Here is a 115,343-nt window from a genome sequence, read left to right as displayed (position 1 = left end):
ATTTGCAGTTTACTAAATTCTAAAGGTATCGAATAAACAATGAGAGTATTTAATAATCTACGCACACCAGAATTGCTACAAACTCTGCAATTAATTGCTCAACCCACAAAATTTTTAGAAAATAATACTGCTAAGTATGGTGATACTTTCACGGTCAAGGTAATGGGTTTAAAGTCGCCACCAATAGTATTTTTTAGCCATCCCCAAGCAATTAGTGATTGTTTTGCTATACCTGCACGAAAGTTAGATTTTAACAAAGCTACCCATGTATTTAAACCTTTGTTTGGAGAAAATTCTATTGTCTTTCAAGAAGAGCGATCGCACCTACAGCATCGGCAATTATTACTACCAGCATTTCATGGGAATAATTTAAAATCTTATGGTCAAATAATTTGCCACATAACTGAAGAAGTTACACAAAATTGGACATCAGGTACAGATATTTGTATACACAGTGTAATGTCAAATATAACTTTAGAAATTATTTTACAAGTGGTATTTGGTATTACTCATGGTGCGCGTTACCAAGAATTAAAAGAAAAATTGAGTTCTTTATTAGAAGATGTAACTAAACCTTGGTATTCTAGCTTGTTTTTCTTTCCTTTGCTGCAAAAAGATTTAGGTGCATGGAGTCCTTGGGGAATTTTCTTAAAAAGGCGAGAGCAAATTGACAAACTCATCTATGCAGAAATTTCTGAAAGACGTTTGCAAAATGATGCTGCGCGTACAGATATTCTCAGTATGCTGATGTCAGCGCGTGACATAAATGGACAACAGATGACAGATGAGGAATTACGTGATCAACTAGTTTCATTATTACTGTTGGGTTACGAAACTACATCTGGCGTATTAGCCTGGATATTTTATTTAATTCAGTCTCACCCAGAGGTGAAACATCGGCTAATGCAAGAACTAAACACCTTAGCTGATCTTACAAACCCTGAAGCAATTACAGAATTACCTTATCTCACCGCCGTCTGTCAAGAAACACTGCGAATTCATCCTATTGCTTTAATTTGCACACCGCGAATGGTAAAGGATAGCGTGGAAATTATAGGACAACAATTTACCTCAGAAACCGTTTTAGTTCCCTGTATTTATTTAGCACATCGCCGAAGCGAGACTTACCCAGAACCAGAACAGTTTCAGCCAGAAAGATTTCTCAACCACAAATTTTCACCTTACGAATATTTACCCTTTGGTGGGGGTTATCGTGGTTGCATTGGTGCGGCATTTTCCATGTATGAACTAAAATTAGTAACAGCCATAATATTATCCCATTTTGAACTAAGCCTTACTGATAAACGTCCAGTGCATCCAGTCCGTCGTGGTATTACGATTGTCCCTAGCGGCGGTGTAAAAATGGTTGTTACCAAAAAAGCAAAACTTAAAAAACAAACAATACTTTCTACTTGATTACTCAATCCTCTGATTATATACCGCAATGTAGATTCGCTCGTTACTATCTAGCCTTTACAGTAAGTATTAAGAGAATATTTAGGAGATACTAACTCATGCAAGACGAACATAACTTAGAAGAAAAAATTCTATCTCAGGGCGCTGAAATGATGGTATCCCAAGGGTTAGATGAAGTAGAAAAAATAGACATCAATGTACAAAGTGATTTATTTAAAATAGTTCAGGGACAAGCGGATGGAGTTTCGGTTACAGGCCAAGGATTAGTGATTAAAGAAGGCATTCGGGTACAGGAAATAAAATTGCAAACAGAAAGTATTGCCATTAATCCCTTTAGCGCTATTTTTGGTCAAATAGAATTTAATGAGCCAGTAAATGCCATAGCTCGCATTATAGTTACAGAAGTAGACATTAACCACGCCTTGACCTCAGACTTAATTCGCAGCCAGATGCAAAACTTGGAGTTGGATGTAGATGGTGAAATTGTAAGTTTTGAGCCGCAAAAAATTCAGGTATTTTTACCTGGTGATGGCAAAATAGAATGTAGGGGAAAGGTGCTATTAAAAGAAATGGGAAATACTCGCCCTTTAGCTTACACTGCGATCGTTCGCCCACGGACTAATTCACAACCCGCGATGCTGGAAAGTTTTAACTGTACTGAGGGAGAGGGTATTTCAGTAGAACTAGTTACAGCATTAATGCACAAAGTTAAAGAATTAATGAGTCTACCATACTTAAAATGGGAAGATATAGCGTTTTCTATTAAAGATATAAAAGTAGAAATTGGTAGTTTAATACTTCTGGTAGAAACTCAAGTAAAGCAAATACCATCATCCTTAACTGTACTATCTCCTTAGTAGTATTAGCATTAGTTAAAGATAATTTTTGTAACTAGGGAGTGATGCAAATTTATTAAAAGTTTTCTAAGCTTTTAAAACCTACTTATTTCTAAATTTCAACTATGCAAGAGTATGATGTTGTGCTAATCGGTGCTGGACACAATGGGTTAGTTTGTGCAGCTTACTTGTTAAAAGCTGGTTATAGCGTCCTGTTACTGGAAAAGCGTTCTGTTCCAGGTGGTGCAGCAACAACTGAAGAATGTTTACCACAAGAGGCTCCTGGATTTAAATTTAACTTGTGTGCTATTGACCATGAATTTATTCACTTGGGGCCAGTTGTTGAAGAATTAGAACTAGAAAAATACGGCTTGCATTATCTGGAGTGTGATCCAGTTGCTTTCTGTCCTCATCCTGATGGTAAGTATTTCTTAGCACATAAATCGCTGGAAAAAACTTGTGCAGAAATCGCTCGTTATAGTGAACGTGATGCTAAAAAATACGCAGAATTTGTAGATTATTGGCAACGTGCGATCGGTGCAATGGTTCCTATGTTTAATGCGCCACCCAAATCCATTATAGATATCGTTGGCAACTACGATATCAAAAAATTAAAAGATTTATTTTCGATGATTGGTTCTCCAAACAAAACGCTGGACTTTATTCGCACCATGTTAACCAGCGCTGAGGATTTGCTTAACGAGTGGTTTGATGAGGAATTTCTAAAAGCACCATTAGCAAGACTTGCAGCAGAACTTGGTGCGCCGCCATCGCAAAAAACTCTTGCCATTGGTGCAATTATGATGGCGATGCGCCACAACCCTGGAATGGCCAGACCACGCGGCGGAACTGGCGCACTTGTGAAAGCTTTAGTGAATTTAGTCACAAGTAAAGGTGGCGTTATTCTCACAGATCAGCATGTTGAAAAAGTTTTAATTGATGATGGAAAAGCTGTTGGTGTGCGAGTAGCTGGTAACACCGAATATCGAGCTAAATACGGCGTCATTTCTAATATTGATGCCAAGCGGTTATTTTTACAAATGACTGATAAAAGCGATATCGATGGAGCCGATCCTAACTTATGGGAAAGATTAGAACGCCGCATCGTTAACAATAACGAAACTATCCTCAAGATAGACTTAGCTTTAGACGAACCACTACGCTTTCCATACCACGACCACAAAGACGAATATCTCATTGGTTCTATCTTGATTGCCGATTCTGTGGCTCATGTAGAACAGGCTCACAGTAAATGCACCTTGGGAGAGATCCCTGATTCTGACCCATCAATGTATGTGGTGATGCCTAGCTATTTAGATCCCACATTAGCGCCACCAGGTAAGCACACTGTATGGATTGAGTTTTTTGCCCCTTATCAAATTGCTGGTGCAGAAGGCACTGGTTTAAAAGGTACTGGTTGGACAGATGAATTGAAAAACAAAGTTGCAGATAAAGTGGTTGATAAGTTGGCAGATTATGCACCAAATGTCAAGAATGCAACTATCGCCCGTCGTGTAGAAAGTCCAGCAGAACTAGGAGAAAGATTAGGTGCATACAAAGGGAATTATTATCATGTTGACATGACCTTAGATCAAATGATATTTTTCCGCCCATTACCAGAAATAGCCAATTACAAAACGCCAATTGAAAATCTATTTTTGACTGGTGCAGGGACTCATCCAGGTGGTTCGATTTCGGGAATGCCGGGACGCAATTGTGCGCGTGTATTTTTGCAGGCAAAGCACCCCATTAGTCAAACTTTGAAGGATGCAAGAGATTCGATTAAGTCAACTGTCGAGTCGGTGTTTGGAATTAATTAAGCGTTGCACAGACAAAGTATATTATCACCAAAGCATACATCTGTTTTTGCAAAATTTAAAAACAAATGTATGCTTTGAGGGGATATTTACCACAATTACTAGCTGAGGATGCTGCTATTCCCTACATCTATAGCTACTCTAGCTAGGGAATGAACGGTGCTACTAGTATAAAAGTGGCATCGTTTAAAAACAAACTATTAGTGCTGTACGGGTCAATATATAGTTCGCCGTTTCTGTGACGCATATAGTAAGTAGGAAAATTATATGACCTAAAAGAAACGTTTGTTGAACTTGCTAGACCTGGTTTTATACAAAAGGTTGCATCATCTTTGAATAGATTAGTATTGTCATTAAGATTTAATCTAATTCTAGAAGACTGATGTCTTAAGTAGTATCCTGGAAAATTTGAAGATTCAAATGAAACACAGTTAGAAGACGCTAACCCCGACCTGACTGTAAATCTTGCGTCTGCTCTGTCGAGAGAACTTGAAAGGGAACTAATTTCGCCAAGGAAATTGCGATGACGAACATAGAAATTAGGAAAATTAAATGCTCGTATTGAAACAGTCGGTTCAACAGGAGTTGATTATGTGATCGCAGGATTAATTGACCCGGAAATAGATATAGGAAGCGCTGATAGGGTTAGTGCTAATGCAAAAAAGCTTTTCATAGTTACAATCCTTTAAATGCTATTTGCAACAATGCTCTTATTTGAAATTTAGTCTTAGTGCAGCTTTGCGTGCGTAATATCGTTACGTTTTTAAATACAGAGGAGCGCAAAGTAACGCCCAGTTTTACCTAACTTCATTCATTAGGACGAATTAATTACATATTATACTTAGTTCAAGAAATTCTGAAAATCAGTTATAAATTTTTATATAACTCATCTTAAGATTAAAGGCTTCGTGGAATGGAACTACTCTTATTAGCCACTGCATCAAAACTGAATTTAAATTAAACTTCAATAAAGTAAATGTTATGTAAAAATCTGTTTATATTAAAGTTAAAGTCTTAAGAAAGTCTCCGGATTCAATGGGACTAAGATAATTTGAAACGCTTATCTTAGTGGCAATTTAAGCTTAAGCCCCAAGTCTTCTTAATTGAGATGGTAGCTTGATTTACGCTGTGGTGTACTAATACGATCGCACCCTTATTAATAATACCACACAAGTGCGATGTCTACAACGGTCTACGCCTATGCAACGTAAATATAGCAATCCTATTTGATTCGCTTTACACCGAAAGGCTTAGATCCCCGACTTCTTGAAGAAGTCGGGGATCTTTTCGTTCCTAACTCCTGCATGGATTGCTATAGCAACACAAATTATCGTTTTTGACTGAAATATTTCCTAAATAATTGCTTTATGTGTATTTAGTATGGTAATGTAATATACGCTTGATTTTAATGATAATCTATGCATTATCAGCAAAAATATTTGTCAAAATATAAGTAAATGAATGGTTAAAAAGTAGTGTATTTTGATAATACTCAAAAAACGAACAAAGTTTCACATTATTCTCCAAATTCTGTAGGTACAGCATGGTTTTTCGGCGCTGCTTCGTTGCATCTAGCTTGATAGTTTTCTTTGCATTTGGCTGTAGTGGTGGGGCAAACTCATCAACAGAAAATACTACACAAGTTGTGCAAGAAAGTAATGTAACCCAGCTTTTCATAGAAGCGAAGGCTACCCAGAAAGTAGAAGATTTCTTTCATCAAGGTAATAATTTATTAGATGGACAACGTTACGAAGATGCAATAAAAGCTTATGACAAAGCGATCGCCATCAAAGTTAAAAGTCCTGAAGCTTGGATTAACCGTGGCATAGCCTTAACATCGTTGCAACGTTACGAAGATGCGATCGCATCCTACAACAAAGCGATCGCCATCCAACCCGACAAATATGAAGCCTGGTATAATCGTGGCATCGCCTTAACATCGTTGCAACGCTACCAAGACGCTATTGCATCTTACGACAAAGCGATCGCCATTCAACCCGACAAATATGAAGCCTTAATTAACCGAGGCATTGCTCTGACAAAACTACACCGCTACCAAGATGCGATCGCGTCTTATAATAGAGCGATCGCTATTAAGCAAGATTTGCACCAAGCATATTACAACAAAGCTTGCTCTTATGCTTTACAAAGCAATCTCGAATTAGCAATTGAGAACCTAGATAAAGCAATCCAGTTTGTTCCTGATAAATACAAGAAATTAGCAAAAACTGACCCAGACTTTAGCAAAGTGCGTAGTGAAAAACAGTTTCAGGAATTACTACAATAGTATTTTATCACTACCACTCAGTGTAGAATATAAGCCTGCTGTAGCAAGGATTTTTTCTTGAGCGGTTTACGATTAAACATGAAAAAATTGTTAATCACCGGAGCAAGTGGTTTTTTAGGATGGCATCTTTGCCAGCTTGCAAAACAAGAATGGGAGATTTATGGCACTTATTTATCCCATCCTTTAGACATTCCTGGCATAAAAATGTTAAAAGCGAACTTAACAAATTTTCAGGAAGTGAAACGTATATTTAATGATGTCGAACCAGAAGCAGTTATTCATACTGCTGCACATTCGCAACCAAATTTTTGTCAAACTAACCCCAAAGAATCGCAGGCAATTAACGTCATCGCATCCTGCAATATTGCTGGACTTTGCGCGGATAATTCTATTCCTTGTGCTTTTACCTCAACCGACTTAGTTTTTGATGGCTTAAATGCCCCCTATCAAGAAACAGATGCCGTGTGCCCTGTCAATCTTTACGGTGAGCAAAAAGTCATGGCAGAAGCAGGTATGCTAGAAAGATATCCCATGACAGCAGTGTGTCGGATGCCGTTAATGTTTGGTGCAGAAACACCCACAGCAAAAAGCTTTATTCAGCCATTTATTCAAACTTTACAAGCAGAAAAAGAACTGAATTTATTTATTGATGAATTTCGCACCCCAGTAAGTGCAACAACTGCCGCCAAAGGACTTTTATTAGCATTAGAAAAAGTTAACGGCATCATTCACTTAGGTGGAAAAGAGCGGATTTCACGTTATGATTTTGGAAAAATATTAGTTGAGGTATTTCAACTTCCCGCTACCAAGCTTAAATCGTGCCGTCAACAAGATGTGAAATTGGTAGCGCCTAGACCAGCAGATGTTTCGTTGGATAGTTCCAAAGCATTCGCATTAGGGTATCAGCCTTTATCTTTACGAGAAGAGTTAGAAGAGTTAGGAATTAAAACTCCTAACTCCTAACTGTACAGACGCGATTAATCGCGTCTCTACTCCTAACTCCTCACTTGATTTTAGTAAGCATCCATTGGCAGACAAGAACAAACAAAATTCCTGTCACCAAAGGCTGCATCAATGCGACCAACAGCCGGCCAGAATTTATACTCACGAGTCCAAGGTGCAGGGTAGGCAGCTTGTTCACGAGAATAAGGATGATGCCATTCGCTGGTGATAAGACTTTCGGCAGTGTGGGGTGCGTTCTTCAAAACATTATCTTGAACATCCACCTTGCCAACTTCTATTTCGGCGATTTCTTGACGAATAGAAATCAACGCATCACAGAAACGATCCAACTCTTGCTTAGATTCACTTTCTGTAGGTTCTACCATGATTGTACCCCCTACAGGCCAAGAGACAGTCGGCGCATGGAAACCGTAATCTATGAGACGCTTGGCAACATCATCAATTTCGATCGCAGCTGATTTTTTGAGCGATCGCAAATCTAAAATACATTCATGGGCAACTAGACCATTTTTCCCCTGATACAAAACCGGATAGTACGATTCCAGTCTCTTAGCGATGTAGTTAGCATTGAGAATCGCCACCTTAGTTGCTTCGGTTAAACCATCTGCACCCATCATGGCGATGTACATCCAAGAAATCACCAAGATACTAGCACTACCCCAAGGTGCAGCCGCCACAGCACCAATATGCTGGGTACTGGGGATTGGGGATTGGGGATTGGGAATTTCTTCTTTCCTAGTCCCTAGTCCCCAGCCCCCGGTTCTTACCACAGGGTGTCCGGGGAGAAAAGGCACGAGATGAGAGGCTACCCCAATAGGCCCCATACCAGGACCACCCCCACCATGAGGAATACAGAAGGTTTTGTGCAAATTTAAATGGCAGACATCCGCGCCAATATCTCCAGGACGGCAAATTCCCACTTGGGCATTCATATTTGCCCCATCCATGTAAACTTGTCCACCGTGACTATGGACAACAGCGCAGATTTCCTGAATTGGCTCCTCAAAAACCCCGTGAGTTGAGGGATATGTCACCATTAAGGCGGCTAGTTCATTGCTGTGTTTTTCTGCCTTAGCCTTCAGGTCATCAACGTCAATATTACCTTGTAAGTCACAGGCAACTGCCACCACCTTCATTCCGCACATCACCGCACTTGCTGGGTTTGTCCCATGTGCCGAAGTGGGAATCAAACAAACATTACGGTGTGCTTCACCCCGACTTTCGTGATATTGGCGAATTACTAAAAGTCCTGCATACTCACCCTGAGAACCAGCATTTGGTTGTAGAGAAATACCAGCAAACCCGGTAATTTCAGCTAACCATGCCTCAAGTTGCTCAAACAGAATTTGATAACCTTGCGTTTGCGACAAGGGGGCAAATGGATGAATCTTGCCAAATTCCTCCCAAGTTACCGGAATCATCTCAGCAGTCGCATTCAACTTCATTGTGCATGACCCCAAAGGAATCATCGATGTTGTTAACGACAAGTCCTTGCTTTCAAGCTTGTGCAGATAGCGCAACAACTCAGTTTCTGAATGATAGCGGTTAAAAACCGGGTGAGTGAGATATCTACTTGTACGGCAAAGGGAGAGATAAGGAAGAGAGAGAGAAGTTAATTCTTCTAGGGTAAAAGGTAAATCATCTGTACCAGCGAAAATATGCCAAAGGTCAATTAAGTCTTCTGGTGTAGTAGTTTCATCCAGCGAGATACCAACAGCAGTTGCATCAAAAACCCGCAGGTTAATTTGAAGCTGTTCAGCAGTTGTCAGAATATTTTTTAAATTGTGTGTTCCCAGTTCTACTCGCAGCGTATCAAAGAAAGATTCGGAAACAACGCTGTAACCCAAACGCTTAAGTCCTTGTGCCAGCAACACTGTTAAGGAGTGGATATTTTCCGCAATTTGCTTCAGTCCATCTGGGCCATGATAAACAGCGTACATACTCGCCATTACCGCTAATAGCACCTGTGCAGTACAAATATTACTAGTAGCTTTTTCGCGGCGGATGTGCTGTTCGCGGGTTTGCAAAGCGAGACGCAATGCAGGCTTACCTTGAGCATCTTTTGATACTCCCACAATTCGCCCCGGAACCAGCCGCTTATACTCTTCCTTCGTAGCAAAGTATGCCGCGTGAGGTCCCCCAAACCCCAAGGGAATACCAAAGCGCTGGGTACTGCCTACAGCAATATCAGCGCCAAATTCCCCAGGAGGGGTCAACAAAGTTAAACTTAAAGGATCTGCTGCTACCGTCACCAATGCACCTTTAGCATGGGCTTTTTCTATAAAAGCGCGGTAGTCGTAAATGGTGCCATCACTAGCGGGGTATTGTAGAACAGCCCCAAAAATTGGTTGATCAAAATCAAATGTTTGATGATCGCCAACAATAATCTTAATCCCTAATGGTTTAGCGCGTGTTTGCAACACGTCGATAGTTTGGGGATGACAATCACCAGAAACGAAATAGGCATTTGCCTGATTTTTACAAACACCATAGCTTAGGCTCATTGCTTCAGCTGCGGCTGTGGCTTCATCAAGTAAGGAAGCATTGGCGATTTCCAAACCTGTTAAGTCGATAATCAGGGTTTGGAAATTTAGCAGCGCTTCTAGTCGCCCTTGGGCAATTTCTGGCTGATAAGGAGTGTAGGCAGTGTACCAACCGGGGTTTTCTAGGATATTACGCCCAATCACAGGTGGGGTAATACTGTCGTAATATCCCATACCGATATATGAACGGAAAACCTGATTTTTGGCAGCAACTTTTTTTAATGATGTCAGTGCTGTATACTCACTTTTGGCTTCTGGTAACTTTAACGGTTGCTTCAGCCGAATTGCCTGTGGGACTGTTTGGTTGATTAAGGCATCCAGGCTGGGAAACCCCAAAACCTTAAGCATTTGCTGGATATCGTCGGAGTTAGGGCCAATGTGTCTTGGCACAAAACTACTTAACTTTTGACTTTTTTCGTTCAGCACTTGTTGCTCATTAGACTTGAGAATAGGGGCGTTCAATACCACAAATTACTCTCCAGATGGTACTATTTAATATTTTGCAATAAATACTCATGAGAAGTAGGTGTAACTTTTCAATTCATTTAAATTTCATGACTTATCTTCGGGTGGAGTGGAAAGAGGCAGGGCGCAGGGAGCAGGGAGCAAGGGGGATAGAAAAGAATGAGGATTCAACCCCACTTGCACAAAAACTACGCTTGCGAAGTGGAGACTCAAACCCATGTTCCCCCATTCATTCCACGGCAGAGAAAAGAGGCAAGGGAGCAGGGAGCGGGGAGAATTGGGGAGAAGAATTTGCAGTTTTTCCCCCTGCCCCCTTACTCCCTACTCCCCTTCTACTTGTGCGCGATACTCATCTGCGGTCAAGGCATCCTCAACTTCATCAGGGTCATTGACGCGCACTTTCAAAAACCACCCTTCCCCGTAAGGGTCTTCTGACACGTCTTCAGGAGAATTAATTAAAGCTTCATTGCGTTCTATAACTGTGCCTGTCACTGGTGAATTCAGTTCTTCCACAGCTTTCACTGATTCGATTGTGCCAAAGTTTTCTCCCCTAGTAAGAGCGTCGCCAATTTCTGGCAGTTCTAAAAAGACGATATCGCCCAATTCATGTACAGCAAATTCAGTAATACCAATGGTGGCAATTTCACCATCTATTCGCACGTATTCATGAGAATCTAGGTATCTGAAATCTTGAGGATATTCAAAAGACATATCACTTCCTCTCCCTTATCAAAAAAATTATTGTCCCAACAGTCATCCAAGTCATATCTGGTAATGAACCTTACTGTAGATTGACTAACTCACAACACATTATTCCTCAAAAACCTCGACGCTTATCAGTTGGCGACACGATTTTTTGACCGATAAAAGGGACGTTTAACTACAACTCCTGGGTAAGCTTTGCCGCGAATTTCGACTTCTAGCTGTTGACCGATTGTTGCTAGTTGGGTAGGAACGTAAGCTAAGGCAATGGGATAACCAAGTGTAGGCGACAGAGTGCCACTGGAAATTTCTCCCACAACTTTACCTGCTGATAACACTTGATAGCCGTGACGGGCAATGTTGCGTCCTTGGGTTTGCAAACCCACTAATCGGCGCTGCACTCCAGTGGCTTTTTGCTGTGCTAAAATTTCCCGACCAATAAATTCGCCTTTGGTATCTAAATGAACTAGCCACCCCAAACCTGCTTCTAAAGGTGTGGTGGTGTCATCGATATCTTGTCCGTAAAGTGCCATCGCCGCTTCTAGCCGTAGAGTGTCTCTAGCACCGAGTCCACAGGGGATAACACCAGCATTATGGAGACTTAACCATAATTCTACCGCCACATCCGGGTCTACCATCACCTCAAAGCCATCTTCTCCGGTGTAACCTGTGCGGGCCAGGAAAGCAGGTTTACCTAGTAGGGTTGCTTCTAAATGTCCGAAGGCTTTGATTGCTTGTAAGTCTTCTTGCACTAAGGGCTGAAGGTATTTAATTGCTTTTGGCCCTTGCACGGCAATTAAGGCTTTATCTGGTGAAAGGTCTTGGAATTGCACTTTATCCAAGTCAAGGTGTTGCAATAGCCATACTTTATCTTTGGCAGAGGTTGCTGCATTAACGATGATGAATGCCTTCTGTATACCAATGGTGTCTTCACCTTGGTAATAAATAATGATATCGTCAATAATTCCGGCTTGGGGATTTAACAATACGGTGTATTGTGCTTGACCGCGTTGCAATCGACTCAAGTCTGAAGGCACTAGAGGCTGGAGTTGGGAAATTAGGTTTTTACCTTGGAGGGTAAATTTCCCCATGTGGGAAATATCGAACATTCCGGCTGTATTTCTTACAGCCTCGTGTTCGCGGCTAATGCCACTAAATTGCACAGGCATTTCCCAACCGCCAAAGCTGGTAAAGCGTGCTTTAAGTTCTAAACCCAGTTTATATAAAGGGGTTCGCGCCAGAGATTGGGCGTTGTCTTCTTGATTAGCCACAGGTAATTTTGCGATCGCACCTCAACATCTATAATCCTACGAGATGCTTTCTGGTTTGACAGTCTTATGTATTGAATCCTTCCATAAGCTTTAATAGTTAATGGTGCAAGTGTTGAGATTTATTAAGAAGACGTTATGAAATATTGGCGACTGTTAGCTAGCTTTGTCTTAGCGATGGTTCTTTTTTGGTTTCCCCTATCGGCACAAGCTGCAAGTTCTTCCAGTATTACCCGTTCTGTGGGTAACGATGAACTCAAGGGCAAGGATTACTCTGGTCAAAGTTTAGTTGGTACTGAGTTTACCAATCTCAAATTAGAGAATGCTAATTTTAGCAGTGCTGACTTACGTGGTGTCGTGTTTAACGGTACTCTGCTGGAGGGAGTAAATCTGCATGGTGCTGATTTTAGTGAAGGCATAGCCTATCTAACAAAGTTTAAGGATGCTGATTTAAGTGATGCTGTATTGACTGATGCAATGATGCTGCGTTCTATTTTTGATGATGTAAATGTCACAGGTGCTGATTTTACGAATGCAATTTTAGATGGAACGCAAGTGAAAAAACTTTGTATTAAGGCAAGTGGTGTTAATTCTAAAACTGGTGTAGATACTCGCCAGTCTTTAGGATGTAAGTAAAATTTATCCCCTTCTTCGCTGGGGGAGAGGGGGATAGATTTTAACTAATTACGAATTACGAATTAGGCCAAGCGATCGCTAGTACGACACGGCGTAAATAGAGCAACCATTTAGAATCCCTAAAGAGATTATTCCATAATACTTTTGACTTTTGACTTTTGACTTCCGCCTTGCGATCGCTAGTGATATGCTTCTCTTAAAAAGCTGGCATAATTTGCCCGAATCGTCATAGTAGTAGGATGACTTACACCTAAAGTTTGTTCACAAATTTTTAAAGCTTGCTCAAATAAGGGTTTGGCTTTTCTGTAGCGTCTTATATTACGGTAGAGTGCTGCGAGATTGTTCAGACTAATGGCGACATCAGGATGATTATCTCCCAGCAAGCCTTTACTCACTTCTAAAGCTTCTTGATACAAGGGTTCGGCTTTGCTGTAACGTTCTGTAGATTCGTAGAGTTGTGCTAAATTATTCAGGCTAGTAGCGACATCAAGATGGTTCTCTCCCAGCAAGCGTTTTCTCAGTTCTAAAGCTTTTTTAAGCAAGGGTTCAGCTTTGCTGTAGCGTCCTGTGTAACAGTACAATGCTCCTAAATTGTTCAAGGTAGTAGCGACATGGGGATGTTCTTCTCCCACTAGGCGTTTCCACAGTTTCAAAGCTTGCTGATACAAAGGTTCGGCTTGGTTATAGCGTCCTATGGATTCATAGAGTAATGCTAAATAGCTTAGGGTAGTGGCGACATCGGTATGTTCTTCTCCCAGCAGGCGTTTTCTCAGTTTTAAAGCTTGTTGATATAGAGGTTCGGCTTCGCTGTAACGTCCTATAGAATCATAAAGTTGTGCTAAATTATTTAGGCTAGCGGCGACATCAACATGGTTGTCTCCCAGCAGGCGTTTGCTCAGTTCTAAAGCTTGCTGATACAAAGTTTCAGCTTCCCTATAGCGTCCTGTAGATTTGTAAAATCCTGCTAAATTGTTCAAACTAGCAGCGACATCGGTATGTTCTAAACCAAGACGATTTTGAGTCAGTTCTACACACTGTTGCAACCAATATTCTGCTTGCTGATAAAGTCCTTGTCCTTGATAAAACCATGACAATTTGGTAAACAGAGTGATTAGATTTTCATCGCCTACATACTGGGATATGTGGGTTGCAACTTCTATAATGTGCGGGATATGTGGAGTGAGGTTGAGAATATCTTCAGGGTTGGGCTGTTGCGGAATTAGCTTTGCTACCTCTAACATCATCCCTGCAAACTTAGTTTTTGCTTCATCCGCCTCATTTGACTTATCCAACTTCATTTTAAAAAGTTGCCGAATGAGGGGATTTAGACAATAAATTCCTTTACTTTTCTGTTGTAGTAAATGCAATTCTAGTAAATCGGCTATGGCTTTCTGCCAAAGCTGTTGTTTTTTGTTATCTTCTATCGTCTCAAGAGATAAGGGAATGTCAGCTAAGGCACACAAACTTAGCAAACAGCCAAAGCTTTGTGCATTTTCATCCAACTGTTCCCAACTTAATTCAAAAGCTTCAGCTACACCGTATTCATAAGACATCAATGAGCTAGCATTGACTACTGATTCATGTTCCACTCGTTTTTTCTCTAGCCGCTTCAGCAGTGTTTCCAGAGACAAATCTGGCATTTTATCCAGATATCGCCCTACTAACTCTAGCGCTAAAGGCAAATATCCTAAAAATTTACAAATTCTTCTCGCAACCCAAGGTTCTTGTTGCAGTCTTTCCCGAATCACCAGCGTTTTTAATAATTTCATCGCCGCCGATGGTTTGAGGACATCCAATTTGCTATTATATTTCGCCCTCAGGTAAGCTTGTAAGGTTTCTAGTTTGTCCCAATTGTTAGAAATAGCTAACTCAGGATAACTCTGAGCGAACTTTTCATATATCTCACCCATCCACTTTCTGAAAGCAGCAACATCAACGTTTAATTCGCTGATAAGTTTAGCTTCACTTTTACCTAAATTATCATTATTAAAATACTTTAAAAAAGCTGCTGTTTGCTCTAGAGATAAGCTATGAGTAGCAGCTTCTTTGGCTAGAAAATTAGCCCATTGCATAAACAGCTTGTGATATTTATTTTTAATTCTACTTTGTCTTCATTTGGAAATCTCCTCTCTTTGGGGTAAAAATACCATTTGCATAGAAACATTTAAAAGCAGTGCTTGCGGTTAGACATCGCCATTTGAGCCTTTGAATCTCAAATTTCGAGTTTTGTACTTAAAATGGCTATGCAATGTTTATGACGGGCTACGCTTGGGCACGTTGTTAATTAGCATGAGAATCGAACCGCAGAGGCGCAGAGGACACGGAGAAAGAGATTAAGAATGAGCAGCGTTCGCGCAGAGTTCCGTAGGAAAGCTTACCGGAAACATCGCCATTTGAGGTTATAATTTGTAAGCGATCGCTATTCCCCTGCTTGTTGTTTAAGCAAATTGACCAAAGTATCGGATAACCACAAACCAGCGTCACGCAAAGCTTGAATTCCAGGAGATATGCTTGGGATTAGTCCACGTCTTTTTGCTAATATCAGCAAGCCTCCTGTTCTGATAGTAGTAATACCTAAAGCTTGAGCACAACGCCGTGCTGCCCTATCGTCAACAATAACGGCACAGTCTGAATTTTTTAGTGCCAAACTCAATACTTGGGATTCTCCTTTTCCTAAATCCCAAGCTGCTACAACAGGATCAATAGTATTAACTTCTACTGTTTGTATCCAAGAAATATTGGGTAATTGTGTTGATGCCACATCATCTTTTGTTGTGACTTCTTCAAAAACACCTAATGGAACTAAAATTTCTGTAAATAATTGTGGAAGTAATTTTGCTTGCTGACTTTTGAGAAGAACAATCAAAGGTGAAGAGTTAATAATTACACAATTAATCGACATTTGCCAGTTCCTGGGCTAACTCTTGGGCTGTAGATTGCATAAAATCTACTTGATAGCGTGATAAGGCATTAATAAATTCAGCACGAGTTAGCCCAGCAATTTCTCTTGCTTTGGCTTGTGATATGTCACCTAATTCATACCATTTAACTGCGGCGGCAATTCGCATTTCTTGGATGAATTCTTCAGGATTTTTACGAAGTGCTGAAAATACTGTTTCTGGTAATTGGATTGGTACTGTTCGCATAAATTTATCCTCAGTTTATTAGAGAGTATTCTTCTGCTTAGAGTCAAGAGCGCTAATATTAAGCCTTTGAACCTCGAAACAGCTAGCGATGTCTACGACGGGCTACGCCTACGCTCTATTCTTTACTGTACTTTGGATATGTGGGGGCATGAGAATCGAACCGCAGAGGCGCAGAGGACACCGAGGAAGAAATTAAGAGGGAGCGATCGCTGTTTGAAGTTAGAAGTGATGGGCGATTGCTGCTAAAATTTTAACTACAACTGTTGTGTGGCATCCATTTGATGTGATTTTTTGAAAGGGTGCGTTCGCCTAGCGTGCCGGAGGCAATCGTTAGGAATATGCTTCTCTTAAAAATATTGCATAATTTCCCCGAACCCTTATTGTATCGGGATGACCTACACCTAAAGTATGTTCACAAATTACCAAAGCTTGTTGAAATAATGGTTCGGCTTCACTGTAGCGTCTTATCAATTTGTAGAGTGCTGCAAGATTATTCAGGCTATCGGCGACATCAGGATGTTTCTCTCCCAGTAAGCGTTTTCTCAGTGCCAAAGCCTGCTCAAGCAAGGGTTCGGCTTCGCTGTAGCGTCCTGTAGAATAATAGAGTATTGCGAGATTGTTCAAGCTATTGGCAACATCGGGATGCTTGTCTCCCAGTAAGCGTTTTCTCAGTGCCAAAGCTTGCTGATAAAGGGGTTCGGCTTCGCTGTGGCGTCCTGTAGAATAATAGAGTACTGCGAGATTGTTCAGGCTTGTGGCGACATCGGAATGGTTGTCTCCCAGTAAGCATTTTCTTAGTGATAAAGCTTGCTGATACAGAACTTCAGCTTCACTGTAGCGTTGTGTAGATTGGTAGAGTCCTGCGAGATTGTTCAGGCTTGTGGCGACATCGGAGTGGTTGTCTCCCAGTAAGCGTTTTCTCAGTGCCAAAGCTTGCTGAAACAGGGGTTCAGCTTCACTGTAGCGTCCCGTAGATTTGTAGAGTCCTGCGAGATTGTTTAGGCTAGTGGCGATATGAGGATGGTTGTCTCTCAGTAAGTATTTTCTCAGTTCCAAAGCTCGCTGATACAAGGGTTCGGCTTCGCTATAACGTCCTGTATAACCGTAGAGTGCTGCCAGATTGTTCAGGCTAGTGGCGACATCGGGATGTTCTAAACCAAGGCGATTTTCAGCTACCTTTAGACATAGTTTGTACCAAGGTTCTGCTTGCTGATAAAGTCCTTGACCTTGATAAAACCAGCCTAAGCCTGTGAAAGGCCAAATTAAATCCTCGTCGCTGAGATATTGGGATAAGTAGGTTGCAACTTCTGCAAGATGGGGGATATGTGGAGTGAGGTTTAAAATATCTTCACGGTTAGGCTGTGGAGGAATTTGCTTTGCCACCTCTACCATCTGCGCCGCAAAAGCAGTTTTCACCTCATCTGCATTACTTGACTCATCCAACTTCATTTGGAAAAATTGCCGAATCAGTGGATGTAGACGATAAATTCCTTTACTTTGCCATTGTATTAAATGCAGTTTTCGCAACTCAGCTATAGCTTTCTCCCTGAATTCTTGTTCATCGTCATCTTCTATCGCCTCAACAGAAAAAGGAATATCAGCTAAAGCATACAAACTCAGCCAACAGCCAACACCTTGTGCTTTCTCATCCAACTGTTCCCAACTCAATGCAAAGGCTTCAGCAACGCCGTATTCATAACGCATCAATGAGTTAGCCTCGGCTATTGCTTCATGTTCGAGTCGCTTTTTCTCTAACCGCTTCAGCAGTGTCTCCAGAGACAAATCTGGCATTGTATCCAGATATCGCCCCACTAACTCTAACGCCAAAGGCAAATATCCCAAGAATTTACAAATTTTTCTCGCAACCCAAGGTTCGCTTTTCAGTCGTTCTTTGTCAACCAGCGATTTTAATAATTTCATCGCCGCCAATGGTTTGAGAACACCCAAAGATAATTGCGGCAAAGTTCTATCAAACCCTAAGCGCGTTGTCAGCAATACTTTAAACCGGGGTGATTGTGGGGGTAGATAAGGCTGAACCTGTGTTTTGTAGTCGGTGACATTATCAAACACCAGCAGTACTTCACCTTGTTGCCAATTTTGCCAGCAGTATCTCAGCCTATCTGCTAATTCCCAATCGTCCGGTGCAATGAGTTTAAATTTCAGTTCAGCAAATCTGAGAATCTGAATTCCGACATCTATTCCTTGTGCAGATAACCAGCAAACCCCACCTTGATAATTCTGCAAGTGCTGTTTGGCATATTGGGTAGCGAGTTCAGTTTTGCCTACTCCACCCATACCCGCCACAGCGACAATTGCAACTTGCCGAGATGTTTGTAATTGCTGGTGCAGGTTTTGTAGTTCCGCCTCACGTCCCACAAATTTTTCAAATGGGACAGCAGGAGGAATATTTTGATGAATTTCTTTAATTGTGGGTTGGGCATCTTGCCCGCCATTATATTTCCTTGTCAGGCAAGCCCGTAACTTTTCTAGCTTACCCCGGCTTTCAGAATTGGCTAACTCAGGATAACTCTGGGCGAATTTGTCATAAACCTCAGTCATCCGCTTTTTGAAAGCAGCCGCACCGATGTTTAACTCGCTGGCAAGTTTTGCCTCACTCTTACCTGAGTTTTCAGTCTTCAAACGCTCTACAAAAGCTGCCGTTTGCTCTGGGGATAAGCTATTAGTAGCAGCTTCATTGGCTAGAAAATCAACCCATTGCATAGACAGCTTGTGAGATTTCTTCTCGATTCTACTTAATTTCTACCTTCTGTCTACTTTGTCTCTATTTCTATGGAATCTCTTCTTCTCCTGGCACAAATATCATTTGCATAGAAACATTTAAAAGAGATTCAAGCCATGAAAACTGCCTTAACAACTCCAGCCAACTCCAATCAAACCACCCAAACTTCGCAATTAATCCCCGCCTCGCCAACATCGGTAGAGAATCCATCTACTTGGATGCGAGATGGATACAGCCCTACTGAAATTATTCTGGCGGCGGCAATTTTAACTTCATTGTCGATTGGGGGAATTGCTTCTGTGATTGTGGCGATTACGGGTTTAGTTAAAACTTTAGTGTCTGTGATGGTAAGCCCAACTAGGGAAAAAAGGAAGTAGAAAGAATTGTAGGTTGGGTTAAGCAAAGCGCAACCCAACAAAGCCCCGGAAATGTTGGGTTTCGTTCCTCAATCCAACCTACGCAGCTTAAGGTTTTTGGCGTTAACTAAACTGTATTGGTTTTTAACCGCCGATTTAACTCACCATATCAGAATACAAGAGTTATGCGTAGGCGTAGCCCGTCGTAGACATGGCCACTTGACCCTCTGAGCATCAGCGTTGAACCTCTGAATATCATCGTTGAACCTTTGAACTTCATCGTTGAACCTTTGAACTTCATCGTTGAACCTTTGAACTTCATCGTTGAACCTCTGAGCATCAGCGTTGAACCTCTGAACTTCATCGTTGAACCTCTGAACTTCATCGTTGAACCTTTGAACTTCATCGTTGAACCTTTGAACTTCATCGTTGAACCTTTGAACTTCATCGTTGAACCTCTGAGCATCATCGTTGAACCTCTGAGCATCAGCGTTGAACCTTTGAGCATCAGCGTTGAACCTCTGAGCATCAGCGTTGAACCTCTGAGCATCAGCGTTGAACCTTTGAACTTCAAGCTTGGTGTTTGGTACTCAAAACAGCTAGATAAATACTGTATTCCTCCTGCCCCCTGCTTTCTTAAACTAAGGTGACTGATTTAACACCCACTTCAACCACTGCCTAAAGGAACTTATAGTATTCAAACGATGCACTCCAGGCGCACGGGCGGCGGCGAGTCCATCAACGGCGACTAATGCAGCGTACTGCAAACCCAAAAAACTATCAACTGCTGCATAAGAGCCACCTAAAGTTATAGCCCCAGCAGCATACATTTGACCTCTATTACTACGCATTTCTACTAGTTCAAAATTGTTCGCTACAGTCAATCGCCCCAAGTGATTCACTGGGAGATTGTAATGTTTCACCAAATCTGCTATTAGGGGATTAGCATCTACCTTGGCATCCAGTCCAGTAGCATCAACAATAAAGTCAGCTAGCAATTTCATTTCCCCAAAGCTTTGTTCTCGGATACGAGTAATAGTCCGGTTTTGGGCATCTCGTTCTACATCCAAAACCTCACCGAAGGTAATTTGATACCAGCCTTCGCTTAACCCTTGGGCAGTAATTTGCTGCCAGTCTTGGCGGTCGGCGGTGGTAGTTCCACCCCAGTCTGCTAGTAAACGTTTGCGTTCATCGGGAGTTGCTTTTTCTAACATTACCCGGAGTTCGCCGCCCCAACAGGCTTTTGGCCAGTTAAAGGGTTGAAATTCGTAATGATTTTTGACTAGGCGCTGGGTATTTTGAAATTTGTTGCCTTGAGGTTTTGGCGATCGCATCAAGTGCAAAACTGAAATATTCTGATTTCGTTTTCTGGCTTCATAAATGCGCTGAAAAATCCGCGAAGCCACAATTCCCCGCCCCCGAATCAATACCGTACCACCTTGTTGCTCTAGTTGCTCATAAACATGATCGTGAGCTTCATAAGCATTGACGACAGATTTAAAATCTTGATATTTTTCTCTATAAGCTTGCAAATCTGGGAGAAACTGAATTGCTGGATACCCAGTTGCTAAATGTAAATAACGACTAACTAAAAAAGCATAATTTCCTGGGGCGCGAGAATAGGCTACGCAATATCTGCCATCATCAGTTTTGCGAATTCCCCTAACTCGCCCATAACGATAAATTTGATTCCAGCCAATGCGCTTCGCCTCCCTATCTATGGAATCAAAGACATTTCCTGCACGAGGAGTATAAGTTTCTGCAAATGTTGGTTCAGCAAACACTTGCCACAAATATTTGAATGCTGATTTCATCTGTCCCTTGGTGCAATCGTGCCAAGCCTCACGCAAGGCATAACTAGGCCAGCCCCAAATATTATCAGGACAAGAGTCAGAATTAGAACGCAGTCTTTCATATAAAGGAATTTGCGAATTCAAACACAGGCGCTTGTAACGAGCGTAAGGTTCTCCCTCTAATCCCAAAGCCACAATTTTGTCAGGACGTACACCACTAATTCGCAGCAAATCAGCCCACACAAAGCTACCCAGTCCTGCCCCGATCGCTAGATAATCAGATTCATCTACTGGCAGTCCTGTAGCATGAAGTGCTTGCACAGCGACTTTTTGTGCCTGAAACGCTAGCGGCGGGAAATTACTCGTCAAGGGCGTTAGCGGCTGGGCTACAGGCAAGCTGGGGTCTGGAAGATTGGTATTTGCGTTGAAATGAATTGTTGAAGGAGGGCTAGTATCTGGTGCGGGTACGTTAGCAGCAAATGTCACCGTGATCGCATAGGGGCCAATTTGCAACGTATCGCCATTAGCCAGAACACTGCGCGTTTGTGGTTGACCGTTGACATACACACCGTTAACGCTGCCTTGGTCAATCACTACTAGATGGTTTTGTTCCCAGTCAATTAGGGCATGGTAGCGAGAAACTTCGTTACTGTTAAGCAGCATTCGAGAAACCCGTACTCCCCTAAGTTCAGCAGGTAAACGAGCGAATTCTCGACCAAAAGCGATCGGCATACTCAACCTTGGTTCTCGCCGTTCACCCGTTGCTGGATCGTCCCAACTCAATTGGATTTGTTCATTAGTCATTAGTCATCGGTCATTTGTCATTTAATTCTTCCCCTGCTCCCCCTGCCTCCCCTGCCCTCCTTCTCAACTACCCGGTGCTACCAACACACTCACCGCCGCAGCTAAAGACGTTCCACACCAATGACAGCCAATTTGTAGATTTTCTCCTGAGGAAACTTTGTGACATTTGGGGCATTCTAAGCCATAAACTCCTGGCGGTGGTGCAAGGGGTGTTAGTGAATACTGGTGATGTCCAATATTTACTGGTGGATGTGGTGGCAGCAAAATTGTTGCTGGAATGCTACCTGTGGAAACGCTAGTAACGTTGAGTTTTATTTGTCCCAAAGTGATACTAGTGCCCTGAGTTATAGGCATTTCACCTTGGACTAATTGCCGTCCATCGATAAGGGGGGGATTTTGCGATCGCAAATTCCTAATATAAAAGCGTTGTTGCTGGTGATGAAAAAATATTTCAACGTGTAAGCCAGAGACAGTAGGGTGACTCAGAACAATATCGCACCGGAGTGGATCACGACCGATGCGGACAGTGCCAAGATTTTTACTTGGCTGTTGTTCGTAAATGTTCTGAGTTTTATCTTGGTCTGCATCGTGCCACTGTAAAGTTAGTGCGTTCATTGTTCTAACTTCGTAAACCGTATTTAGCTACTTCAACTTCTTTCTGTGCGATTCCTAACACGCTTGAGTCGGTGCAAGCAAGTATTTTAAAAAAATTTCAACAAGCTTTATTTAGCCGAAGCTAATTTATCAGCGATGCGCGTCGTTTCTGGTAGCCGATATTTGGGCGTGCAGCGTAATACATAGTCAATTGCCGTAGGTAAACTAACTCTATGGCCACTGGAAATGTAAAGAGGTTTTACTCCTGTGCGTGTGCGTAGAACTGCGCCAACCGTTTCACCTTTATATATAAGTGCTTGTCTGCTGCCTTTTGTTTCTGACAATTCCTCATACTTGCCTACCAACCTGGACTTGGCTACACCGATTGTCGGCATATCTATGAGTAATCCTAAATGGCTAGCTATACCTAATCCACGGGGATGGGCAATTCCTTGACCATCACACAAGATAATATCTGGTGTTGTTTTAATCTTCTCCAGGGCATCGAGGACAGCTGGAATTTCCCGAAATGAGAGGAACCCAGGAACATAAGGAAAGGTTGTAGGACGGTGTGCTAGGCTTGTTTCGATTACTTGCAAATCAGGAAAACTCAGTACTGCGACAGCTGCACGGCTAATGGTTCCATCAGCTTCAAAACCCATATCCACTCCAGCAACGTACTGGATAGGTTCTTGAAGTTGATCCTCAGTAATTACTTGATCTCGCAGCTTTTCTTGGATAACTATGGCTTCCTCCAGCGTCGAGGGCCAAGCATGATCTCGATAAAACTTCATATTGAAAATTGGAATTAAAGTGATTAATATTAATCCCGTTATGGCAAGCACAAAAACAAGAGTTTTTGATGTTGATACAGGGAAAATCTATTTTTTGCAAAAGTCTGTGAATGACTATCTTTATCCTAGACATTTTAGCCAAGGTTAGCTGATATCTTGCATCATAATGTTACTTAAGGCTGTCAAAAGGGAATCCTGAGAAGATAAGTTTATTTTTTTAGATTTTCTCTTTTACTGGTTATGACACAGCCAAATATTCTAGAACTTGCAAAACAGGGAGATGTACAGGCGATCGCATCTCTGATGAACCGCCACCTACATCCCAAAGGGATCAACGCACAGGTTGCTTTCCAAGATACTTGCTTGGAGGTAATACTAGAATCTCCCCAAGTACTAAATCAGCAAATTTTAGTTCCATTTATCCGCAAAGGGTTAACCGCTTTAGGGTCTGCATCTATTGAAATAGTGAAAGTTTACGGACAACAAACTGGTCAGGAGTTTCCAGCTTGGAGTAAAGAGTTTAATTTAGGCATAGCAGAAGCTGAACTAGAAGCAGTAGAGAATGAACACTCTTCTAGTAATCCTCAACCCCTAACTATTTGTATTAACTTAAGTGGCAATACTGCACAGGAATTAACAAACCAAGATTTTGAATTGATTGCTAATCAAATCAGCACTGATATTTTATCATCTTGTTCTAACGTTTTTATTCAAAAAGTAAGTATTACTAATGGTAGTTGTGTAATTACAAAGGAACGCTAGTGTTTTTGCTCATGCAGAGGCGCAAAAAAAGTCTAAAATTGTCTTTTTCGCAAGAAGTATAATAAATCCAAGATTCCCAAGGGTTCTAAGCAAGTATATCCCGATAAAGCTACACCGAATGGGCAGACAAATTTATTTAATAGGTAAAATGTGATTGCCATCATCTAATCATGCGATCGCACCTCACACAGCACTAAACTAGAAAGTAAGATGCTCACAATAGCCTATGAACGCCACGACAACTACTTTACCTTCTACACTCAAATTGAAAATTGACTTAACTGATGATCAATTTTTCCAGATGTGTCAGAAAAACCGTGATTATCGATTTGAGCGTACAGCATCAGGGGAAATATTAATTATGTCACCGACAGGTAGTGATACTGGCAGACGTAATGTTAAAATTACCACTCAATTAGATATTTGGAACTCTGAGAGTAATTTAGGCGAAGTTTTTGACTCTTCAACCGATTTCACCCTAACTAATGGTGCAGAACGTTCTCCTGATGCTTCTTGGGTAAAAATTGAGCGGTGGAATGCTTTAACCTCAGAACAACAAGAAAAATTTGCCCCAATTTGCCCTGATTTTGTAGTAGAGTTGCGTTCTCGTACTGATTCCTTGAAAGAATTGCAAGAAAAAATGCAGGAGTATATCGAAAATGGCGCTCAATTAGGCTGGTTAATCGACCGAAAAAACAAACGAGTAGAAATTTATCATCCAGGTAAAGATGTAGAGATATTAGATAATCCTGCTAGTTTATCAGGAGAAAATGTACTACCTGGATTTGTGTTGCATTTACAGCAGATTATGTAGCTTTATCGATTAGGATACACATAGCGCATTTCAAAACGACTTTGTTGCCAAAGTGGTAGCAAAGCCTGTTTAGCAGCATTTAATTGAGCTTGCGAAAAAGAAATTTTTCCATTTTCTATAATCCAAATAAATGTCCGAGTTATTAAGTCTGCCTTTAAACTATTCTCGTATTCACAATTATTTATTCTTGCTACTTGCTGATCTAAACAATCTATAGCATGTTTAAAAGTCAAGTTTTTCCAGTCTGTGAAATTGTTAGAAATTTCTTCTTGCCTATTCGCCCACTCAATTTTACGCAAATTTCCTATAATATAGTCGATGCCTCTTATGGACGAATCAGTATTACGCACCAAATTTGTATAGGCTTGGTAATATGGTTTCAAGAGTGCAGCACCAATATTTTCTACATATATATGTAGCCAAGATTGTATGTCACGAAGATAAGGTGCTAAATCTTTGAGATTATCAATTTCTGCAATAAGCACACGCTCACTTGTGTAGTTTGTGATTTTGGCTAGCAATTCAGCTTCAGATAGTTGAGACTTTGCTGAGTAATAATTAATAACTTTTGGAATATATTTTTCTAATAACCACTGTTTAGTATATCTAGCTGTCCAGGTTCCCTGTATCCCAATATCTTGCTGCCATAAGGTTAATTTACCTGTCTCAATAGATTTTAAATTAACATCATTTAGCTCATAGATGATATTAATTTGATTATTAGGCAATAAATCTAATCTTCTATCAAGTTTAGGTAATATAAATGTATGATCGCGAATTCCTCGGCCCACTCTAATTGATATATTTTTTCTATGGAATAGATGCCATTCTGACTTGCCTTTAGTATAATCAAATTCATTAGCAAACTGCTGCATTAACTCCCACAATTCTTGTTTTACAGAAAAAAGGATAAAACCTCTACTGTCTGTAAATTTTACAAATTCATAATTCCATGTTTCTAAAGCATTTTCAAATTCAATTATTAAATTTTTATATTCTTGACAAACTCCATCGATACAAAAACACAAGTCTGCTGCTTCTAATTCTGATAAGATTAGAGTTGTTTTACCTAAATATACCTCAAAAGTATTTGTATTTAACTGTTTAAAAAAACGACGACATCCCCAATCTGGCTGAGTGTGCAATCCAGTTATTAATTGACCTAAAATATCTTGATGATTTAAGTAAATTTTTAGACCTCTTAAAATGAGACTGCTGAACTCTATTTCACAATTACCCTCTCCAAAAGCTTTGGGTAAATTACATGCGATCGCTACTTTTTTTCTCACAACAACTAAGCGGTAGTCTTCTCTCTTAGTGCAAGGTTCAAAATCATATTTTTCTAAAATATCCTGTAAATCTGGATGCTGTCTAATTATTTTTTCTATTAAGTTATATTTATTTTCTTTTAAAATATGTGCTTTATTATCGATGTTTTTCACAAAATCAAAGTTCAGTTTATTATAAAATTTTGAAGCAATATCATTATTTTTAAGTTTATCTATATTTGTATCAAATATTAATTCATTTTTATAGTAATATAGACATTCAAAGACCTTAATATCATATCCGTTAGTGACTATAAAAAATAGTGGGTTAAAATGAGTAATGTAAAAATTAGCTTTCTCAATGACATCATTTAACTTACTTTTTTGGGGTTCTATTACTTCAATAAAAACAAGTAAGTTATCTGTATTTTTTTGCTGAATATTATCTTGAATATAATAAATATGACTATTTTCTGGGTTTTTGTAGTATCCCCCTGATTTAGATGTTTTTAAAGAGTATTCACGATGACATTTTTCTGGATAACAGAGATAGTGAAACATTGGAAAAATAAGCTTTTCTTTTACATCATTTTCATTTCGTAAAATCTGATGGTCAAAACCTTGTATCCATGTGATGAATTTTTTAATTGGCTCTGGAATAGTCATCAGATAATTTACCTGCTAGTATAAATTTGCTATGCCTTATTTTGTTTGTGTAATTAGCAATTTATCAAGTCAGGTTGAATAGTATAGTTATTTTGAATACTATAATGAAACCAATGTCTTGAATTTAATCTCAGAGCATCTCAATTTTGTAAAAATATGCCCAATCCTGGCGAATAAAATTTGGACTCCATCACCTGCAATCTAAAACCTGTCTTCTCTTGAGGAAGACGCTAGGTGAATAGCCCTGGCTTTACAATGCACTGGCTTGGCTATATAGCGGTTTCCGCATGGATAAGGTACAAAAATAAATAATTCATACAGTCAAGTCAACGCGAAACGGGCGGCTAGAAACCGCGTCTACACAAACAAAACCCACCTCCGTGGGTTTCAAACCCTTACTTTTACCTTAGTCCGTTTTTGCGGACGAAAGCCTGTGTAGCCGCGAATTCTATGATACTGTTGGCGAATTAATAGGGGGTCTAACCCCTCACCTCTAATCCATCTTAATTCAGTGCGTTGAAACGCACTTCAGCTATGAGCAATCAATTTATTGCAGGGCGGGAAAGCAAGGTAAAAATCAGGTTTTAGGGATGAGGGGTCTAATCCTTCACGAATTCGCCAACAGTCTTATTCTATTCGCCCTGGCTCTAAGTTGACTACCAATGTACTACTGAACAAAGCACTAATTAAGCAAAGGCAAAAATTGGCGAATTAACCCAATTGTCACTGCTGGTAACTCCAACTGCGGCGTTAACCCGACATCTTCCAACTGTTGAAAAAATCGGATCGCTTGGGGATTAATTTCGGCAAGGCGGCGACCAATTGAGGGGCCTGTAAATTCTGACCTTTGGCCCCAAATAATGGCGGTGGGAGTGGTCAGTTGTTGAATATAAAGGGATAAATCAAAACATAAATCGCCACGGACAAAGGAGAGTGCTGCATACTCAGCATTAGGCTGTTGGGCAGATTGTAAATAAGCATCTACAATTTCTTGGTACACTCGATTAGACTGAGCAAATTGCCGTTGCTCTAAGAAACTGCGAATACCCCCACTAGTGGCTACTCCAGTGCTGTAAAGTAAACGGTCAACAACGGGAACGCTGATTAACTGGGCAAAAAAACTGCGAGAGTAGTCTTCGCCAAAGTCGGAAAGTCCGGCTGGTGTAGTGAGAATTAAAGACTTGAATAAATCAGGATGATCTGATGCTACTCGAATTGTAAAGGCTGCGGTCAAAGAAGAAGCGATCGCTGTTACTGGCCCGGTACAAGTCTGCTCGAAAAACTCCCGAATCGTGGTTAAATAATCTTCAATCTTATAACTCCGTGCTGGATGCTCAGACCTACCCCAACCGATTAAATCTGGCGCAATGACCCGATATTCGGCGGCAAAAGCCGGATATACTTTTGACCACTCATAAGCAGAAGATCCACCACCAAAGCCGTGCAGAAACACTAAAGTTTCCCGATCATCTTTTGTTGTAAAATTGTCCTGCCAAGGTGCTCCAGTGGCTGTATAGTATACCATCCTACCTAGTGAGGTATTTATAGAGCGTTGTTCAAATCCTGGTGGTTGAAACATAAGTACTTTTTGTTGACTGTAGTAATTAAGTAGCCTGAGTAACAAAAAATCTGTAGATACCTGTACACGGAGAAAGCGTTTGATAATTTATCCGCGTTACAAAAGTAAGTGAGTAAGCTTATTCCTTCAATGTATCGGATGAATTGCTACTTGCTGTCTTGGTCATTAGTCAGTAATCATTAGTGCCCCCTCAGCGAAAATCGTGAAAAAAGTACTAATGAATAATAACTAATGACTTCTTGACTAGATTTATCCACGGCTTGAAGCTGTAGGATGAGTTAACGCATCTCCTTTAGTCACCTCAGAATACTTACCTATTTAGTTCAAACTCCTCACTCATTTTTATTATCGGCAACCAATCACTTTAGGACTTCTTCCTACCATTAGATTAAGTAGATATAAAATTACTAGATTACTTATAAAGATTTGGTGATTTTTTTCCATAATAAAAAGTGACTGAGCGTTGAAATTACTGTTTTGCAGGGGTTTTCATGGTAGCAAGTATCACTAAAGCATGAATAAAACATAAGTTTTTATGCTAGTCTATCAAGAAAGTCATAAATAATTTTAAGCGTCAAGAAGATTTAAAATGCTTATTTTAACAATCTATTAATTCTAGTCCGACATGTAGAAACATAGGTTTTGATGTATTACTAAATTTAATTATTATCTAAGTAATGGTAAGGCGGGATGTCATGCTACAGGCTACTCTTCAATTAAATAAACTACCAACGATTGAAGACGCTAAATTTGCGCTTGACTTTAATATACAAAGTGAAATTAAAGCTTCAGCTTGGGGGGATCAGGTGGAGTCAGCTATTGACGCTGGCAGGGTGACTGTACCTAGTTGTATTTGTTTAGACTTAGAAGACTTAAAGTGTTTTGAACCAGTAGAGCGCCAGTATGAACGCTGGGGAGTAATTTTTCACAATTCTATAGCAATACAGCCATCAAATCCAGCATTTCCAGCCTATTCAGGGCTAACAGTTTTAATGGGAGCGCCCAAAAGCGGATTCTTAGAGGCTACTTTCTTACATCCGGTTAATTCGGTTAGCGCCTTTGTCACTAGTTCGCAACGGCTAGTGCTTTCCGCCTACGATCGCGATCGCCAACTCATCGCTCAAACTGTACTACCAAGCGCCAATCTGGCCAATTCAGACTCGGCAATTTCCCCTAATAGCTTATTATCTATAACTGGGAATAACATCTACAGCGTTACCTTCTGTGCCTTTGATGGCCAATTCACCCTTGATAACTTTCGTTTTTGTCTTTAAAAACCTTTTATGCCCTTGCTCTGAGCCGTTTAAAATGGTATCTTGATTTCCGCCGTGCTGTACTAGTCTACTATGCTGCCCTTAAAAACCGGGCATCTTGTGGTTTGGGCTTTCACCCTTTCTTCAACCGTAGTAAAACTTATACAATAGTTAATTTCGTAATCAAGTAGGTAAACACTGTGGCACAGGCTTCGTCTTCTTGGCAGCAACTGATCAACCAGATCCCCAACTGGAACTGGTCGCATCCATTGTTCAAGACAAAGGGAGCAACAAAGCAGCAAACATTTAAGCGCTTCTCTGGGCCTGGAGGCTTTCTTGGGTTCTTGACAATTGTTGTTGCCATGTTGTTGTGGAACTGGATGCTGCTATTGGCTCTCTCAATCGGCGTTGGGATAATGGTATTGGTTTACTCAATGCAGGAGTGGGACTGGCAATTACACTGGTCTAAGATACGTAACTTCTTAAAAAGTTCAAATCGTCGGTTAGCTTTAGCAGTCATAAGTGGTGGTCTTGCTACTGTTACTACTTATATGGCCGCTGCAATTTGGGTTGACTCTCACAGTTCCTGGATTGCTGCTGGTGCTATTGTGCAAGGCGTGGGAACACTGTTGACTTTAATTTTATTGGTCTGGCAAATTGTCAACTTCTATGAAAATCGAGAAGAAGACCACCTCGATCAGTTGTTGGTCAATCTAACAGAAAAAGATCCATTAAAACGGATGATTGCCCTACGTCAACTAACTAAAATCCTCAGCCGTAAGCGAGTTGATTCTTCAGTGCAGCAAGATGTTGTGGAATGTTTGCAACTCCTACTCAGTCGAGAAGAAGAAGTTGCGATCAGAGAGGCAGCTTTTAAAAGTTTACAAGCTTGCGATGACCTCCGGTCGGTGGGAGACCATCGCTTACAAGTTCTACCCCCCAAAACAGCAACAACTTTTACACCTGTATCAGCAAAAGCCAAGCACCACGTTTTTTAGTTATTTGTCCTTTGTCCTTTGTTTTTTGCAAATGACTAATGACAAATAACTATTTTCGAGACAACTGTCCATTGCGAACTTGCACTACCGGATGATTGCATCGCCGTAACAATTGTTCATCGTGGGTAGTAACAATTACTGTAGCCCCAAAGGAATTTAACTTCTGGAGAATCTGAATCACTTGCCAGGAATTATCTGGATCGAGATTTCCAGTCGGCTCATCCGCCAACAGTAAGGGTGGTGTACCAACGATCGCACGAGCAATACTCACCCGTTGTTGCTCTCCCCCAGATAGTTGATCTGGAAAGCAGTCAGCTTTACTCAGCAAACCTACCAGCTTCAAGGTTGGTTCTAAGCGTCGTTGAATTTCTTTACGGGTATACCCTTGAGCTTGCAGCACAAAAGTCACATTTTCCGCTACTGTTCGCTGGGTAATCAGTTTGTAGTCTTGAAAGACAATGCCAATGCGTCGCCGCAATAATGACAAGCGATCGCCCCGTAAACCCGCTACATTACATCCATCAACAATTACTTCTCCCTGCGTCGCTAACTCTTGGCCATACAGCAGTTTCAAAAGCGTTGATTTCCCAGAACCACTTGGCCCTGTGATAAACAGAAATTCTCCCTTTTTTACCTCAAGGTTCGCATCCAACAAGGCGTGAGTGCCATTAGTATAAGTCTTGCTTACAGATTGCAATTGCACCTTGACAGTAGTATTGCTAACCTGCTGTTGAGTTTTATTGTCCTCTCTATGAACTGATTTGTTTGTTTTAACTTGAGTTGTTAATACTGGCATTGTTAAATTTTCCTTATCCCCACAACCAAATAGCTTACGGGTTTAGATTAGCTTATTCCTCTCAAAAATAAGGATTCCCAGGTTTTGCCTGGGAATTGAAAATTTAACAAAGAAAATTTAAATTTTTTGAAGACTTTAATACTAACTAAGTAATAGCACCCAGTACAGACGCGATTAATCGCGTCTCCCCACTCTCAACTAATTGCACCCCTTGCTGTCAAACGATAAACAAAAGCTTTCACAGCAAACGCTGGCAAAGCCAACATCCGCCGCCAACGCCAAGGTTCTTGATAAAGCCGATACAACCATTCCAAATTATTATTTCCTAACCAGGCTGGAGCGCGAGTTTTAGTTCCCGACCAAATATCAAAACTACCACCAACACCAATCCAAATTGCTTGAGGACACAAATGGCGGTTTTCGGCAATCCATAACTCTTGACGTGGCACTCCCAAACCGACAAAAATCACTTGTGGCTGCAATTGAACCAGAGTTTCTCGCAATTGTGCTTCTTCTTCTGGGGAATGGTAGCCTGAGTGAGTGCCTACTATACGCAAATCTGAAATTTGCTGCTGCCAAAAATCTGCCGCAGTTGAGGCCACGCCAGCCGCTCCCCCATAGAAAAAAACCTTTGCGCCTGTCTTCTGTTGCCCGATTTCTTGCAAAAGTTTTTCTGCTAGTTCAATCCCCGGAAAACGCTGCACTTTTTGCCATAACAGCCATCGCAAATACAGAACAACCCCGGCTCCATCTGGAATCACTAGTTCAGCATTTTTAATGACCTGAGCTAGGATTTGATTCTGCTCTGCCTGCATAGTCATTTCTGCATTGAGCGTTACTACATGAATTCCTCTGCCTGCACGCAGGCATTCTAACAACCAGCCTGGATAGTTAGCCATCACATGAACTGGTATTCCCAACACTGAAAATGCTTCATTGCCTTTAGACATAGCCTATTCTGGATTAACCTCACACCAGATTTACTTAAATGTTAAGTTTATCAAATTTTTTATATTAGAACTTAAGCACGAGAGATTCCCATTGCCCTGCAAGAATAGAAAGCATAACTAATTAGTTTTGGACGCTTGTAATTGGGCTGAACCAGTCCAAATTTGATTGTTGAAGTGTAATATCCTACTAAGTATAAAACGCTCAACTTGCAACTCTGGTTCCGGGAACAGAAACCCCCACTATACTACTTGCAGTTAGTGTGGGAGTATGTCACGAAACTCGACTTTCTGGTTAAGGTAGTGTAACGGGCTGAAGTTGGCTATGAGTAAAATTCGTATCGCTCTGATTGAAGATCATGACCTAACTCGTGTAGGTATTCGGACAGCACTCCTACAAAAGGATGACATTGAAGTTGTAGGTGAAGCTGCCAATGCTGCTGAGGGGTTAAAGATGTTAAAAAGGGTACAACCAGATATTGCCATTGTAGATATTGGTTTACCAGATAAGGATGGCATTGAGCTAACACGGGAGTTAAAATCTATTGCTAATGGGCAGCAGCTATTAACAAGGGTGTTAATTTTGACGCTGCGGGATAACAAAGAAGCTGTGTTGGCAGCTTTTGCGGCTGGTGCAGATTCTTACTGTATGAAAGATATCAAATTCGATAATTTGCTGGAAGCAATAAGAGTAACTTACAATGGCAACGCTTGGATCGATCCCGCGATCGCTCGGATTGTATTACAACAAGCGCAACAAAATCCGCAAAAGTTAGAATCAGCTTTTGTAGATACTAAGACCATTGCCTCTAACCCTGATTATGTCGAGAATCTAGAAGGAATTCAACCTTACACCCTGACAGAAAGGGAATTGGAAGTGCTACAGTTGATTGTCGAAGGTTGTAGTAATGCAGTAATTGCTGAAAGGCTTTATATCACTGTTGGGACTGTTAAAACTCACGTTCGCAATATTTTGAATAAGCTATGTGCCGATGACCGTACCCAAGCAGCAGTCCGCGCCTTGCGTTCTGGGTTAGTAGGATAAGGTTAAATTGAGTGAACAGTTATCAAGTTTTAAAACACTGATAATTGATAGCTGTTGAAAATGATTAGTTATTAATTTTTTGTTGATTATCAGGTGGGATAAAAATTATATTATCTCGCCATTCAAATATGTGAAAACTAAAGTCAAATATGGCTGAAATCGGGGTGGACAAACTTAAGCTCATGGTGGTAGATGATGAGCCAGATAACTTAGATTTACTCTACCGTACTTTTAGGCGAGATTTTCAAGTATATAAAGCCAATCATGCCTTTGCTGCTCTGAAAATCTTGGATCAATTTGGTGAAATGGCGGTGATTATTTCTGACCAAAGAATGCCAGAAATGAATGGCACCGAATTTTTTAGTCACACCGTAGAGCGCTTTCCAGACACGATTCGGATTTTGTTAACTGGTTTTACCGATGTCGAAGATTTGGTGGATGCGATTAACTCCGGTCAGGTATTCAAGTACATTACCAAGCCCTGGAATCCTGAACGGCTGAGAGCCTTAGTTGAGCAAGCCACTGATACATATCGTCTAGTTAAGAAGCGCACGCAAGAGTTGCGTCGGGCCCTACAGCGAGAATCTTTGTTTAATGCTGTAACAACGGCAATTCGAGAGTCTCTAGACTACGACAGTATGTTGCAAAAAATTGTCGCAACTATTGGACAAACATTTGAAGCTAGCAATTGCTTACTCAGACCAGTAGAGGGCGATCGCCTCACACAAGACGAGTTCTTATACCGCGATCCGAAATCCGATATATCAGATTGCTTCTTCGACCCCAGTGTTTTAATTGAGAAAGTGCTGGAAACCCGTCATTATCAACTTGCTCAAGATGTATATGAGGGTAATCCTTCTCACCATCTGGTAGTGCCACTTAGCTATCAGCAGCATTTATTAGCTGTGCTGGTTCTTCACCAATGGGGACGCGATCGCCCTTGGCAAGATGAAGACATCCAACTGATTGCAGGTGTTGCCGAACAAGCAGCCTTAGCCCTCTCTCAAGCAAAACTCTACCAGCGCCTCCAAGAAAAGCAACAGCAAATTCACAATGAGTTGGAGGTAGCCCGCCAAATTCAATACAACTTGCTACGCCAAACTTTACCTGACATTAAAGGTGTGAAGGTGCAAGCCTGCTGTTACCCAGCGCGGGAAGTAGGAGGCGATTTTTTTGAAGTTTTTGTCCATCCCAAAGGCGATTTGTGGTTGGCAGTGGGTGATGTCTCTGGCAAGGGTGTCCCAGCTGCTTTATTTATGGCTAGTATTATTTCAGTATTGCGCCGAGAATTATCTCAAGAAGCACCAGCCGAGCCAAATGTGGTCATGCAGAACCTCAACCACGCTCTCAGTGAAGACTTAATTAGCAACAATTATTTCATTACTCTTGTGTTAGCTTGTTATACCCCTAGCACGAAGGAACTCGTCTACACTAATGCTGGTCATATTTATCCACTGTTATGGTCACGTCAAGGTGCTTTAAATGACAATCCCAATTACCTGAAAGTTCGCAGTGTTCCTTTGGGGATCTTGCCTAAGTGGCAGGCAGAGTCTGGTCGCTTGGTTCTCGCTGCTGGAGACACATTGTTACTGGCCAGCGATGGAATTACAGAAGCTACGGTATCAAATAACTTTGCTCTTTCAGGAAAAACCGAGTCTGGTGTTGACCCAGTTAACCGTTCTATGCTGAATCAAGATGGTCTTTGGCAACTCCTGCAACAAGAGCAACAACCGCTTTCTCTTAACCATTTACTAGCTCGCATCCAGGCAGACAACCACGTTCAAGAAGATGATCAAACTATACTTTCACTGGAGATTTTGTAAGTAATGAAAAGTGAGCTTCACGTACCAAGTGACTTGAGTTTTCTTAATATTGTCGAAACCTGGCTGTTGGGATGTTTGAAAATCCAGCTAGGAGAATCTGTAGACTGGTCACGGCAATCAAGCCGTTTGAGGCTGGCTTTAGTAGAAGCCTACTCAAATGCAGTCCGTCATGCCCACAAGGATAAACCAAATTTACCGATTTTACTACGCTTGGAAGTCAAAAATCGCGATCTTGCCCTCGAAGTTTGGGACTACGGCGAAGGCTTTGATATGTCTGACTACTATGCTCCAAACCCGATGGAAAAACAAGAGGGTGGTTATGGTTGGCTAATTATGAATCGTCTTATGGATAAAGTAGACTACCAGTTGCAGATTGATGGTGCCAACTGTCTAAAGTTAGAAGCTACTTTACCGGAATTAGTGAAATAGATAAAATTTACTACTTTTCAAGTAATGTGTTAAGTGAATTTACTGTGATTGGATTTTGTTTTGGGTAGGATCAAACATTGCCTAAGCTATTATACTTATTTGCTAGTTTTCACGACGTAAAGAAAGTAACTCTTGGGGAGAAGCTAAAAGTTTGATTTTAGTATAATAAATTTGCCGTTGTTGGTTGAGGATAAATAACCACAAGACATTCACACTACACCAAGAAGTTTGTGCTTTGCCTGTTACTTGGACTTGAATTGTAGCATTTTCTAAAGCCTCAGCTATTCCCGTATTGGGATAAGCTTTAATGTTTTGGCCTTCTTGTTTTAAGTAGGCTGCGATCGCATGTGTTCCCACAATATCAGATTCAAATGGTGGACGCATCACACCATCTTCCGCAAATAAGGCAGCAGTTGCCTCAAATTCTCCTGCATTTAAGGTTTCAAAATAACGCAGTACACTTGTTTCTGTAATTCCCTCAATTTGGAATTCTTGTTTCAACTGTTCAGCAGAGGTCACGTCGCTTCGCTCCAGATTCAAAATTTAAAATTAACAATCTCCATAAATTTATCTATGGAGTTCGTATCTTTTTTTACGACAAACGTAAAAATATCTGTATTATGCTACCTAAATATTAATTTCAATACAAAAATAGCTAAAAAGAAACCTGCTGTTGAGATAGATTGCCACATTTGTATAAATCTTCCTAACGATGGTAGAGATGTTGCAATATAGCGGTTTTCAATTGCATAGAATACAGACCACTCCTGGGGGCACAGCATTACTGTGCCTTTACCATGTTTTGAATCCAAAGGAAAATTTCTATATAGGGTAAGTAACAAATCTTAATCAAATATATTTACTACATAATGTAAAATTAAATCGCCTTTATTTAGGCAAAATCCAGATAAAAAAATGAATCAGTATTCCGTAACAAGCAGCAATGTAGTGAAAGAGAAAGCCGGCGAGTTGGGCTTTCACAAAGTTGGAATTACTGCTGTAGATAGGGTAGATGCTACAGAAGCGCAGAGGTTACAAGCATGGATTGAACTGGGTTATCACGCTGATATGGAATGGATGGCTAACCCAAAACGCCAGGATATTCGCAAAGTTATGCCAGAGGCGCGATCGCTAGTGTGTGTGGCGCTAAATTATTACACGTCACATCAACGTCCAGAAGGCGAGGAATACGCCAAAATTTCTCGTTATGGCTGGGGAAGGGATTATCACAAGGTGATGCATAAAAAACTCAAGCAGCTAACCCTTTGGTTAAAATCACTTGGTGAAGATGTATTAGCTCGTTATTATGCAGACACTGGCCCCGTGCAAGATAAAGTGTTGGCTCAACTTGCCGGAATTGGTTGGATTGCCAAAAATGGTAATGTGATTACACGGGAATATGGCTCTTGGGTATTTTTGGGAGAAGTGTTGACTAATTTAGAATTAGAGAGCGATCGCCCCCATACAGAACACTGCGGTAGCTGTACTCGTTGTCTTCAGGCTTGTCCTACGGGTGCAATTACTCAGCCTTTTGTCGTGGATGCTAATCGCTGCATTGCTTATCATACGATTGAAAATCGAGCAGAGGAGTTGCCAGAGACAGTGACACCTCATTTACAAGGCTGGGTTGCTGGTTGTGATATTTGCCAAGATGTTTGTCCTTGGAATCAACGTTTTTCCCAAACAACTGATATTGCAGAGTTTCAGCCAAATCCTGGGAATATTGCTCCCAAACTGCTAGAATTAGCCCAAATCTCAGATCAGGAGTGGGATAAACGATTTCCAGCATCTGCCTTGCGGCGGATTAAGCCAGAAATGTTACGACGCAACGCCCTAGCTAATCTTGACGCATCCAGGCGAAATAATGACCCCGAAAGTAATTATTTTTGATTTTGATGGCACTATTGCTGATACAGTAGATGCCCTTGTAAGTATTGCCAATCGTCTAGCTGTAGACTTTGGTTATAGACACATAAGCCCAGAGCAATTATCCCTACTTAAAAATTTAACATCTAGGGAAATTATTAAGTATTCAGGAGTTTCTCTATTTAAGATACCTTTTTTAGTTAAAAAAGTTAAAGGAGAATTAAAAAATAAAATCCCAGGATTAAAGCCAATTCCAGGAATTAAAGAAGCATTAACGGAACTCCAGAATGAAGGATATAAATTAGGAATTATCACTTCTAATTCTAAAGACAATGTTACGCAATTCCTTACAATCAATGATTTAAATCACCTATTTGATTTTATCTACTCAGGAATTACGATTTTTGGGAAAACAACCATAATCAATAATGTATTAAGGCAAAATCAACTCCAACCTCAAGAAGTTATTTATGTTGGAGATGAAACCAGAGATATCGAAGCATCAAAGAAAGCAAATATCCAAGTGATTGCAGTAACTTGGGGCTTTAATTCACCGGAAGTACTAGCCAAGCAAAATCCAGATTATTTAATTCAGCACCCTAGTGAACTATTAGAAGTGATGAATGGTCGTAATTAGTCATTGGTCCATTAGTCACTAGAGGATGTTTTAAAAGTCGTGGGCTGTAATTTTAGGCACTTGTTGATGGGAGCATCTCACCTTTGCAAATATACCAGGCGATTTCCATTCGCCAGGGCAAGCGTGTTTTTACAAAAGTGAAAATATTAACTATTGACGATTCACTAAAACAGTAGGGTGGGCCATGTATATCAATGCCCACCCTACAAAATAGCAAAATATCTGGAAAACTTAATTTTTCCGTTCACCCTTTTCCAAAGCTTGTTTTACTAAATCATCACTGACATTAGTTACACCCTCAGTCTTAGAATTCCCAACTTCCTTTGCTAACTCGAGAAAATCATCAGGATTACCAGTTGACTGTGCTTGAGTTATTGTCTCTTCTGGCTTAGAGATTTGATATTTAGGTGCAGTGGCTGCTTCGGCTGCTGCTGCGCCTTCACCTGTGCGATCAACTTCACTAACGCTGAATTGTTGTGCAGTTGCATAATCAGCATCAAAATCGACGTTTGGCGCTTTTTCTTCACCACTAGCTATGCTTTCGGCAGCTAATTGAGCATCATGGGTGGGAGCTTCATTAACATTGGGCTTTACTTCATCAGGCATAATTAAAATCCTTAGCTTAAATTTTTTATTGCTTGCATAAAAGAGCATAACAAAGTAATTAACTCTTTACTTGCTCCCTTGGGAGAGGCTTTACCTCTATTAAAAGATAGATTAAAGCTGCAATTTGCAATTAATATAACTCTTTCTCTTGATAGTTGAAGCTGATGCTCAAACTTTGGTAAGCCTTAGTTTAACGTGTAAAATTTCTTTGGAAATAAAATTATGACTGCAAGTTACGATAAAACTATTTCTCAAGCCCAGAGCAATGAATCTCAAAATTTGGTAGATGCCTTTAACAATTTAGATACCGATGCAAAATTAGCCTGGTTCTATTTAGTTTATAAAAAAATGGGTGATTCTATCACACCAGCCGTTCCATCTGCTGCCGAACCTGAGTTAGCACCACTTTTGCTAGGACATTATTTTGAGTTATCAGATGAGCAGCAACTAGATATTATGCGGGATATAGTTAACCGCAAAGATACAGAATATTCCCGTGCTTATGGGGCGATAAAAGAAAACAATCAGCTGTTAGTTTGGTATGCTTGGGCAGTAGCTATGGGGGATAAGGTGGTTGACTTACCAGCTAGCTATGAACCAACTAAGGCAATTACTGATCTGGTTTCCCAGATTGAAGGATTAGATTTTGACGAGCAAATTTCGGTGTTTCGGACAATAGCTGGTGAAGTGGGTTACACCGATGTTAAGCCAATTGAGACGCAAGCAGAAACTGGAAAAACGTCTAGTTTGTAATTGTAACTGGCGACTAGTACCGCAAGGCGGAAGTCAAAAGTCAAAAGTCAAAAATCACGTATGCTTTAATTATGGGGTTTTTGGCTGTGAAGTCGCTATTGCATAAACAAAGTCCGCCTACCTTGTGAGAAAGCCAAGGGTAGGCGGACTCTAATAAGTTATGACATAGCAACGCTACTCAAGTCAGATGGTGTCAGATTGGAGTGTACTACTTGACCATCACGGAACCAAACGATGCGCTGGGTTTGACGAGCAACTTCTGGTTCATGAGTTACCATGACAACGGTAATTCCACTGGCATTGAGTTCGCTAAAAATATCTAAGACTTCTTGGGTTGTGCGCGAATCAAGTGCGCCTGTTGGTTCATCGGCTAAGAGTACCACAGGACGATTAACGATCGCCCGCGCGATCGCTACTCGTTGTTGTTGTCCACCAGATAGTTGAGTTGGTTTGTTGTTGAGGCGATTTGCTAAACCTACTCGCGTCAAAGCTTCGATGGCGCGATCGCTTCTTTCTTTTGGGCTTACACTAGCATACACCATTGGCAACATCACGTTTTCTAGGGCTGTTAATTGGGGCAATAGATGGAATTGTTGAAACACAAACCCCAGCTTTTTATTACGGATATGTGCTAATGAGCGATCGTCCATTTGAGCTACATCGAGGTTATCTAAATAGTAATGTCCGTCTGTAGGACGGTCGAGACAACCGATAATATTCATAGCTGTGGATTTACCAGAACCAGAAGGCCCCATGATTGCACAATATTCGCCCTGTTCCACGATTAAGTTGACATCATTCAGCGCTCGTACTTCTGTTTCACCACTACCATAAATTTTGAAAATCTTTTCTAGTCTAATGATTGCTGGTTTCGGTACAGCATTAGGAACCAGGGAATCAGTAATTGTTATAGTGTTTGCCATAAGGAGATAAGTAATCTTGGACTGGGAAGAGAATAGCTTACCAGTTGTAACTATAGTAACTATCCTTATAAAAAAATTTTAGAGTTGTCGTTGCGACTTTTGGCGTAGCCCGCCGCAGGCATCGCTTATCTGCGAAACGCACTGGCGTTTACCAAGTGCAAATAGAATTTTCCAAGACAGAAATTTGAAATTTGAAATTTCTGTTATGAGTCAGCAATCAGGTGAATTAAGAAAGTAACATGCTTTTTTGCTTGCCCAAAACACTAAAAGGAATGCGCGATTTACCGAAATGAGAAAGCAAACTGGGGTTTGAGAAAGCATATAGTCTAAATGCTTTCTCATTTCGGTATTTGGTTTATTAAATTCGACTTTATTTGTTTTTTCAATGAAGTAACTAGGTATAATTATCGATTTGATGACAAGCCCGGAGTCTTTGGCTTTGCGCTTTGCGTCTACGTCAAGCATCATGCCTCAATACTGCAAGCCGAGTATCCTAAGTATTGTGGGTTCTTTGGTGCAAGAATAGCAATCGCTAAAAATGTACAAATTAGAAGCAAGCCGGGGTGTGAAATAATAATGTGGCTAAAGTCACCCTTTCAGGTGAAGCCATACAGGCATGTAACACCTATTATGAAGTAAGATTAAGCAACTGTGAAGCTAACTATGCGTCTAGTTGTTAGTTTATTAACTAAAAATTTAATCCAAAAATTTTAACAACTCCGTATTCCTGCACCGCCCTTTAATTATTTATGTCCCCTCAATTAACCATAGTTAAGAGGAACCCCCAACCACTCCCCATAAGCGCGGAGGGGAGCAAAAGCGCATCTGTTTGCTCTAAAGGGGTGGTTTTACTATGGGCAATGCGATGGACATCATCAATATAAGTACAGACTACTTTCATAAAGCAAGATTTATAGGCTTCTAGATATGGCTACGCATATAGAAATTCCTGTTGTTGGCAAAGTTAAATATCCGTTACGCTGGCTGATGGGGTTGATAGCAGGGGGTGTATTGGTTGTTGGTACTACAACCTATACTCTGGTAAATCAAGGGGCAAATAAAGAAGATATTGCTCAATTAACTGTGCCAGTAGCAGCAAAAAACGTCACCTTACGGATTACAGCTAGTGGCAAAGTCGTGCCAGTTCAGAGCGTAAATATTAGTCCGAAGAACCCCGGAGTACTGTCGCAATTATATGTGGAACAAGGCGATCGCATTCAACAAGGGCAAATTCTCGCCCGCATGGATAGCGCAGGTATTGAGGCTCAAAGGAGCCAGTACCGTGCTAACTTAGCCCAAAGTCAAGCACAACTTGCCCAAGCCCTTGCTGGTAGTCGTCCTCAAGAAATTGCTCAAGCTAGAGCGCGGTTAGGACAAGCTCAAGCCCAGCTAGCCCAAGCTAAAGCTGGTAATCGTCCCCAAGAGATTGCTCAATCTCAATCCCAAGTGGATGCGGCTCAAGCTAAGGTGAATTACACCAGTGGACAGGTAAAGCGTTATCAATACCTATACGAACAGGGAGCAGAGAAAAGACAATTACTCGATCAAGCCATTAGCGAAGACAAAAGCGCTAGAGCCAGTTTAGAAGAAGCTAAAAAACGATTGTCGTTACTCCAAATTGGGACTCGGACTGAAGAAATTGCCCAACGTCAAGCAGCAGTTAATGAAGCACGGGCAGCATTGGTACTGTTGGAAGATGGAACTCGTTCTGAAGAAATTGTCCAGCGTCAAGCAGCTGTTGCAGCTGCTGAGGCTCAATTGAAGGGTGTGCAAGTGCAGTTAGATGAGACTATTATTCGCGCTCCTCTTTCGGGAATTGTTACCCAAAAGTATGCTAACGTGGGTGCTTTTGTGACACCCACAACCTCTGCTTCTACTAGTGCGTCGGCAACTTCTAGTTCAATTGTCGCTGTAGCACGCGGGTTAGAAATATTAGCTCAAGTTCCTGAAGCTGATCTTGGCAGAATTAAACCGGGACAGCAGGTGGAAATTGTCGCTGATGCTTATCCCGATCAAGTTTTTAAAGGTAATGTGCGCCTGATTGCTCCAGAAGCAGTGGTGGAACAAGGTGTGACATCCTTCCAGGTGCGGGTTGCTCTGAATACTGGTACAGATAAACTGCGTTCTGGCTTAAATGTGGATCTGACTTTTTTAGGCGATCGCGTCAATGATGCTTTAGTTTTGCCAACGGTGTCAATTGTCACTGAAAAGGGTCAAACTGGCGTACTTCTACTAGATGCAAAGAATAAACCCCAGTTCCGCGAAGTTACAGTTGGGGCACAAATCCAAAACGAAACTCAGATTTTAGGTGGAGTTAAAGAAGGCGATCGCGTGTTTGTTAATCCACCCAAAGACTACAAAATTGAGAAGGCGAAAGAACAGAATAATTCGTAATGACGCTCCTACGTCGCTACCGCTACGCTAACGTAATTCGTAATTTTTAAGAGATGAATTTTTTAGAAAGCATTCAAATGGCAGGTAAAACCCTGCTGTCAAATAAATTGCGTAGCGCCCTCACTATGTTGGGTATAGTTATTGGCAACGCCTCAGTGATTGCCATGATTGGTATTGGCGAAGGTGGGCAAAGATACGTTAACAAACAGCTGGAGTCACTAGGGCCAAATGTGCTATTTGTACTGCCAGGGAATCGAGAAACTCAGCGTATCTCCTTTGAAGTTCCAAAAACTTTGGTGTTACAAGATGCTGAAGCGATCGCCTCTCAAGTACCAACAGTAGTAGGAGTTGCGCCAGAGTTAAACAGGAGACAAGTAGTTGTATACCGCAACAGAAATACCGATGTTAACATCATTGGCACAACTCCCAGTTTCCTGTCGGTGCGGGATTTTGAAACTGATAAAGGCAGGTTTTTCTCTGAGGTAGACATTAAACGAAGTAACCAAGTTGTTGTGCTAGGTGGAGACTTGGCAGAAAAACTATTCGGTAATAGTAACGCCATCGGTCAACAATTGCGAGTTGGAAATACTAGTTTTCAAGTGATTGGGACGTTAATCGCTAAAGGTTCCAGTGTGGGAGCAGATTATGATGATGCTGCTTTAATACCGATCACGACTTCAGCAAACCGACTTGTGGGAAAGAATTCTCCCTATGGTATTGCTTTAGATTATCTCGTTACTGCTGCTCGTGATTCAGAGAGTGTGGATGCAGCAGAGTTTCAAATTACTAATTTGTTGCGTCTACGGCACAAAATTAATGGTGAAGATGACTTTACTATCCGTTCTCAAAAGGATGCTTTGCAAACTGTCGGTCAAATCACAGGTGCATTGACAATTATGCTAGCTGCGATCGCTGGCATATCTTTGTTTGTTGGCGGCATTGGTATCATGAATATTATGCTTGTCTCCGTCACCGAACGCACTCAAGAAATCGGATTGAGAAAAGCGATTGGGGCAACTGAGCAAGATATTTTGCTACAGTTCATCATTGAGGCAGTAATAGTTTCCGCAGCTGGCGGTTTAGTTGGGACTGCGGTTGGCGTCAGTGGCATTCTATTAGTGGGAGCCTTGACTCCCTTAGAAGCGGCACTTTCTCCAACAGCGATTGCTATGGCAGTTGGTGTCTCTGGTGGTATTGGTTTATTCTTTGGTGTTGTTCCTGCACGTCGCGCTGCTAAACTCGACCCGATTGTGGCTTTAAGAAGTGCTTAGTCTACTAGTGTAAAACTAATACATCGGGGCAAAATTTTTCCCCCACATCTTGCTGTACTTGATTCATAATCATGGAAACAAATTTGTCAAGGTCAAATGGTTTGAGTAAATATTCTTCAAACTCTACATCTGGAATTTGGTCATAAGTACCTGTGGTAGATGTTGAAGTCACAATGATTGGAATATGATTTCCATCGTCTGCTTGCATAGCACTCAATGTATTTAGCAATGTATAAATACTTTCACCCAAGAACCTAATTTCACAGACAAGAATGTTGGGTGTGAACCAACTCAGGATTTCTAAAGCTTCTTTTACCGAACCTGTGGTAATGACATTTGCGCTCAAGTCTTCCAGTAAAAGGGCGTACAAATCTCTACTATCGCGATCGTTGTCTACAACGAGTACTTCTACACCTTTAAGTATCCCATCTGCCAAGCAAAAGCCATTGATTAAATTCATAACAAGACCTGCCATTAAAGCTCTAAGTGCAAAGTGGGTTGAAAAATGAATAAGTAGAGATGTGAAATTGCACTGAGGCAACAATAAAGTGGCTTCAATTTCCTGCCTACTAGCAGCCGTCACTTCACAATTGCTATGCAGGCAATCGAGTAGTAACTGATTAGCATTTCCTGATAGCAGCTGCTACAACGCCAGTAAACTCCTCGCGAATTGATGTGACGGAGTAAAGCATTTGAACAGTAAATACAAGCATATTTGCCCTTCATAAACTGATTTATTTTTGTAGATATATGATTTTGCCTGCAACCAGTAATCAAATGAGTTGGACTTGTTAAAAAATATTTCATTTTCAAAGTAAATTGTTAAATCAATTTAGCTATATTGTTGATTATTGACTATAGATAGTTTCTAGCTTACACACGTTATTCACTATCTATACATTTATTCATTGAGGAATCAACAATGATGTGGATGACACGGTTATCATCAACAGCATCGGATTTTGAGGCTGTTGCTTATAATCTGCATTGAAACTATGAAAAGGGTCAATTTTCAAACTTGAACCTTCAATCGGCTTTATGGGCATCACCTTGCCGGAAACAATATGATAAGTCAGGAGTTCCTGGAGCTTATTAATATTCTTAAGCAATGTATCTACAGTATCTGCTGGAAGCTTTGCAAAAGCTTGATTTGTGGATGCAGAGGCAATAAATGAGTCAACACCTTTGAGAGTATCTATCAAATTGGCAGCCTTGATTGCATCAACTAGGGTGCTAAAAGAACCAGAAGTAACGGTAGTATCAGTAGTGTTAGCCATTTATTTCACTTGGTTTTATTTAATTTGGTCATGAATGATTATTAGCATAACATCCTAGTGTTAGAAATCATGTTTTAATAAGCGGTTGAGTAGCGTATAAGTTGTATAATCTAAAATTAAATAATTAAAAATACAGCAGAATTTAGCAGTTAGAAGTTTGGAGTTAATGGAAAAATATTGTTAGTGACAATCCAAAATTTTTATCCGGTTTGTCAGAGTGAAACTGTCACACTCCCCGACATCCTGCCCAGAACTGAAGTTCAGGACTTCAGCTATGAGACTCGGAATTCATTTCAAGGCGGGATAGAAACGCAGTGCGAGATTTATTAATGATATGGCTGCGGCAAGACTTGTGTGTAACCGTAGCTTTCCAAGGGGGAAAAAGGGGGATAAATTCTACTTTTTACACCACCATAGCCTTTTAGGAAAGAGGTATTGAAGAATGGAAGTGAGGTCAAAGTATATCGCATACAAATAAAAAGCGCTATATTAGCCACATAATTGATTGCAAGGCTAATATAGTATAGGTTTTAGTTATTTGGCTTTTTCAAAACTACATGGAAAGAATTTAAATATCCCGTAATGGTTTTAGCTAATGTCTTTTGCTGTTTTTTTGTAGTTATTGCCATTACTTGATATAACCTTCCTTCAGCAACATACATTCTACTTCTAGTAATTTTCCCTCCGGAATTAATATACTCAATTTCTTTGCCAGGATGATTATTAGAACTACGAATATTCCTTTGACTAATTAAATTGCTTTTCGTAGTCTTTAAAGCCATATCCCGTGCATTATTAAGTAAAGCTTGGGGGTCAGTTATTTGACCATAACTATAAGGAAAATCATTGTAAGCAACTATGTATGCTACTTGCTGTTTTGGTGGTTGAGCGGCAAATATTTGTAAGGTAATTTCCCCCATGTAAGTTTTTTGGTATTGAGTATTTCTGTTGGGGTTTCCCGGCATCAAAATACTAAAGCGTCCATCTAGAGCAGTGTATAACTTCCATTGTGGCTGCACGGGTTGAGAAACCTTTGGTTTGACAACAGCCGCCGGAGGCTTAGGTTGACGCGCTTCCACAAAAACAGAGCCACCACAGACGAGTGTGGCGGCGATTAGTGGCAACAGACTTTTAATTGTCATATTTTTTGCCTTTCGAGATGCTGATCTCACTGATGATGCTAGCTGTTATAACCTAGCAGCACATAAAGCAGCACCTATTAGCCCCACTTGCGGGTTGAGGATAACATACACGGGGATCTCTTCAAGGAGGCGGCGCATCCTGCCTTTTTGGGTGAAATTTAATAAGAAACCGTTGTTTTCAATTAAGGGCAGGATTTTGGGCGCAATTCCACCAGCAATATATAAGCCACCGTAAGGTAAGAGTTTAAGGGCAAGATTGCCAGCTTCTGTACCGTAAGCCTCTATAAATAATTGCAAAGTTTGTTCACACAGGCGATCGCGTTTTTCTAGTGCAGCTGTACCAATAACAGCACCAGGATCGACACTTTTCTCTTCCTGTCCCGCTTCTTGTTCCCAAGTTCTGACGACTTGGGCAATATCTGGTGATTCGGCGGCAAATTTGCGATCGCGCAAAAACTGGTAAATTGCCACAATTCCCATTCCAGAAACCACGCGTTCCACAGAAACGCGCTGGATATCATGTTTACCTAACAGGTATCTCAAGAGTTGAAACTCGATCTCGTTTCGAGGGGCAAAGTCAGCGTGTCCACCTTCTGAGGGAAAAACTTGATAGTCTTTTCCTTGTTTAATTAAAAATCCTTGCCCTAAACCAGTACCTGCACCAATAATTGCAATGGGGGTTTCGGGTTGAGGTTTGCCAACTTGCAAGGTGTGCAAGTCTTCTTGTTGTAAACCTGAAATGCCATAGCCAACGGCGGCGAAGTCGTTAATCAAAGAAATATGTGGGATACCCAATTCTTCTTCTAAACGTTCGGTATCTAGGAACCAGGCTAAATTGGTCAGTTTGGCAGTATTTTTGACAATGGGGCCTGCGATCGCAAAACAAGCCTTTTCTGGTACTGGCGTGTTAGCTTTGGCCAAAAACTTTTGCACTATTGGTACTAAATCAGGAAAATCGGCACTGTGGTAACTTTCCTGATAAATAGTATGTATTGCTGGTGAGTCTGATTTTTCAACCAATTGCAGAATAGTTTTCGTACCGCCGATGTCTCCTGCTAGTAACAAAGTCATAGAATTTATTAGTGAATTAAATTACTTTTTTGTAAGATATACCCAACCTAGCAGAAGTCATGAACGCAAATCTCTATCAGAGGTTTAAGCAAATCGAATAACTTCTTCTATGTGGGTTAAATGGGAAGTATCTCCTTTTAGTTCTAATAACCATTCTGGATCTTCGCGTACCACTTTCACTAGGGAACATAAAGAAGCCTTGACTTCTGTTTTGGCAATTTCCCCCACTAACCCCATTGCTCCCCCTAAAACCGATGCGCCGTGTGCTATTAGCAGGATATCTTCTGGGAAGAACTCAGTAGCTAAACATCTCGCAGTTTGCCCAGAACGTTCTCGCACTTTTTCGTGAGTTTCAGGATATTTGGCGGCGATGCGCGAAGTGTAGCTGGTGTCAATTCTGGGGAATAACTCTGCTAATCCTGGAGTTGAGAGTCTTTCGGGTTCTTCTGTCATCCAAACTGGATTTAGCCATTCACTCAAGCCTGTTTCCAATTTGATCGGCAAGTTGAGCATTTCTGCAACTGCGTTTGCCGTCTGTACAGTTCGCAGGAAAGGAGATGCGAAAATATGGGTAATCTTTTCTCCCTTTAATCGTTTAGCTAGTTGTTGTGCCTGCACCATACCATCATCAGACAAGGGTGGATCGTAGCGTCGTTCGGCGGTGAGAAACCAATCGGGGTTTACGAAGTCGAGGCGGTTAGCGTGTCTTGCTATCCAGACTATTTGACTCATGGGTTTAATTATTCCGGTGAATAGAATTCGCCGCTAAACAAATATATAGATATCTGCAAGGAGGGCTATAAATATTCATATATTATGACAAAATTGTAATAATTTTTAATAATACTAACTATTAGGAAAAGTTATAAGTAGAAATTAGTTGAGATTGTGTAAAGAACTCAAATGTAAGTACCAGACTGGGACGGTTCAAACCAAACTCCACGCTCAATAACTGATAGTAGATGGCTGACGGTAATTGTTTTGAGTGTGCCGTGACGTTTGCGATAGTAACATTCAAAAAGTAGAGAAAATAAATGTGGTTCTTCGTGGAAGTAATGGTAAAAAACAAACCCCTGCCAATCTATGCCAAACTGTTCAGCAATTTTACAAAATAGTGCATCAACATCATCACCATATATTTTGAGGTCTTCCCGAAGCCGTGTATTAAGAGTAATATCTTTTGCTTGCACACCCAGTTCATTAGAAAGAATTGCTGCAAGTTGGTTAAATCTATCTGTAAATGACATAAGCTTTTCAGGTGACAAACTCCACTAGTAACAATCTTATCAACAAAGGAATTGTTACCAGGTAATACTGGTCAAGCGTCTATAGTCTGGTAGCAAGATAGCGTTATTGTAGCTATCCCTTTGGTATCCCAAAGCTATATAGGAACTTATACAATTGCTTATAACTTCAACCATCCAAATAGTTGCCCTACAGTTAACTTAAAACCGCTAACCAAATCGGGAACTGGTAATATTTCTTGTTCTCCTTGTAAAAGTTCTGGTTGCTGCTTTGGTGGATAGACTAAAACAGAGCGATCGCCTGGATCAATTAACCAACCTAAACGACTGCCATGTTTTAAACAATGTAGAATATTTCCGGTTACTTTAGTCTGGCTTTGTTCTGGCGAAAGAATCTCAATCGTCCAGTCTGGATACGTGTGAAAAACATTTGCCACCTCTCCACTTTCATCTAAGGGAATCCGTTCCCAAGCAAACACAGCTACATCAGGGACAATTGAACGTCCGCCAAAAGTACACCGCAGTTCTGGGAAAGCTAAGGCAATCTTTCTACTTTCAACTATCTCGTTTATACCTGTGACTAACTTCCCCTGTAATTTACTATGTTTTCCTTGAGGCATTGGCTTTTGAATAATTTGACCGTTGATGTATTCTGAGCTAGGCTTTGTTTCTGGTAGTTTCAAAAACTCTTCTAAAGTTAGAGGTTTAGTTGGTGATTTTACCATCTGCTTGTACCTGGTAAATTTTCATTTAATTAATTACCCTAAATAAGCTTTTTTAACTCGCTCATCACTAATCAATTCTGATGCAGCACCCGTTAAAGTTATAGAACCAGCTTCTAAAACATAACCGCGATCAGCAATTTGTAATGCCAGATTAGCATTTTGTTCAACTAACAGAATAGTCACGCCTGTAGCCCGGAGATTTTCAATAATAGAGAAGATTTCTCGGACGATCGCAGGTGCTAAACCTAAGCTAGGCTCATCTAAAAGTAATAGTTGTGGTTTACTCATGACAGCACGAGCGATCGCTAACATTTGTTGTTCACCACCACTGAGGGTTCCTGCTAGTTGATTGCGTCTTTGTGACAAGCGCGGAAATAGCTCAAATTGGCGCTGAATATCTGCTTTTATCTCAGCTTGATTGGAGCGAATATAAGCACCCAAAAGCAAATTATCAAATACTGTCTGCCGCGCTAATACTCTGCGTCCTTCAGGACAATGGGCGATGCCAAGTTGTACAACTTCGTGAGTTTGGCGGCGGTTAATATTATGTCCATTATAGATAATTACGCCACTCTTAGGATTAACTACTTTAGATATGGCGCGGAGTGTGGTAGTTTTACCAGCACCATTAGCACCAATTAGAGTAACCACCTCGCCTTTTTGAATAATTAAATTAATTTTTTTCAGAGCTTGGATACCGCCATAATTAACATCAAGTTCTTGAACTTCTAAAATTGTATAGTTTGGCTTACTATCGGCTTTCATCGGCGGTTTACATCCAGAAATATTGATTCAAAACCTAAGATACATTAAACCGCTTCGCGGAGTCATTAGTCATTAGTCATTAGTCCAAGAGATACCACGCCCACAAGGGACATGGTTTGAATTAGTCCGATATGATTAGTTTTTTCGCCCACTAAGAGCGAGGTATGTACCAAAAACTCTTCATCAATCATACATTTCTTAAAACAGTGCGTAGACATTGCTTCAACTTAAAAATTAACGCCATAATACTGCAATCTTTATGATGTACCATTAATTACTGATAAAGATATCAAGCGTCCTGTGGCAAAAGTAGCAGATATTGGTAGCAAACGACTAATTAATTTAGCTCCCGATGCATGGGTACAGTGGGTGACACAGCGTCCTGAAGTCGTGGCGAAAGAAATTCTTGGCTCTGAGTTTCACTGGATTAGCCGCGAAACAGATGTGTTGGTGAAAGCATACAGTGCTACTCACGGAGATTTTCTGGTACTTAATGAACTACAGTTGCGTTACACGGCACAGATGCCTCTACGGATGAGAGCTTATGCTGCCTTGGCACAAGAACGCTACCGATTGCCAACTTACCCAGTACTGATCAACATTTTACCGCCCCCATCCACCTTAACTATTGTCAATAGTTACGAGCAGGAATTTTTGGGATTACGTGCTATCCAAGATTATCGCGTGATTAATTTGTGGGAAATCGATGCTGAAATAGTATTTGAGCAATCACTACCATCGTTGTTACCCTTTGTGCCAATCCTGCGAGGAGGGGGAGAAGTATCAGTTGTGCAACGCGCATTACAGGCGCTACGAGCAGATGCACAGTTGAATGAGTTAGAATCATTACTGGCATTTTTTGCTAGCTTTGTGTTAGACACGCCTTTAGTGCAACAAATCATGAGGTGGGATATGGCAGTATTGCGAGAATCGCCTTGGTATCAAGAAATTGAGCAAAGAGGTATTCAGCTAGGTCTTCAGCAGGGTGTACAACGGCAGTTAGTAAGAGTATTGCGACGACGCTTTGGTGAAATTCCCCATGAAGTAGAAGCAAGGCTTGAGAGCGAAAGTGTGGAAAAATTAGAAAATTTAATGGATAGCGCGATCGCTGTGAATTCTTTAGAAGAATTTATCCGAAGTTTGTCTGCTTAAATTTTACAGGCGCGATCGCCTTTAGTGCAACAAATCATGAGGTGGGATATGGCAGTATTGCCAGAATCGCCTTGGTATCAGGAAATTGAGCAAAGAGGTATTCAGCAGCGTGCGCTACGGCAGCTAATCCGGGTATTGCAACAACGCTTTGGCGAAATTCCTCATGAAGTGGAAGTAAGGCTTGAGGGCGAGAATGTGGAAGAATTAGAAACTTTAATGGATAGTGCTGTTAGCGGAGCTTACCGGAGGTATCGCTGTGAGTTCTTTAGACGAATTTGTAGTAACTTTGTCTACATTAATTCATTCATTTCCCAGATAAGCTTCAATTACAGCCGGATCATTTCTAACAACTGCTGGTTCACCCAATGCAATCAATTGCCCAAAATCTAACACTGCAATGCGATCGCACAAACCCATAACCAAGGGTACATGGTGTTCTATAAGGATGATCGTTAAATTGAAGCGATCGCGCAGGCTACGGATAAATTCACTGAGTTGCTGTTTTTCGTTGGGGTTCATCCCCGCAGCAGGTTCATCGAGAAGTAAGACTTGCGGTTTTAATGCTAAAGCGCGGGCAATTTCTAAGCGACGTTGATCACCGTAGGCGAAGTTTTTGGCTTTTTCGTCAGCGCGATCGCTTAATCCCACTAAATCCAATAAATCTAAAGCTTTCTGCTTAGTTTTAAGTTCTTCACTAGGCGCTGGTGGTAATCCCAAAACTCCTGCAATCATATTACTTTTAGTGTGTAAATGCCGAGCAATAATTACATTTTCTAACGCCGATAATTCTCCAAACAAGCGGATATTTTGAAAGGTACGGGCGATACCTAAAGCAGCAATTTGATGAGGACGCAGTTGAGAAAGTTCCGCACCTTGATAAATTAATTTCCCGCCAGAAGGTGGAATGAAAGCAGTAATCAAATTAAACAGTGTTGTTTTACCAGCACCATTAGGGCCAATCAGTCCAAAAATCTCATATTTATTTACACTAAAAGATACATTATTTACCGCCACTAAACCACCAAAGCGGCGAGTCAATGCTCTTGCTTCTAAGATAATACTGCTGTTAATTTCTAGAATACTATGTGACATTTTTGCATATTATTATGAATATAAAACTTACGCAATAACTCTCTAAAACTTTTCTTACTTCGCGCCCTTTGCAGTTCGTTTTTCCATGATTTTCCGTCTTTTAAAAATATCTGGAGTAATTAGCCCTTGGGGAAAAAATATTGTACCTATTACTATTAATAAGCCAAAAATAATTAATCTCCCATCGCGCAAAAATTGTGCAAGCCAATTAGGTAAACCACCAGTATCAGCTAGGCTTCGTAGAATCTCTGGTAAGGCTGTAAATACCATACCTCCGACTACCGGCCCTAAAAAAGTTCTCGAACCACCAATCAAAACAAAAGTTAAATATATAATGCTGCTATCAAAAGTACCTTGACGAGCATTCCAAGTATTAAGAAAGTGGGCGCTAATTGCACCTACAACGCCTGCAAGGATAGCCCCTAATGTAAATGCCAAAACTTTGTAATAAGTAGGATCAATTCCCATTGCACCCGCAGCTAATTCATCTTCGCGGATAGCAATAAAAGCCCTTCCTACACGGATGCGTTCTAAACGATAAAACAGCACCATACTAATTAATAGTAAGGGCAAAGCAATCCATAAATATTCAATTGGTGTTTGGAAAGGTTGAGGAATGCCAAAAATGCCAACAGCACCGCCAGTAATATCTAAATTCAGGGAGATGACGCGCAGAACTTCCACAAAAGCGATAGTAGCGATCGCTAAATAAATTCCTCGCAATCTTAACGCTGGAATTCCTACTATTACACCCAATACACCACAAATTACACCAGCAATTAACATCTCCAATAACAACAAGGGAATAGGAAATAAACTACTGCTAGATGTAAAAAATTTGGTGGATAAAATTGCTGCAATATACCCACCTAAAGCATAAAATCCTGGACTAGCTAAAGATAATTGCCCTGTCATTAGCGGTAAGTAAAGTGATAACCCTACTAGCGCCCCCAATACCATAGAGACAATTAGAGAACCATAAGTAGCGAAAAAATCAGCCATTTTAAAAAATTATGATTAAGCTTAATCAAACTATCGCTTTTATAACCTATTAAGATGTTAATATTTGGTCTGCTGTCAGCGCCAGTTCAGGAAAACTTCGTGACACAATCCGTTCTGAACCACTAAACAGTGTCCGTTGATATTTTCTCTCAGCATCTAATAGAAAAACAAATACAGCCGGAACTTTTGGATTTCCTAAATACTCTCTTAGCCCAATTGCCAAATAATCTACAATCCAATATTCTGTAATACCTAAGCGTTGATATTCATCCAATTTATCAATGTAGTCATCTTCCCAATTAGTTGATGTCACTTCTACAGCTAACTGGATAGGTTCTTCAAGTGCAGAGTAAGTAGAACGATTTGAGCGCCATGTATCTTTATCTATGACACTTACATCAGGCTTGCGCCCTTGCTCTATTCCATTAGCAGTTATAGTTTTAAAGACTGCTGTGTTATTAACTACATAATTTAAGTTTAGTCGCCTAATTTCATCATTGAAACCAAACAATATAAAATTGGCGACATCATCATGATTTCTGGTTGCACGCACTTCTACAATTTCTCCATCTATAAGTTCATATAAACCTTCCTCTGGACACTGTTGTAAAAATTGATCGAAAGTTAGTTTTTGTCTGGTGTATGTTTTCATAGTGCTACATCAAACTTTTTGAATAAACCGCCGCCCTAGTAAACCTTGGGGTCTAACTAATAGCATGATAAACAAAATTCCAAAGGCTACTGCGTCTTTATATCCAGAGAATTCTGAAGGAACAAACGCCTCGACTAATCCAATTACTAAGCCTCCCACCACTGCACCGGGAATACTACCTAAACCACCTAAGACTATTACCGCTAAACCCCGCAAACCAAAAGCAATGCCGAAATATGGCCCAGCAATACTAACACTAGAAGCAACTAAAGTTCCTGCTAATCCTGCTAAAAAACTGCTGATGAAGAATGTTAGGATGATAAAGCGATCGCTATTAATTCCTAACAAACTAGCTGTAGTTGGATCTTCTGCGATCGCTTGCATTGCCTTACCATATTTAGTCCGATTAATAAAATAGGTAAGAATTGCCACAATCACCACTGATACAGCAAAAATTACCACCTGAACGCTGCGAATAGGAATTGGATTATCTGCACTACCAAAATTAATCGCAGGTGGTAAATTACCGTAAGTATTTGCGGGGTATGTGTAACTTTCTGCGCCTACTAAATACTGAATTAAATTTACAATTACGACTCCTACCCCCAAGCTAGAAACAACAGTTAGCAAGGGATCAGATCCCTGACGGCGCAAAGGTTGAAAAGCAACCCGTTCCATCACTACCCCTACCAATCCTGCCAAGGTACTTGCTAAAATCAAGGCTATAGCAAATGGTAATTTTATCGGTAAGCCTGCATTAGCCAGCAAGCCGTTAAATCCAAAGCTACCACCCATAAGTGCATAAGTAAAATATGCACCCAAGGTAAAAATCGCGCCATGAGCTAAATTAATGATGCCCAAAATGGAATAAACTAAAGTATATCCCAACGCAAAAATTGCATAGATACTACCGATAGATAATCCGTTCAAAAATTGTTGCAGAAATACAGTTATATCCATGTTGCAACTATTTTATAAATACGAACTTTCCAGTATTTCCATCTTTATCCATCTTAATTTGGGCAACGTAAAATTCCTTTTGAATCACATCACCGACTGGTGTAAAAGCAATCTCACCTAAAGGAGTATCATACTTTCCAGCTAATATTTGCTTGTTCAATTCTGTCCGCAGTTTATCAAGAGGTAATGTGCTGATTTTGGTTTTTTTATCCAACTCTTTAAGCGCTTCAACATACACCTGTACCGCAGCAAAAGATTGACCAGTAAATTGGGCTGGTTCTTTCTTATATTGCTCAATATAGGTTTGCCGAAATACCTTATTAATCTCACCAGGATATTCAGGACTGTAAGCTTGAGCAATCAGCACACCATCGCACAGTGCTTTGCACACTGATAAAACATTTGGTGTATTCAGACCATTACCACCAATAATTATGCCTTTATAACCCAGTTCTCGCAGTTGTCGCACTAAGTTACCGCCATCAGCCGCTAGCCCCGAAATAATTACTAAATCTGGTTTTAAGTTAAGTGCATTGGTAGCTTGGGCTTGAAAGTCTGTATCAGTAGTTTGGAACTTTTGAACTGTTACTAATTCTAGCCCTTGTTCTTTTACTGCTTTTTGAAAAATCTCCGTTTCCGATTTATTAAATGCATCATTTTGGGCGTAAAAAACTGCTACTTTTTTAATTTGAGGATTCTGCTTGAGTGCAGCTTTCAGCGAATTAGGGGCAACTATAGAGACGGGGGCAGATACACGAGCTACATAATCACCGATTTCTGGAATTCCGTTTGCGGTATTTGATGCGCCAATAACTGGGACTTTAGCACGTTCGGCGATGGGGTCAGCACTAAAAGCTTGCTGTGACAAAGTAGGTCCAACAATACCGACAACTTTATCTTTGTTAATTAAAGTTTGAAAAGCGTTAATTGCTCCAGCTTCATCACCGCTAGTATCTTGGCTTACCAATTTAATCGGAGTGCCATTAATACCGCCTTTACTATTGAAATACTTCTCGGCAATTCTGGCTCCCACGAATCCCTCTTGACCAAGTAATGCTACGTTGCTCGTTTGTGCTAAGGCAATACCGATGGGAATAGCACCTGATGTAGTCGTAGTCTGGGTGGTGTTAGTTGTAGTGTTATTTGTAGTACTATCTGGGGAATTTGTTACAGAACCACCGCCACCACCACAGCCTGTTAGTAGTAAAGCGCAAGTTGATAATAATGCTGTTGTCTGAGCGATCGCGTTGTTCATCGTTAGATAATCATGTAGTTATTAGATATTCGGCAAAAGCTAATAGCAATTTTCATCATCTGCAAAGAAAATGACGCAGATTTCCACTTTTGCACGAATTATATTAAATCATTCTTATTTGACCATGCAAACACAAATATTCAAAGTGTTTGTAAATACAAATTATAATTAGCCATCATTTTACCATTCCCAGGTAAAACTTGGGAATCGTTAACCGTGAGTGCTATCAGGTGTCAGATGTTCGAGTCAAACAAAGCACTTTTTGTTAATATTGGTCCATAGTTACAACGGTTTTTCTTTAGGGTGAAGGGTAGGATTAGTTTAGGACATCGAATAAATTTCTCTCTCTCCAGTAATGCCCTTCCCCTCCTTCAGTAATTTGAGATTGTTTGAGTATTAGGCAGGTAAAACTTATTAAGCCCTTTTTTCACTACCAGCTAATTCCTTAGGTTCGTAGTGACGGCAACTATTACAAGGCCCTTCAGGATTGACAGCACAACGCATGTAGCCAGATCGGGCATTAAATTTGCAGCTGATATCGCCAATTAGATAACCCACGCCTTCTAAATAATAGCGATCGCCTTCTACAGGTCTAAGGTTTTGTCGCCTCTGCATCGCTGGAAAATTCATGGCTGCTTGTCTGAGTCGTAAGCGCGATCGGGCATGGGTTTTGCGGATCGCCCACAGAGAAATCAGGGACGGTAAAAAACCAACGGCAATCACTAAAAGTGTCTTTAACACCTTCTTTTTACCTCTTCTATGCGCTGATTGATTGTCCCTGATGTTGCACTCTGGTTTTACGGAAGTGCAAATACTAGGGCAGGCTTGCCTACTTCATACCACAGTTCGTACCAATTAGCAATAGCAATGTGGTGAGTAATTTTGAGGAAGAATTTCCTTCTGCCACTTCAATCAGCATAACTGTTAAAACCTCAGGGGTGATCTGCCGTTGAATGTTGATAATTTTAAGATTTGTTGACTAATACCTTTTTGAAGAAGTGTTTTGTGCCAGGTTTAGCCCCATTCTTGTTTTTTCTGTGTCGCTGCGATGCTAATCTTTTTTTGGTTTGCTGACGAAGTTGCTGTGCTAGCAGTGCGGCTTCCCTTTCAGCTCGGAATAAATCAACTTTTCGCGTTGTCAAAATAAATGATTCGTTAGACTTTCGTTTTACCCAAGGCACCCTAACTGCGAAATACTGACAAATATTTTTGCATAGCTCCTTTATCAAGAATGGGTAAGGTTTTTGAGTATTCAGCGTGTTAGCGATCGCTTTCAACTCTAATATCGCTGCTTCTAACTCTTGTGCCATCTGATTGATGCGTTCGACTTGGGTTATAAAACGCTCCCGTTCACTGATGATTTTTTTTTCTTGGGGTTGCAGTGGCACTATACCAGTAATTACAGATGTAGGCTGGAACAGCAAAATGGGCTTTTTGTCCGTGTCTTGGATTTTTTTCATATTACCTCAAGCAAGACTAGCTGACTTTTAAGGCATTTTAGCAGCTATTAGTATACTTGTACTACAAAAATTGTATATATGAAGTTTAATCTGAGAAATTCTGCTGTATATAGCTTTTCCTAATCAAATGAGGCTGATAAAATTTCTATTAAAGTTTTTTATGAATTAATTATCTTCTTTATGAGACTAAGAATATACGAAATAGCTGATACCAAAGAAATTATGAAATTGTTCTACGACACTGTTCATGAAGTGAATATTCACGATTACACACAAGAACAAGTAGATGCTTGGGCACCAGCACAAATGGATATTGACGTTTGGATTAAAGGTTTAGGAAGTAAGTTTACTTATGTAGCAGAGGAGCAGGATAAAATTATTGGTTTTGGGGAATTAGAAGCTAATGGGCATATTGACCGTTTTTACTGTCATAAAGATTTTCAAAGAAAAGGGATTGGTAAGAAAATCTTAGAACAGGTTGAATCAAAAGCAAACTCTTTGGGGATTGAAAAGTTATTTGTAGAAGCTAGTATTACAGCCAAGATTTTTTTTGAAAGCCAGAATTTTATTGTTGTGAAACAGCAAGAGGTAGAACGTAGAGGGCAAAAACTGATAAATTTTATTATGGAAAAATCAATTTAATAATTACTAATTTTTTTATGCAAACAAGTAAATTATTTATTTTGTAAAAAATTGACTCAAATCCACTGGATAAGTTTAAATTTATTTCAATAACTGATTAATTTTAATTTGCAGTTTTTCTCGTAATTGTTGCGCCTGCCGATAAGCTACTGTACGCTCTTTGTTTGAATAGTTGTGCAATTCTGCGGGTTCCAAAGGCTGAATAAAGTAATGCAGGCGAGTTCTCATTGCCCAAACTCCCATTGAAGGAAATAGAATTAAGGCAAGCATTAAAGGCGAGATAGGCAAAAATGGTAATTTGACTAGTCGTTGCAATTTTTTGACATTAACAGCCCAAGGATGTAAAGATTCACTACCGATGCAAATTACTGGCAGAATAGGAATTTGATAGCGATCGCTCAACTTAATAAAACTTCCATCAAACTTTTCTAGTTGATAGCGTCTCTTCCAACCTTTCCGAGGGCCGCGGATACCTTCGGGTGCATATAAGACAGTTTTACCTTGGGCGGTAGCTGCTTCATAATCATCTAATTCGGCTCGCACACCACCCAAAACTTGCGACCATTTAGGTGGTAGCCACCAAATTATCCAAGGATGCTCAAATAATACTGGACTTGCTACGGGTTGTACCACCCATCCTCTAGCTTCACTTAATAGATAACCCAAGGCCAAGAAATCCCAAGGAAAACTCATCCCTGCGTGGTTCATTGCCACAATCAATGGCCCTGTTTGCGGCAAGTTTTCGACTTGTTGTAATTCTCCACGAAAATAATATTTGACGATGGGAGCGAGAACTTCTTTGCCAAAAGCTTGTTGATATTTGGGATCAAATTCACTAATTTCTGTTCGAGGTGAACGAAAACCAAGACGCAACCAACGACTCAGCAGCGCCAGATAAAATCCGCCAGGAATTAAAAATAATCCATATTCAAACCAATTCCAACCGTCTGGATTGGTATGATAATGCTGCCAATGACGGTTAAATATAATTAGCCAGCCTGGAGGATACCAAAGACAAAACCAATCAAACCAGTTAAATATATAGTCTTCAACTGGTGCATTTTCTAATTGAGTCTTTAGGAGGTTTTCAGAGTGTTGATTAATCAAAACTAATGATATTAATTAAACACAAATTTTATTTAAATCTTATTATAGCTTTATAAATTTACTATTGGTATCTTACCTTAGAAGTTGTTTTAAAAGTGTTTGGCTGTAATTTTAGGCACTTATTGCTCCCCCCTAACCCCCTTAAAGCGGGGGTAACTGGAATCAAAGTCCCCCTTTTTAAGGGGGATTTAAAACGTTCTGCTACTAACCAGAGGACTTTTAAAACATCCTCTTAGAAGTAAAATTAACTACATGTTTTGGAAAGATAATATTAAGTATGTTATGAAGCATGACTGTGTAATACACCACCCATAGATTTTTGGCGATGCATGAACCTTGAAAATTCTCAGAGCGTTTATAACAATACTATTTTGGCATCACGAACCTGAGAAAATTTAATTTTTATTTTATAGTTAGCTGATACAGTTATTTTGTCTCAACACTTTTTTGTCACACCACCTTAAAACAGTTAACAGTTATCAGAAGTATGGCGGGGACTTAAATCGGTGAACAGTAATTGATCAAGGTTGATAAGTAATATTGGTATTTAGCCAAAAGATGAAGTTGATAATAACTAATGACAGTTTAAATTCTTCCTCAAGCTGGAGACAGATGGCGAGACACCTGTCTTACTCTTCCTATTATGGAACTAGGAAAGTCACTAAAAATTTCAGATTTAATCCGTGAACTTCGGCAGCAGCTAGATCTCTCCCAGGAGAAGTTTGCAGCCAAGTTAGGAGTTTCCCTACGTACAGTTAATCGCTGGGAGAACGGATCTACAGTGCCTTCACAAATGGCACTAAAGCTAATTGAAGAAATGTTACAGAAAATGGGCCAACCAGGCAAAAGACTACTGAACGAGTATCTCCTAAAGGCGGAGCAACGGGAGGACTCTTAAGATGATGGTCAAAGTACTCGAAAAAATTTTGATGATGCGCTCTTGGTTACTAACATACAGCGTGATGATTCTGGCAGTCATAGCGGCGCTACTGTTGACGCGACTGTTGTTGCCAGTCTTCGATCCGAGCGTATTTACATTATTTTATGCTGCCGTGGCAATCAGTGCTTGGTATGGCGGCATGGGACTTGGAGTACTAGCGATCGCTCTTTCTGTTACAACTGCTCTCTATTTTTTGATCGAGCCAGTCTACTCGTTCAATTTCCTCAGCCCGAACGTCTTGGTACGATTAACCTCGTTTTCACTAGTATCTTTCTTAATTACCGCCCTCTCTTCAGAGTTGCGAACTGCCAGACACAAAGCAGAAACAAGCCTAAAGTTGTTGCAAAATAGCGAAATGCGGTTTAGCCGACTGGCAGAATCCAACATCATTGGAGTTATCGTAACTGATATGAGCAACGGCTCGATCATGGAAGCCAATGATGCTTTTCTGAAGATGGTCGGCTATACGCGAAAAGACTTTGACGCTAACCAAATAAACTGGCGCGAGATTACCCCAGACGAATATCTTTTATTGAGTGAGCGTTCAGTAAAAGAACTCAGAACAACCGGAGTATGTAAACCCTTTGAGAAGGAATATATCTGCAAAAATGGCGATCGCATTGCCGTTCTGCTCGGTTCTGTTGTCCTGGGAGATACTCAAGAAACGGTCATTGGCTTCGTTGTTGATTTGAGCGAACGCAAACAAGCCCAAGCGGCATTACAGCAAGCCAATGAGCGGAACACACGCACTCTAGAAAACATGAGTGATGCATTTATTACTTTAGACCGGGATTGGCGAATCATCTACCAAAATGCCGAAGCAGAGCGAATTAACCGCAAATCCCGGACAGAGGTTATCGGTAAGTCGCACTGGGAGGAGTGGTCTGCATCAGTAGGCACTAATGTAGAGCGGCAGTACCGACGGGCAATGGCAGAACAGATTCCCGTCCACTTCGAGCATCATTACTACTTGCCGTCCAAGTATGACCTGTGGCTGGAGATTCACGCCTACCCTTGTGAGGATGGTCTTGACATTTTCTTCCGTGACATCAGCCAACGCAAGCAAGTAGAGAAAGCAATCCAAGCAAGTGAAGAACGCCTCAAAAGTTTTTTCCAAGCGAATATAGTTGGTATTCTCTTTGCTGATGTGAATGGTAGAATTACTGAAGCCAACGACGAGTTCTTGCGAATTGTGGGCTATACCCAAGCAGATATCCAGGCAGGCAGACTACGCTGGACTGATATCACGCCTCCTGAGTACCAATATTTAGATGAACTGGCTATTGCCGAGGCAACAGCGAAGGGAACCTGTACTCCTTATGAGAAGAAATGCATTCGCAAGGATGGTTCTATTGTCCCAGTTGTAGTTGGCTACTCTGTATTAGGCCAATCTCAACAGAACTCGGTTGCATTGATTCTTGATATCAGCGATCTCCAGCAAGCTAAAAAAGCGCTGAGTCAGAGTCAAGAGCAATTTCAAGCTTTTATGGACAATATTCCCGCCGCAGCGTGGATTACGAATGCAGACGGGCGTGTACTTTACCTCAGTCCAACTTATCTAAGTACATTCGATGTAGCAACAAATAAGGCGATTAATAAAAATATTTTTGACCTATACCCAGCCCAAATCGCTCAACCCTTCCTCGATAACATTAGAATGGTTTCTCAGACGAATCAGGTTTTTGAAGCGATCGAGTCTGCCCCACGCACAGATGGCACCCTCGGCGAATTTTTGGTATATAAGTTTCCCATTGCAAATGCATCTGGGCAAAGCCTGGTAGGAGGGGTTGCAGTTGACATCACCGAACGCGAACGCGCCCTTCGTGAACGTCAGCTTGCTGAACTTGCCTTGCAAGAGCGCAGTGAAAGACTCAAGCTGCTTTCTGAAACAACCAGTGATTTGCTTTCAACCGAGCGCCCCTTGGATCTAATGAACAGCTTGTTTAGCAAACTCTCGGCGCAGATGGATTTGCATTTTTACTTTCACTATTTAATTGAGACGCACGGAAATAAACAGAAACTTCGGTTAGTAGGCTGGAACGGCATTACTGATGAAGTATTTCAAGCAATTCAATATTTAGAATTTAATCAAGGTATTTGCGGACAAGTGGCACAAGAACGCCGTCAAATCGTCCTCAATGATGTGTTGCACTCTAACCATCCAAATACCGACATCCTTACTGCTTTGGGAATCACAGCTTATGCAGGTCAACCATTAATTGCTCAGGGAAAGCTGCTTGGTGTCCTCTCCTTTGCTAGTCGCACCCGTACCCGCTTCACTTCTGAGGAAATTGCCCTGCTACAAGCAACCTCCGATCAGGTGGCGGTTGCTCTGGAACGCTCTCAGTTGATGGCTTCGTTACAGCAGCAAAAAGAGCAATTAGTCCAAGCTAACCGAATCAAAGATGAATTTTTGGCGGTTCTTTCCCACGAACTTCGCACGCCGCTAAACCCGATCCTGGGATGGTCGAAGTTACTGCAAACTAAAAAGTATGATGAAGCAACCACCACTCGCGCTCTCGAAACCATTGAGCGCAATGCCAAGCTTCAGACTCAACTAATTGAAGATTTGTTGGATGTCTCTCGCATTTTGCAAGGTAAACTCAGTCTGAATATTGCTCCTGTGAATCTAGAAACTGCGATCGCATCCGCAATAGAAACAGTCCGTCTAGCTGCCCAAGCCAAATCTATCAATTTGCGATTTACAATTTTAGATTTTGGATTACAAAATCCTCATAGAAATTTAGATATCGATTTTAACAAGCAACCTGACAAGCTAAAATCCCAAATCCAAGTTGCGCTTCTAGCGTCCCAAACGGGCGATCCAAAATTCCTAGTAACTGGTGATTCAGGCCGCTTGCAGCAAGTTATCTGGAATCTACTTTCCAATGCTATTAAGTTTACGCCCCAAGGTGGACAGGTAGAAATCAGTTTACAGTCTATTGGTTCTCAGGCTCAACTTCGAGTCAGTGACACAGGTAAGGGAATTAGCCCAGATTTTTTACCATTCGTATTTGACTACTTCCGACAAGCTGATGGTGCAACTACCAGGAAATTTGGCGGACTGGGATTAGGATTAGCTATTGTCCGTCACATCGTAGAGCTACATGGCGGCACAGTTAAGGCAGAAAGTTTGGGCGAAGAACAGGGAGCAACCTTTACAGTCATGTTACCTCTAATGAAGACTCATTTTAATAGCCATCAAATTGATAGACAACTTGATGATTCGCCCGATCTAAATGGAGTAAAAGTTCTCCTTGTGGATGATGAACGTGATACGCGAGAGTTAATTGCTTTCATTTTAGAGCAGTCTGGTGCAATCGTAACTCAGACCGCATCTGCTATGGAAGCACTACGAATCATACCTGAGTTCCAGCCAAATCTGCTGTTAAGCGACATTGGAATGCCGGAAGTAGACGGCTATATGCTGATGCGTAGAATCAGAGCTATGTCACCAGAGATGGGAGGGACAATTCCAGCGATCGCCCTTACAGCTTATGCAGCTGAGGCTGATCATCAACAGGCAATCGCCGCCGGATTTGGGCAGCATATCACCAAGCCTGTGGAGCCAGCGAAATTAGTTCGAGCGATCGCTAACCTGATTTGTAGTTGTGGCGATCTGAAAACTAACTTACAATCCTTGGAAGCTCGAAAAAGACATAATTCATTCACAAACGAACAGCACACTTGAAAAAAACTCCTGCTTCACTTCTTTCTATCAAAGCGATCGGGAACTGATTTATGAGGAGTAGAGAGGGTTGAAGTTTCACTAATGACTAATTTTGAGAATTTACTTCACTTTTGCTTAACCAAATCACTAAATCATCTGCATAAACTTCTATCTCACTTACTAAAGTTTTGACATACAGAATTCCATTACTAATGCTTAAATCTTTGATTGGATACCATGAATCTCTTGTCTGGATTAAAATATCCAATGGAATTCCTCGTTGTAAATTATTTTTGCGATATTTCCACCAGGCTTGCCATAAAAATACAGATTTAGTACATTGCAACCTATAGTTTTTAGGAACTTGGCAGTGTTGATAGTGATAGAAACCACTACTATCTATGTTTCCTTTCAGGAGAAAATTGGATTCCGGTAAAGCCTGATTCAGTAATTCCCAATGGAATGAGTTAGACAGAATCAAAAATTCCGTTTGTGTGGTATTTAATTGGGCAGTGGCAATTACGCCTTCAGCTTTTGTTGCTAGACGGTTAGTATTATAAACTGTTTGTGCTGCTAAAGAACGATTTGCCAATAAAATATCTTTTTTCTGAATAGAGTTGGATACGAACTCTCGAACTAAATCTAAATCAGACAACATAAAATTGTTTATACTAAATCAAATAGTGTTGTGAGTTATATAACACTTTGTATTTAGTAAATACACTGATTTTGTCGTCAATCCGGATAATTATCAACTTAATTTATACTGCACCTGTAATTGACCCCATAAATGCTGCTTCCATCGCCACCGTCAACCCAATCGCTAACCCAGCAAAGCCAAGATAGGCGCGGCGATTTAGTGCAGAACCCAAAATTACAAACATCAAAATAAAGGTGAGAACGAACTCTAACACCAAAGATTACAACCAATTGCCATTCAGTGGTAGAGTCGCCCCTAAATTCGCAACTCGCCCCAAACTAATTAGTAGTAAGGCTCAAGCTGCGATCGCAGTTAACATCAAGGCAGAATTATGTTGAAACGATAATTCTATCGGCTGGATCTTTATGAAAATTTCCTGGAAGGGAGTATAAATCAATGGCAATTTGGGGAGTAATTGATAGAAGAATTAGTCCCTCTTGTGCCAAAGCAATATCGAACCATTCTTGAATCGAACATGGAAGAATTAACTTATTTTGGGTAACAAGTCTGCTAATTTCTAACAAACTTATCGAGCAAACACCTAAACCATGAGGTTTTTCCCTATTTATTGCTTCGCGGTGGAGAGGAGTCAACTTTGAATCATTGTGATTCCACCAAACCCAAATATGAGTATCAAGAATGAACACAAATCGTTCACTTCATAATTTTGATTCATTTCCCAATCATCATCAGAAATAACGGGTTCATTAGGATCTGCCAAATAAGCATAGGGTTGCATTTCTCCAAGAGGATTAAGGGCAAATTTGCTTTTCTTTTCCGAAGAATATCTGATTTGCCCCAACTTTTCTTGAATACTTTCACTCAAAATAGAAGAAGCTAGTTCTTCAACAGACATTTTTTTTAAAGCCGCAGCTTTAATTAGAGATTCTTGAGTTTCTTGACTGATGTATATATTAGTACCAATCATTGTTAACTCTTTCTATTTCTTTACATTATACCAAACACGATCAGCAATCATTTTAGTCATGTAATGTTGGGTTTCCTTCGTCTAATCAACTAACAAGATCGGCGATCGCTCCTGAAGTAGAAACTACGCTTTCAGGTTGATAGCGGATGCCAGCTTGCTTAAAGCGATGTAAAGCTTCACCCAAGCGATCGCAGTCGGCAATCAAACTGATTCTGACATAACCCTCACCTGCAACCCCAAAGGCATTACCTGGGGTAAGAACAACGCCAGTTTGCTGCAACACATTCAAGGCAAAATCCGTGGAACCCATACCCACAGGACACTTCACCCAAAGATACATAGTCGCCTTGCTTTTAGGGATATCCCAACCCAACTCTCCTAACCCTTGAATCAAAAAATCGCGGCGGGTACGGTAGCGTTGTTGTACTTCATGTAAATACACATCTGGCAATTGCAAAGCTGTTTCGGCTGCTGTTTGTAATGCTGCAAAAATGCCGTAATCCAAGTTAGTTTTCAGTGTCCGTAAACCTTGAATTACATGACGATTACCCACCACAAACCCAACGCGCCAACCAGCCATATTATAGGTTTTAGATAAGGTGTGAAATTCTACACCAATTTCTTTCGCGCCGGGAATTTCTAGCAAGCTAGTAGGTTGATAACCATCAAAAGCTAACTCGGCATAACACAAATCATGTACCAGCAAAATTTCATATTTGCGGGCGAAGGCGACGATTTCTTCAAAAAATTCGCGGGGGGCGGTGGCAGCAGTGGGATTGCTGGGATAGTTGAAATAGAGAATTTTAGCTTGTCTTGCAACCTCGTCAGGAATTGCAGCTAAATCAATTAACCAGTCATTTTCTGGTTTGAGGATCAAGCTGTGAATTTTCCCGCCTGCGATCGCTGGCCCCCGAAAATGGGCGGGATAAGCGGGGGAAGGAACTAGAACTAAATCGCCAGGGTTAACGTAGGCAAGTGCTAAATGAGTTAAACCTTCTTTAGAACCGAGTAGCGGTAAAGCTTCACTATCAGGATCGAGAACCACACCATAACGGCGATGATACCAGTTGGTAATCGCCCTGCGGAAACTAGCAGTACCCTCAAAAGGAGGATAACCGTGATTGGCGGGATCTTTCAAGGCTGTGATCGCAGCTTCTACAACTGGTGCTGGTGTTGCACCATCAGGGTTTCCCATACCCAAATCAATTAAATCTAACCCTTGTTCCCGTGCTTTAGCTTTTAGTTCATCTAAACGGGCAAATACATAGGGCGGCAGTTTTTGTATCCGTTCTGCTGGGACAATCCAATTTAAACTCATGCTTCAACCTCGTCACTGATTCCCTTGGGCGAAACTCGATTTATAGTATCTCTACTATCTATAGGTGCAGTGGTAGAAACCATTGCTGCCATCAACTGTTCTGGCGCGACTTTAAACGGTAGTCGATGGATGTCAGAATTAGGAACTAGGGCAATTTCAGCAGATGTTTGCAACTCGCCTAATGTAATATTGCCCAATCCCAGATCGCTTAATTTTTGGGGCAGTCCAATTTCTGTGTAGAACTTTAACAACTGTTGCCGTGCTGATGCTGCTAGTTGATTGCCTTGTAGCATTTCTTCTAACCGCAGTTGTACCAAAATTCCAAAAGCAACCTTTTCGCCATGAATACTGCCATGCCCTGAAATGTGCGTTAAACCATTATGCACGGCATGAGCAGCAACTGTGCGACACTGCGCCCCTCCAAGTCCTCCAACTACCCCAGCTAATAAAACAGTCGCGTCTACGACTTCTCGCCAAACTTCAGTACCTGGTTCTTTTAGAGCGGGGGCTGACTTTTGCAACAAGATATCTCGCAAAACTCGCGCTTGTTGCACTGCGGCAATAATTAAAGTGTTTTGCAAATGCCCACTGCTAACTGAGGCTTCATACCACTTAGCGATCGCATCACCAATTCCAGCTACTAAAGTCCGTTGTGGTGCAGTTTTAATCAAGTCATAATCAAGTATCAATAAATCGGGACAACGAGACAGCCCCACATCGTAAAGAAACGCCCCATTTTCCGAATAAACATTCGACAGGGCACTCCAAGCTGCACAAGTTGATCCTGATGTCGGAATTGTCACCACTGGTAACTGTAACTGATGCGCGACTAATTTTGCTGTATCTAAGGCTTTACCGCCACCAACACCAATAATCACATCAGCTTTATGTTCTTTTGCTTTCTTCTGTAAAGATTTCAGGCTAGCTTCGCAGCAATCTGTACCATAAGAAGCTTGGACAGTATGTAACTGTTGCGTTTCTAAAACTGGGAGCAAATTTTTTCGGCTGATGGCGAGAGTAGACTCACCTGCCACAATTAAGGGACGACTTCCCAAACAGGCGATCTCTGCTGCGGCTGCTTGCAACACCCCAGAACCACGGATTACTTTTGCTGGGGCAACTGTGAGCGTAAATAATGAACTAGAGGTTTGAGTAGACAAAGAAGGTTGAGTAGAAAGTTGATTAGACATATAATCTAGTTTGGCAAACAAAACCTTGATATTTCTTAATCTAATAGATTTGCAGCCAGGGATGCTTGTCACCAGATGGCTACAAACTTACATCTGACTCAACTAGGTTTTAACTGAGCTAATTGCCAACTGGTTAAGCCATTTAACGATGTTGCTTGAATGTGTGATGTCCATTAGCCTGAAATTCGGAACTATCAAAGTTTTGAATAACCGTATAATTAATTAACATTACCATTCTCAGATTCTCAAGAAAAGTGATTGAGAACTGAATAATCTGTCGATGGTCATTCCAGCTATGGATAGGTGCGTAGGGGCGAACATTTATCTGTACGCCGCACAGCTAATTCATTTGCTGCAAAGACTTGTGAAAATATCAACAGTGGTAATTAGGATAACAACTGACAAATCACAACTGTCAGTACCCATTATCTGCACGCTAATTGACCTTTTTCCACAGTGTAACCACTAAAAGTGTGAATATCTTAATCTAAAAATAACTATTAATGTATCAGTAAATACAAAATAAATTTTGTCATCCTGATAACAGGTAAATTATTTTTGTCGTCTTGTATGAGACAGGGAGAAGGAGAAACTTGTACAAAAATTCCCCCTGCCCCCTGCTTCTTAAGCGGTAGGTTTTGGCAATTGGGCGAATTTTTCTGTGTAAATTTCGACTGCGATCACAGAATTTTCACGAGAAACGAGCGATCGCTTGGCTTCACCCAAGTAAACTGGTACAGAAGTCCCTGGCTCCGGGTGGATAATGGTACGAGCGCGAACTGTCAACTTGTCCTCTTCCCGTGTACCTGAGCGACCAGAAGAAAACAGATTACTAACTGCTTGACGTAAAGTTGCATCTAATTGTGTGGGTGTAATTTGGGGTGATGTGGCAATCACCGCTTGTGTTGACCCATTGTCATAAACTAGAGTATACCGGGCTGCTCCTGGAATCACAGTCCGACTCAAGGGGACTATCGAGAGTGCAAATAAACCAGCCGTCACCACGAGCATAAAGCCAGTCGTACCCACCAAGCGAAAGCGGAGGCCCCATTTGAGAATAAAAGCCAAAAATGTTAAGGCAGCAAATAGCAAGGTAGCGATGCCTGACCATTGGGTGTACTGAAGAAAGTTAGCTGTTGTGAACATAAGGTTGGTTATGGATGCGTCTTTTTTTTCGTTACCGACACACCCATTTTACCGAGAGCTTACACCATACTGATTATCGTAGTGTTTAATGTCAATCAGAATATTGGGTGCGTAGCGAATAATGCTGGGAAATAAATTGCTTAACTAACTTCCCCAGCCTCCACAATTTTTCTAGAATAATATTGCCTCACCACAGACAATAGGGGAATTTTTAGATGTCTGCAACCTAGTTTGAACACTATCAATGATTGCCGTCCAATCAGCATCTTTGTTCCATTCAGAGCGAATCCTGGTTTTAGCCACCGCGTCGTAGAGGTTACAAAAAACCACATTCTCTTTTCCAGCAATTGCGGCGATAATCAGGGGCTTGGAAAAATCCTGGACACATGATACAGCTAAAAGGAAAGTTTTAGCAAAGTTCGTTTCTATGCCAGTCCTAACAACATAAATTTCATCCGCCCTAACAATAATATCTAACTTAATGTTGTCCCTTTCTCTAAATCCTCTCGTCGTTAATTTTAGGTCAGATATATACCCAGTTAGCCCTGTTTGTTGTACAGGAATAGTTTTATCATTATCGTAGTTATACCACAAGTAGGATTCCCCGTTTAATTCTCCGCTTTTCACATACAAATAAATAGGTTCTGGCGGGTTACAAAGACCTAATTTTATTTCAGTAACCATGTTTTACATTCCTTTATGAAAGCTCAAATTATTTCAGATATTCCGTCAAATTCAATAGGCTTTTAAATAGTGCTTTAACTGAAGAAAAATAATAAATATACGAAAGGGCATCTACAAGAGATGCCCGTCATGCAGGAAAACCCTAATACCAATTCACCAAAGTCCTGATACATATAGATTTCTTCTCAGGGCATAGCATTGCCATGCCCCTACCAACGTATTTGTATAATTATTAAGGTGAAATGATATAAAGGGTTGTCCCTACACCTTCCCAACAATCAGCAACAGTAACTAATTAAGTATTAGTTACTTTAAATAGTAATCTTATTAACATAAAACTCTAATTGCCCTCAGTGTATACGCTGAAAAGCCACTAATAGCTATTCTCAACGCCTAACTAACTAACTTGACATGAATTCGACGGCTCATCTAATGTTTTAATTAGCCCAATCAAAAGACCTCTAAGAGGTTTTACTACACAAAACTGCCCCTCTTTGAGTTGGAAAGGGACAGACTTGAACTAAAGTTCAAAGCAGGCAGAGGATCGTCGAATTCACGTTAATTTGAATGAGATGCAAGCCTGTGATGTTGGTTATAACGATGTACTACTCCACAAATAGCAGCTAAAATTAACCATGAAAACGCATTCAAACGAAAATCAAATATGGTTACATCAACTGTATTGAATAGAACCCACCCAACAAAAGCCAGAAGATAACTGAAAAATATCAATCTGTCTTCTTTATTTATATATTTTGACCTTCGGAGGAATTGGACACCTGTAATCAAAATCCAAACGAGTAAGGCAAAAAATAACAGAGTACTGGGAAAACCAGTTTCAGCAAATAACATCAAAAACAAGTTATGGGGATGACCCAAGGGAATCTGCATCTGCGCTTGGTAGAGTCCACTAAAGCTGCGTAACCCCCAGCCAGTCCAAGGATGTTCCTGAGCTAAAGACCAGGCAAACTGCCACTGAGCTTTTCGCATTAAAGCGACTGGTCTATCTGGATACATGTCATCATTTAACCTTGCCCAAAAGAAGGCAGGAACGTACTGACGAAAAAATTGAGCGACTGGCGAGGGAGCAAAAGCTGCCAAAAGCACACTAGAGATTATCGCAGCGACGCCACCCACAAGAATGCGCCAACCTTGGTAGAGTGCATAAGCTAAACAGGCAAAAATAGCGATCGCCCACCCATTGCGCGAGTTGGTGAAAATCAAGGCGATGAAATTTGTAATCATCGCCACGCTTAGGAAGAGAAAGGGGAGTGGGGAGTGGGGAGTGGGGAGATGGGGGGGAAATGACTGTTTACTTTTGGCTCTTAGTTGCTGATAGTTTTCTAGCCACAACCCTAGACCAAGAATGAAAATTATCGCTAGATAAGCTGCGAAGGTGTTAGCGTGCAAGAAGAGTGAGGCTATGCGACCTGGCGGATTTCCTCCTGGTACTATTGTCCAATTCAACACAACCCATAAAATCTCTAATTTCAAACTCCAGCCCAAAAATAACTGCCCTAAGCCAATAATTACCATCGGCATAGAACCGATTACCAAAACCCAAGCCATTTGCCGCAATTGGGCAAATGTTTGAATTAGGGCGCTATGGGCAACGAAAAGTAAAAAGAAGGGTAATAAATTAAATAAGCCAAGGAAAGCTCCTGTCTTGTCATCGGCAAACCCAGCACTCACGATCAGCAAGACACTCAAAAGGGCAAATCCCCAGTTGAGGGGGCGGCGACTAATTTTGCGGGATTGTTTCAACCAAGTTATTAATGATACAAAACCGATAGTCACAGCCCCCACTAAAGGACTCAATGGGAAAATTAACAATGCCCATAGAGAGTAGTTCCAAGCAGATTGCCAACGAGACTTAAAATAGTCAAAAACCTTGTTCAAGCTGGCTCCCAACATTCCTCACGAGTAAGGCGAATTTGAGCTAAGGTGAAAATAGTCGGGATGATCCGACCGTAGTTAGTGGCGATCGCTCTCCACCCTAAATCTGCAAAAAACCAAGTCCACATTATTGGACCAATCACAGCAAACATAGTGCGGGCTGCCCCATAACGAGCTGCACTTGCAGTCATACCCCGTCGAGCCATTTGCATACCTACATAGCTTTTAAATTGCGTTGCAGCTGCTTCTGAACCTGTAATCGCCGCTTGCTTGGCTACTTCATAAGTAGCAAAGTGGATTGCAAATTGACGGGCAATTTGCTTAAGTACAAATGGCTGGAGCATGGAAGTAACAGCGATCGCACTACCCCCTTTGAAAAGTAAGCCCAAGGGGTCACGTTGCAATAAAAGTGGTAGCGGTTCTTTTAGTTCTGATTTGACAAGCTGACGCTGCACTTGTACAGTCAATTTTTGCTTTTCCTGTTCAGGCAATTTTTTCCACACCTGTCCTAGCAGATGCAAAAATACTTCTGCTTCTAAATCAATGGTTGCCAGCTGATTAGAATAGGTAATTTTTAGATACTTACATACGTGAACTAACGCTTCTCGGTAAGTTACCTGGCCTGTGCGTCCCCGCAATACTGTCATTCCGTCTGCCGCCAAAAAGCGAAAGCGACCCTCTAATGCATCTAGCCAAGCTTTACGGTCTTGGCTTTGTACTTCGATGGGTTCGGGTGTGTGTACATAGTCTAGAGGATTGAACTTACGACTAAATAGAATTGCCGTTAAATCTTGCAATTCTTCTTCGGTTGCTAACTCTAGCGCCGCCCTCATTTCATCCAATTTCCCTTCCTCCCTTCTATGCAGCTTTGTGTACCTTATTCTACTATTAGCTTTCAGCAGTCATTAGTAGTAATTTTGTCCTTTGATAATAACGAATAACTAATGACTAATAATTAATAACTAATGACAGGGACTATTGACTCATGACTGATATTGCAGTGATTGGTGCCGGAATAGCCGGTTTAGTCTGCGCCCAGCAGTTAAGTCAAGCTGGATATTCTGTGCTAGTGGTGGAAAAGTCGCGTGGTTTGGGAGGAAGGCTGGCTACACGCCGCTTGCATGAAACTTGCGCGGATCATGGGGCTTGTTACCTGAAGCCAAAGGGTGAATTATTTAGACGTTTTGTGGAGATATTGCGATCGCGCCATATCCTCGAAGTTTGGACAGAGGAGGTTTACGAACTCACCGCAGGCACTCCTTTATCTGAACCCAAAAACCGCAGTCCGCGATATGTTGCACCTGGAGGAATGAGTGCGATCGCTAAATCCCTCGCCCCAGGTTTAGAAATATTACTGAATCAGCGTGTCATCGCTATTGCTCCTACTCCTGAAAATAGTTGGCGTTTGACTCTCGAATCTAGCAACGAAGAATTAGCTGCAAAAGCTTTAGTCGTCGCCATTCCAGCACCCCAAGCTGTGATGCTGTTGGAACCTTTGGGTGAAAGTGTATTAGATGCAGTCTTTCTTGATAACTTGCGTTCTGTAGAATTTTATCCCTCGATTAGTGCGATCGCTGGATATTCTCCCACATCCCAACCACTCCGTGAGTGGAAAGCTCTAACTTTTGTGGATGATCCTGATTTAGCATGGATTGGTTTGGATAGTAGCAAGCGTCCAAACCCTCAGCAACCACATTTTGTGGTGCAAAGTAGCGCTGATTTCGCTCAACGCCATCTAGAATCCCAGGATTTACAGCCTGTCGGACAGCTTATGTTGCAACGAGCCGCTGAATCTCTGTCCCTTCCTTGGCTGAATACTCCTGAATGGATACAAGTACATCGTTGGCGTTATGCCTTTCCTAGCCGTCCTTGGCATGAAGATTTTTTGTCTGCCGGAACTCCCTTACCTTTAGTTTGCTGTGGTGATTGGTGTGGCGGCAATCTTGCAGAAGGTGCGATGCTTTCTGGATTAGCTGCTGCTGATGAAATTAATAATCAGTTGCGTCATTTACCTTTAGATAATGTGAACTTTCTAAATGTTTTTGTCTGATACCTTCATCTGTCACTAGACTGATTTTGCCGCCTAGCGAGTCGCTATTTTTCTGAGTTACTAAATCAACATGCAACAAATAAGTTTTTTAGATGAAACAGCAAATTTCCCGCAACTCTAAAAAGTGATGTAAATTAACAATAGAGCTTAACTTCATTAAAAACTTGTTCCTAATTCAAGTTGTTTTATTGCCGTTAATCTTGCTCTCCTACCCTTTATGCTGCGTTTGAGCGATCGCGGGAGCGTGTCGGAAATACTTGCGATGTTTTCATAGGCGTAGGAATAGTTAATATTTTTTAAGTATATTCCTCTTGAGGTGTAAACTTTGACAATGACTAGGTTCAAAGGATATTCCCAGGACATGAGAAAAATAACTACTCTAATGGTGGTAAGTATTACTGCGGCTGTCGGGGTGGGAGCATTAACGCCCAAAGTCACTAATGCCCAATTATTTTACCCTCCAGCAAGCGATCGCCATTCATTAATGGTAATCGGTCAAGGGGTGGTGAGAGTGCCAGCAGATACAGCCGATATTGAATTGGTATTCAGTAGCAAAGCTAGCAATGATGAGTTACAAACACAACCATCATCTCTACCTCAAACCCGCCGCATATCCTCACCCTCCGGGTTCGGCAGTCCCTCTTTGTTGGAACAACAAGACCGGGCTGCCTCACCGACTCTACTTTTAAATTACAAAACAGCAGCAGAATCTTTACCAAGCAAAAAATTACTAACTAAAGCAACTCTCCAGCCTGTAGTTAATAGCCTAGTTGCCAAAGGAATTAGTGCTGATAAAATTCAAGTGCAAATTAACGCTAATTCCAGTGAAAATAACGCCAAGATATTGGTGAGACTAGAAAAGCCAACACGCGAACGTGTCCAGGAAATTGTAGGTACAGCGAATAAAGCAACAAGCGAAATTGAAAACCTTTCCGTCAAGAGTGTGGGCGTTGAGTACGCAGTCAATGACTGTCAGGCTTTGCAGAGTTCAGTTTACCAATCTGCAATGAAAGATGCTCAAAGCCGCGCTCAGGCTTTAGCAGCTGCTATGGGTGCTAAACTTGGTACTCCTTCTGTAGCCGAACCTTTTTATACATTACTATATCCCTCATGTAGTTCTAAAACTGGAGTTCCTTTACCGTCATTTGCTAGTTTTTTATTATCACCGGCTTATAATCCAGATGCTCCAGCAGAAGTAGAGATGAAAAAGGATATTTTTGTGACATATACAACTAAATAAGTATTTATATTAGATGCGATCGCACTTTGATTGAGTCAAGATTTAAGAGTGCGATCGCTTAAGTATTTTGCCTTGCCAGTAAACACTCACTGTTATGAGTCAGTTGATAGAATATCAATAAGTTAGCTGGTTAAATCTAAAAAATGTCAACAGTGAAAGTTGAAGTACAACTATCTTCTGAAGAACTACTAAAGGCAGTTGAGCAGTTAAATCAACCAGATTTAGAGCGATTTGTATCTCAATTTATCGCCCTACAAGCGCAACGAAAAGCTTCTAAATTGCCCCAGAGCGAGGCTGAATTATTACTTAAAATTAATCAAGATATCCCTTTAGATACTCAGAAGCATTACAACGAATTACTTGCTAAAAGAGAGGCTGAAAATATCACAAGCAATGAATATAGAGCTGAGTTGAATGAATAAGGATAGGTGCGTTGGCGTAGCACGCCAAAGGTATCGCACTTCATATTTTGCGAATCAGTCTCTATAAATTTTCATATTTCTCTCTTGATATAACGCAAAATTTACTTAGATGAAACTCTAGTTTTTATAACTGTATATTTGAATATTTGGCTCTAACTTTATCGAAAATCTTTACGGATTTTACTACTGACGAATAAATAATACTCTTAATAAAATGTGTCTAATAGATTAAAAAGATATAGTTATATCTGGAGATAAATCATGGCACAAGGCGATCATATATACTGTAGAATTTATCATAATGATAAATCTCCCTATCATCATGGAATCGATTGTGGTAACGACACTGTTATTCATTACCAAAATAATTATAAAGACGGTAAGGATAGAATAATCCGATGGGTTTCCATGACTGAGTTTACTAAAAATAGGAAAATTTATATTAAGAAGCATGATAAATGTGACCCTCCGATAGTTGTCTTCATGAGAGCAAAACGGAGGTTAGGAGAGGAAAGCTATAACATTTTTTATAATAACTGTGAGCATTTTGCACATTATTGTAAAACAGGTGAACCAATTAGTCCTCAAGTGGAAAAGGTTAAAGAAATTATAGGAGATAATGGTGTTGCTGTTGCTGATGGGTTTTCTAAGAATGTAATAAATGTTATTAAGTCGGTGCAATCAAGTAAAAAATCTATCGAGGATACATTAAATAAGTGGAAAGATAAAGATGATGATGACAGAGATGGTAGTTTTTTAAAGTTATTTTAAAAACGGAGCAGACTTTATTTTTAATTTCTGCTTACTGCACAGCTATAGTATGCGTGTTCATAATAAAAGTAAAATATCTGCTGGAGTTTAAATTAGATAAGGTAATTTTAAACTCCAATAATGAAAAAACTCCAGAAATATTTGTGGCAAATCTGGAGCCAAGAAAGATACACATTTACCTATACCAAATTTTCACCGTAAGAGAATCCTACGTCATCAGGGTATACACTCAAATGTAGATAAAAGTCTATGAGGACAAACCACTGTGCTTCGCGTTTACCAACTTCTCTATCGGAAGTAACGCAAAACAGCCCCAGTTAATCTGAGGCTGTTTTGCGAGAGTTGTTTGGCAGGAGGGGTACATCAATAACTAATGCCCCATATTTAGATATAGATAATTCAGTATACATTCCTATTCAGGCGTGTTTTGGCATATCCGGATGATTTGGAAAATTGCGTAGGCGCAGCCCGTCGTAGACATCGCTTATTTCCAAAAAGAAACTCCAGATGCCTTAAGCGCATCTGGAGTAGTAACAGGTTTCTAACATCAATCAATTTTGACCGATGCGATCGCCCGATGTCGTTAGGGTATATACTCAAATGTATTTATGTCTGTTCATCCGCAAATCGACGAGCAAATTACCTTCTTTTATACGCATAATCTCAATGCATCTAGGGAATTCTACGAATAAAAACTCCGTTTGGAGTTATGGCTCGATCAAGGAGCCTGTCGAATTTATACTGTCAGCAGTTTTGAATACTTAAGTTTGTGTCAAACAAGCGAAATATCAACTCCTCCATCTGACAAGCAATCAAGTGTCATTTTTTCTTTGGTAACACAGCAGGTAGATGATTGTAACATAAGGTAGGATACAGTCATTACTGCTAGCATATATTGTAAGCTTCATAACAGTATTTCTTACAGTCTCCTCTTTGTCAATTGTGCTATTACTATAGTTATTATTTTTAAAGTATCGATATTTTATCTATCGGTTCACTAAATATTCTCTTAGGGTGACGACTACATGACAGCCGAAAAAATCACATGGCTACGCCTAAAATTACAATTTAAAGGTTCAGTTATTAAAGCAATTTACAAACATGTTTTATGGTGTGGAGCTTTTGGCTTTTTGATTTCTCTACTTTACCATTTTAAGATGCCTGTATCCCAACCTATTTTAGGGAGTGTTATTCCTAGTATCGTTTTAGGTTTGTTACTTGTGTTTCGTACCAATACTGCTTATGAGCGATTTTGGGAAGGGAGAAAATGCTGGGGTTCTTTAGTAAATAACATCCGAAATTTGGCTCGGCAAATTTGGGTATCAATTGACGAATTTTCTGCAAAAGATAAAGAAAATAAAATTACAGCATTAAATTTATTGGTAGCTTTTGCTGTGACAACTAAATTACATTTGCGGGGAGAAGTAGTCAATAGCGAGTTAGAAGATTTAATGCCATCTAGTAAGTATATAAAACTGAAGATTATGAATAATCCCCCCATAGAGGTTGCATTTTGGATAGGAGATTATTTACAGGAGCAATATCATCGCAATTGCCTTAATAGCTATCAGTTAACGTCTATGCAAGAATTATTGAATAATCTTGTGGATAATTTAGGTGCTTGCGAACGGATTTTAAAAACACCTATGCCATTAGCTTATTCCATTCATCTAAAGCAATTATTGTTACTATATTGTTTTCTGTTCCCATTTCAAATAGTGGAGAGTCTGGGTTGGTGGACAGGTTTAATTGCTGCTTTCGTTGGTTTTACAGTATTTGGCATTGAAGCCATCGGCTTGGAGATAGAAAACCCCTTTGGTTACGACCCTAACGACTTACCTCTAGATACAATTTGCGAGACAATGAAACGCAATATTGACGATTTAATTACTCTGACTCCAAATGCGCGATCGCATCCAGGTAATTTGACCTATGATAAAAGTTGAGATTGGGAATAACTTACAAGGCTTTGTTATAGCTGTCAAGTCCCATCTTTTTGCGTCCATCTCGTCCATCTTCTTTCGCAGTAATATATAAACGCGAAACTATCTCTTCATTGGTGGATGTGCAATGATGCCTGTACGTCAAATATTAGCAAAGCCTGATATTCAACTTTCTTACTTAGAGTGGAACCAAGGGCAAGAACCCTTACTGCTGTTACACGGCTTAGGCGACCATGCTGTAGTGTGGTCTAGTTTAGGAGATTACTTAGCGGCAGAATACCACATAGTTGCACCAGATATGCGTGGACATGGCCAAAGTAGTAAGCCTAAGAAAGATTATAGCTTTGAAAGTGCGATCGCAGACCTCGAAGCACTAATGGATCATCTCGGATGGACATCTGCCCATATTGTCAGCCACTCGTGGACAGGCAAATTAGCCGCCATCTGGGCAAGGCGAAACCCAAAGCGTTTGCGGAGTATAATTCTAGTCGATCCAATTTTCATCTGGAAAATGCCCAGCCTTTTCAGGGTAACTTTTCCCATGCTGTATCGCTTCTTGCCTTTTCTCAAAAGCATGGGCCCCTTTGCCAGTTATGAAGAAGCCGAACAACAAGCACAGCAGTTAAAGCAATATCAAGGATGGAGTTGCTTACAGCAGCAAGTCTTCCAAGCAGGAATAGAACAAAAACTCGATGGTAGTTGGGGCAGTAAATTTACTATAGCCGCCCGCGACGGGATTTTTGAAGCAGTAATGCAAGTGCCTGGTTTTACAATCCACCTTGACACCCCTACCATGTTCGTCCAGCCAGAACAAGGCTTGAACCGCCAAGATTGGCAAATTCAACCATACAAAACCTATCTTAAAAACTTACGCATCTGTCAAGTTCCTGGCAACCATTGGCCGTTTTTGACACAACCAGAGTCATTTAACCAAACTGTAGCAGCTTTCTTGGGAGAACACAGATAGAAAATCAATTATTGGACGGGATTATCATACGGCAACAGAAGAATTAATAGGAGCAATGTCTAGCGAGATTGGGCATGGGGCATGGCGCATTGAGCATTGGTTATTTCCCCATCTCCCCCATCTTACTCATTTCCCCACTCCCCACTCCCCACTCCCCACTTATGAGCCTTTGTATCAATCCCGTTTGCCCTAAACCAAACCACCCGGATAATCATCAAAACCGCTTTTGTCAAAGTTGTGGTTCCCATTTGGAATTGCTAGGGCGTTATCGGGTGATGAGCCTGTTGAGTGACAAAACAGGGTTTAGTAAAGTTTATGAAGCTTATGAAAAAGATACCCCTAAAATCCTCAAGATACTCAAAGAGGATTTATCAGGCGACGCCAAAGCAGTAGAACTATTTCAGCAAGAAGTAACCGTATTAGGACACTTCTTGCATCCCGGCATTCCCAAAGAGGATAGTTACTTCCAATATCAAACCCGAAATGGTTTAGTGTTGCATTGTATTGCAATGGAAAAAATCGATGGGTACAACTTAGAACAATGGTTAAAGCAGCAGCAGAATTATCCTATTTCCCAGGAACAAGCTGTAGCTTGGTTAAAACAATTGGTAGAAATTTTGGATTTAGTGCATGGTAAACAGTACCTGCACCGAGATATTAAGCCATCTAATATCATGATTCGCTCCCCCCTTGGTAAGGGCTGGGGGGATTTGGTACTGATTGATTTTGGCACCGCCACTGAAATTTATAAAACCTACCCAGACAAACTCAACAACGGCGATGGGATGACAGCACTTATGTCATCTGGCTACAGCGCTCCAGAACAAATGAATGCTCAAGCAGTACCGCAATCAGATTTCTTTGCCTTGGGACGCACATTTGTATTTTTACTCACGGGATACCATCCTTTAGATATGTATGATATGCAGCAAAATTTATTGCACTGGCAAAATCATGCTATCCATATCTCACCCTTACTGTTGAATTTAATTGATTGGCTCACAGCACCGGATATAGAAAAGCGTCCCGCTAATGCCCAAGAGATTTTACAACGCCTAAAACCAATTGAAACCCAACTAACAGAAACTACTCCTGAAAATATTAATTTAGTAGAGGATAGTAATATCGAACAATTGCCACCACTAATTACTAAAACTTCATTTTCTCCACAAAAACAGCCAGAAGAAGTACCACTACTGAAATTTTTTGCAGCGCTGCTAGTGATATTAGGATTAATTAGTATAGTGGCTTTAGCAACGCGGACATCAAAATTTTCTGTAAGGCAAAATTACGGGCAATCCCCCAAAAAAAAAGGTAATATTGATTATTTTCCTTATCAAGAAGGTAGGGATAGTCAGGGCAGGGTAGCCGAATTTAATATAGCTGTTTTATCAATAGAATATAAATGGCTTTTAGGTAGCAATTTTCAAATTAAATATAATGATGAAATTATTAGTCTTGACCTTTTAAAGTTGAGCTTAGAACAAGAAGGTATACAGAATATAATGGAAGACCCCAGTGAGATTATTTCTGTAGGCACAGCTTCTTGCAAAGGTAATATAGAAGTTCAACAGCGAATGGCTCTAGAACGTTCCAAACAAATAAAATTTTTAGTAAAAAAAATATTTATTAATACACCAAGCATCAAAGGTTATCGTATATTAAATTTGGGACAATTTCAACGGAGTGATTGTCAGGCAAATCAGGATTTAACTAAATATCAGAGAAGTATTATAATCATTGGTGTTAAAAAACAATCAGCAGGTGTAATTCTCGAAGAAGCATTACGGAATAGGTTAGAAAAGAAACCTTTTGCTGATTTTAAGTTAGAAGATTATTCTTTGGGGACGGCAGAAAACTTTAAGACTATACCGAGTAATTTGTAACAAAATTTATTTTATTTAATTGGATTCCAGATTTGATATTGGGTGTATTTTATTAAAGGTAAAGATTCCTCAATAAACTCCCCAAACTGCTGTAACCGTCCGATATCAATTGCAGTATACTTTCTGTGATTATCACGTCATGGCTTTTTTGCTACCTTCGCATTAGACAGCGCTTTAGTTCAGCAAATCATGAGGTGGGATATGGCAGTGTTACGCGAATCTCCCTGGTATCAGCAAATTTTGAGAGAGGGCGAACAACGTGGGGAAGAACGAGGACGGCAAGAAGAGATACTGTCAGGTATTGAACTCGCTTTGGAGATAAAATTTGGCAGTGAGGGATTAGAATTAATGCCAGAAATCTCTCAAATTTCAGATTTAGAGCAACTAGAGGTAATTAAGCGAAGATTTAAAACGCTAAATACTTTAGACGAATTGCGTGGACTTATCAGTAGCATTCAAACTTTCTCAACTTAGTACATAATTTTATAAATTAGTAGCGAAGAAATTACCACATATCAAACCTTTGCGTACCCTCTGCATTTCATTACCCTCGGTTCTGCACGGTTTGACGCAAAGCTGTACTTAGCCAAATCATTGGATGAGATTTTTTTAATTGAATGTTAAATTATTTAAGCTCCCATCCCAGAGTAACGCTTTAAACCTGCACGCCAAAGAAAGCGATTCGCACCCAAAAACACTAATATCCATCCCACCATTGACCCAAATCCTTGCCCTATATCCACGGGTAGCCCTACCAAAAGACTCGCAGGAAAATCAATCAAATAGGGAAAAGGCGTAAACATCACTATTTTCTGCACAGGTTCTGGAAAGACCTCTAAAGGTGCTATCAAACCAGATAAAAAGAGATAAAACAACAACCAAAAATTTTCTAAAGCGCTAGCCCGTTCTGTCCAAAAGGCGAACATGGCAAAGGTGTATTGAATCGTAAACCGCAAAGCAAAAGCTAACATCGCCGCCAATGTAAACAGCAAAAACCTACTCAAACTTGGTACCCAAAAAGCTTGAGGATAAAGAATAAAAAATAATCCCACTAATAAAAAAGCAAACGTTAGCCGAGCAAATCTTTCAGAAATATGGGATGCAACGTGATGCCATACTGGGTCGAGCGGTTGTAGTAACTTGGGCGAAAGCTTGCCTTCCACTACTTCCCTTTCAAACTCCCAAATTACCCAAACAACTGTGAGTTGCCTAACGATGAAAACTGTGATGAAGTAACGAGCAAAATCCACAGGTGATAGCCCAAACTGCCCGCCTTGTGCTGCCTGTATCCAGACGCCCATAAGGATAATCGGCAAAGAGCCAGCCAAAACCCATAAGATTAGTTCTGCTCGATACTCAATCATATAGGCGTAGTATACTGACAGCAAAGTTAAGGCTTTTCTGATTATCCGCTTCATTTATTCACTTCCCGCTACAAAAATTACCCGGAATTCTGCACTCTTGTACAGACGCGATTAATGTAAAGAAGCGATTAATCGCTTCTCTACTACACGACACCCGCCTGAAAAACTCGTCCAATAACTTCTTCCACAGGCGGTTCGGTAACTGTTAAATCAATTACCTCCAAATCCGTCAAAATCTTAGAAACGGTGCGGGTGAGCGCCTCTCTAGATATCATAAAATGCACCGATCGCCCTTCTAAGTGTTGTACATCACCATAGGTCATAAGTTTTTCTATCGGTAGAGGTTGGGCTAACTCTATATGAACTTCCCGATATGGGGCAAAACGTTCTAGTAGTCCATCTAAACTACCGTCATACATCAGCCTTCCCTCGTGAATCAACAGCACTCGTTGACACAAAGCTGTGATATCAGCCATGTAATGACTTGTCAACAGCACTGTAGCTTGATAACGCTGATTGTAGTCGCGCAAAAAATCGCGCACCGCTACCTGAGCATTTACATCTAGTCCCAGCGTTGGTTCATCTAGGAATAATACGTGGGGACGGTGCAAAAGCGCTGCTAGCAATTCTGCTTTCATCCGTTCACCCAAAGAAAGCTTCCGTACTGGCTGGGTAAGCTTGCCTTCTAGAGAAAGCATCTCTGTTAGTTCTCCCACCCGCCGTTGGAACTCTTTATCAGAGATGTTGTATACAGCAGCATTAATTCTCAAAGAATCCAGTGCTGGCAAGTCCCAAATTAACTGCTGCTTTTGCCCCATTACCAAGGTAATTTTTTGCAAAAATGCTTCTTTCCGATGAAATGGAATTTGTCCAGCTACTTGAACTGTACCGCTAGATGGATGAATCAGCCCCGTAAGCATTTTGAGCGTGGTGGTTTTACCAGCCCCATTTGGGCCCAAAAACCCTACTACTTCACCAGGGGCAATTTCAAAGGAAACATCCTGAACTGCTTGAATTGAACGGTAGGTGCGGCGAAAAAAGTGGCTAATTGTACCTTTAATACCCGGACTTTTAACTGCCACTGGATAAGATTTACTTAGCTTTTCAGCAATGATGATTGACATATTTTTATATTTAGAACCACAGATGTACACAGGTAAACACACGTAAACGGTTAGTGTTTATCGCTATTTATCTCTGGTTCCAAATACTAAAGCAGGGATTTTCGCTAGTGACATGACATATCATGATTTACTGTGGTGGTCATTCCTCAAGTACGATACATACACTTTACCGTAAACGTCCCGATCGCAATGTACTAATAATTAACCACAAACCCAATAAACTAGCGACTGCAAACAGAGTGGTACTTAAAAAAGATAACTGTGTTGTCTGCGCTTTGGTGGAAATAATTGCTGCACCCATAATCAGCGAACCCACTAATATACTAAAAGATAGTCGGTTAGCCGCATCGTCCATAGTGCGCCGCACACCATCTAACCCCCGCAGCGATAAATTCCACTGTAGAGTTTCCGAGGTAACTCGGTCTAATAACAGTTCAATTTGGCGAGGAGATTGGAGAGACAGACTTTTAATATCTAGGATTGTCCTGAGGAGCGATGGCACTGGATTATCGCCCACTAATTGCCGACGAAACAAGTCTGTAATTAATGGTTTAACTTCATCAAAAAAGTTAAGTTCTGGGTTGAATGTCCGCGCTACACCCTCTAAATTCGCTAGGGTTTTGGCATACAAACCCATATTACTAGGTAATCTAATTTTGTTGTTGCGGGCAACTTGTAAAACTTCATAAATTATCTGACTGAAGTTTATTTGTGTGAGGCTGACATTGTGATACTTTCGCAACATGCGATCGTAATCATTTTCTAACCGCGACAAAATTACTGGTTGAGCAGAATCTGATAGCTGCAAAGTTAATTGAGCGCACCTTTGAGCATCTAAATCAACGATCGCTAACAACATCTCTGTTAATATCTGCTGTGTGCGGGGATCAAGTCTTCCTACCATCCCACAGTCTAAGAGGGCAACACGACTATCTTTGAGATAAAACAAGTTTCCTGGATGGGGATCGGCGTGAAAAAAGCCATCAATATATAGTTGTTGGAAAAATACCCGAAATAACAAAGTAGTTATTTCTTTACGCTTGAGAGCAGGGTCTTTAACGTTGGGGTCATTATCCAAATCCGCCGCTAGGAACGGCACTCCATCCAGCCATTCCATCACCAGTAATTTTGCAGTGGTCAATTCCCAGTTAATTTCCGCAACCACTATTTGCGTGGGATCAAACCAGCGACTTTTAGATAAATTGCGCCGCAGTTGGTCTGTAAAACCCGCTTCCCGTGTAAAATCTAACTCGGCTTCTAGAGCTTTGGTAAATTCTTCGGCAATGGATTTGATTTCATAGGTTTGCCCAAATTCAGTTCGCGCCACTAAATCGGCAATACCTTGAATTAAAGCAATATCTTGGGCAATAGTCAAATCAATTCCTGGACGTTGCACTTTCAGAGCGACTTCTCGACCGTCTGCTAATGTAGCGCGATGTGTCTGAGCAATTGATCCGGCTGCTACTGGAATCGGGTTAACTGTGCTGAAGGTTTCTGTTAGTGGACGTTTTAATTCTTTACGGAGGATTATTTCTATCTCTGACCAAGGAACTGGCGGTACTTCGTCTTGTAAAGTTGATAGTTCCTCAATATAAGAGGCGCTGAGTAAATCTGGACGGGTAGAAAGTAGCTGACCAAGTTTAACGTAAACTGGCCCCAAGTCTACCAGGATATTTTTTAAAACCGCAGGTGTAGGTAGCTGAGGTTCATCAGCTTTGCCACCAGTAAGTAACCTTCGCATATAGTCCCAGCCATTGCGAAGGAATACTTCAAGAATTTCTCGTTGACGGGGAACAGTTTGGGTGAGGAACATTTTTGAAGTGGGGAGTGGGGAGTGGGGAGTGGGGAATGGGGCAGGGGGAATGGGGCAGGGGGCAGGGGGCAGGGGGCAAGGGGGAGAATAAAAAATTAGCTCTTTCCCCTCTGCTCCCTGCTCCCTGCTCCTCTGCCTCTTTCAAATGCTCTGCTTTTCGACAGTCAAGTTATAATGGGAAAATAGGCTTTTTCGCCTCTACCAAGGGTTTTAATTTTTATAGCAGGTCGGTAAATCGGGAATCGCTTTGGAGAATTTTGAGGATCTGCTTGATTTCCTGGGTACGTTCTTTTTTAACAACGAGGGTGACATTGCGATCGCGCACAATCACCACGTCCTCTAAACCAATTGTAACAACTACATCCTCTGGATTTGAGGCGTAAATAATCGCCCCCTGCGTATCTAGCCCTACGTGCGTAGCAAGTTCCACATTGGGATTCTCTTCTGTTTTGAGTAAGCGTTCGATCGCATTCCAATCTCCTAAATCATCCCAACCAAAATCAACTGGCAAAACGTATGCTAGAGTTGTCTTTTCCATTAACGCATAGTCTATACTCTTCTTAGGCAACTGGGGATAGATATCAGGGCCATGTTGTTCTAAAGGTTCGATAATTTCTGGTGCATGGGTATGTAGTTCCTTGAGAACAACCCCTGCCCGAAAAACGAACATTCCACTATTCCAGCTAAAGCGTCCCGTAGATAAAAAAGTCTCTGCCGTTTCCCGGTCGGGCTTTTCAGTAAAGCGGTTGACGTGATAAGCTGGCAACTCATTAAAGCTACCTATTTTTTCACCTTGTTCAATGTAACCGTAACCGGTTGATGGAAAAGTAGGCTTGATCCCTAGTGTAACGATCGCTGCTGTGCTTGCTGCTAGTTGCGTAGCCGCACTTAATGTGTGTGCAAACGCCTCTTGATCAGCAATCCAGTGGTCAGCAGGGAAAAAGCCAATAACAGCGTCTTCTCCATAGCGCTGTTTGATTTCTAAACTTGTCCAAGCAACGGCTGCGGCGGTGTCTCTGCCTTCCGACTCAATCAATAAATTCTGAGATGGTAGATCAGGTAATTGTTGTCTTACCCCTTCAGCTATCTGATTAGAAGTAATTACCCACAAGGAATCCCACCCGCCACCGAGTTCAATTAATCGATCGGCGGTTGCTTGTAATAAACTTCTAGAGCTACCATCAAGACTTAAAAATTGCTTGGGTCGGTCTTTGCGACTCAGGGGCCAAAAACGTTCGCCTTTACCACCAGCGAGGATTACGGGGAACAATAAAGTATTCATGTTGTCATACACGCCTACCGAAGAATATTACAAGTTTACAGTGAGCTTTTCCACTGGCAATATTTGTAGCTTGGATTAACATACTTTTAGGGAGTGGTTGAGTGGGGAGATAATTGTGATAAAACAAGTCGAATGGTCAGAAAATCCGCTTACATCTCAGCAAGTTGCAGAATTTGAAACTGAGGTGCGACAGCAGCAAATTCAACGAACAGAAAATCAAGTAACACCTGCACCAGTAGAGGATTTAGAGGAGGAGCATGTCGAACTAAACCCGCCAGCGAATCCCAACCGTAGCCTTGTCGAATCAGTGGGTGCAATTCCCAATCAGCTTTATGAGAGACTGGGTTTAACCATGCCTCGATGGCTGTTGTGGATCATGACGGTTGTCATCGGCATTATCTTATCTGGTTTACTGGTATCAAGTTTAGCGCTGTGGACTCCGTTGTGGAGCAATCTAGATCGAACAGATGAAGATTTAGGAACTACTGCTAAAGACGAGATAAAAATTCCATTACCAGGGGAGTTATGGAGCAAACTTTCCCAGTACAACCTTTCACGACCCATGAATATTTTAATTATGGGGATTGAACCAGTTAGCAGTACTGTTGATGGTTCACCAGAAAGCTTTGCTGGGAAAAGCGACACCATGCTGCTAGTAAGGCTCAACCCTAGTGAAAAATCTGTACGGGTACTTTCCATTCCCAGAGATACGATGATCGCCATCCCAGAAAAGGGAGAAAAGGGTTTAACTAAGGTATCTGATGCTAATGCCAAAGGCGGCCCAGTCTTGGCAGCACGGGTAGTTAGCCGTACCTTAAACAATGCCCCAATCGATCGTTACATCCGCATTTCTACTAGTGGATTACGGCAGTTAGTCGATCAGTTAGGCGGAGTAGAGGTCTTTGTTCCGCAATCAATGGAATATAAAGACTCTAGCAGTCGGCTGTCGATTAATTTAGTCAGTGGCTGGCAAACCCTCAACGGCGAACAAGCAGAACAGTTTGTCCGATTCCGCGAACCAGGTTTGGGAGATTTGCCGAGAGTGCAGCGTCAGCAAGCACTAACAGCAGCATTGCTGCAACGCTTAAATAGTCCTACCGTCTTACCCAGGTTGCCTCAGTTAACTCGCTTGATGCGAAAATACTTTGATACCAACCTGAAGATGGAAGAAATGATGGCGTTGGTGAATTTCGGCCTCAACTTAGATCGGGATAATTTCCAAATGACCGTGTTGCCTGGTACGTTTAGCCGTTTTAGCAAAGACCCTGATAGCTATTGGCTAAATATGACTGGACAGCAGAGCCTGTTGAATGATTATGTTGGGGTAAATGTACCTGGTCTGAAACCAGATATGCGTCAGGTTCCTAACCTCAAAATTGCTATTCAAAATGCTTCCAATCAACCTCAGTTAACTGAAAAAGTTATTGCTTATCTGAAACAGAAAGGCTTTACTAATATTTACAAAGTGCCTGATTGGCCAGATACCCAACGTCAAACTCAGATTGTTGTCCAAAAAGGCAACCGACGAGTTGGAGTTGATTTGCAAAAAGTCTTAGGCTTGGGTCAAATTGAGGTAGCGGCGATTGGTGATTTAGAATCTGATCTCACAATTCGGATTGGTAAAGATTGGAAATAGTCAAGAGTCATTAGTCATTAGTCATTAGTCATTGGTTAAATGACAAGCGGCTAATGACAAAGGACTGCTGATAAATAATAAAGTTATGAAAAAGATTTTACTGCGTTTTTTTGGTTTGATTGTGATTTTGATACTGGCATTTGGGTGGGTAATACTTAATCCAAAACCTGCTTTTGCTCAGATAAATACAATTAATTACAACAATATAAATTTAGAAAATCGTGATTTTTCTCATGCTGATTTGGCAGGTGTGACTTTTGTAGCAGCAGAAATGCGGGGGACGAATTTTCAAGGAGCGAATTTAACCAACGCAATTCTCACTAAAGGAGTTTTGTTAAAGGCAAATCTGGAAGGTGCGAACTTAAGCGGCGCTTTGGTTGATCGCGTCACTATGGATGGTGCTAATCTGAAAAATGCCATTTTTACAGAAGCCACTTTGACCCGTAGCCGTTTTTTTGATGCCGAAATTACAGGCGCTGATTTTACCGACGCTTTGATTGACCGTTATCAAGTGTCGCTAATGTGTGAAAGGGCCGATGGGGTAAATCCGGTTACGGGTATGTCAACGCGAGATAGTTTAGGTTGTAAGTAAAGAATCTCAGCGTTGAGCCTAAAAACAGAGATATCAATTATCCGTGGAAATTTCAATTAAAAACTCTGTTCCTTCTCCTGGTTTAGAGGAACATTTAATCTGACCATGATGTTTTTCAACTATTATTTGATGGCTGATAGATAAGCCTAACCCCGTACCTTTACCTGGTGCTTTGGTAGTGAAGAAGGGATCAAACATGTGCGATCGCACCTCTTCTGGAATCCCCAGACCATTATCAGCTATTCTAATTACAATCTGGTTATTAACGGCTTGCGTACTAATCCAGATAGTTAAAGGTATTTTTGGACACCTTTGGGATAAATTCAAATACCTTTGCTGTATAGTTTTAAACTTTTCCTCTAATGCATCAATACTGTTACTTAGAAGATTCATAAACACTTGATTTAATTGCGCTGGATAGCATTCGAGCAAACCTAAAGTAGCATATTCTTTCACAATTTCAATAGCTGGGCGTTCATTATTGTTTTTGAGCCGATGCCCTAAGATTAGCAAAGTACTATCCAATCCTTCATGAATGTCTACTGGCTTCAATTCAGCCCCATCTGTACGAGAAAAGTTTCGCAGTGATAGGACAATCTCACAAATACGGTCTGTGCCTACTTTCATTGACTCAAGGGTTTTGGGTAAATCTTCGATGAGAAAATCCAAATCAGTCTTGTCAATTTGCTGTTGGACAGTTGGCAATACTGAGGAGTTTTGACGGTAAAGTTTTACTACATTCAGCAATTCTTGAGTATATTCGTTTAAATGGATGAGATTGCCAAAAATAAAACTTACAGGATTATTGATTTCATGAGCAACTCCAGCAAGTAGTTGTCCTAATCCTGCCATTTTTTCACCCTGAATTAACCGGGTCTGAGTTTGTTTTAATTCTTGCAGAGCTTGAGTAAGTTCTAATGTTTGACGTTTAGTTTGTTCGAGTAATTCTGCTTGCTGAATCGCAATTCCCAATTGCACTCCTACTTGAGCCAGTAAATTAATTTCTTCTTCTTTCCAATAACGCGGCTGGGAATTTTGATAAGCAACTAATAATCCCCATAATTTTTCACCTTCCCGAATCGGAACAAAGGTTTCGTTACGCGGAAGTTCGTTATCGTCGTCTGTGTCCTCAAAAGTTTCTATTATAATCATTGGTTGAGCTTGTAAAACAGGCTTCCAACCATCTTTAAAAGAATCTGCTACAAATTTACCGCTCCAATCTGAGTTGAAACGGTAGATTGCAACTCGCTCGACTTCGAGCAACTCTCGCACAGCGTGAGTAGTGGTTCTAAAAATAGTTTTAATATCAAGTGACTGGCGGATTTTATCAATGGTTGCAGCCAGCAATTCTTGGCGTTCCATTGCTTTCTCCCGTTCAGTAGCTTCTGCTAACTGGACAACCTGCATTTGAACTTGCTTTAAATAAGAATCCTGTTTTAATGCTACTCCCAATTGCTCGGCTATTTGACTAGCAAATTCAATTTCAGAGGGTTGCCAGTGACGAGGGGCATTGCATTGGTGAATACACAGCAATCCCCAAAGTTCACCTTTTTTCAATAGAGGTGCGATCAGATTTGCCCGCACTTGAAATTTTTCTAAGATTTGAATGTAGCAACCTGGAAACTTTTCTTGATAAATATCAGCGATCGCATTGACTCGACCTTGCGCGTAAAGGGTCGCAAAGTTTTCACCGAAGCAATAATCATAAACTTTTTCTGTTATTACCGAGCTACATTCAGCTACAACATCCTCAGAAATAAATTCTCCTTCCCAACCTTTTTGAGGATCAAAACGAAAGACTGCAACTCGATCCGCTTGCAGCATTTTCCGTGCCTCGGTGACAGTAGTTTGGAAGATTGTATCTAAATCTAGGGATTCCCGAATTCGAGTAATCACGCTAGTTAATGTCTTTTGTTGCTCTGCTTGGTACTGAGCGTATGTGAGCAACTTATGGTGTCGCACTGCCACACCAATTTGTGTGCCGATTTTGCTTAGTGATTCGACTTCATAAGATTGCCACTGTCTGGGTGAAGAATTTTGGTAAGCAGCGATGACTCCCCAAAGTTTGTCTCCTTGGAGAATGGGGGCAGTTGCAAAGGCTTTTGCCTGAAATTGCTCCAATAGGGTTACATGGCAGTTTGTTAATCCGGCTTGGTAAATGTCATTGACTGTAAATGTCTGGTTATTAGCGTAACGTCCGCCTTGCGTCTGTTGTAAATAAGTATCAGCGTAGGCGTAGCCCGTCGTAGACATCGCAGGCTCAATGCCAATTAAAGGAGTCCAGCCTTCCGCAAATGATTCAGCAACAAAGTTCCCACTCCAATCGGCATTGAAGCTAAAGATGGTAACTCGATCAGCTTGCAGCAGTTGGCGTATTTCTTGAGTTGTTGTTTTAAAGATGGTTTCAATATCAATGGGTGAGCGAATTTCATCGACAATCTGAGCAATTACTTGGTCGCGTTGAGCCGCTTGAGCCAATTTTGCGGCTTGCAATTGGACTTCATGGAGATGTTGTGCTTGTTGAATCGCAACAACAAGATGGTCAGAAATTTGACGAATAAACTCAATTTCCGATTCTTTCCAGTTACGAGCCTCGCTGCACTGATGAATGCAAAGCAATCCCCACAGTTCCTTCTGCCGTGATAGAGGGACAACGAGGTTGGCCTGTACCTGAAATTTCCTCAAAAATGCCAGATGACAATCACTCAGTCCCGCTTTGTAAATATCTGCTACTGCTTGCACTCTACCTTGTTGAGAACTGGAAGCAAATTGCTCTCCAAAACAGTGGTCATAAACTTTTATTGCCAGTGCTGAGTCCCAGCCAAGTGCAACATCCTCAGAAACAAATTCTCCTTCCCAGTCTTTTTCATGGTCAAACTGGAAGACTGCTACACGATCAGCATTTAGCAACTGACGCACTTGTGTAACGGTAGTTTGAAAAATTGTTTCTAAGTCAAGAGACTCCCGAATTCGGACAATTACACTCGCCAGAGCCTTTTGTTGGTCTAATTGCTCTTGAAGTTGAGCGCTTGACAAAAGAAGTTGATTTTCCGTGAAATTTGAATTAGGTTCCATTACTCTGAATTATGTCCTTTAATGATGATTCCTCATACCAACTTCATGGAATTAAAGGTTGCCAAAAATATGACAAACTGCAATATTTTTGCAGTGTTCAACAATTTCTCAGAAGATGGTTATTGTTATAGTTCCCCTTTATTTATCTATCCTCGTAATGGGTTAAAAAATAATTTAGTCCAAAATTAAATTTCTCAATTCCTTCATCTAAGACGACCATCAGATATCTGCTTCCCCTACTCAAGAAAGCTTACTTTGCGATTATTAATTATTTTTTGATTTGGAAGTCCTTTGAGCGTAGGCGTAGCCCGCCGTAGGCATCGCTAGGCTAATACCCGTCGTAGGATGCCCAAAGGGCTGTACGACGAAAGCATGTAAAATAAGTAATTTGTCAAAATTTACCTGACAGACTACGGAATTTCAGGTTAAATGTTTTAAAGTATGCACTCTGCAAGAGTTGTCGGGTAATATTCGTGACACAACAAGACCAAAAACCCTCTCGTTCTTTCGCTGGAATTGCTGCCATTGTTGCCGCAGCCACATTAATTAGTAAAGTCTTCGGTTTAGTGCGGCAGCAAGCGATCGCTGCCGCTTTTGGTGTTGGTGCTGCTGCCACCGCCTATAGTTATGCCTATATTATCCCTGGCTTTCTATTGATATTACTCGGTGGTGTCAATGGGCCACTACACAGTGCAGTTGTCAGTGTTTTAGCCAAGCGGCGGCGAGAAGAAGCGGCTCCCCTAGTGGAAACCGTGACAACGCTGGTAGCTGGATCGCTGTTGCTGGTGACAATTGCTCAAGTTTTATTTGCGGATGCGATCGTTGATTTAGTCGGTCATGGTTTGGAAGCGACAACCAGAGCGATCGCAATTCAACAACTCCGCATTATGGCACCAATGGCTTTATTTGCCGGATTAATTGGCATTGGCTTTGGTACTCTTAATGCAGCCAATCAATATTGGTTACTCTCCATTAGTCCCTTATTATCCAGTATTACCGTTGTTGCCGGTCTTGGTATCTTGGCTATGCAACTGGGCAAAGACATTATTAAACCGGAATACGCTTTAATCGGTGGAATGGTTCTAGCTTGGGGAACCTTAGCAGGAGCAATTCTCCAGTGGTTAGTGCAGCTAATCGTGCAGTGGCGGTTAGGATTAGGCACATTACGCCTGCGATTTGATTTTAAATCCCCAGGCGTTCAAGAAGTAATTAAAATCATGACTCCGGCAACAGTTTCCTCTGGAATGATGCCAATTAATGTTGCCACTGACCTTTATTTTGCCAGTCCTATTCCTGGTGCGGCAGCAGGATTTAACTATGCCAATCTATTAGTCCAAACTCCGTTAGGGATTATTTCTAATATCATTTTACTGCCCCTATTACCGATATTTGCCAAACTTGCCGGCCCCGAAAATTGGCCAGATTTAAAATTACGCATTCGCCAAGGGCTGCTACTTACTGCCTTCACCATGCTACCGCTAGGGGCGCTGATGGTGTCGTTATCAGTGCCTATTGTGCAGGTGGTATATGAGCGCGGTGCTTTCAAGCCAGAAGCTACAGAGCTAGTTTCATCCTTACTAGTCGCTTACGGAATTGGGATGTTTGTCTATTTGGGACGTGATGTTTTGGTGCGGGTGTTCTATGCTTTAGGCGATGGACAGACACCTTTTCGTATCAGCATTTTTAACATTTTGCTCAACATCATATTAGATTGGTTTTTCGTTAAACCTTTTGGCGCTCCCGGTTTGGTGTTGGCAACAGTGGGTGTAAATTGCAGCTCAATGTTGATGCTGTTATGGTTGCTCGATCGCAAGCTTAATGGTTTACCTTGGCGTGAATGGAGTTTGCCGATTTTGGGTTTGACTGCGGGTAGCTTGGTAGCTGGGGTAGCAAGCTATGGGACTTTGGTTGCTTCTCAACAATTGCTAGGTAAAACAGGTTTGCTGATTTTAGTGTTGCAATTGTGTATATCAGGCTTCGTAGGGATTGCAGTGTTTGCTGCGATCGCTTCATCAATGAAAATACCAGAGGTGAATAGTTTTATATCTCGTTTACGTCAGCGCTTTTTGAAAAAATAACTGTTATCTGAAGAAACTTTTGCCGTTAGTTAACGTCACAAGAGTAACCAGTCTCTGAGTTATTTTTTAAGGGCATCTAAAAGTCAGACAACTGACATCTTGCACCATATATCAATAAACTTAGGGTAAGCACTGCTAGTCCCTAATCTCCAAGTCGCCAGTCCCAAGTCCCCAGAGTCCTCTCAAAAGGGACGAGATTTGGGTAATATAAAGTAGCTATCTTTTCTGCATGGCAGATCCTGAAAGAAAAGCTTTCTTTGTCTTACCCCTTGGAGATATTTCTATGCTGACTTTAAAAATCGCTGTTTATATTGTTGTTGCCTTCTTTGTCGCTATCTTCGTCTTCGGATTTTTGTCAAACGATCCAGCTCGTAACCCCGGCCGTCGGGACTTAGAGTAAAAGGGCAATAAATCATCCGCGACTTTAGAAGGCGGAAGATACTAAACCCCACGGAAACTTACTAAACTTTCGCCTAGTAAGTTTCCTCCTCAAAGTGGCTTGCTACCGGTAGCAGAAGGCGACAGTCGGAAGGCAAAATGTATATTTAATCCTTCCCTCCGTCATTTGGCTGTTTGTTAGCCCGATTATGCTCAAATATGCTTCATCCAGTTCTGCCGCCTGATCCGCCTTTTATCCTCAAATCTTTACAAGCTGTAAATCCCGCCTCATCTGCTAGTCATACAAATTTTCTTTCAGGTGTAGATACTGGAATACACGAAAAGACAGACAAATCCAAGCAGCCCAAGGATTTGGCTGAGTTGGCAATTGCAGGTAAAACCAAGAGTGATCCGCCATTGCCAACTCCGACCAACTCAACTGAGGATGGCTTGGTAGTTGCCGAAACTCCCTCTGTACCCCATTCACCAAAAACCTTCCCACCAGAAATTTCGCCCATCAACAGTTCTGGAACTGCTGCACTTTTGGGGCGATCGCTGATCGGTGGTTATCCCACGCAGGAGGTTAAAACCTCTAATTACCAAGATAAAGAAGACACAAAGACAAGTCCGAGTCTCAACATTCAGCGCTCGGAACTTCTGCTAAGAGCGGCGTTACGCAAGCAGGAGACGCAAAGAGAAGCCACTACGTTGCCAAAGAAAGTTGGAGCGGAGACTTCCTCTATAAACGTAAAAGGTGAACCTTCTCAAAAACTTGGTGAGCGATGTCTGACGACAAGCCGCTTCTCTACGTTCGCGCAGCGTGTCGCAGACAGACGCTGCGCGAATGCGTCTACGCCAACTCTCAACTTTAGTAGAGAAAAACAAACCTTTTTGGATGGTAGCTTTAGCTATAAAGTTTCCCCAAATCCCCAACTCGCCCAGTCTTTGCATCCTCTTCAAACTGTCCCAAGTGCTACAAACAGCAACAAAGTCGAATCTAAAGCGGGAATTTTAGCACAGAAGTTAACCCAGCAAAAACAGCAAAGTGATATTACTGCACCACAGTCTTCAGGAAGAGACAATATCTCTGAATCTGCTGCTGATCTTGCACCGAGTTCTCAATCAGTACGAAATTTTATAAAATTCACGTCTCGTAACCCGACAAATCAACTCTCAAAGCCCATCACTGTAGGATTCAAGTCCCAAGTCCAACAACAAGCTCAAGCACCAACGCCTACACCAGATGGCAATACGATTAATCAGCTACAAAGTCAACCATCTAGTACAACTGCGCCAGCTACCATCCCGCCAGCCAAACCGAGAATTGTAGAAGTCACTTCAGATCGGCAAGAGTATGACGAGCAACGGCGAATTATTACAGCTGTTGGTAATGTACTTGTGCGATTTGATGGGGCGGTGGTGGATGCCGATCGCCTGCAAGTCAATTTAGACAACTTGATTGCTGCGGGGGAGGGCAACGTAACTTTAACACGAGGCGATCAGGTACTGCGTGGACAACGCTTTACTTATAACTTTGTTCAAGATAGTGGGGAACTGCTAAATGGTAGAGGAGAAATTTATGTACCCTCAGCACAAACAGATTTTGCTTTTTCATCCACGGGTGTAACTGCTGGTGGAGTTCCAAAACGTCCGCCGAGCGATCGCATTAGAGCCAATCAGCCCGTTTCCGGTGTGAGCAGCCCTGGAGGAATTGATGTGGTATTTGGTGGTCAGGCAGATGCTAGCAACATCCCGCCATCAAAAACAGGGGGTGTAGTCAATCGGCTCAGGTTTGAAGCTGAACACATTGACTTTTATCCGCAAGGCTGGCAAGCAAGGGATGTCCGCCTCACCAATGATCCTTTTTCGCCCCCAGAACTAGAGCTGCGGGCAAATACAGTAACTCTGACGCGAGAATCACCCTTGGTAGACCGCATCAGGACACAGAATCAGCGTTTGGTATTTGATCAAGGCGTCTCCTTACCAATTCCGGTGAATGAGCGGACTATTGACCGCCGGGAGCGGGACGTTACACCTGCAATAGTTTCCCCTGGTTATGATGGAGAAGATCGGGGTGGTTTGTATATTGAGCGTGGCTTTCCAGTGATCGATACAGAGAAGACACGCTGGACGATTACGCCTCAGTTGTTAATACAGAGAGCTGTGCAAGAAGGCACGGGTGATTTAGGCGCACTGTTTGGTGTCAAGACAAAGATAAATTCTGTTTTGAGTCCACGAGCAGTCATTGACGGGACTGGGGAATTAACTAGTTTTGACTTGAACAAGCTAGAAGATAATTTGCGGGCGAGGTTAGGATTGCGCCAGACATTAGGGACTTCCCTTCCCCATCTTTTGAATCTGGAGTATAGCTACCGCGAGCGTTTTTACAACGGTACCCTTGGCTTTCAAACTGTCCAGAGCAGTCTTGGCGGCATTATTACCTCTCCTGTAATTCCTTTAGGCAAGACTGGGATTAACCTCACCTATCAAGCAAGCGCGCGATATATCAATGCCAACACCGATCGTCAAGACTTACTAGAACCAGTGCGGGAAAACGATCGCATCTCACTAGGTCGTTTACAAGGCAGCGCTTCCCTCAGTACTGGGGTGTTGCTGTGGCAGGGAAAACCATTACCGCCCACTGCCACTGGGGGATTACGATACACGGCTAACCCTGTAGTTCCTTACTTGCGAGCGATCGCTGGACTTACAGGCACTAGTAGTTATTACACCAATGGGGATAACCAAAGCACCCTAACTGGTACAATTGGTTTACTAGGGCAAATTGGTCATTTTTCTCGACCTTTTTTAGACTACACAGCCTTTAATATTACTTATTCTCAAGGCTTAAACAACGGATTATCACCCTTTTTGTTTGATCGCTCCGTTGATAACCAAGTGTTGAGCGCTGGGATATCACAGCAAATTTACGGCCCTTTTCGCTTAGGCTTTCAAACATCTGTTAACTTGGATACTGGTAAAGAAACTAGCACCGACTACCTTGTGGAATATAGCCGTCGCACCTATGGCATCACCTTGCGTTACAATCCGGTGTTGGAGTTAGGCGGTATCAGCATCCGAATTAGTGATTTTAACTGGGGTGGCGGCACTGATCCATTTTCTGAAGTTAAACCAGTGGTAGGAGGCGTAGAACAGGATTATTAGTCAAACAGTTAGCAGTCGCACTGCCCGACATTTGATTCTTGAAGATTTTCTATCTTTTGCCCAGTTTAACGATTTGGCACGACTCGACAGCTTACAGCACAATTTGTTGACGCCGCACCAGGTATTCTCAGCTTGGCATAGTCGCCACTTAGTTGAATACGTGATGGTGGTTGGTGTAGGGTTACACAGCATCTATGCACTGCGGCTTGGTACTCTCGCCATTGCTTACGGATTGCAATACTTGCAGCATCGTTACCTAAATCTGAAAATTTTAGTCCCGCTCGAATTAGCCAAGTTTCTACATCAGTTGTTTCACCCAGCATTTCTGGTATGGCATTAATCTTTTCCATGAGTAATATCTTTTACACGTATTTAAAATTCATAATTTTACTGTAAGAAAAACTATTAATAATAGCCAATATAATTATTTATCAAAATCATCAATAAAAATGATTAAAAGAAGAGAACAAATTATTATTACGTCTCTGATTTAGATGCAAACAAGGTAGGGGCACAGCATTGCTGTGCCCCTACGAATGGTCTGTAATTTATGTGATCGAAAACCGTTATATTACGGCTAGCAAATATCATTGCTTTAGGTTGTGAATAAGCTATTTTCTAGCTTGGAATCACTAGAAGCGATAGCCTAAGCCGGCTTGGAAGCTGACAGCATCAGCATCACTATTTCTGTAGGCATCAATGCCCCATTTAGTATCGCCATAAGCAATGACATTCTTGCTAACTTCTGATTCAATACCGAGGGTGATTACAGGTGCATTCTGATTGCCCAACGGGGTTTTTTGACCTTCGTCAGTTACAAAAGAATAACCACCACCGAAGTAAACGTTAGTATTTTTGGCGATGGGCGCATCGTAAGTCACTATGGGCATAATTGCGGCAGCATCACCACCATACAGCACAGAACCCCGCACTGAAACAGGCGCATTGGGAACGGCGTAACGTCCTTGAATATTACCACCAATTTGTGATTCATCGTTTCCTTGTCCGCCACTGGTTGCACCAACCGCAACACCAGCACCGATGTAATTGCCGTTTGTGCCAGCTGTTTGAGCAGAAGCAATTCCTGCCGAGAGAACAATGGAAGCAACAGCAACGAAAGAGGCAGCTAATTTTGTAAGTTTCATAGAATTCTTCTCACTAGAGTTAGGTAAAATCAATATTCTCTAGTACTAGAATCTCTTTTTTTACAAAATGTAACCTCGCACATCTGGTTCACCCAAGTGGCTGAATTCTTTCTCACCCACTTGGGTGTAACAAGTGAATTCAAAAAGGGAACAGGTTAATTGTTACAGGAGATAGTTACTATTCCCGATCCCCTGTTTCTCAATTTGAACTAATGCTTAAGTCTTTGCCAATTCGGTTTTTGATTACTCGTGCAGGTATGCCTACAGCAACGGAGAAAGGAGGAATATCTCTATTGACGACTGCTCCCGCGCCAATAACACTGCCTTTGCCGATAGTAACCCCATCTAATACTGTTACTCCATGCCCTAGCCAACAGTCATCCTCAATTACAATTCCCTTGCGAGTAACACCTTGGTATTTAATCGGCTCCATCAAATCGGCAAAATTATGGTTATTGGCATATATCCCTGAGTGGGCAGCTATTAAGCAGTGTTTACCAATTTTGATATCTCCTGGCCCCTCAATACACACGTTGGGAGCAATGAATGTGTCTTCATCAATATGTATACACGTATTTTCTAAACACCCTATATCAACGTTACGCTCAATAGCGACTCTATTTGCTAGATGAATTCTATTATTTTTATGTCCTCTAGCATCCATCCTTACACCCTTGAAAATATATACTCCACTGCCTATCTCAATACAGCAAGTACCGTTAAATTCAACACCATTTTGAATATAAACTGGACTGCCTATCTGGGCAAAAATACTACGATATCCAAAATTACGCAACTTCGGCCCCAAAATAAGTGTAGGGATATCCCCTAACACAGTAGTTACTAAAAGTTCTTGCACGCGCTGCAATTTGGAAAAATATTGCTCGTTATGCATGGCTACATATCTCTTCAATTAATTGTTGTTGACAGGATTGATTTGTTGTCTTTGTATCCTAATCTTTTGCCAATACCAAAAAGATTTGTACTTATTGATACATGATTACCATTGGCAGTATTACCAAAATTTACCCATGTTTTTAGATGGTTTTCCAAATGTTGAAAAACCAGAGCCTGGTTTTGACTATGTGAGCAATTCTTTAACTTAGGTGGGAGAGAATTACTCAATTGATAAGTTGTTCCACATTTAAATTGCATAAGCTGGACGGGTAATATGTTCACCCCACACGAATTATATTTAATTCGATTATGCAAATTAGATGTTTTTTAGCTTATGCACAATTGCCTTGGATCGCTAGAAGCTTTTGTACCAGTCACAGCACGTAAAAATTTCGCTTCTTTTTCACCAAATCAATTAACAAAACAATCTCAGTGGATTACAGAGTCAAACCCCAGACAATTTAATTGTCTGATGGGAAAATTTGTTGGTTTAGATAGGCTACTGTTTCAGCTATTTGGCATTGCAAAGCTTGTTACGCAAATAGGGATAAAGTTGTTTACCTTGAGGCTACTTTTTATCAAGCGGTTTTAGTCTTTTGAAACAACTCAGTTCCACAAGCTAATATTGCAACAGAAAATACATTTAACTAGACTATATTCAAAAATTAGATAAAATTTCTGCCTAGCATGACAATGTAATTTTTGTTGGATTTTTATGGGTATTTTTGCCCAACTAAAATCCAACTAGGGTGGATTATCTCCCACATCAGCCATCACATTGAAGTTAACCATCGGTGCAAACAAGTAAGCGCTTCCCCGACTGCTATGACGGCTTTCTTGCAACGAATTTCTAGAGTATGCTGCTCCAATCATGTTGCACACAGATGATTTACAGACTAACCAATTCATGTTTTTAATTACATAAATGGTTTTTAATAACAATTGTTTTTAACGATAACACATTTTATTTTTAGTGGAACACTCTTATTAAATAATTTGATTTTCAGGTTGCTTGTTGATTGTAATGGTGAGATTAGTTAATTTTTTTACTAGAGCGCTGCCTACGGCAAGCAAAGCCTACGCTACTCTTAAATAATTTTATACACTTAGAGAAAATTACTTAAGAATGGTAACTTTAAAAAATATCTAAGCGATTCATTACTATTTCTGTCTATATTTCTACTATTTGTTGTCCAAATAATTTTATATTTTTGTGTTAACTCAGAATGATATCTACTATACTTATGACACCCTCTCGGTTAAAAAGCTAAAAGTTTTCCTCTTCCTTATTGCTTGTATCTAAAAATTTGTAAATCACCCATTCGGGTGAGCCAAGCGGGTGATGCGTGCTAGGCACTATTTATTATAAATTTTATTGAAAGAAAGCTAAAACGTAGCTTAGTTTCTAGGAGAAGTCTAGAAAAAACATCAAATGCCCAGATTGAGGTATCGGTTTTAACTCACACACTTGGTTCAAATTATGGCTTTAATTAAAGAAATTGCCCAAGAAGCTCTAACTACCGGCTATTTGAGTGTTGTAGCCGAAGATCAACTGCGATCGCAACTTCAAAGTAATTATGACTCAGAAGACCTAGATGCCTGGATCATTTTACAGCGAGCTATTGCGGCGGGTGATGTCAAACAAGAGTCGCGCCGAAAAAAAGCTTCTCTCTCTCCTAAAGCCAAGGACGCTTCATCTAGTATCAAACTTGCTTATCAAATGGCAGCCGAGATTGCTTATGCAGCAGCTGTAGCTTTGTCAATGACAAAAAGCACCAAAGATCAGCCTTCACTAGGCGCATAAAATAACACACTACTACGTTATTTATCTGATTTAGTATTAAAATTTATACCAAGTAGTTAGCGCTCGCTTTTCCTAGTTAACTGCTTGGTATTATTTTTACACGATTTAATTTTAAACGATGTCTACGATGGACTATTGAGCGTCACATCACCTTAAACTAACCTTAACCAAATAATAGAGTAGTCTTTCCTCTCACAAAGCCTCTAAATTAAGTCAATTTTATGAAAAAATAATTAAAATTTTAATTCCTTGACGCAGCTATGAGGAACTTTCACCCTCAGCCAAGACCTTAGATTGATCGCCGGAATCAATTCTAAAAGAAATGTAAATTATTTATTCAAAACTAAATTTTTCTAAGTGATACATCGCACTAAATGATTAAATTTTAATATACCAAGTACATGGCTCAGGGTAGGGCATAGATTTAGAAACACCTTGGTGTAAACTTTAGCAACGAGGTTAAAAAAATTCTCAATGCTTAACAAAGTCATGGCTTTTTCACAAACTGCTGTATAAAGAATTGGCAACATTGGTAAAGAGAGTAAACAATAACCATAGCTAAACTTGGAGTTTTGCCAACCTATGCAGCCAATTCGTACATTTAACGTATCCCCTTCACTACCGCCGCGACTCGAACCACTACGGCGGCTAGCATATAACTTGCACTGGGATTGGAACGTTGACACTAAAGATTTATTCCGTCGCTTAGACTCTGACCTGTGGGAGTCTAGCCATCATAACCCGGTGTTGATGCTCGGTACTATCTCTCAATCGCGGCTTCTGGAAGTTGTCGAAGATGAAGGCTTCCTAGCGCAAATGGATCGAGCTGACCGTCAGTTAGACGATTATTTGCAAGAGCGTACCTGGTATCAGAAACAACGGGAGCATAAACCAAAAGAATGCTACGCCTATTTTTCGGCGGAATTTGGACTTGTAGATTGTTTGCCCGTCTATTCTGGGGGCTTGGGCGTTCTGGCGGGGGATCACCTCAAATCTGCCAGTGACTTGGGGCTACCCCTTGTGGGCGTAGGTTTACTGTATCAGCAAGGCTATTTTGCCCAGTATCTTAATGCCGATGGCTGGCAGCAAGAACGCTACCTGATGAACGATTTCTACAATATGCCCTTGCATCTAGAGCGCAATCCTGATGGTTCAGAATTGCGAATTGCGGTAGATTATCCAGGACGCAAGGTGTATGCCAGAGTTTGGCGTGTACAGGTAGGAACGGTGCCCCTGTATTTGATGGACACCAACATTGAACCCAACAATGTTTACGACGGCGACATTACAGATCAGCTGTATGGTGGCGACATCGATATGCGTATCCACCAGGAAATTATGCTGGGGATCGGTGGTGTGCAAATGCTCAAAGCTTTGGGGCTGAAAGTCACCGCTTACCACATGAATGAAGGCCATGCCGCCTTCTCTGCCTTAGAACGCATCCGCTTGCTGATTCAGGAAGAGGGACTCAATTATCCCCAAGCTAAACAGGTGGTGGCTTCTAGTAATATCTTTACTACCCATACGCCAGTACCAGCAGGAATTGACTTATTCGCTCCTGACAAAATGTTGTACTACCTGGGGTACTATGCAGAGATATTTGGGTTACCCAAAGAGCAATTTTTAGGATTGGGGCGCGAAAATACAGGCGATTTATCTGGGCCTTTCAGTATGGCGGTGCTGGCGCTGAAGATGGCAACATTTTCTAACGGTGTCGCCCAACTGCACGGTGTGGTGTCGCGGCAAATGTTCCAGGGTTTGTGGCAGAATGTGCCAGTAGAAGAAGTGCCGATCGCAGCAATTACCAATGGTGTCCATGCTCGCAGTTGTGTTGCGAAATCTACTCAAGAGTTATACGATCGCTACTTGGGGCCAAACTGGTCATCAGCACCACCAGATAGCCCATTGTGGGATCGGATGGATGCCATTCCTGATGAGGAGTTGTGGCGCAATCACGAACGCTGTCGCTTAGATATGGTTTTGTATGTGCGAGAGCATTTGGTCAAGCATTTAACCGATCGCGGCGCTTCCGCCTCCGAAATTTCCCAGGCACAAGAAGTTTTAGATCCTTACGCTTTCACCATTGGCTTTGCTCGTCGCTTTGCCACCTACAAACGTGCTACCCTCTGGATGCGTGATTTGGATCGCATTAAGCGGCTTTTACTAGCTAACAAAGATCGGAAAGTGCAATTCGTGATTGCTGGTAAGGCACATCCCAAGGATATTCCCGGTAAAGAACTCATCCGCGAGATCAATCACTTTATCCGCGAACAAAACTTAGAAAAACAGGTAGTGTTTGTTCCCAATTACGACATTTACATCTCCCGGTTGATGGTTGCGGGTTGCGATATCTGGTTAAACACACCGCGTCGTCCACGGGAAGCCTCTGGTACTAGTGGCATGAAAGCAGCAATGAATGGCTTGCCGAATTTAAGTGTACTAGATGGCTGGTGGGATGAAGCTGATTACGTCCGCACAGGTTGGGCGATTGGACATGGAGAGAATTACGACGATCCCAACTATCAAGATGAAGTAGAAGCAAATGCTCTCTACGAATTGTTAGAGAAGGAAGTTGTACCGTTATTTTATGAACACCGGGATACTGATGGTTTGCCCCGTCCGTGGGTTGCCAAAATGAAGGATGCAATTCGGTTGAATTGTCCGTTCTTTAATACAGCGCGGATGGTAGGAGAATATGCTGGGAGAGCTTATTTCCCGGCTAGCGATCGCTATCATACCTTGACTGTTGATAACTATGCCCCAGCTAAAGAACTAGCTGCTTGGAAAGAAAAACTGAGTAGACACTGGTTCAACATCAGAATCAAAGATATTGATGTATCGGCAGCTTCAGACATTGAGGTTAACCAAACCGTTGCTGTCAAAGCCAAGGTTGACTTAGCAACCTTGACCAATGATGATGTGCAGGTGGAGTTATATCAAGGTGCGATCGATGCCAATGGTGATATTGTCAACGCTGTGCCAGTGGTGATGGATTACCAGGGTGAAGAGGCACAGCAATTGAGTATTTACACGGGTAATATCACTTATACTGCTTCTGGTTTGCAAGGCTTGTCTTTGCGTGTATTGCCGAAGAATCAATACTTAGCTAATCCTTATGAACCAAGGTTGATTGCTTGGGCAGAATAAGAGTGCTGAGTAATTGTTGAATACTCAAGACTAGGCGTTGCTAATTTAAGTTTAGCAACGCCTTTTATTATGTGATGCAGTCATGCCCCAAAATAACTATTGCTAGAATGATGAGGAATTATAAATGGTCTCTGAGAAGGCAATGAACAGACTTTTTCCTGAGTAAATCGTCAACCAGAATATTCAGACGGATGTCTTTGCCCCCGCCTTGAAAACTGAGTTATGACAGTTGCGGTTTCTGGCGCGAGCGATAAGTTCTGGTTCAGAAGGCATTCTAATCTTTGACGCTAGCTTCAAGAACTCAAGGATTTTGATGAACCAAAATGTTGGGTCTGGAAGATAGGCAACCTGCCCCTTTCGCACAGTTATGCCATGCCGGGCTGACCACTGGAATGCATGATGAAGATTATGCCAGCCTTCACCCAAGGTCAGAAATGCTACGAGCCAATGGTTCCGACTGTAGTCATTAGTTGTAAACGGTTGCTCGCCCAGTATATGGCTGAGTGAGTTGACAGTGGCGACACAGTGGAAGAGGACAGTCGTGCTGAGGAAAAAAGCGCCGAGATATTCAACTCCACCAATGTAGTACGAGAGCGCAGCAAGAGCAACGGTAGGAATGAAGTGCAAACGGTCAATAATCTTCAAAACCACATTACTCTCAACATCGCTGGGAAGCTTGGAGGGAAAAAACTGTGGGGAGAACAGCCATCCAGCTTGAGACCACCAGAATCCTTTAATTCCCTTGAAAGGCATATAAGGAGAATGAGGATCTTCTTTCTGATCTGAGTATTGATGATGATCCATGTGGTGAGCTTTCCACCAACTTGGCCCCATCTGCCCGGCTGAAGCAGCCACAATGCTTCCAATGCATAGAACTGAGGTTGGAGCCTGGTAGCTCTTGTGGGTGAGTAGCCTATGATAGATGCCAGTAGTTGCAAGCATTCGTATTACATATAACAATAGGGCCCATAAGACAGCACCCCATGATAAGCCAGTAACAATAATGAGTAATGATCCTAAATGACTCACTACGATCAAAGTAGGGCCTACTATGTAAAAAATAATGGTGAGCTGAGAGTACTGCTTCATTAGTCTTCTAACATCCTTAAGCTTCAAAATAAAAATGCACCACTTCTTCGCCGTAGTGAAGCTTGTGGATAGCAGAACGCCCACTGTTGTCAGCGTTAATACCACAGGGATATCTTGCCACAATTCGCTCGGAATATAAAAGGTAGTTTAAAACACAAGCGGTGGCAAAAAAGCAGTGAAGAGTTTCTATAGCAATCGGAGTTGAGTTAAAATCTCTCATCCTGCAACAGCGAGTTGACCTGGAAAATGTCAAAATTAAATGAGTTTTGCGTAGGCGGAAAGCAATTTGTCGCCAGACATCGCCACTTTACTAGCGCGGATTTGAGATAACTAAGTTGAAATTTATGGGCAAGCAACGTGTTCTTTCTGGAGTTCAACCAACCGGCAATTACCATCTAGGTAACTATTTGGGAGCCATTCGCAACTGGGTAGAAGGTCAGAGCGAATACGAAAATTACCTCTTTGTGGCTGATTTACACGCAATTACAGTGCCACACGACCCAAAACAGTTGGCAGCTGATACCTACACCCTTGCTGCTCTCTATCTAGCTTGTGGTCTTGATTTAAATCACTCTACCATTTTTGTACAATCCCACGTTTCGGCCCACAGTGAACTCACCTGGTTGCTCAACTGCATTACACCTCTAAACTGGCTGCAAGATATGATCCAGTTTAAGGAAAAGGCTGTTAAACAGGGAGAAAATGTGAGTGCAGGTTTATTGGATTACCCTGTGCTGATGGCATCTGATATTTTGCTTTACCAAGCTGATAAAGTGCCAGTGGGTGAAGACCAAAAGCAACATTTGGAATTGACACGGGATATTGCAGCGCGGCTAAATCACCAATTTGGTAAACCAGATCAGCCAGTTCTGAAGTTACCAGACCCTTTGATTCGTAAGGAAGGGGCAAGGGTGATGAGTTTGGCGGACGGTACACGCAAAATGTCGAAGTCTGATCCTTCTGAGTTAAGCCGAATCAGTTTGCTAGATTCACCAGAACAAATTCAATACAAGATTAAACGTTGCAAAACTGATCCGATTCGTGGGCTGACTTTTGATGATCCAGCCCGTCCAGAGTGTAATAACTTGTTAACGCTGTATACATTGCTTTCTGGTAAAACAAAGGGAGATGTAGCCGTTGAATGTCAGGATATGGGTTGGGGACAATTCAAGCCATTGTTGACGGACACAATTATTGAGTCGCTGAAACCCATTCAAGAAAAATATCAGTCGATAACGGAGGATAAAGGCTATTTGGAGTCTGTGTTGAGGGATGGAGGGGAAAAAGCTAGGGCGATCGCAAATCAAACTTTATCACAAGTAAAAACTGCTTTAGGCTACTCTCTTCCTCTATAATTTGTCCCTTTTCGGTGTGATTGGCTATACCATTTAAGAAATTGAAATTCTTAATTTTATGCATCACACCCATAGCCCCACAGCCTTCAAGAGAGCTGTACAAGCAGGCGAATTTCTAGTTACTGCCGAGGTAGCACCCCCGAAAGGGGGAGATCCAGGGCACATGATTCAAATGGCGGCGACTCTTAAGGGAAGGGTTCATGCTGTCAATGTTACTGATGGTAGCCGCGCAGTATTACGGATGTCTTCGTTAATGGCGTCGGTGATTTTGTTACAAAACGGTATAGAACCGATTTGTCAAATTGCTTGCCGCGATCGCAACCGCATCGGTTTACAAGCTGATTTAATGGGCGCTCATGCTTTAGGTATCCGTAACATTTTAGCTTTGACTGGCGATCCAGTAAAAGCAGGCGATCATCCAGATGCCAAAGCAGTGTTTGACTTAGAAGCGGTACGACTGCTGCAACTGATTCGGAAGATGAATCAAGGCGTTGATTCCAATGAGAAACCCTTGACTGATGGAGCGTTAGATTTATTTGTTGGTGCAGCAGTAGATCCGCAATGTAAAAGTTGGTCGGGTTTGCAAAGTCGATTTGAACGCAAAATCGAAGCCGGAGCGCAGTTTTTTCAAAGTCAGTTAATTACCGATTTTGAGCGGCTAGAAAAGTTTATGGATACCATTGCTGCTGGCTATAAAAAACCAATTTTGGCAGGAATTTTTCTGTTGAAATCGGCAAAAAATGCTCAGTTTATTAATAGATGTGTTCCGGGTGTAAATATTCCCCAACATATTATTGATAGATTGGCAAAAGCTAAAGATCCTGGTGAAGAAGGGATGAAAATTGCCGCCGAGCAAGTGCAAATAGCACGGCAATTATGCCAAGGTGTTCACATGATGGCGGTGAAGCGAGAAGATGCGATCGCGCCAATTTTAGATTTGGCTGGGGTTGCTCCAGTTAATCAGTTGGTATCCAAGTAAACGAAATAATGGATTTTTTTATTAAAGCAGATGGGAGCAACCATCTGCTTTTTTTTAACTGCTAGTTTAAATTATCTGCTTTATCAACTGCTTCCTTTAACTCTTCAAAGGTAATACTACCGTCTTTGTCTGAGTCACACTGTACTAGTAACTCCTGGGGACTACTGGTATTTGTTTCTGATATGATGATTGCACTTAAGCCAGGACTTAAAAAAAGTTCATTAATGGAGACTTTGCCGTCTTGATCGCGATCTAATTGATTAAAAAGAGATTGAAGCTCTTGCTCGGTTGTCATAAGTTTCTATGTAAATTAATCTTTCAATTTAATATCTCAAAATCTTGACAAAGACGCAAGGACACTTAAGACAGTTAAGGTGTACTCTGTAATACAGGGTCTACAATCTGACAATGAAAATCAATCAGCACAATATTCTCACACAGTAAGAGATACAGCTAATTTTCCTTGCGTCTAATTTAATCAGCAAGTGCGTAGGCGTAGTCTACGCACTTAAAGCCTGGGTTACATCTTACCGTGTTGCATCACTTCTTGTAGATGCCGACGAACCTCTTGTGCTTGCTCAAGATCAGATTGGCGCAATTTTTGGAATAACTCTACACAAGGCTGAGAACCTACTTGCTCTGCATCTTTGATGTAAATATCGTAAGCTTTAATGGCTTCAGCCTTGTTGTGCAAAACAGTGACAAAATCATACTCCAAGTTGCTAATTGGCTCTTGAGACTGTCCATTACCTGTATTTGTAGTCATGGCTTGACCCTCTTTTAGAATTTCTAATTAATTTATACTCACCCTAAAAGAGGGATTCATCTTCCAAAAAGAGTATATTTCAATACGTCGGAAGTACCTTGCAAAAGTAAGTTATACCATTTTAGATTTTAGATGCATCCAATTTCCTGATACAGCCCCAAGCAAAGGAGTGGAGAGTAAGAAAATACTTTTTCTCTACTCCCCACTCCCCACTCCCCATTGTCATAACAATTTATCCAAGCGGTTGATTTTCATCACATTGTCGTGAATACTGGAATTCCAACTCATTTTGCCGTTCCCTACCTCCTCTATACACAACCGGACAAAACTTAGTGTTAGCGCTCATGCAATCCATGTGTGGCGTCTTAGCACAAACTACGAGTAGTCCACCCAGAACAAACAACAAACCACAAATTGCAAGCGTATTAACCCAATAAATTTCCAGCGCTCCGTGAACTACTATTTCTCGCAGTAGAGATACAATTGTTACCTCAACTGCGACTCCTACAGAGATACTATGTTCTTGCAAGTAGACCATTAATAGTCGGAATAACTCGACTAAAATTAACACAAATAGTATTTTTGCAGTCACATGTTTATAGTCTAGTGGCTGCGTGATGGCAATCGCTATCCCCCACAATTGGATCAGCATGACGGCGAACAATCCCAAACACAAGACAATCACAATTAAGTCTTGAAAGGCTTCCATGTTGCGAACAATTGACTGGCGATCAAGCCAGCGATCGCTAAATAAGAATCGACTTTTCTGGCGCTTTTGCATGTACATTTTTCCAATCGGGACAACTTCAGACAACACCAGCGAGTCAACCCAATAGTTTTATGTTATGCAATATTAAGTTTTTGCGCCTCAGCGAGGTTTGTAATTTAAATTTTGTGCTTGTTGCAACAATTGTTCGGCATTTTTCGCCCACTGAGGATTTTTCTGAGCATTATATAAATCTCTAGCAAATTGCAATACTTGTACTGCATCTCCATATTGCTGTAACTGCATAAAAGCTAACCCTGCACCATAATAAGCGTTGGGATAGTTAGAGTTAGCTTCGGCTGATTTTCTAAAAGCCTCTAATGCCTCTTGTGGTTTGCCTTGCTGAAACCAAATTGAGCCGAGATTATAGTAAGCTTCTGGATACTTCGGATTAATTTTTACTGCCTGATTAAACGCATCTCTGGCTTGATCGAGTTTACCTTGTTGGAGATAACATATCCCTATATGATAAGGAGGCTCTGGTGCATTTTTGCTATATTCTATGGCTTTTTTAAAAGATGCGATCGCTTTTTCACAATCACGTTGCTGTTCTCGTACCAACCCCAAGTTATAGTGGGCAAATCCTAATTTTGGATCAAGTTCTAACGCACGTCGCAAGTAATCGTTAGCTAACTGTAAATTATTTCCCTCTAACAACGCACCACCTAAATTAGCAAAAGCCGGAGCAAACTTAGGATCGGCTTGCGTCGCTCGATAAAATGCATCCGCAGAGGGTTGTAATTGTCCCGTTTGTCGGAATGCTAGCCCTAAATTATACTGCGCTGGTGCTAATGTCGGATCTAATTGAGTTGCTTGTTTAAAGGCTGCGATCGCATCTTGTACCTTTCCCGCCTGAATTGCTTGTAAACCTTGGTTTAACCAGTCTATAGGAGTTTTACCATTAGATTGTGCCTGCTTTGAGGGGACAGGAGCAGATAAAGATAGAGAGGCGGAGGAAATGCTAACAAGCAGCATCAAACTTACTAACCCAGCTATGCGATATTTAAAGAATGATTTTCCCATTGATTTTCTGACTTGCAACACTTTCAGTTAAATTTACTTTATAAAAAGTTTTTTACAAAAATTTTTAATTTGCCATAAAACTTTGTGACAGTTAACTTTTCTTAAGCTAAATCTTACAACAGGCTACAATTTTTTTAACTTTCGATTAAAGGGAGGATAATAACAAATTAAAGAAGGGGTAATTTTGACTCCAAAGAAGTATTTTTTATCCCTGATAAAAACAGAATCATGCGGTTAGGAAAAACTTACCGCAAGGGAGGTTTTATGAACGAAAAAGTAAAATCGGGTTCGCGGAATGTTGCAATTGTCGGCCCTTATTTAAGTGGAAAAACTACTTTACTAGAAAGCTTGTTATTTGTCACAGGGGCAATTTCTCGCAAAGGGAGTGTTAAGGACAGCAATACAGTGGGAGATAGTGCTGCCGAGTCGCGCGATCGCCACATGAGTGTAGAAGTCAGCGCCGCTAGCACTGAGTATAACGGCATTCGCTTCACTTTTATTGACTGTCCGGGAAGTGTAGAATTTGCTCAAGAAACGTACAATGCTTTAATGGGAGTGGATGCGGCAATTGTAGTTTGCGAACCCATCCGCGAACGAGTCCTCACCCTCGCCCCTCTATTTAAATTCCTCGACGATTGGGAAATTCCCCACCTCGTCTTCGTCAACAAAATGGATCGGGCAAATATTCACGTTTTAGAAACGTTGCACGCCCTGAAAGCAGTATCTAGCCGTCCCCTGGTAGCGCATCAATATCCCATCATGAACGAGGAACAACTCACCGGCTTTATCGATATGGTGAGCGAACAGGCATATCAATATCATCCAGGCGCACCTGCTGACCCCATCCCCTTCCCCGAAAGTTTAAAACAAGAAGAACATATAGCGCGGGCAGAAATGCTCGAAGCCTTAGCAAATTTTGACGACCATTTACTCGAAGAACTTTTAGAAGACATCGAACCTCCTCAAGAGGAAATACTCCAAGATTTAAAAATGGAATTAGGGGCAGATTTAGTAGTGCCCGTTTTCTTTGGTGTAGCAGAACAAGATTATGGTGTTAGACCTTTATTAGAAGCCTTGTTACGGGAAGCCCCCGAACCAGAAACCACAGCAGAACGTCGTTTAAAAAACATAAAAGGTGATACACCTTTAGCGCAGGTATTAAAAACTTACTACACTCCCCAAGGTGGCAAACTTTCCCTCGTGCGTGTTTGGCGGGGCAAATTAACTGATGGTATTGTCCTCAATGGCATTCGCACTGGTGGAATTTACCGCCTCATGGGACAACAACAGCAGTCAGTTAACCAAGTTAGTGCTGGTGAAATTGTCGCATTGAGCCGTTTAGAAGGAATCAAGACAGGCGATACAATCTCCACAGAACAGCAGCCGGCAATAAAATTACCCAAAGCTGTAGAGTTGGAACCAGTGTATGCCCTCGCTATTACACCAGAAAAGCGCAACGATGAAGTAAAACTTAGCGGTGCCATCACCAAGTTATTAGAAGAAGACTGTTCACTTGCTTGGGAACAACACGGTGATACTCACGAAGTTATCTTGTGGGGACAAGGCGAGATTCATTTACAAGTTGCCTTAGACAGACTGCGCCGCAAATATAACTTGCCGATGACAACCCACTTACCGCAAGTGCCTTACAAAGAAACCATCCGTAAAACAGTGGCTTCAATTCATGGGCGCTACAAGCACCAAAGCGGTGGTCACGGACAGTTTGGTGATGTTTTTCTCGACATCAAACCCCTACCACGCGGTACAGGTTTCAACTTTAATGAAACTATTGTCGGCGGTGTGGTTCCTAAACAGTACATTCCTGGGGTGGAAATGGGCGTGCGGGAATTTCTGACACATGGGCCTTTGGGCTTTCCAATGGTGGATTTGGCGGTAACTCTGACTAATGGTTCGTATCACAACGTTGATAGTTCCGAACAAGCCTTTAAACAAGCTGCCCGATTGGCAATGCAAACGGGAATACCCCAAGCGGAACCTACCCTGTTAGAACCAATTCTGCGGGTGGAAGTGACTACACCTAGCGAATTTACCTCCAAAGTGTTGCAACTATTGAGTGGTAGACGTGGGCAAATTTTAGGCTATGAAGGCAGAAACGATTGGCAAGGCTGGGATAATATCTCTGCATACTTGCCACAAGCAGAGATGCAAAACTTTATTGTAGAACTGCGATCGCTCACCTTGGGCGTTGGTTCCTTCCACTGGGAATATGACCATCTCCAGGAAGTGCCAGAAAGACTCGCTGAACGCGTCATTCACAGCAATGGCAATGGTGGTAACGGCAACGGCAAGTAATTTTAGATTTTGGATTTTGGATTAATCTAAAATCAACACTAGCCCGGAACTTTAAGTTTCGGGCTAATAACTAAAGTCCAATAAATTGTTGTTAGTCTATATCTTCTTCAGTAAGACCTGCATCCTTGAGCAGTCCTTTTTAGTGTTCCAATGGGTAAATCGCGATTGCCATGAACAGGGATAGAGAGAATGACACCTTTGTTGGCATAAATATGGTGACTACCAGTAATCCGTTTCAGGTTCCAGCCATACCGTTCAACAATTTTACATAAGGCTTTACCAGAAACAGATTTCATAGGGATATTTCAATCAACTTTTTATCGGGTTCAAGTTCTTGCTGCTGGCTAGCAACTTCAAGCCAACCCTGAATTGCATCTTTAAGCATTTCTAACAAGTCTTCGTAGCTTTCTCCCCATGTGTGACACCCTGGTAGGGCTGGTACAGAAGCACACCACACATCGTCTTCTTGCCAAATAACGGCTTTGATTTTCATGATAAATCTGTTGTAGTGTCGTGTTTTACATCCTAACGTAACTACATTTGAGAGTTGCGTAGGCATCGCTCCAAGGCTGAGATTCCCGACTTCTCTCAGAAGTTGAATGATACAGTATGAGCGTTGCTAGAAACTGATGACTATGAGCGGCGAGATTGTCGAAAAACTGAAGGAAGCTAGTACTGGCTTGTTAATGATGAGCGAATCAGATTACCCTTTCGAGGTTGTTCAGTGGAAAGGTGCTGCACCTGCAACACAGGAGAAAATATTACAGCTAACAGGTTCTCAAGACCTGTTAGTAGAAATAGTAGACTTGGACTATCTCTTTCGTAATTGTGCATTTGAGCAAGAGTGGCACAATGAATTACAGAAAAAAGATGTTAAAAAATTTCAAACACTTATTCAGACGCTTAAAGATAATCTTAGTGACATTAGCGTTTATCGTGTTGGACAAATAAATATTGACGCTTACATCATAGGACAAACCAAAGATGGTGACTTAGCTGGAGTAGTAACAAAACTGGTTGAAACCTAGTAAGCAGGTTGGAAATTTCTCTAAATAAAAGCCTAGCTGCACAGATGGCTAGGCTTTCTCATTTCTGAAATCATCCAAACTTATAAATTGTCAACTTGCGCTTCTATTACAGACTGAATAGATGTTGAGACTTCTGAGAGAAAATTGTATCCCGTTAGGGATTCTAATGAGTCAACGCTAACCCGATAATTTCTCCAATTCGCTGTTCGCACCCCTTGCATGTTGGGAATATTGACAGCAATAACTCTTGTGCTGGTTGTCACGCCAGCAAGACCTAAACCTGGAGTATTCAGTACAACAATAATTTTCCAAGTTGTATTAGGGACTTGAACCCGTCCATTAGCTATTGTATAGAACCTTCCGTTAGAACCAGTACCGCCCATCCCATATCCACCAGATATGATGTAGAGTTCTTTACCCTGTCCTACTAAAGTTCTGGCATATTCCTCTAAGTTTGCCCAAATCCCCTGATTATTATCTGGGGCTTGAGCAATCATGTTGCTCATCAAAAAGGTGGCAGAATTATTGGTAACACTACTAGTTCTGTCACCACTAGGTGTCATGTGACCACGATCAAAGCCACTTCCACTAAAATCGGTAGATTGAACTTGATAGCACCCAGAAGGAAGCGTTGTATCAGGTCGAAAATTATCTTGCCTTGGTGTGTTACCTAACCAACTACTATTCAACTGCCAAGACACCCAATTTGCTCTACCTATTGAGCAGTTGTAACCAATTACATACTGTGGTTTTACGAGCAAGTAGTTATTTAAACTGAAAGTTCCAGCATTGCTGGGGTTGCCAAGGGTTAGGTGAACACTTACTGATGACTGGGCTGGTACAAGCTGTGCCAACCCAATTATGAATAAAACTACTACCACAAATGGCAGCAGAAACTTGAAAATCTTGATTTTTTTCACGTTTTTGTACTTTTGATTGCAAAAACAGTGTCCGAGTTCTTCACTTTAATATCAAGCATCCAGTGATACAAAACTAAAGATTTTTGTAATGAGAAATATGTAGTGAGACAATAGCTGTAAATCTTTGTTCGGCAAGAGTTAGCAATCAGCAAACCACTATACCATTACCTTGCTGAGGAGCGATGCCTAGGTTGGGCTACGCCTAAGCTAAAAATTTTGCACCCCTATACCAAGATTTATACATCTAATCAGCAACACCAATCTTTTTTCTTAGAGGAAATTTAATTATGTGAAAGATGAGGGCGATTCGCACAGCA

At 41.2% G+C, this 115,343-nt stretch carries 105 protein-coding genes and 3 pseudogenes; 45 read left to right on the top strand and 63 right to left on the bottom strand.

Going from position 1 to position 115,343, the window contains the following annotated elements:
• The first annotated feature begins 39 nt into the window (after nucleotides 1-39).
• The 3 genes from LC608_RS04180 to crtO all read left to right on the top strand — a co-directional run bounded on the left by LC608_RS04180 (nucleotide 40) and on the right by crtO (nucleotide 4,072).
• Entirely contained in the window at nucleotides 40-1,416 is a 1,377-nt protein-coding gene (locus LC608_RS04180) for a cytochrome P450 (protein WP_229552323.1), read from the top strand.
• 98 nt (nucleotides 1,417-1,514) lie between these two features.
• Entirely contained in the window at nucleotides 1,515-2,273 is a 759-nt protein-coding gene (locus LC608_RS04175; RefSeq protein WP_229552322.1) for a DUF2993 domain-containing protein, read from the top strand.
• 104 nt (nucleotides 2,274-2,377) lie between these two features.
• Nucleotides 2,378-4,072, top strand: coding sequence for a beta-carotene ketolase CrtO (crtO, locus tag LC608_RS04170; RefSeq protein ID WP_229552321.1), 1,695 nt, complete (start codon nucleotides 2,378-2,380; stop codon nucleotides 4,070-4,072).
• Between the two features lie 142 nt (nucleotides 4,073-4,214).
• Here the strand turns inward: crtO and LC608_RS37460 are convergent, their stop codons facing one another.
• Nucleotides 4,215-4,631: an AbfB domain-containing protein gene (locus LC608_RS37460; protein ID WP_374108373.1), complete on the bottom strand. Its 417-nt coding sequence runs from the start codon at nucleotides 4,629-4,631 to the stop codon at nucleotides 4,215-4,217.
• A 981-nt stretch (nucleotides 4,632-5,612) separates the two neighbouring features.
• Here LC608_RS37460 and LC608_RS04165 point away from each other — a divergent pair.
• Nucleotides 5,613-6,356, top strand: coding sequence for a tetratricopeptide repeat protein (locus LC608_RS04165; RefSeq protein ID WP_229552320.1), 744 nt, complete (start codon nucleotides 5,613-5,615; stop codon nucleotides 6,354-6,356).
• Nucleotides 6,357-6,434: 78 nt separating this feature from the next.
• The gene (locus LC608_RS04160; protein WP_229552319.1) at nucleotides 6,435-7,319 is read left to right on the top strand and encodes an NAD(P)-dependent oxidoreductase; all 885 of its coding nucleotides are present in this window, start codon (nucleotides 6,435-6,437) and stop codon (nucleotides 7,317-7,319) included.
• Nucleotides 7,320-7,369: 50 nt separating this feature from the next.
• Here LC608_RS04160 and gcvP read toward each other — a convergent pair whose 3' ends face one another.
• The 3 genes from gcvP to gcvT form a co-directional block, all read right to left on the bottom strand.
• Complete coding sequence (gene gcvP / locus LC608_RS04155) at nucleotides 7,370-10,330, bottom strand: aminomethyl-transferring glycine dehydrogenase (RefSeq protein ID WP_229552318.1); 2,961 nt, start codon at nucleotides 10,328-10,330, stop codon at nucleotides 7,370-7,372.
• Between the two features lie 318 nt (nucleotides 10,331-10,648).
• A complete protein-coding gene (gcvH, locus tag LC608_RS04150; RefSeq protein WP_100899443.1) occupies nucleotides 10,649-11,038 on the bottom strand; it encodes a glycine cleavage system protein GcvH in 390 nt (129 codons plus the stop codon).
• 125 nt (nucleotides 11,039-11,163) lie between these two features.
• The gene (gene gcvT / locus LC608_RS04145; protein ID WP_229552317.1) at nucleotides 11,164-12,300 is read right to left on the bottom strand and encodes a glycine cleavage system aminomethyltransferase GcvT; all 1,137 of its coding nucleotides are present in this window, start codon (nucleotides 12,298-12,300) and stop codon (nucleotides 11,164-11,166) included.
• A gap of 135 nt (nucleotides 12,301-12,435) precedes the next feature.
• Between gcvT and LC608_RS04140 the strand changes: the two genes are divergently transcribed.
• The gene (locus tag LC608_RS04140) at nucleotides 12,436-12,933 is read left to right on the top strand and encodes a pentapeptide repeat-containing protein (RefSeq protein WP_229552316.1); all 498 of its coding nucleotides are present in this window, start codon (nucleotides 12,436-12,438) and stop codon (nucleotides 12,931-12,933) included.
• Between the two features lie 179 nt (nucleotides 12,934-13,112).
• Here the strand turns inward: LC608_RS04140 and LC608_RS04135 are convergent, their stop codons facing one another.
• The 3 genes from LC608_RS04135 to LC608_RS04125 all read right to left on the bottom strand — a co-directional run bounded on the left by LC608_RS04135 (nucleotide 13,113) and on the right by LC608_RS04125 (nucleotide 16,079).
• Nucleotides 13,113-15,005, bottom strand: a complete 1,893-nt coding sequence (locus LC608_RS04135; RefSeq protein WP_229552315.1) for a tetratricopeptide repeat protein — start codon at nucleotides 15,003-15,005, stop codon at nucleotides 13,113-13,115.
• 347 nt (nucleotides 15,006-15,352) lie between these two features.
• Complete coding sequence (locus tag LC608_RS04130) at nucleotides 15,353-15,835, bottom strand: DUF3368 domain-containing protein (RefSeq protein ID WP_229552314.1); 483 nt, start codon at nucleotides 15,833-15,835, stop codon at nucleotides 15,353-15,355.
• The gene (locus tag LC608_RS04125; RefSeq protein ID WP_229552313.1) at nucleotides 15,825-16,079 is read right to left on the bottom strand and encodes a UPF0175 family protein; all 255 of its coding nucleotides are present in this window, start codon (nucleotides 16,077-16,079) and stop codon (nucleotides 15,825-15,827) included. Before LC608_RS04125 ends, LC608_RS04130 begins: the two co-directional genes overlap by 11 nt.
• A gap of 66 nt (nucleotides 16,080-16,145) precedes the next feature.
• Between LC608_RS04125 and LC608_RS04120 the strand changes: the two genes are divergently transcribed.
• Nucleotides 16,146-16,325, top strand: coding sequence for a hypothetical protein (locus tag LC608_RS04120; RefSeq protein WP_229552312.1), 180 nt, complete (start codon nucleotides 16,146-16,148; stop codon nucleotides 16,323-16,325).
• 84 nt (nucleotides 16,326-16,409) lie between these two features.
• Here LC608_RS04120 and LC608_RS04115 read toward each other — a convergent pair whose 3' ends face one another.
• Complete coding sequence (locus LC608_RS04115; protein WP_229552311.1) at nucleotides 16,410-18,800, bottom strand: tetratricopeptide repeat protein; 2,391 nt, start codon at nucleotides 18,798-18,800, stop codon at nucleotides 16,410-16,412.
• 135 nt (nucleotides 18,801-18,935) lie between these two features.
• On the opposite strand from LC608_RS04115, the gene LC608_RS04110 reads away from it, so the two are divergent.
• Both LC608_RS04110 and LC608_RS04105 read left to right on the top strand, forming a co-directional pair.
• The gene (locus tag LC608_RS04110) at nucleotides 18,936-19,196 is read left to right on the top strand and encodes a hypothetical protein (RefSeq protein ID WP_229552310.1); all 261 of its coding nucleotides are present in this window, start codon (nucleotides 18,936-18,938) and stop codon (nucleotides 19,194-19,196) included.
• A gap of 248 nt (nucleotides 19,197-19,444) precedes the next feature.
• On the top strand, nucleotides 19,445-19,825 hold the full coding sequence (locus tag LC608_RS04105) for a hypothetical protein (RefSeq protein WP_229552309.1): 381 nt from the start codon (nucleotides 19,445-19,447) through the stop codon (nucleotides 19,823-19,825).
• On the opposite strand, the gene LC608_RS04100 is transcribed toward LC608_RS04105, so the two are convergent.
• The 3 genes from LC608_RS04100 to nfi all read right to left on the bottom strand — a co-directional run bounded on the left by LC608_RS04100 (nucleotide 19,817) and on the right by nfi (nucleotide 23,160).
• A complete protein-coding gene (locus tag LC608_RS04100; protein ID WP_229552308.1) occupies nucleotides 19,817-21,772 on the bottom strand; it encodes an FHA domain-containing protein in 1,956 nt (651 codons plus the stop codon). The two genes, LC608_RS04105 and LC608_RS04100, sit on opposite strands and share 9 nt — an antisense overlap.
• Before the next feature lie 63 nt (nucleotides 21,773-21,835).
• The gene (locus tag LC608_RS04095; RefSeq protein WP_229552307.1) at nucleotides 21,836-22,387 is read right to left on the bottom strand and encodes an FHA domain-containing protein; all 552 of its coding nucleotides are present in this window, start codon (nucleotides 22,385-22,387) and stop codon (nucleotides 21,836-21,838) included.
• Between the two features lie 107 nt (nucleotides 22,388-22,494).
• The gene (gene nfi, locus LC608_RS04090; protein ID WP_229552306.1) at nucleotides 22,495-23,160 is read right to left on the bottom strand and encodes a deoxyribonuclease V; all 666 of its coding nucleotides are present in this window, start codon (nucleotides 23,158-23,160) and stop codon (nucleotides 22,495-22,497) included.
• A gap of 240 nt (nucleotides 23,161-23,400) precedes the next feature.
• On the opposite strand from nfi, the gene LC608_RS04085 reads away from it, so the two are divergent.
• Entirely contained in the window at nucleotides 23,401-23,922 is a 522-nt protein-coding gene (locus LC608_RS04085) for a hypothetical protein (RefSeq protein ID WP_229552305.1), read from the top strand.
• 226 nt (nucleotides 23,923-24,148) lie between these two features.
• A complete protein-coding gene (locus LC608_RS04080) occupies nucleotides 24,149-24,736 on the top strand; it encodes a Uma2 family endonuclease (protein WP_229552304.1) in 588 nt (195 codons plus the stop codon).
• Nucleotides 24,737-24,738: 2 nt separating this feature from the next.
• Here LC608_RS04080 and LC608_RS04075 read toward each other — a convergent pair whose 3' ends face one another.
• Together LC608_RS04075 and LC608_RS04070 are read right to left on the bottom strand one after the other, a co-directional pair.
• A complete protein-coding gene (locus LC608_RS04075) occupies nucleotides 24,739-26,670 on the bottom strand; it encodes a hypothetical protein (protein WP_229552303.1) in 1,932 nt (643 codons plus the stop codon).
• Between the two features lie 682 nt (nucleotides 26,671-27,352).
• A complete protein-coding gene (locus tag LC608_RS04070; protein WP_229552302.1) occupies nucleotides 27,353-28,249 on the bottom strand; it encodes an alpha/beta fold hydrolase in 897 nt (298 codons plus the stop codon).
• A 677-nt stretch (nucleotides 28,250-28,926) separates the two neighbouring features.
• Here LC608_RS04070 and LC608_RS04065 point away from each other — a divergent pair.
• Together LC608_RS04065 and LC608_RS04060 are read left to right on the top strand one after the other, a co-directional pair.
• Nucleotides 28,927-29,523, top strand: coding sequence for a hypothetical protein (locus LC608_RS04065; RefSeq protein ID WP_229552301.1), 597 nt, complete (start codon nucleotides 28,927-28,929; stop codon nucleotides 29,521-29,523).
• Nucleotides 29,524-29,702: 179 nt separating this feature from the next.
• Nucleotides 29,703-30,500, top strand: a complete 798-nt coding sequence (locus LC608_RS04060; protein WP_229552300.1) for an armadillo-type fold-containing protein — start codon at nucleotides 29,703-29,705, stop codon at nucleotides 30,498-30,500.
• Nucleotides 30,501-30,549: 49 nt separating this feature from the next.
• On the opposite strand, the gene ftsE is transcribed toward LC608_RS04060, so the two are convergent.
• Complete coding sequence (gene ftsE / locus LC608_RS04055; protein ID WP_229552299.1) at nucleotides 30,550-31,296, bottom strand: cell division ATP-binding protein FtsE; 747 nt, start codon at nucleotides 31,294-31,296, stop codon at nucleotides 30,550-30,552.
• A gap of 194 nt (nucleotides 31,297-31,490) precedes the next feature.
• Complete coding sequence (locus LC608_RS04050; RefSeq protein ID WP_229552298.1) at nucleotides 31,491-32,246, bottom strand: WecB/TagA/CpsF family glycosyltransferase; 756 nt, start codon at nucleotides 32,244-32,246, stop codon at nucleotides 31,491-31,493.
• Nucleotides 32,247-32,568: 322 nt separating this feature from the next.
• Here LC608_RS04050 and LC608_RS04045 point away from each other — a divergent pair, with 322 nt between their 5' ends.
• From LC608_RS04045 to LC608_RS04035, 3 genes are all read left to right on the top strand, one after another.
• On the top strand, nucleotides 32,569-33,288 hold the full coding sequence (locus LC608_RS04045; protein ID WP_229552297.1) for a response regulator transcription factor: 720 nt from the start codon (nucleotides 32,569-32,571) through the stop codon (nucleotides 33,286-33,288).
• A gap of 149 nt (nucleotides 33,289-33,437) precedes the next feature.
• Entirely contained in the window at nucleotides 33,438-35,111 is a 1,674-nt protein-coding gene (locus tag LC608_RS04040) for a SpoIIE family protein phosphatase (RefSeq protein WP_229552296.1), read from the top strand.
• Between the two features lie 3 nt (nucleotides 35,112-35,114).
• Nucleotides 35,115-35,540 (top strand): anti-sigma regulatory factor, encoded by a 426-nt coding sequence (locus LC608_RS04035; RefSeq protein ID WP_229552295.1) that lies wholly within the window; start codon nucleotides 35,115-35,117, stop codon nucleotides 35,538-35,540.
• 102 nt (nucleotides 35,541-35,642) lie between these two features.
• On the opposite strand, the gene LC608_RS04030 is transcribed toward LC608_RS04035, so the two are convergent.
• The gene (locus LC608_RS04030; protein ID WP_229552294.1) at nucleotides 35,643-36,059 is read right to left on the bottom strand and encodes a ketosteroid isomerase family protein; all 417 of its coding nucleotides are present in this window, start codon (nucleotides 36,057-36,059) and stop codon (nucleotides 35,643-35,645) included.
• 396 nt (nucleotides 36,060-36,455) lie between these two features.
• Between LC608_RS04030 and queG the strand changes: the two genes are divergently transcribed.
• Entirely contained in the window at nucleotides 36,456-37,430 is a 975-nt protein-coding gene (gene queG / locus LC608_RS04025; RefSeq protein WP_229552293.1) for a tRNA epoxyqueuosine(34) reductase QueG, read from the top strand.
• Nucleotides 37,405-38,043: an HAD-IA family hydrolase gene (locus LC608_RS04020; protein WP_229552292.1), complete on the top strand. Its 639-nt coding sequence runs from the start codon at nucleotides 37,405-37,407 to the stop codon at nucleotides 38,041-38,043. The genes queG and LC608_RS04020 overlap by 26 nt, the downstream gene beginning before the upstream one ends.
• A gap of 231 nt (nucleotides 38,044-38,274) precedes the next feature.
• On the opposite strand, the gene LC608_RS04015 is transcribed toward LC608_RS04020, so the two are convergent.
• Nucleotides 38,275-38,649: a hypothetical protein gene (locus LC608_RS04015; RefSeq protein WP_229552291.1), complete on the bottom strand. Its 375-nt coding sequence runs from the start codon at nucleotides 38,647-38,649 to the stop codon at nucleotides 38,275-38,277.
• A 222-nt stretch (nucleotides 38,650-38,871) separates the two neighbouring features.
• Here LC608_RS04015 and LC608_RS04010 point away from each other — a divergent pair, with 222 nt between their 5' ends.
• Complete coding sequence (locus LC608_RS04010) at nucleotides 38,872-39,402, top strand: orange carotenoid protein N-terminal domain-containing protein (RefSeq protein ID WP_229552290.1); 531 nt, start codon at nucleotides 38,872-38,874, stop codon at nucleotides 39,400-39,402.
• Nucleotides 39,403-39,560: 158 nt separating this feature from the next.
• On the opposite strand, the gene LC608_RS04005 is transcribed toward LC608_RS04010, so the two are convergent.
• Nucleotides 39,561-40,325 carry an ABC transporter ATP-binding protein gene (locus LC608_RS04005; RefSeq protein ID WP_229552289.1) on the bottom strand — a complete coding sequence of 255 codons (765 nt, stop codon included), beginning with the start codon at nucleotides 40,323-40,325 and terminating at the stop codon, nucleotides 39,561-39,563.
• A gap of 927 nt (nucleotides 40,326-41,252) precedes the next feature.
• Here LC608_RS04005 and LC608_RS04000 point away from each other — a divergent pair.
• A complete protein-coding gene (locus LC608_RS04000; protein WP_229552288.1) occupies nucleotides 41,253-42,719 on the top strand; it encodes an efflux RND transporter periplasmic adaptor subunit in 1,467 nt (488 codons plus the stop codon).
• Between the two features lie 53 nt (nucleotides 42,720-42,772).
• Nucleotides 42,773-43,990, top strand: coding sequence for an ABC transporter permease (locus LC608_RS03995; RefSeq protein ID WP_229552287.1), 1,218 nt, complete (start codon nucleotides 42,773-42,775; stop codon nucleotides 43,988-43,990).
• A 4-nt stretch (nucleotides 43,991-43,994) separates the two neighbouring features.
• Here the strand turns inward: LC608_RS03995 and LC608_RS03990 are convergent, their stop codons facing one another.
• From LC608_RS03990 to LC608_RS03955, 9 genes and pseudogenes are all read right to left on the bottom strand, one after another.
• Nucleotides 43,995-44,450, bottom strand: a complete 456-nt coding sequence (locus LC608_RS03990) for a response regulator (RefSeq protein WP_229552286.1) — start codon at nucleotides 44,448-44,450, stop codon at nucleotides 43,995-43,997.
• 87 nt (nucleotides 44,451-44,537) lie between these two features.
• Nucleotides 44,538-44,630 (bottom strand): annotated as a pseudogene (locus LC608_RS37455) (hypothetical protein); the annotation flags it as partial.
• A 265-nt stretch (nucleotides 44,631-44,895) separates the two neighbouring features.
• Nucleotides 44,896-45,267, bottom strand: coding sequence for a fasciclin domain-containing protein (locus LC608_RS03985; RefSeq protein ID WP_229552285.1), 372 nt, complete (start codon nucleotides 45,265-45,267; stop codon nucleotides 44,896-44,898).
• Between the two features lie 530 nt (nucleotides 45,268-45,797).
• Nucleotides 45,798-46,409 (bottom strand): hypothetical protein, encoded by a 612-nt coding sequence (locus LC608_RS03980; RefSeq protein WP_229552284.1) that lies wholly within the window; start codon nucleotides 46,407-46,409, stop codon nucleotides 45,798-45,800.
• A gap of 45 nt (nucleotides 46,410-46,454) precedes the next feature.
• A complete protein-coding gene (locus LC608_RS03975; protein WP_229552283.1) occupies nucleotides 46,455-47,480 on the bottom strand; it encodes a glucokinase in 1,026 nt (341 codons plus the stop codon).
• 84 nt (nucleotides 47,481-47,564) lie between these two features.
• Nucleotides 47,565-48,212: a histidine phosphatase family protein gene (locus tag LC608_RS03970; protein ID WP_229552282.1), complete on the bottom strand. Its 648-nt coding sequence runs from the start codon at nucleotides 48,210-48,212 to the stop codon at nucleotides 47,565-47,567.
• A gap of 167 nt (nucleotides 48,213-48,379) precedes the next feature.
• On the bottom strand, nucleotides 48,380-48,727 hold the full coding sequence (locus LC608_RS03965) for a DUF1493 family protein (protein ID WP_229552281.1): 348 nt from the start codon (nucleotides 48,725-48,727) through the stop codon (nucleotides 48,380-48,382).
• A gap of 158 nt (nucleotides 48,728-48,885) precedes the next feature.
• A complete protein-coding gene (locus tag LC608_RS03960) occupies nucleotides 48,886-49,449 on the bottom strand; it encodes a Uma2 family endonuclease (protein ID WP_229552280.1) in 564 nt (187 codons plus the stop codon).
• Between the two features lie 33 nt (nucleotides 49,450-49,482).
• Nucleotides 49,483-50,214, bottom strand: coding sequence for an ABC transporter ATP-binding protein (locus LC608_RS03955; RefSeq protein WP_229552279.1), 732 nt, complete (start codon nucleotides 50,212-50,214; stop codon nucleotides 49,483-49,485).
• Nucleotides 50,215-50,514: 300 nt separating this feature from the next.
• Here LC608_RS03955 and LC608_RS03950 point away from each other — a divergent pair, with 300 nt between their 5' ends.
• Both LC608_RS03950 and LC608_RS03945 read left to right on the top strand, forming a co-directional pair.
• On the top strand, nucleotides 50,515-51,366 hold the full coding sequence (locus LC608_RS03950) for a DUF4351 domain-containing protein (RefSeq protein WP_229552278.1): 852 nt from the start codon (nucleotides 50,515-50,517) through the stop codon (nucleotides 51,364-51,366).
• Nucleotides 51,367-51,414: 48 nt separating this feature from the next.
• On the top strand, nucleotides 51,415-51,756 hold the full coding sequence (locus tag LC608_RS03945; RefSeq protein ID WP_229552277.1) for a DUF4351 domain-containing protein: 342 nt from the start codon (nucleotides 51,415-51,417) through the stop codon (nucleotides 51,754-51,756).
• Here LC608_RS03945 and LC608_RS03940 read toward each other — a convergent pair.
• From LC608_RS03940 to LC608_RS03910, 7 genes are all read right to left on the bottom strand, one after another.
• Nucleotides 51,667-52,458, bottom strand: coding sequence for an ABC transporter ATP-binding protein (locus LC608_RS03940; RefSeq protein WP_229552276.1), 792 nt, complete (start codon nucleotides 52,456-52,458; stop codon nucleotides 51,667-51,669). The genes LC608_RS03945 and LC608_RS03940 overlap by 90 nt on opposite strands.
• Nucleotides 52,459-52,512: 54 nt before the next feature.
• Nucleotides 52,513-53,460 (bottom strand): branched-chain amino acid ABC transporter permease, encoded by a 948-nt coding sequence (locus LC608_RS03935; protein ID WP_229552275.1) that lies wholly within the window; start codon nucleotides 53,458-53,460, stop codon nucleotides 52,513-52,515.
• Between the two features lie 49 nt (nucleotides 53,461-53,509).
• Nucleotides 53,510-54,112 (bottom strand): Uma2 family endonuclease, encoded by a 603-nt coding sequence (locus LC608_RS03930; RefSeq protein ID WP_229552274.1) that lies wholly within the window; start codon nucleotides 54,110-54,112, stop codon nucleotides 53,510-53,512.
• 9 nt (nucleotides 54,113-54,121) lie between these two features.
• Nucleotides 54,122-55,072: a branched-chain amino acid ABC transporter permease gene (locus LC608_RS03925; RefSeq protein WP_229552273.1), complete on the bottom strand. Its 951-nt coding sequence runs from the start codon at nucleotides 55,070-55,072 to the stop codon at nucleotides 54,122-54,124.
• 7 nt (nucleotides 55,073-55,079) lie between these two features.
• The gene (locus tag LC608_RS03920) at nucleotides 55,080-56,327 is read right to left on the bottom strand and encodes an ABC transporter substrate-binding protein (RefSeq protein ID WP_229552272.1); all 1,248 of its coding nucleotides are present in this window, start codon (nucleotides 56,325-56,327) and stop codon (nucleotides 55,080-55,082) included.
• Between the two features lie 414 nt (nucleotides 56,328-56,741).
• Nucleotides 56,742-57,068, bottom strand: a complete 327-nt coding sequence (locus LC608_RS03915) for a DUF6464 family protein (protein WP_229552271.1) — start codon at nucleotides 57,066-57,068, stop codon at nucleotides 56,742-56,744.
• A 224-nt stretch (nucleotides 57,069-57,292) separates the two neighbouring features.
• A complete protein-coding gene (locus LC608_RS03910) occupies nucleotides 57,293-57,787 on the bottom strand; it encodes a hypothetical protein (RefSeq protein ID WP_229552270.1) in 495 nt (164 codons plus the stop codon).
• Between the two features lie 222 nt (nucleotides 57,788-58,009).
• On the opposite strand from LC608_RS03910, the gene LC608_RS03905 reads away from it, so the two are divergent.
• A complete protein-coding gene (locus LC608_RS03905; RefSeq protein ID WP_308189824.1) occupies nucleotides 58,010-58,429 on the top strand; it encodes a GNAT family N-acetyltransferase in 420 nt (139 codons plus the stop codon).
• An 81-nt stretch (nucleotides 58,430-58,510) separates the two neighbouring features.
• Here the strand turns inward: LC608_RS03905 and LC608_RS03900 are convergent, their stop codons facing one another.
• Nucleotides 58,511-59,536 carry a 1-acyl-sn-glycerol-3-phosphate acyltransferase gene (locus tag LC608_RS03900; RefSeq protein ID WP_229552268.1) on the bottom strand — a complete coding sequence of 342 codons (1,026 nt, stop codon included), beginning with the start codon at nucleotides 59,534-59,536 and terminating at the stop codon, nucleotides 58,511-58,513.
• 643 nt (nucleotides 59,537-60,179) lie between these two features.
• On the opposite strand from LC608_RS03900, the gene LC608_RS03895 reads away from it, so the two are divergent.
• Both LC608_RS03895 and LC608_RS03890 read left to right on the top strand, forming a co-directional pair.
• Nucleotides 60,180-60,434 (top strand): DNA-binding transcriptional regulator, encoded by a 255-nt coding sequence (locus LC608_RS03895; protein ID WP_229552267.1) that lies wholly within the window; start codon nucleotides 60,180-60,182, stop codon nucleotides 60,432-60,434.
• Between the two features lies 1 nt (nucleotide 60,435).
• On the top strand, nucleotides 60,436-64,167 hold the full coding sequence (locus LC608_RS03890; RefSeq protein WP_229552266.1) for a PAS domain S-box protein: 3,732 nt from the start codon (nucleotides 60,436-60,438) through the stop codon (nucleotides 64,165-64,167).
• An 85-nt stretch (nucleotides 64,168-64,252) separates the two neighbouring features.
• On the opposite strand, the gene LC608_RS03885 is transcribed toward LC608_RS03890, so the two are convergent.
• The 10 genes and pseudogenes from LC608_RS03885 to LC608_RS03840 form a co-directional block, all read right to left on the bottom strand.
• Entirely contained in the window at nucleotides 64,253-64,804 is a 552-nt protein-coding gene (locus tag LC608_RS03885) for a hypothetical protein (protein ID WP_229552265.1), read from the bottom strand.
• Nucleotides 64,805-64,913: 109 nt separating this feature from the next.
• A pseudogene (locus LC608_RS03880) lies at nucleotides 64,914-65,141 on the bottom strand (aquaporin); the annotation flags it as partial.
• 34 nt (nucleotides 65,142-65,175) lie between these two features.
• A complete protein-coding gene (locus LC608_RS03875; RefSeq protein WP_229552264.1) occupies nucleotides 65,176-65,439 on the bottom strand; it encodes a hypothetical protein in 264 nt (87 codons plus the stop codon).
• On the bottom strand, nucleotides 65,436-65,774 hold the full coding sequence (locus LC608_RS03870; RefSeq protein WP_229552263.1) for a hypothetical protein: 339 nt from the start codon (nucleotides 65,772-65,774) through the stop codon (nucleotides 65,436-65,438). Before LC608_RS03870 ends, LC608_RS03875 begins: the two co-directional genes overlap by 4 nt.
• 85 nt (nucleotides 65,775-65,859) lie before the next feature.
• Nucleotides 65,860-67,092 carry an aspartate aminotransferase gene (locus LC608_RS03865; protein ID WP_229552262.1) on the bottom strand — a complete coding sequence of 411 codons (1,233 nt, stop codon included), beginning with the start codon at nucleotides 67,090-67,092 and terminating at the stop codon, nucleotides 65,860-65,862.
• Nucleotides 67,089-68,282, bottom strand: coding sequence for an iron-containing alcohol dehydrogenase family protein (locus tag LC608_RS03860; protein WP_229552261.1), 1,194 nt, complete (start codon nucleotides 68,280-68,282; stop codon nucleotides 67,089-67,091). The genes LC608_RS03865 and LC608_RS03860 overlap by 4 nt, the downstream gene beginning before the upstream one ends.
• Nucleotides 68,283-68,906: 624 nt before the next feature.
• The gene (locus tag LC608_RS03855) at nucleotides 68,907-69,428 is read right to left on the bottom strand and encodes a Ycf51 family protein (protein ID WP_229552260.1); all 522 of its coding nucleotides are present in this window, start codon (nucleotides 69,426-69,428) and stop codon (nucleotides 68,907-68,909) included.
• 171 nt (nucleotides 69,429-69,599) lie between these two features.
• Complete coding sequence (locus LC608_RS03850; RefSeq protein WP_229552259.1) at nucleotides 69,600-70,112, bottom strand: hypothetical protein; 513 nt, start codon at nucleotides 70,110-70,112, stop codon at nucleotides 69,600-69,602.
• Between the two features lie 558 nt (nucleotides 70,113-70,670).
• Nucleotides 70,671-72,026 carry an O-antigen ligase gene (locus tag LC608_RS03845; RefSeq protein WP_229552258.1) on the bottom strand — a complete coding sequence of 452 codons (1,356 nt, stop codon included), beginning with the start codon at nucleotides 72,024-72,026 and terminating at the stop codon, nucleotides 70,671-70,673.
• Entirely contained in the window at nucleotides 72,008-72,850 is an 843-nt protein-coding gene (locus LC608_RS03840; protein ID WP_229552257.1) for a YaaW family protein, read from the bottom strand. Before LC608_RS03840 ends, LC608_RS03845 begins: the two co-directional genes overlap by 19 nt.
• Before the next feature lie 143 nt (nucleotides 72,851-72,993).
• On the opposite strand from LC608_RS03840, the gene LC608_RS03835 reads away from it, so the two are divergent.
• From LC608_RS03835 to LC608_RS03800, 8 genes and pseudogenes are all read left to right on the top strand, one after another.
• Nucleotides 72,994-74,058, top strand: coding sequence for an NAD(P)/FAD-dependent oxidoreductase (locus tag LC608_RS03835; protein WP_229552256.1), 1,065 nt, complete (start codon nucleotides 72,994-72,996; stop codon nucleotides 74,056-74,058).
• Between the two features lie 361 nt (nucleotides 74,059-74,419).
• Entirely contained in the window at nucleotides 74,420-75,298 is an 879-nt protein-coding gene (locus LC608_RS03830; protein ID WP_229552255.1) for an SIMPL domain-containing protein, read from the top strand.
• Between the two features lie 152 nt (nucleotides 75,299-75,450).
• Nucleotides 75,451-75,720 (top strand): hypothetical protein, encoded by a 270-nt coding sequence (locus tag LC608_RS03825; RefSeq protein WP_229552254.1) that lies wholly within the window; start codon nucleotides 75,451-75,453, stop codon nucleotides 75,718-75,720.
• 261 nt (nucleotides 75,721-75,981) lie between these two features.
• Nucleotides 75,982-76,491, top strand: a complete 510-nt coding sequence (locus LC608_RS03820) for a lecithin retinol acyltransferase family protein (RefSeq protein ID WP_229552253.1) — start codon at nucleotides 75,982-75,984, stop codon at nucleotides 76,489-76,491.
• Nucleotides 76,492-77,516: 1,025 nt separating this feature from the next.
• On the top strand, nucleotides 77,517-78,437 hold the full coding sequence (locus tag LC608_RS03815) for a bestrophin family protein (RefSeq protein ID WP_229552252.1): 921 nt from the start codon (nucleotides 77,517-77,519) through the stop codon (nucleotides 78,435-78,437).
• Nucleotides 78,438-78,564: 127 nt separating this feature from the next.
• Nucleotides 78,565-79,401: an alpha/beta fold hydrolase gene (locus LC608_RS03810; protein ID WP_229552566.1), complete on the top strand. Its 837-nt coding sequence runs from the start codon at nucleotides 78,565-78,567 to the stop codon at nucleotides 79,399-79,401.
• Between the two features lie 161 nt (nucleotides 79,402-79,562).
• Nucleotides 79,563-81,287 carry a serine/threonine-protein kinase gene (locus tag LC608_RS03805; RefSeq protein WP_229552565.1) on the top strand — a complete coding sequence of 575 codons (1,725 nt, stop codon included), beginning with the start codon at nucleotides 79,563-79,565 and terminating at the stop codon, nucleotides 81,285-81,287.
• A gap of 144 nt (nucleotides 81,288-81,431) precedes the next feature.
• A pseudogene (locus tag LC608_RS03800) lies at nucleotides 81,432-81,761 on the top strand (transposase); the annotation flags it as partial.
• A 155-nt stretch (nucleotides 81,762-81,916) separates the two neighbouring features.
• Here the strand turns inward: LC608_RS03800 and LC608_RS03795 are convergent.
• From LC608_RS03795 to LC608_RS03780, 4 genes are all read right to left on the bottom strand, one after another.
• Nucleotides 81,917-82,705: an ABC-2 family transporter protein gene (locus LC608_RS03795; RefSeq protein ID WP_229552251.1), complete on the bottom strand. Its 789-nt coding sequence runs from the start codon at nucleotides 82,703-82,705 to the stop codon at nucleotides 81,917-81,919.
• Nucleotides 82,706-82,794: 89 nt separating this feature from the next.
• A complete protein-coding gene (locus LC608_RS03790) occupies nucleotides 82,795-83,775 on the bottom strand; it encodes an ATP-binding cassette domain-containing protein (protein ID WP_229552250.1) in 981 nt (326 codons plus the stop codon).
• A gap of 166 nt (nucleotides 83,776-83,941) precedes the next feature.
• The gene (locus LC608_RS03785) at nucleotides 83,942-85,588 is read right to left on the bottom strand and encodes an AarF/ABC1/UbiB kinase family protein (RefSeq protein WP_229552249.1); all 1,647 of its coding nucleotides are present in this window, start codon (nucleotides 85,586-85,588) and stop codon (nucleotides 83,942-83,944) included.
• Between the two features lie 217 nt (nucleotides 85,589-85,805).
• Complete coding sequence (locus LC608_RS03780; RefSeq protein ID WP_229552248.1) at nucleotides 85,806-86,870, bottom strand: mannose-1-phosphate guanylyltransferase; 1,065 nt, start codon at nucleotides 86,868-86,870, stop codon at nucleotides 85,806-85,808.
• A gap of 115 nt (nucleotides 86,871-86,985) precedes the next feature.
• Here LC608_RS03780 and LC608_RS03775 point away from each other — a divergent pair, with 115 nt between their 5' ends.
• Nucleotides 86,986-88,506 carry an LCP family protein gene (locus tag LC608_RS03775; protein WP_229552247.1) on the top strand — a complete coding sequence of 507 codons (1,521 nt, stop codon included), beginning with the start codon at nucleotides 86,986-86,988 and terminating at the stop codon, nucleotides 88,504-88,506.
• A gap of 85 nt (nucleotides 88,507-88,591) precedes the next feature.
• Nucleotides 88,592-89,098 carry a pentapeptide repeat-containing protein gene (locus LC608_RS03770; protein WP_229552246.1) on the top strand — a complete coding sequence of 169 codons (507 nt, stop codon included), beginning with the start codon at nucleotides 88,592-88,594 and terminating at the stop codon, nucleotides 89,096-89,098.
• 33 nt (nucleotides 89,099-89,131) lie between these two features.
• On the opposite strand, the gene LC608_RS03765 is transcribed toward LC608_RS03770, so the two are convergent.
• Nucleotides 89,132-92,173 (bottom strand): GAF domain-containing protein, encoded by a 3,042-nt coding sequence (locus LC608_RS03765; protein ID WP_229552245.1) that lies wholly within the window; start codon nucleotides 92,171-92,173, stop codon nucleotides 89,132-89,134.
• A gap of 473 nt (nucleotides 92,174-92,646) precedes the next feature.
• Between LC608_RS03765 and murJ the strand changes: the two genes are divergently transcribed.
• The 3 genes from murJ (at nucleotide 92,647) to LC608_RS03750 (ending at nucleotide 97,794) form a co-directional block, all read left to right on the top strand.
• Nucleotides 92,647-94,251 carry a murein biosynthesis integral membrane protein MurJ gene (gene murJ, locus LC608_RS03760; RefSeq protein WP_229552244.1) on the top strand — a complete coding sequence of 535 codons (1,605 nt, stop codon included), beginning with the start codon at nucleotides 92,647-92,649 and terminating at the stop codon, nucleotides 94,249-94,251.
• A 283-nt stretch (nucleotides 94,252-94,534) separates the two neighbouring features.
• A complete protein-coding gene (locus LC608_RS03755) occupies nucleotides 94,535-94,651 on the top strand; it encodes a photosystem II reaction center protein I (protein ID WP_010995449.1) in 117 nt (38 codons plus the stop codon).
• Nucleotides 94,652-94,848: 197 nt separating this feature from the next.
• Entirely contained in the window at nucleotides 94,849-97,794 is a 2,946-nt protein-coding gene (locus LC608_RS03750) for a DUF3769 domain-containing protein (RefSeq protein ID WP_229552243.1), read from the top strand.
• Nucleotides 97,795-97,859: 65 nt separating this feature from the next.
• On the opposite strand, the gene LC608_RS03745 is transcribed toward LC608_RS03750, so the two are convergent.
• The 4 genes from LC608_RS03745 to LC608_RS03730 all read right to left on the bottom strand — a co-directional run bounded on the left by LC608_RS03745 (nucleotide 97,860) and on the right by LC608_RS03730 (nucleotide 100,745).
• Complete coding sequence (locus LC608_RS03745; RefSeq protein WP_229552242.1) at nucleotides 97,860-98,144, bottom strand: hypothetical protein; 285 nt, start codon at nucleotides 98,142-98,144, stop codon at nucleotides 97,860-97,862.
• Between the two features lie 282 nt (nucleotides 98,145-98,426).
• Nucleotides 98,427-98,939, bottom strand: coding sequence for a porin family protein (locus LC608_RS03740; RefSeq protein WP_229552241.1), 513 nt, complete (start codon nucleotides 98,937-98,939; stop codon nucleotides 98,427-98,429).
• A 199-nt stretch (nucleotides 98,940-99,138) separates the two neighbouring features.
• Nucleotides 99,139-99,834 carry a DapH/DapD/GlmU-related protein gene (locus tag LC608_RS37180; protein ID WP_229552240.1) on the bottom strand — a complete coding sequence of 232 codons (696 nt, stop codon included), beginning with the start codon at nucleotides 99,832-99,834 and terminating at the stop codon, nucleotides 99,139-99,141.
• A 746-nt stretch (nucleotides 99,835-100,580) separates the two neighbouring features.
• Nucleotides 100,581-100,745, bottom strand: coding sequence for a hypothetical protein (locus tag LC608_RS03730; RefSeq protein ID WP_179063512.1), 165 nt, complete (start codon nucleotides 100,743-100,745; stop codon nucleotides 100,581-100,583).
• A gap of 571 nt (nucleotides 100,746-101,316) precedes the next feature.
• Between LC608_RS03730 and LC608_RS03725 the strand changes: the two genes are divergently transcribed.
• Complete coding sequence (locus tag LC608_RS03725; protein WP_229552239.1) at nucleotides 101,317-101,640, top strand: hypothetical protein; 324 nt, start codon at nucleotides 101,317-101,319, stop codon at nucleotides 101,638-101,640.
• 582 nt (nucleotides 101,641-102,222) lie between these two features.
• Nucleotides 102,223-104,787: an alpha-glucan family phosphorylase gene (glgP, locus tag LC608_RS03720; protein WP_229552238.1), complete on the top strand. Its 2,565-nt coding sequence runs from the start codon at nucleotides 102,223-102,225 to the stop codon at nucleotides 104,785-104,787.
• Nucleotides 104,788-104,970: 183 nt separating this feature from the next.
• Here glgP and LC608_RS03715 read toward each other — a convergent pair whose 3' ends face one another.
• Entirely contained in the window at nucleotides 104,971-105,876 is a 906-nt protein-coding gene (locus tag LC608_RS03715; protein ID WP_267870960.1) for an acyl-CoA desaturase, read from the bottom strand.
• A 16-nt stretch (nucleotides 105,877-105,892) separates the two neighbouring features.
• A complete protein-coding gene (locus LC608_RS03710; RefSeq protein WP_229552236.1) occupies nucleotides 105,893-106,096 on the bottom strand; it encodes a hypothetical protein in 204 nt (67 codons plus the stop codon).
• Between the two features lie 124 nt (nucleotides 106,097-106,220).
• On the opposite strand from LC608_RS03710, the gene trpS reads away from it, so the two are divergent.
• Both trpS and LC608_RS03700 read left to right on the top strand, forming a co-directional pair.
• Entirely contained in the window at nucleotides 106,221-107,231 is a 1,011-nt protein-coding gene (gene trpS, locus LC608_RS03705; RefSeq protein ID WP_229552235.1) for a tryptophan--tRNA ligase, read from the top strand.
• Between the two features lie 58 nt (nucleotides 107,232-107,289).
• Entirely contained in the window at nucleotides 107,290-108,210 is a 921-nt protein-coding gene (locus tag LC608_RS03700; protein ID WP_229552234.1) for a methylenetetrahydrofolate reductase, read from the top strand.
• 61 nt (nucleotides 108,211-108,271) lie between these two features.
• Here the strand turns inward: LC608_RS03700 and LC608_RS03695 are convergent, their stop codons facing one another.
• From LC608_RS03695 to LC608_RS03680, 4 genes are all read right to left on the bottom strand, one after another.
• Nucleotides 108,272-108,505 carry an EF-hand domain-containing protein gene (locus LC608_RS03695; protein WP_229552233.1) on the bottom strand — a complete coding sequence of 78 codons (234 nt, stop codon included), beginning with the start codon at nucleotides 108,503-108,505 and terminating at the stop codon, nucleotides 108,272-108,274.
• 225 nt (nucleotides 108,506-108,730) lie between these two features.
• Entirely contained in the window at nucleotides 108,731-108,976 is a 246-nt protein-coding gene (locus LC608_RS03690) for a hypothetical protein (RefSeq protein WP_229552232.1), read from the bottom strand.
• Between the two features lie 232 nt (nucleotides 108,977-109,208).
• A complete protein-coding gene (locus tag LC608_RS03685; protein WP_229552231.1) occupies nucleotides 109,209-109,763 on the bottom strand; it encodes a phosphate-starvation-inducible PsiE family protein in 555 nt (184 codons plus the stop codon).
• Between the two features lie 81 nt (nucleotides 109,764-109,844).
• Complete coding sequence (locus LC608_RS03680; protein ID WP_229552230.1) at nucleotides 109,845-110,765, bottom strand: lipopolysaccharide assembly protein LapB; 921 nt, start codon at nucleotides 110,763-110,765, stop codon at nucleotides 109,845-109,847.
• Nucleotides 110,766-111,029: 264 nt separating this feature from the next.
• Here LC608_RS03680 and LC608_RS03675 point away from each other — a divergent pair, with 264 nt between their 5' ends.
• The gene (locus tag LC608_RS03675) at nucleotides 111,030-113,078 is read left to right on the top strand and encodes an elongation factor G (RefSeq protein WP_229552229.1); all 2,049 of its coding nucleotides are present in this window, start codon (nucleotides 111,030-111,032) and stop codon (nucleotides 113,076-113,078) included.
• Nucleotides 113,079-113,185: 107 nt separating this feature from the next.
• Here the strand turns inward: LC608_RS03675 and LC608_RS03670 are convergent, their stop codons facing one another.
• Complete coding sequence (locus tag LC608_RS03670) at nucleotides 113,186-113,374, bottom strand: type II toxin-antitoxin system HicA family toxin (RefSeq protein WP_229552228.1); 189 nt, start codon at nucleotides 113,372-113,374, stop codon at nucleotides 113,186-113,188.
• Entirely contained in the window at nucleotides 113,371-113,571 is a 201-nt protein-coding gene (locus LC608_RS03665) for a type II toxin-antitoxin system HicB family antitoxin (RefSeq protein WP_229552227.1), read from the bottom strand. Before LC608_RS03665 ends, LC608_RS03670 begins: the two co-directional genes overlap by 4 nt.
• Nucleotides 113,572-113,713: 142 nt before the next feature.
• Between LC608_RS03665 and LC608_RS03660 the strand changes: the two genes are divergently transcribed.
• Nucleotides 113,714-114,106, top strand: coding sequence for a nuclease A inhibitor family protein (locus LC608_RS03660; RefSeq protein ID WP_229552226.1), 393 nt, complete (start codon nucleotides 113,714-113,716; stop codon nucleotides 114,104-114,106).
• Between the two features lie 80 nt (nucleotides 114,107-114,186).
• Here the strand turns inward: LC608_RS03660 and LC608_RS03655 are convergent, their stop codons facing one another.
• Nucleotides 114,187-115,026, bottom strand: coding sequence for a DNA/RNA non-specific endonuclease (locus LC608_RS03655; protein ID WP_229552225.1), 840 nt, complete (start codon nucleotides 115,024-115,026; stop codon nucleotides 114,187-114,189).
• Nucleotides 115,027-115,343 lie beyond the last annotated feature (317 nt).

It is taken from the genome of Nostoc sp. XA010, from assembly GCF_020829625.1.
Taxonomy (GTDB): domain Bacteria; phylum Cyanobacteriota; class Cyanobacteriia; order Cyanobacteriales; family Nostocaceae; genus Nostoc.
The sequence above is the reverse complement of the archived record's forward strand: the minus strand, read 5'-3'. Positions and strand labels throughout refer to the sequence as shown.

Bases quoted from the DNA above. Each gene is read 5' to 3' on its own strand.
- LC608_RS03905 (WP_308189824.1), top strand. From the start codon at position 58,010: ATGAAATTGTTCTACGACACTGTTCATGAAGTGAATATTCACGATTAC.
- LC608_RS04135 (WP_229552315.1), bottom strand. From the start codon at position 15,005: ATGCAATGGGCTAATTTTCTAGCCAAAGAAGCTGCTACTCATAGCTTA.
- LC608_RS37180 (WP_229552240.1), bottom strand. From the start codon at position 99,834: ATGCATAACGAGCAATATTTTTCCAAATTGCAGCGCGTGCAAGAACTT.
- LC608_RS03680 (WP_229552230.1), bottom strand. From the start codon at position 110,765: ATGGGAAAATCATTCTTTAAATATCGCATAGCTGGGTTAGTAAGTTTG.
- LC608_RS03860 (WP_229552261.1), bottom strand. From the start codon at position 68,282: ATGTCTAATCAACTTTCTACTCAACCTTCTTTGTCTACTCAAACCTCT.
- LC608_RS03660 (WP_229552226.1), top strand. From the start codon at position 113,714: ATGAGCGGCGAGATTGTCGAAAAACTGAAGGAAGCTAGTACTGGCTTG.
- LC608_RS03715 (WP_267870960.1), bottom strand. From the start codon at position 105,876: ATGAAGCAGTACTCTCAGCTCACCATTATTTTTTACATAGTAGGCCCT.
- LC608_RS03920 (WP_229552272.1), bottom strand. From the start codon at position 56,327: ATGAACAACGCGATCGCTCAGACAACAGCATTATTATCAACTTGCGCT.
- LC608_RS03895 (WP_229552267.1), top strand. From the start codon at position 60,180: ATGGAACTAGGAAAGTCACTAAAAATTTCAGATTTAATCCGTGAACTT.
- LC608_RS04085 (WP_229552305.1), top strand. From the start codon at position 23,401: ATGACACAGCCAAATATTCTAGAACTTGCAAAACAGGGAGATGTACAG.
- LC608_RS03780 (WP_229552248.1), bottom strand. From the start codon at position 86,870: ATGAATACTTTATTGTTCCCCGTAATCCTCGCTGGTGGTAAAGGCGAA.
- LC608_RS03745 (WP_229552242.1), bottom strand. From the start codon at position 98,144: ATGGAAAAGATTAATGCCATACCAGAAATGCTGGGTGAAACAACTGAT.
- LC608_RS04160 (WP_229552319.1), top strand. From the start codon at position 6,435: ATGAAAAAATTGTTAATCACCGGAGCAAGTGGTTTTTTAGGATGGCAT.
- LC608_RS04115 (WP_229552311.1), bottom strand. From the start codon at position 18,800: ATGCAATGGGTTGATTTTCTAGCCAATGAAGCTGCTACTAATAGCTTA.
- LC608_RS03740 (WP_229552241.1), bottom strand. From the start codon at position 98,939: ATGAAACTTACAAAATTAGCTGCCTCTTTCGTTGCTGTTGCTTCCATT.
- LC608_RS03675 (WP_229552229.1), top strand. From the start codon at position 111,030: ATGAACGAAAAAGTAAAATCGGGTTCGCGGAATGTTGCAATTGTCGGC.
- LC608_RS04125 (WP_229552313.1), bottom strand. From the start codon at position 16,079: ATGCGAACAGTACCAATCCAATTACCAGAAACAGTATTTTCAGCACTT.
- LC608_RS04095 (WP_229552307.1), bottom strand. From the start codon at position 22,387: ATGAACGCACTAACTTTACAGTGGCACGATGCAGACCAAGATAAAACT.
- LC608_RS03820 (WP_229552253.1), top strand. From the start codon at position 75,982: ATGGCACAAGGCGATCATATATACTGTAGAATTTATCATAATGATAAA.
- LC608_RS03790 (WP_229552250.1), bottom strand. From the start codon at position 83,775: ATGTCAATCATCATTGCTGAAAAGCTAAGTAAATCTTATCCAGTGGCA.
- LC608_RS04015 (WP_229552291.1), bottom strand. From the start codon at position 38,649: ATGCCTGATGAAGTAAAGCCCAATGTTAATGAAGCTCCCACCCATGAT.
- LC608_RS03995 (WP_229552287.1), top strand. From the start codon at position 42,773: ATGAATTTTTTAGAAAGCATTCAAATGGCAGGTAAAACCCTGCTGTCA.
- LC608_RS03930 (WP_229552274.1), bottom strand. From the start codon at position 54,112: ATGAAAACATACACCAGACAAAAACTAACTTTCGATCAATTTTTACAA.
- LC608_RS03940 (WP_229552276.1), bottom strand. From the start codon at position 52,458: ATGTCACATAGTATTCTAGAAATTAACAGCAGTATTATCTTAGAAGCA.
- LC608_RS03855 (WP_229552260.1), bottom strand. From the start codon at position 69,428: ATGTTCACAACAGCTAACTTTCTTCAGTACACCCAATGGTCAGGCATC.
- LC608_RS03965 (WP_229552281.1), bottom strand. From the start codon at position 48,727: ATGTCATTTACAGATAGATTTAACCAACTTGCAGCAATTCTTTCTAAT.
- LC608_RS04165 (WP_229552320.1), top strand. From the start codon at position 5,613: ATGGTTTTTCGGCGCTGCTTCGTTGCATCTAGCTTGATAGTTTTCTTT.
- LC608_RS03885 (WP_229552265.1), bottom strand. From the start codon at position 64,804: ATGTTGTCTGATTTAGATTTAGTTCGAGAGTTCGTATCCAACTCTATT.
- LC608_RS03945 (WP_229552277.1), top strand. From the start codon at position 51,415: ATGGCAGTATTGCCAGAATCGCCTTGGTATCAGGAAATTGAGCAAAGA.
- LC608_RS03890 (WP_229552266.1), top strand. From the start codon at position 60,436: ATGATGGTCAAAGTACTCGAAAAAATTTTGATGATGCGCTCTTGGTTA.
- glgP (WP_229552238.1), top strand. From the start codon at position 102,223: ATGCAGCCAATTCGTACATTTAACGTATCCCCTTCACTACCGCCGCGA.
- LC608_RS03665 (WP_229552227.1), bottom strand. From the start codon at position 113,571: ATGAAAATCAAAGCCGTTATTTGGCAAGAAGACGATGTGTGGTGTGCT.
- LC608_RS03810 (WP_229552566.1), top strand. From the start codon at position 78,565: ATGCCTGTACGTCAAATATTAGCAAAGCCTGATATTCAACTTTCTTAC.
- LC608_RS04050 (WP_229552298.1), bottom strand. From the start codon at position 32,246: ATGTCTAAAGGCAATGAAGCATTTTCAGTGTTGGGAATACCAGTTCAT.
- LC608_RS03975 (WP_229552283.1), bottom strand. From the start codon at position 47,480: ATGACTTTGTTACTAGCAGGAGACATCGGCGGTACGAAAACTATTCTG.
- LC608_RS04100 (WP_229552308.1), bottom strand. From the start codon at position 21,772: ATGACTAATGAACAAATCCAATTGAGTTGGGACGATCCAGCAACGGGT.
- LC608_RS04140 (WP_229552316.1), top strand. From the start codon at position 12,436: ATGAAATATTGGCGACTGTTAGCTAGCTTTGTCTTAGCGATGGTTCTT.
- LC608_RS04075 (WP_229552303.1), bottom strand. From the start codon at position 26,670: ATGACTATTCCAGAGCCAATTAAAAAATTCATCACATGGATACAAGGT.
- LC608_RS03670 (WP_229552228.1), bottom strand. From the start codon at position 113,374: ATGAAATCTGTTTCTGGTAAAGCCTTATGTAAAATTGTTGAACGGTAT.
- LC608_RS04045 (WP_229552297.1), top strand. From the start codon at position 32,569: ATGAGTAAAATTCGTATCGCTCTGATTGAAGATCATGACCTAACTCGT.
- LC608_RS03970 (WP_229552282.1), bottom strand. From the start codon at position 48,212: ATGAGTCAAATAGTCTGGATAGCAAGACACGCTAACCGCCTCGACTTC.
- LC608_RS03700 (WP_229552234.1), top strand. From the start codon at position 107,290: ATGCATCACACCCATAGCCCCACAGCCTTCAAGAGAGCTGTACAAGCA.
- LC608_RS03865 (WP_229552262.1), bottom strand. From the start codon at position 67,092: ATGAGTTTAAATTGGATTGTCCCAGCAGAACGGATACAAAAACTGCCG.
- LC608_RS03710 (WP_229552236.1), bottom strand. From the start codon at position 106,096: ATGAGAGATTTTAACTCAACTCCGATTGCTATAGAAACTCTTCACTGC.
- LC608_RS03685 (WP_229552231.1), bottom strand. From the start codon at position 109,763: ATGTACATGCAAAAGCGCCAGAAAAGTCGATTCTTATTTAGCGATCGC.
- queG (WP_229552293.1), top strand. From the start codon at position 36,456: ATGAATCAGTATTCCGTAACAAGCAGCAATGTAGTGAAAGAGAAAGCC.
- LC608_RS03770 (WP_229552246.1), top strand. From the start codon at position 88,592: ATGAAAAAGATTTTACTGCGTTTTTTTGGTTTGATTGTGATTTTGATA.
- LC608_RS03835 (WP_229552256.1), top strand. From the start codon at position 72,994: ATGACTGATATTGCAGTGATTGGTGCCGGAATAGCCGGTTTAGTCTGC.
- LC608_RS04010 (WP_229552290.1), top strand. From the start codon at position 38,872: ATGACTGCAAGTTACGATAAAACTATTTCTCAAGCCCAGAGCAATGAA.
- LC608_RS03730 (WP_179063512.1), bottom strand. From the start codon at position 100,745: ATGAATTGGTTAGTCTGTAAATCATCTGTGTGCAACATGATTGGAGCA.
- LC608_RS03695 (WP_229552233.1), bottom strand. From the start codon at position 108,505: ATGACAACCGAGCAAGAGCTTCAATCTCTTTTTAATCAATTAGATCGC.
- LC608_RS04130 (WP_229552314.1), bottom strand. From the start codon at position 15,835: ATGTCGATTAATTGTGTAATTATTAACTCTTCACCTTTGATTGTTCTT.
- LC608_RS03910 (WP_229552270.1), bottom strand. From the start codon at position 57,787: ATGAAAAAAATCCAAGACACGGACAAAAAGCCCATTTTGCTGTTCCAG.
- LC608_RS03725 (WP_229552239.1), top strand. From the start codon at position 101,317: ATGGCTTTAATTAAAGAAATTGCCCAAGAAGCTCTAACTACCGGCTAT.
- LC608_RS03805 (WP_229552565.1), top strand. From the start codon at position 79,563: ATGAGCCTTTGTATCAATCCCGTTTGCCCTAAACCAAACCACCCGGAT.
- LC608_RS04035 (WP_229552295.1), top strand. From the start codon at position 35,115: ATGAAAAGTGAGCTTCACGTACCAAGTGACTTGAGTTTTCTTAATATT.
- LC608_RS03830 (WP_229552255.1), top strand. From the start codon at position 74,420: ATGAGAAAAATAACTACTCTAATGGTGGTAAGTATTACTGCGGCTGTC.
- LC608_RS03955 (WP_229552279.1), bottom strand. From the start codon at position 50,214: ATGAAAGCCGATAGTAAGCCAAACTATACAATTTTAGAAGTTCAAGAA.
- LC608_RS03845 (WP_229552258.1), bottom strand. From the start codon at position 72,026: ATGTTGGGAGCCAGCTTGAACAAGGTTTTTGACTATTTTAAGTCTCGT.
- crtO (WP_229552321.1), top strand. From the start codon at position 2,378: ATGCAAGAGTATGATGTTGTGCTAATCGGTGCTGGACACAATGGGTTA.
- LC608_RS03785 (WP_229552249.1), bottom strand. From the start codon at position 85,588: ATGTTCCTCACCCAAACTGTTCCCCGTCAACGAGAAATTCTTGAAGTA.
- LC608_RS04000 (WP_229552288.1), top strand. From the start codon at position 41,253: ATGGCTACGCATATAGAAATTCCTGTTGTTGGCAAAGTTAAATATCCG.
- LC608_RS04005 (WP_229552289.1), bottom strand. From the start codon at position 40,325: ATGGCAAACACTATAACAATTACTGATTCCCTGGTTCCTAATGCTGTA.
- LC608_RS03925 (WP_229552273.1), bottom strand. From the start codon at position 55,072: ATGGATATAACTGTATTTCTGCAACAATTTTTGAACGGATTATCTATC.
- LC608_RS04065 (WP_229552301.1), top strand. From the start codon at position 28,927: ATGGTAAGGCGGGATGTCATGCTACAGGCTACTCTTCAATTAAATAAA.
- LC608_RS03750 (WP_229552243.1), top strand. From the start codon at position 94,849: ATGCTTCATCCAGTTCTGCCGCCTGATCCGCCTTTTATCCTCAAATCT.
- ftsE (WP_229552299.1), bottom strand. From the start codon at position 31,296: ATGCCAGTATTAACAACTCAAGTTAAAACAAACAAATCAGTTCATAGA.
- LC608_RS03815 (WP_229552252.1), top strand. From the start codon at position 77,517: ATGACAGCCGAAAAAATCACATGGCTACGCCTAAAATTACAATTTAAA.
- LC608_RS03935 (WP_229552275.1), bottom strand. From the start codon at position 53,460: ATGGCTGATTTTTTCGCTACTTATGGTTCTCTAATTGTCTCTATGGTA.
- LC608_RS03990 (WP_229552286.1), bottom strand. From the start codon at position 44,450: ATGAATTTAATCAATGGCTTTTGCTTGGCAGATGGGATACTTAAAGGT.
- LC608_RS03795 (WP_229552251.1), bottom strand. From the start codon at position 82,705: ATGAAGCGGATAATCAGAAAAGCCTTAACTTTGCTGTCAGTATACTAC.
- LC608_RS04080 (WP_229552304.1), top strand. From the start codon at position 24,149: ATGAACGCCACGACAACTACTTTACCTTCTACACTCAAATTGAAAATT.
- LC608_RS03850 (WP_229552259.1), bottom strand. From the start codon at position 70,112: ATGGTTACTGAAATAAAATTAGGTCTTTGTAACCCGCCAGAACCTATT.
- LC608_RS03755 (WP_010995449.1), top strand. From the start codon at position 94,535: ATGCTGACTTTAAAAATCGCTGTTTATATTGTTGTTGCCTTCTTTGTC.
- LC608_RS04020 (WP_229552292.1), top strand. From the start codon at position 37,405: ATGACCCCGAAAGTAATTATTTTTGATTTTGATGGCACTATTGCTGAT.
- nfi (WP_229552306.1), bottom strand. From the start codon at position 23,160: ATGAAGTTTTATCGAGATCATGCTTGGCCCTCGACGCTGGAGGAAGCC.
- LC608_RS04110 (WP_229552310.1), top strand. From the start codon at position 18,936: ATGAAAACTGCCTTAACAACTCCAGCCAACTCCAATCAAACCACCCAA.
- LC608_RS04175 (WP_229552322.1), top strand. From the start codon at position 1,515: ATGCAAGACGAACATAACTTAGAAGAAAAAATTCTATCTCAGGGCGCT.
- LC608_RS03870 (WP_229552263.1), bottom strand. From the start codon at position 65,774: ATGATTGGTACTAATATATACATCAGTCAAGAAACTCAAGAATCTCTA.
- LC608_RS03980 (WP_229552284.1), bottom strand. From the start codon at position 46,409: ATGACAATTAAAAGTCTGTTGCCACTAATCGCCGCCACACTCGTCTGT.
- LC608_RS03690 (WP_229552232.1), bottom strand. From the start codon at position 108,976: ATGACTACAAATACAGGTAATGGACAGTCTCAAGAGCCAATTAGCAAC.
- LC608_RS04040 (WP_229552296.1), top strand. From the start codon at position 33,438: ATGGCTGAAATCGGGGTGGACAAACTTAAGCTCATGGTGGTAGATGAT.
- LC608_RS03985 (WP_229552285.1), bottom strand. From the start codon at position 45,267: ATGGCTAACACTACTGATACTACCGTTACTTCTGGTTCTTTTAGCACC.
- LC608_RS04070 (WP_229552302.1), bottom strand. From the start codon at position 28,249: ATGTTTCAACCACCAGGATTTGAACAACGCTCTATAAATACCTCACTA.
- gcvH (WP_100899443.1), bottom strand. From the start codon at position 11,038: ATGTCTTTTGAATATCCTCAAGATTTCAGATACCTAGATTCTCATGAA.
- LC608_RS03765 (WP_229552245.1), bottom strand. From the start codon at position 92,173: ATGGAACCTAATTCAAATTTCACGGAAAATCAACTTCTTTTGTCAAGC.
- LC608_RS04180 (WP_229552323.1), top strand. From the start codon at position 40: ATGAGAGTATTTAATAATCTACGCACACCAGAATTGCTACAAACTCTG.
- trpS (WP_229552235.1), top strand. From the start codon at position 106,221: ATGGGCAAGCAACGTGTTCTTTCTGGAGTTCAACCAACCGGCAATTAC.
- LC608_RS03960 (WP_229552280.1), bottom strand. From the start codon at position 49,449: ATGGTAAAATCACCAACTAAACCTCTAACTTTAGAAGAGTTTTTGAAA.